The organism is Burkholderia sp. NRF60-BP8 (assembly GCF_001522585.2).
In the GTDB taxonomy this organism is placed as follows: Bacteria; Pseudomonadota; Gammaproteobacteria; order Burkholderiales; family Burkholderiaceae; genus Burkholderia.
Map to the genome: position 1 here is coordinate 2,344,565 of NZ_CP013372.1, position 115,343 is coordinate 2,459,907.

88 protein-coding genes, 2 tRNA genes, 3 rRNA genes and 1 riboswitch (2 of these 94 running past the window's edge) are annotated in these 115,343 nt (G+C 66.7%); of the genes, 39 read left to right on the forward strand and 54 right to left on the reverse strand.

Going from position 1 to position 115,343, the window contains the following annotated elements:
• From WS54_RS10855 to WS54_RS10880, 6 genes are all read left to right on the forward strand, one after another.
• Positions 1-4,260 carry the 3' portion of an ESPR-type extended signal peptide-containing protein gene (locus WS54_RS10855; protein ID WP_108041874.1) on the forward strand. The gene continues 3,747 nt to the left of window position 1, outside the view, so the window shows 4,260 of its 8,007 coding nt (coding positions 3,748-8,007); the start codon falls outside the window, past its left edge; it ends in the stop codon at positions 4,258-4,260.
• 120 nt (positions 4,261-4,380) lie between these two features.
• Complete coding sequence (locus tag WS54_RS10860; protein ID WP_059782889.1) at positions 4,381-5,043, forward strand: OmpA family protein; 663 nt, start codon at positions 4,381-4,383, stop codon at positions 5,041-5,043.
• A gap of 375 nt (positions 5,044-5,418) precedes the next feature.
• A complete protein-coding gene (locus WS54_RS10865) occupies positions 5,419-6,564 on the forward strand; it encodes a DUF2827 domain-containing protein (protein ID WP_059782897.1) in 1,146 nt (381 codons plus the stop codon).
• Positions 6,565-6,578: 14 nt separating this feature from the next.
• On the forward strand, positions 6,579-7,733 hold the full coding sequence (locus WS54_RS10870; RefSeq protein ID WP_059782887.1) for a DUF2827 domain-containing protein: 1,155 nt from the start codon (positions 6,579-6,581) through the stop codon (positions 7,731-7,733).
• A gap of 26 nt (positions 7,734-7,759) precedes the next feature.
• Complete coding sequence (locus WS54_RS10875; RefSeq protein ID WP_059782884.1) at positions 7,760-8,227, forward strand: DUF4019 domain-containing protein; 468 nt, start codon at positions 7,760-7,762, stop codon at positions 8,225-8,227.
• Positions 8,228-8,260: 33 nt separating this feature from the next.
• Entirely contained in the window at positions 8,261-9,397 is a 1,137-nt protein-coding gene (locus WS54_RS10880) for a DUF2827 family protein (RefSeq protein ID WP_059782882.1), read from the forward strand.
• A 24-nt stretch (positions 9,398-9,421) separates the two neighbouring features.
• On the opposite strand, the gene WS54_RS10885 is transcribed toward WS54_RS10880, so the two are convergent.
• Positions 9,422-9,838: a hypothetical protein gene (locus WS54_RS10885; RefSeq protein ID WP_059782879.1), complete on the reverse strand. Its 417-nt coding sequence runs from the start codon at positions 9,836-9,838 to the stop codon at positions 9,422-9,424.
• An 83-nt stretch (positions 9,839-9,921) separates the two neighbouring features.
• Positions 9,922-10,725, reverse strand: coding sequence for an EAL domain-containing protein (locus tag WS54_RS10890; RefSeq protein WP_059782877.1), 804 nt, complete (start codon positions 10,723-10,725; stop codon positions 9,922-9,924).
• A gap of 378 nt (positions 10,726-11,103) precedes the next feature.
• Here WS54_RS10890 and WS54_RS34245 point away from each other — a divergent pair, with 378 nt between their 5' ends.
• The gene (locus WS54_RS34245; protein ID WP_236872715.1) at positions 11,104-11,295 is read left to right on the forward strand and encodes a hypothetical protein; all 192 of its coding nucleotides are present in this window, start codon (positions 11,104-11,106) and stop codon (positions 11,293-11,295) included.
• 212 nt (positions 11,296-11,507) lie between these two features.
• Here the strand turns inward: WS54_RS34245 and WS54_RS10900 are convergent, their stop codons facing one another.
• The gene (locus WS54_RS10900) at positions 11,508-12,650 is read right to left on the reverse strand and encodes a DUF2827 domain-containing protein (RefSeq protein WP_059782874.1); all 1,143 of its coding nucleotides are present in this window, start codon (positions 12,648-12,650) and stop codon (positions 11,508-11,510) included.
• A gap of 407 nt (positions 12,651-13,057) precedes the next feature.
• On the opposite strand from WS54_RS10900, the gene WS54_RS10910 reads away from it, so the two are divergent.
• Positions 13,058-14,377, forward strand: a complete 1,320-nt coding sequence (locus tag WS54_RS10910) for a galactosyl transferase GMA12/MNN10 domain protein (protein WP_108041835.1) — start codon at positions 13,058-13,060, stop codon at positions 14,375-14,377.
• 84 nt (positions 14,378-14,461) lie between these two features.
• Here WS54_RS10910 and WS54_RS10915 read toward each other — a convergent pair whose 3' ends face one another.
• The 6 genes from WS54_RS10915 to WS54_RS10945 all read right to left on the reverse strand — a co-directional run bounded on the left by WS54_RS10915 (position 14,462) and on the right by WS54_RS10945 (position 22,800).
• A complete protein-coding gene (locus tag WS54_RS10915; RefSeq protein ID WP_059782869.1) occupies positions 14,462-16,576 on the reverse strand; it encodes a phosphocholine-specific phospholipase C in 2,115 nt (704 codons plus the stop codon).
• A gap of 42 nt (positions 16,577-16,618) precedes the next feature.
• Positions 16,619-16,822 carry a hypothetical protein gene (locus WS54_RS10920; protein WP_034204156.1) on the reverse strand — a complete coding sequence of 68 codons (204 nt, stop codon included), beginning with the start codon at positions 16,820-16,822 and terminating at the stop codon, positions 16,619-16,621.
• A 323-nt stretch (positions 16,823-17,145) separates the two neighbouring features.
• Positions 17,146-19,140: an acetyl/propionyl/methylcrotonyl-CoA carboxylase subunit alpha gene (locus tag WS54_RS10930; RefSeq protein WP_059782867.1), complete on the reverse strand. Its 1,995-nt coding sequence runs from the start codon at positions 19,138-19,140 to the stop codon at positions 17,146-17,148.
• A 36-nt stretch (positions 19,141-19,176) separates the two neighbouring features.
• Positions 19,177-19,962 (reverse strand): enoyl-CoA hydratase/isomerase family protein, encoded by a 786-nt coding sequence (locus WS54_RS10935; RefSeq protein WP_059782865.1) that lies wholly within the window; start codon positions 19,960-19,962, stop codon positions 19,177-19,179.
• 19 nt (positions 19,963-19,981) lie between these two features.
• On the reverse strand, positions 19,982-21,589 hold the full coding sequence (locus WS54_RS10940) for a carboxyl transferase domain-containing protein (RefSeq protein ID WP_059782863.1): 1,608 nt from the start codon (positions 21,587-21,589) through the stop codon (positions 19,982-19,984).
• A 29-nt stretch (positions 21,590-21,618) separates the two neighbouring features.
• On the reverse strand, positions 21,619-22,800 hold the full coding sequence (locus WS54_RS10945; RefSeq protein ID WP_059782861.1) for an isovaleryl-CoA dehydrogenase: 1,182 nt from the start codon (positions 22,798-22,800) through the stop codon (positions 21,619-21,621).
• Positions 22,801-22,970: 170 nt separating this feature from the next.
• Here WS54_RS10945 and WS54_RS10950 point away from each other — a divergent pair, with 170 nt between their 5' ends.
• Positions 22,971-23,717, forward strand: a complete 747-nt coding sequence (locus WS54_RS10950; RefSeq protein WP_059782859.1) for a TetR/AcrR family transcriptional regulator — start codon at positions 22,971-22,973, stop codon at positions 23,715-23,717.
• A gap of 64 nt (positions 23,718-23,781) precedes the next feature.
• Here WS54_RS10950 and WS54_RS10955 read toward each other — a convergent pair whose 3' ends face one another.
• Entirely contained in the window at positions 23,782-24,270 is a 489-nt protein-coding gene (locus WS54_RS10955; RefSeq protein ID WP_059782857.1) for a MarR family winged helix-turn-helix transcriptional regulator, read from the reverse strand.
• Positions 24,271-24,472: 202 nt separating this feature from the next.
• On the opposite strand from WS54_RS10955, the gene WS54_RS10960 reads away from it, so the two are divergent.
• Positions 24,473-25,552, forward strand: coding sequence for an aromatic ring-hydroxylating dioxygenase subunit alpha (locus tag WS54_RS10960; protein WP_034204149.1), 1,080 nt, complete (start codon positions 24,473-24,475; stop codon positions 25,550-25,552).
• The gene (locus WS54_RS10965) at positions 25,549-26,514 is read left to right on the forward strand and encodes a PDR/VanB family oxidoreductase (RefSeq protein WP_059782854.1); all 966 of its coding nucleotides are present in this window, start codon (positions 25,549-25,551) and stop codon (positions 26,512-26,514) included. The genes WS54_RS10960 and WS54_RS10965 overlap by 4 nt, the downstream gene beginning before the upstream one ends.
• A 175-nt stretch (positions 26,515-26,689) precedes the next feature.
• Here the strand turns inward: WS54_RS10965 and WS54_RS10970 are convergent, their stop codons facing one another.
• A complete protein-coding gene (locus tag WS54_RS10970) occupies positions 26,690-27,136 on the reverse strand; it encodes a hypothetical protein (RefSeq protein WP_059782852.1) in 447 nt (148 codons plus the stop codon).
• Between the two features lie 400 nt (positions 27,137-27,536).
• Here WS54_RS10970 and WS54_RS10975 point away from each other — a divergent pair, with 400 nt between their 5' ends.
• Positions 27,537-29,705 carry a TonB-dependent siderophore receptor gene (locus tag WS54_RS10975; RefSeq protein WP_059782850.1) on the forward strand — a complete coding sequence of 723 codons (2,169 nt, stop codon included), beginning with the start codon at positions 27,537-27,539 and terminating at the stop codon, positions 29,703-29,705.
• Positions 29,706-29,774: 69 nt separating this feature from the next.
• Here the strand turns inward: WS54_RS10975 and WS54_RS10980 are convergent, their stop codons facing one another.
• Genes WS54_RS10980 through WS54_RS10990 form a run of 3 tightly spaced genes read right to left on the reverse strand, consistent with a single transcriptional unit; the run spans position 29,775 to position 32,797 of the window.
• Positions 29,775-30,806 (reverse strand): Zn-dependent oxidoreductase, encoded by a 1,032-nt coding sequence (locus WS54_RS10980; RefSeq protein WP_059782895.1) that lies wholly within the window; start codon positions 30,804-30,806, stop codon positions 29,775-29,777.
• Positions 30,807-30,835: 29 nt separating this feature from the next.
• Positions 30,836-32,044 (reverse strand): D-mannonate dehydratase ManD, encoded by a 1,209-nt coding sequence (manD, locus tag WS54_RS10985; protein WP_059782847.1) that lies wholly within the window; start codon positions 32,042-32,044, stop codon positions 30,836-30,838.
• Between the two features lie 21 nt (positions 32,045-32,065).
• Entirely contained in the window at positions 32,066-32,797 is a 732-nt protein-coding gene (locus WS54_RS10990) for a GntR family transcriptional regulator (protein WP_059782845.1), read from the reverse strand.
• 158 nt (positions 32,798-32,955) lie between these two features.
• Here WS54_RS10990 and WS54_RS10995 point away from each other — a divergent pair, with 158 nt between their 5' ends.
• Together WS54_RS10995 and WS54_RS11000 are read left to right on the forward strand one after the other, a co-directional pair.
• Positions 32,956-34,419 carry a mannitol dehydrogenase family protein gene (locus WS54_RS10995; protein ID WP_059782843.1) on the forward strand — a complete coding sequence of 488 codons (1,464 nt, stop codon included), beginning with the start codon at positions 32,956-32,958 and terminating at the stop codon, positions 34,417-34,419.
• Positions 34,420-34,547: 128 nt separating this feature from the next.
• Complete coding sequence (locus tag WS54_RS11000; RefSeq protein ID WP_059782841.1) at positions 34,548-35,825, forward strand: MFS transporter; 1,278 nt, start codon at positions 34,548-34,550, stop codon at positions 35,823-35,825.
• A 208-nt stretch (positions 35,826-36,033) separates the two neighbouring features.
• Here the strand turns inward: WS54_RS11000 and WS54_RS11010 are convergent, their stop codons facing one another.
• The 3 genes from WS54_RS11010 to WS54_RS11020 form a co-directional block, all read right to left on the reverse strand.
• Positions 36,034-37,959, reverse strand: coding sequence for a hypothetical protein (locus WS54_RS11010; RefSeq protein ID WP_059782839.1), 1,926 nt, complete (start codon positions 37,957-37,959; stop codon positions 36,034-36,036).
• 444 nt (positions 37,960-38,403) lie between these two features.
• A complete protein-coding gene (locus WS54_RS11015; RefSeq protein ID WP_034204144.1) occupies positions 38,404-38,835 on the reverse strand; it encodes a GFA family protein in 432 nt (143 codons plus the stop codon).
• 102 nt (positions 38,836-38,937) lie between these two features.
• The gene (locus tag WS54_RS11020; protein ID WP_059782893.1) at positions 38,938-40,131 is read right to left on the reverse strand and encodes a porin; all 1,194 of its coding nucleotides are present in this window, start codon (positions 40,129-40,131) and stop codon (positions 38,938-38,940) included.
• A 300-nt stretch (positions 40,132-40,431) separates the two neighbouring features.
• Here WS54_RS11020 and WS54_RS11030 point away from each other — a divergent pair, with 300 nt between their 5' ends.
• From WS54_RS11030 to WS54_RS11040, 3 genes are all read left to right on the forward strand, one after another.
• Positions 40,432-41,064, forward strand: coding sequence for a LysE family translocator (locus WS54_RS11030; RefSeq protein ID WP_059782837.1), 633 nt, complete (start codon positions 40,432-40,434; stop codon positions 41,062-41,064).
• A 12-nt stretch (positions 41,065-41,076) separates the two neighbouring features.
• Positions 41,077-41,613: a GNAT family N-acetyltransferase gene (locus WS54_RS11035; RefSeq protein WP_059782835.1), complete on the forward strand. Its 537-nt coding sequence runs from the start codon at positions 41,077-41,079 to the stop codon at positions 41,611-41,613.
• 154 nt (positions 41,614-41,767) lie between these two features.
• On the forward strand, positions 41,768-42,502 hold the full coding sequence (locus WS54_RS11040) for a metallophosphoesterase family protein (RefSeq protein ID WP_059782833.1): 735 nt from the start codon (positions 41,768-41,770) through the stop codon (positions 42,500-42,502).
• Between the two features lie 82 nt (positions 42,503-42,584).
• Here WS54_RS11040 and WS54_RS11045 read toward each other — a convergent pair whose 3' ends face one another.
• Positions 42,585-43,907, reverse strand: a complete 1,323-nt coding sequence (locus tag WS54_RS11045) for an ATP-binding protein (RefSeq protein WP_034204139.1) — start codon at positions 43,905-43,907, stop codon at positions 42,585-42,587.
• A complete protein-coding gene (locus WS54_RS11050) occupies positions 43,904-44,644 on the reverse strand; it encodes a response regulator (protein ID WP_034204138.1) in 741 nt (246 codons plus the stop codon). Before WS54_RS11050 ends, WS54_RS11045 begins: the two co-directional genes overlap by 4 nt.
• Before the next feature lie 238 nt (positions 44,645-44,882).
• Here WS54_RS11050 and WS54_RS11060 point away from each other — a divergent pair, with 238 nt between their 5' ends.
• The 3 genes from WS54_RS11060 (at position 44,883) to WS54_RS11070 (ending at position 46,722) form a co-directional block, all read left to right on the forward strand.
• Positions 44,883-45,455, forward strand: a complete 573-nt coding sequence (locus WS54_RS11060; protein WP_059782831.1) for a thioredoxin family protein — start codon at positions 44,883-44,885, stop codon at positions 45,453-45,455.
• Between the two features lie 308 nt (positions 45,456-45,763).
• On the forward strand, positions 45,764-46,384 hold the full coding sequence (locus WS54_RS11065) for a type VI secretion system amidase effector protein Tae4 (RefSeq protein ID WP_082725121.1): 621 nt from the start codon (positions 45,764-45,766) through the stop codon (positions 46,382-46,384).
• The gene (locus tag WS54_RS11070) at positions 46,381-46,722 is read left to right on the forward strand and encodes a hypothetical protein (RefSeq protein WP_236872716.1); all 342 of its coding nucleotides are present in this window, start codon (positions 46,381-46,383) and stop codon (positions 46,720-46,722) included. Before WS54_RS11065 ends, WS54_RS11070 begins: the two co-directional genes overlap by 4 nt.
• Positions 46,723-46,759: 37 nt before the next feature.
• Here the strand turns inward: WS54_RS11070 and WS54_RS11075 are convergent, their stop codons facing one another.
• On the reverse strand, positions 46,760-47,401 hold the full coding sequence (locus WS54_RS11075; protein ID WP_059782830.1) for an FMN-binding negative transcriptional regulator: 642 nt from the start codon (positions 47,399-47,401) through the stop codon (positions 46,760-46,762).
• Between the two features lie 123 nt (positions 47,402-47,524).
• Here WS54_RS11075 and pdxR point away from each other — a divergent pair, with 123 nt between their 5' ends.
• Both pdxR and WS54_RS11085 read left to right on the forward strand, forming a co-directional pair.
• On the forward strand, positions 47,525-49,033 hold the full coding sequence (gene pdxR / locus WS54_RS11080; RefSeq protein WP_059782827.1) for a MocR-like pyridoxine biosynthesis transcription factor PdxR: 1,509 nt from the start codon (positions 47,525-47,527) through the stop codon (positions 49,031-49,033).
• 124 nt (positions 49,034-49,157) lie between these two features.
• Positions 49,158-51,395, forward strand: coding sequence for a penicillin-binding protein 1A (locus tag WS54_RS11085; protein ID WP_059782826.1), 2,238 nt, complete (start codon positions 49,158-49,160; stop codon positions 51,393-51,395).
• 20 nt (positions 51,396-51,415) lie between these two features.
• Here the strand turns inward: WS54_RS11085 and WS54_RS11090 are convergent, their stop codons facing one another.
• From WS54_RS11090 to WS54_RS11105, 4 genes are all read right to left on the reverse strand, one after another.
• Positions 51,416-53,314, reverse strand: coding sequence for a WG repeat-containing protein (locus tag WS54_RS11090; protein WP_059782824.1), 1,899 nt, complete (start codon positions 53,312-53,314; stop codon positions 51,416-51,418).
• Positions 53,315-53,394: 80 nt separating this feature from the next.
• Positions 53,395-54,021 carry a hypothetical protein gene (locus WS54_RS11095; protein ID WP_236872717.1) on the reverse strand — a complete coding sequence of 209 codons (627 nt, stop codon included), beginning with the start codon at positions 54,019-54,021 and terminating at the stop codon, positions 53,395-53,397.
• Between the two features lie 174 nt (positions 54,022-54,195).
• The gene (gene add / locus WS54_RS11100) at positions 54,196-55,296 is read right to left on the reverse strand and encodes an adenosine deaminase (RefSeq protein ID WP_059782821.1); all 1,101 of its coding nucleotides are present in this window, start codon (positions 55,294-55,296) and stop codon (positions 54,196-54,198) included.
• 45 nt (positions 55,297-55,341) lie between these two features.
• Positions 55,342-56,691, reverse strand: coding sequence for an NCS2 family permease (locus WS54_RS11105; RefSeq protein WP_059782819.1), 1,350 nt, complete (start codon positions 56,689-56,691; stop codon positions 55,342-55,344).
• 94 nt (positions 56,692-56,785) lie between these two features.
• Here WS54_RS11105 and WS54_RS11110 point away from each other — a divergent pair, with 94 nt between their 5' ends.
• Positions 56,786-57,694 carry a LysR family transcriptional regulator gene (locus tag WS54_RS11110; protein ID WP_059782817.1) on the forward strand — a complete coding sequence of 303 codons (909 nt, stop codon included), beginning with the start codon at positions 56,786-56,788 and terminating at the stop codon, positions 57,692-57,694.
• 30 nt (positions 57,695-57,724) lie between these two features.
• On the opposite strand, the gene WS54_RS11115 is transcribed toward WS54_RS11110, so the two are convergent.
• The 4 genes from WS54_RS11115 to WS54_RS11135 form a co-directional block, all read right to left on the reverse strand.
• A complete protein-coding gene (locus WS54_RS11115) occupies positions 57,725-58,777 on the reverse strand; it encodes a nucleoside hydrolase (protein ID WP_059782815.1) in 1,053 nt (350 codons plus the stop codon).
• 10 nt (positions 58,778-58,787) lie between these two features.
• Positions 58,788-59,900, reverse strand: a complete 1,113-nt coding sequence (locus WS54_RS11120; protein ID WP_059782814.1) for a porin — start codon at positions 59,898-59,900, stop codon at positions 58,788-58,790.
• A 160-nt stretch (positions 59,901-60,060) separates the two neighbouring features.
• Complete coding sequence (locus tag WS54_RS11125) at positions 60,061-61,368, reverse strand: hypothetical protein (protein ID WP_082725119.1); 1,308 nt, start codon at positions 61,366-61,368, stop codon at positions 60,061-60,063.
• Between the two features lie 392 nt (positions 61,369-61,760).
• Entirely contained in the window at positions 61,761-63,179 is a 1,419-nt protein-coding gene (locus WS54_RS11135; protein WP_034204126.1) for an MFS transporter, read from the reverse strand.
• A gap of 453 nt (positions 63,180-63,632) precedes the next feature.
• On the opposite strand from WS54_RS11135, the gene WS54_RS11140 reads away from it, so the two are divergent.
• A complete protein-coding gene (locus WS54_RS11140; protein WP_059782811.1) occupies positions 63,633-66,095 on the forward strand; it encodes a DUF3772 domain-containing protein in 2,463 nt (820 codons plus the stop codon).
• Between the two features lie 139 nt (positions 66,096-66,234).
• On the opposite strand, the gene amaB is transcribed toward WS54_RS11140, so the two are convergent.
• A complete protein-coding gene (amaB, locus tag WS54_RS11145) occupies positions 66,235-67,746 on the reverse strand; it encodes an L-piperidine-6-carboxylate dehydrogenase (RefSeq protein ID WP_059782809.1) in 1,512 nt (503 codons plus the stop codon).
• Positions 67,747-68,379: 633 nt separating this feature from the next.
• On the opposite strand from amaB, the gene WS54_RS11150 reads away from it, so the two are divergent.
• From WS54_RS11150 to WS54_RS11160, 3 genes are all read left to right on the forward strand, one after another.
• Entirely contained in the window at positions 68,380-69,960 is a 1,581-nt protein-coding gene (locus WS54_RS11150) for an amino acid permease (RefSeq protein WP_034204123.1), read from the forward strand.
• A 135-nt stretch (positions 69,961-70,095) separates the two neighbouring features.
• Positions 70,096-71,364 carry an NAD(P)/FAD-dependent oxidoreductase gene (locus WS54_RS11155; RefSeq protein WP_059782807.1) on the forward strand — a complete coding sequence of 423 codons (1,269 nt, stop codon included), beginning with the start codon at positions 70,096-70,098 and terminating at the stop codon, positions 71,362-71,364.
• A 105-nt stretch (positions 71,365-71,469) separates the two neighbouring features.
• Positions 71,470-72,144 carry a TetR family transcriptional regulator gene (locus WS54_RS11160; RefSeq protein ID WP_034204121.1) on the forward strand — a complete coding sequence of 225 codons (675 nt, stop codon included), beginning with the start codon at positions 71,470-71,472 and terminating at the stop codon, positions 72,142-72,144.
• A gap of 66 nt (positions 72,145-72,210) precedes the next feature.
• Here WS54_RS11160 and WS54_RS11165 read toward each other — a convergent pair whose 3' ends face one another.
• Both WS54_RS11165 and WS54_RS11170 read right to left on the reverse strand, forming a co-directional pair.
• Positions 72,211-73,992, reverse strand: coding sequence for a phospholipase D-like domain-containing protein (locus WS54_RS11165; protein ID WP_059782805.1), 1,782 nt, complete (start codon positions 73,990-73,992; stop codon positions 72,211-72,213).
• Positions 73,993-74,097: 105 nt separating this feature from the next.
• On the reverse strand, positions 74,098-74,856 hold the full coding sequence (locus WS54_RS11170; RefSeq protein WP_006491117.1) for a DeoR/GlpR family DNA-binding transcription regulator: 759 nt from the start codon (positions 74,854-74,856) through the stop codon (positions 74,098-74,100).
• Positions 74,857-75,074: 218 nt separating this feature from the next.
• Here WS54_RS11170 and WS54_RS11175 point away from each other — a divergent pair, with 218 nt between their 5' ends.
• From WS54_RS11175 to nadE, 3 genes are all read left to right on the forward strand, one after another.
• A complete protein-coding gene (locus WS54_RS11175) occupies positions 75,075-75,260 on the forward strand; it encodes a hypothetical protein (RefSeq protein WP_006480515.1) in 186 nt (61 codons plus the stop codon).
• Positions 75,261-75,460: 200 nt separating this feature from the next.
• Positions 75,461-76,330 carry a DMT family transporter gene (locus tag WS54_RS11180; protein WP_034204119.1) on the forward strand — a complete coding sequence of 290 codons (870 nt, stop codon included), beginning with the start codon at positions 75,461-75,463 and terminating at the stop codon, positions 76,328-76,330.
• 190 nt (positions 76,331-76,520) lie between these two features.
• Positions 76,521-77,387, forward strand: coding sequence for an ammonia-dependent NAD(+) synthetase (gene nadE, locus WS54_RS11185; RefSeq protein WP_059782804.1), 867 nt, complete (start codon positions 76,521-76,523; stop codon positions 77,385-77,387).
• Positions 77,388-77,457: 70 nt separating this feature from the next.
• On the opposite strand, the gene WS54_RS11190 is transcribed toward nadE, so the two are convergent.
• The 3 genes from WS54_RS11190 to WS54_RS11200 all read right to left on the reverse strand — a co-directional run bounded on the left by WS54_RS11190 (position 77,458) and on the right by WS54_RS11200 (position 81,778).
• A complete protein-coding gene (locus WS54_RS11190; protein WP_059782803.1) occupies positions 77,458-79,134 on the reverse strand; it encodes a S10 family peptidase in 1,677 nt (558 codons plus the stop codon).
• A gap of 73 nt (positions 79,135-79,207) precedes the next feature.
• Positions 79,208-80,797: a S53 family peptidase gene (locus tag WS54_RS11195; protein WP_059782801.1), complete on the reverse strand. Its 1,590-nt coding sequence runs from the start codon at positions 80,795-80,797 to the stop codon at positions 79,208-79,210.
• A gap of 360 nt (positions 80,798-81,157) precedes the next feature.
• Complete coding sequence (locus tag WS54_RS11200; RefSeq protein ID WP_034204115.1) at positions 81,158-81,778, reverse strand: LysE family translocator; 621 nt, start codon at positions 81,776-81,778, stop codon at positions 81,158-81,160.
• Positions 81,779-81,911: 133 nt separating this feature from the next.
• Here WS54_RS11200 and WS54_RS11205 point away from each other — a divergent pair, with 133 nt between their 5' ends.
• Entirely contained in the window at positions 81,912-82,376 is a 465-nt protein-coding gene (locus WS54_RS11205; RefSeq protein ID WP_059500532.1) for an Lrp/AsnC family transcriptional regulator, read from the forward strand.
• 63 nt (positions 82,377-82,439) lie between these two features.
• On the opposite strand, the gene WS54_RS11210 is transcribed toward WS54_RS11205, so the two are convergent.
• Positions 82,440-83,351, reverse strand: coding sequence for a LysR family transcriptional regulator (locus tag WS54_RS11210; RefSeq protein WP_059782891.1), 912 nt, complete (start codon positions 83,349-83,351; stop codon positions 82,440-82,442).
• Between the two features lie 139 nt (positions 83,352-83,490).
• On the opposite strand from WS54_RS11210, the gene speB reads away from it, so the two are divergent.
• Together speB and WS54_RS11220 are read left to right on the forward strand one after the other, a co-directional pair.
• Entirely contained in the window at positions 83,491-84,447 is a 957-nt protein-coding gene (speB, locus tag WS54_RS11215) for an agmatinase (RefSeq protein ID WP_006495120.1), read from the forward strand.
• A 54-nt stretch (positions 84,448-84,501) separates the two neighbouring features.
• Positions 84,502-85,827 carry an MFS transporter gene (locus tag WS54_RS11220; protein ID WP_059782799.1) on the forward strand — a complete coding sequence of 442 codons (1,326 nt, stop codon included), beginning with the start codon at positions 84,502-84,504 and terminating at the stop codon, positions 85,825-85,827.
• 115 nt (positions 85,828-85,942) lie between these two features.
• On the opposite strand, the gene metE is transcribed toward WS54_RS11220, so the two are convergent.
• On the reverse strand, positions 85,943-88,237 hold the full coding sequence (gene metE, locus WS54_RS11225) for a 5-methyltetrahydropteroyltriglutamate--homocysteine S-methyltransferase (RefSeq protein ID WP_059782797.1): 2,295 nt from the start codon (positions 88,235-88,237) through the stop codon (positions 85,943-85,945).
• A 128-nt stretch (positions 88,238-88,365) separates the two neighbouring features.
• Between metE and WS54_RS11230 the strand changes: the two genes are divergently transcribed.
• Complete coding sequence (locus WS54_RS11230; RefSeq protein ID WP_034204111.1) at positions 88,366-89,274, forward strand: LysR family transcriptional regulator; 909 nt, start codon at positions 88,366-88,368, stop codon at positions 89,272-89,274.
• A 22-nt stretch (positions 89,275-89,296) separates the two neighbouring features.
• Here WS54_RS11230 and WS54_RS11235 read toward each other — a convergent pair whose 3' ends face one another.
• Complete coding sequence (locus tag WS54_RS11235; protein WP_034204110.1) at positions 89,297-90,019, reverse strand: CbtA family protein; 723 nt, start codon at positions 90,017-90,019, stop codon at positions 89,297-89,299.
• 14 nt (positions 90,020-90,033) lie between these two features.
• Positions 90,034-90,243, reverse strand: a complete 210-nt coding sequence (locus WS54_RS11240; RefSeq protein WP_006488502.1) for a CbtB domain-containing protein — start codon at positions 90,241-90,243, stop codon at positions 90,034-90,036.
• A gap of 33 nt (positions 90,244-90,276) precedes the next feature.
• Positions 90,277-90,415, reverse strand: a riboswitch (cobalamin riboswitch).
• A 49-nt stretch (positions 90,416-90,464) separates the two neighbouring features.
• Between WS54_RS11240 and WS54_RS11245 the strand changes: the two genes are divergently transcribed.
• The 3 genes from WS54_RS11245 to WS54_RS11255 all read left to right on the forward strand — a co-directional run bounded on the left by WS54_RS11245 (position 90,465) and on the right by WS54_RS11255 (position 93,876).
• Positions 90,465-91,055 (forward strand): histidine phosphatase family protein, encoded by a 591-nt coding sequence (locus tag WS54_RS11245; protein WP_059782795.1) that lies wholly within the window; start codon positions 90,465-90,467, stop codon positions 91,053-91,055.
• A 165-nt stretch (positions 91,056-91,220) separates the two neighbouring features.
• On the forward strand, positions 91,221-92,813 hold the full coding sequence (locus WS54_RS11250) for an inorganic phosphate transporter (RefSeq protein ID WP_034204108.1): 1,593 nt from the start codon (positions 91,221-91,223) through the stop codon (positions 92,811-92,813).
• A gap of 319 nt (positions 92,814-93,132) precedes the next feature.
• On the forward strand, positions 93,133-93,876 hold the full coding sequence (locus WS54_RS11255; protein ID WP_179950201.1) for a 2OG-Fe(II) oxygenase: 744 nt from the start codon (positions 93,133-93,135) through the stop codon (positions 93,874-93,876).
• Positions 93,877-94,140: 264 nt separating this feature from the next.
• Here the strand turns inward: WS54_RS11255 and WS54_RS11260 are convergent, their stop codons facing one another.
• From WS54_RS11260 to phnS, 13 genes are all read right to left on the reverse strand, one after another.
• Entirely contained in the window at positions 94,141-95,565 is a 1,425-nt protein-coding gene (locus WS54_RS11260; RefSeq protein WP_059782792.1) for an MFS transporter, read from the reverse strand.
• A 564-nt stretch (positions 95,566-96,129) separates the two neighbouring features.
• Positions 96,130-96,242, reverse strand: a 5S ribosomal RNA gene (rrf, locus tag WS54_RS11265).
• A 115-nt stretch (positions 96,243-96,357) separates the two neighbouring features.
• A 23S ribosomal RNA gene (locus WS54_RS11270) occupies positions 96,358-99,238 on the reverse strand.
• A gap of 298 nt (positions 99,239-99,536) precedes the next feature.
• Positions 99,537-99,612 (reverse strand) — tRNA-Ala (locus WS54_RS11280).
• 92 nt (positions 99,613-99,704) lie between these two features.
• Positions 99,705-99,781 (reverse strand) — tRNA-Ile (locus tag WS54_RS11285).
• A gap of 64 nt (positions 99,782-99,845) precedes the next feature.
• Positions 99,846-101,378, reverse strand: a 16S ribosomal RNA gene (locus WS54_RS11290).
• Together the 16S, 23S and 5S rRNA genes with 2 tRNA genes alongside form the textbook arrangement of a ribosomal RNA operon.
• A 506-nt stretch (positions 101,379-101,884) precedes the next feature.
• A complete protein-coding gene (locus WS54_RS11300; RefSeq protein ID WP_034206102.1) occupies positions 101,885-102,439 on the reverse strand; it encodes a phosphonate degradation HD-domain oxygenase in 555 nt (184 codons plus the stop codon).
• A 4-nt stretch (positions 102,440-102,443) separates the two neighbouring features.
• Entirely contained in the window at positions 102,444-103,898 is a 1,455-nt protein-coding gene (phnY, locus tag WS54_RS11305; RefSeq protein ID WP_059780015.1) for a phosphonoacetaldehyde dehydrogenase, read from the reverse strand.
• Positions 103,895-105,202, reverse strand: coding sequence for a phosphonoacetate hydrolase (gene phnA / locus WS54_RS11310; protein WP_059780016.1), 1,308 nt, complete (start codon positions 105,200-105,202; stop codon positions 103,895-103,897). Before phnA ends, phnY begins: the two co-directional genes overlap by 4 nt.
• The gene (gene phnV / locus WS54_RS11315) at positions 105,199-106,059 is read right to left on the reverse strand and encodes a 2-aminoethylphosphonate ABC transport system, membrane component PhnV (RefSeq protein ID WP_059780017.1); all 861 of its coding nucleotides are present in this window, start codon (positions 106,057-106,059) and stop codon (positions 105,199-105,201) included. The genes phnA and phnV overlap by 4 nt, the downstream gene beginning before the upstream one ends.
• Positions 106,049-106,969 (reverse strand): 2-aminoethylphosphonate ABC transporter permease subunit, encoded by a 921-nt coding sequence (gene phnU, locus WS54_RS11320; RefSeq protein WP_034206098.1) that lies wholly within the window; start codon positions 106,967-106,969, stop codon positions 106,049-106,051. Before phnU ends, phnV begins: the two co-directional genes overlap by 11 nt.
• Positions 106,947-108,050, reverse strand: a complete 1,104-nt coding sequence (phnT, locus tag WS54_RS11325) for a 2-aminoethylphosphonate ABC transport system ATP-binding subunit PhnT (RefSeq protein WP_034206097.1) — start codon at positions 108,048-108,050, stop codon at positions 106,947-106,949. The genes phnU and phnT overlap by 23 nt, the downstream gene beginning before the upstream one ends.
• A gap of 34 nt (positions 108,051-108,084) precedes the next feature.
• The gene (gene phnS / locus WS54_RS11330; RefSeq protein WP_059780018.1) at positions 108,085-109,176 is read right to left on the reverse strand and encodes a 2-aminoethylphosphonate ABC transporter substrate-binding protein; all 1,092 of its coding nucleotides are present in this window, start codon (positions 109,174-109,176) and stop codon (positions 108,085-108,087) included.
• Positions 109,177-109,437: 261 nt separating this feature from the next.
• Between phnS and WS54_RS11340 the strand changes: the two genes are divergently transcribed.
• Positions 109,438-110,547, forward strand: coding sequence for a 2-aminoethylphosphonate--pyruvate transaminase (locus WS54_RS11340; protein ID WP_059780019.1), 1,110 nt, complete (start codon positions 109,438-109,440; stop codon positions 110,545-110,547).
• Between the two features lie 101 nt (positions 110,548-110,648).
• Here WS54_RS11340 and WS54_RS11345 read toward each other — a convergent pair whose 3' ends face one another.
• Genes WS54_RS11345 through aroQ form a run of 3 tightly spaced genes read right to left on the reverse strand, consistent with a single transcriptional unit; the run spans position 110,649 to position 113,335 of the window.
• Positions 110,649-111,992, reverse strand: coding sequence for an MFS transporter (locus WS54_RS11345; RefSeq protein WP_034206094.1), 1,344 nt, complete (start codon positions 111,990-111,992; stop codon positions 110,649-110,651).
• Positions 111,993-112,028: 36 nt separating this feature from the next.
• The gene (locus WS54_RS11350) at positions 112,029-112,883 is read right to left on the reverse strand and encodes a shikimate dehydrogenase (protein ID WP_059780020.1); all 855 of its coding nucleotides are present in this window, start codon (positions 112,881-112,883) and stop codon (positions 112,029-112,031) included.
• Positions 112,880-113,335 carry a type II 3-dehydroquinate dehydratase gene (aroQ, locus tag WS54_RS11355; RefSeq protein WP_027781502.1) on the reverse strand — a complete coding sequence of 152 codons (456 nt, stop codon included), beginning with the start codon at positions 113,333-113,335 and terminating at the stop codon, positions 112,880-112,882. The genes WS54_RS11350 and aroQ overlap by 4 nt, the downstream gene beginning before the upstream one ends.
• A 256-nt stretch (positions 113,336-113,591) precedes the next feature.
• On the opposite strand from aroQ, the gene WS54_RS11360 reads away from it, so the two are divergent.
• Positions 113,592-115,343, forward strand: the 5' portion of a protein-coding gene (locus WS54_RS11360; RefSeq protein ID WP_059780021.1) for a bifunctional sugar phosphate isomerase/epimerase/4-hydroxyphenylpyruvate dioxygenase family protein. Its footprint extends 141 nt past the window's final position; the window shows 1,752 of its 1,893 coding nt (coding positions 1-1,752); it begins with the start codon at positions 113,592-113,594; its stop codon lies beyond the right edge, outside the window.

Below are 115,343 nucleotides of genomic sequence, written 5' to 3' on the forward strand. Positions count from 1 at the left end.
AGCTCCATCACGTCGCTGTCCACGTCGACTTCGACGGGTCTGTCCACGGCCAACAGCTCGATCACGTCGCTTTCGACTTCGACCTCGACGGGTCTGTCGACGGCCAATAGCTCCATCACGTCGCTTTCGACCTCCACGTCGACGGGTCTGTCCACGGCTAACAGCTCCATCACGTCGCTCTCGACTTCGACCTCGACGGGTCTGTCCACGGCCAACAGCTCGATCACGTCGCTTTCGACTTCGACTTCGACGGGTCTGTCCACGGCTAACAGCTCCATCACGTCGCTCTCGACTTCGACCTCGACGGGCCTGTCCACGGCCAACAGCTCGATCACGTCGCTGTCGACCTCGACTTCGACCGGTCTGTCGACGGCCAACAGCTCGATCACGTCGCTTTCGACCTCCACGTCGACGGGTCTGTCGTCGGCCAACAGCTCCATCACGTCGCTTTCGACTTCGACTTCGACGGGTCTGTCCACGGCCAACAGCTCGATCACCTCGCTGTCCACGTCGACCTCGACCGGTCTCTCGTCGGCGAATAGCTCGATCACATCGCTGTCGACCTCGACTTCGACCGGTCTGTCGACGGCCAACAGCTCGATCACGTCGCTTTCGACTTCGACTTCGACCGGTCTGTCCACGGCCAATAGCTCGATCACGTCGCTTTCGACCTCGACTTCGACCGGTCTGTCCACGGCTAACAGCTCCATCACGTCGCTGTCCACGTCGACTTCGACTGGCCTGTCCACGGCCAATAGCTCGATCACGTCGCTTTCGACCTCGACTTCGACCGGTCTGTCCACGGCCAATAGCTCGATCACGTCGCTGTCCACGTCGACCTCGACGGGTCTGTCGACGGCCAACAGCTCGATCACGTCGCTGTCCACGTCGACTTCGACGGGTCTGTCCACGGCTAACAGCTCCATCACGTCGCTGTCCACGTCGACCTCGACTGGCCTGTCCACGGCCAACAGCTCCATCACGTCGCTCTCGACCTCGACTTCGACGGGTCTGTCGACGGCTAACAGCTCCATCACGTCGCTTTCGACCTCCACGTCGACGGGTCTGTCCACGGCCAACAGCTCGATCACGTCGCTCTCGACCTCGACTTCGACGGGTCTGTCGACGGCCAATAGCTCCATCACGTCGCTCTCGACCTCGACTTCGACTGGCCTGTCCACGGCTAACAGCTCCATCACGTCGCTGTCGACCTCGACCTCGACGGGTCTGTCGTCGGCCAACAGCTCCATCACGTCGCTGTCGACCTCGACTTCGACGGGTCTGTCCACGGCCAACAGCTCGATCACGTCGCTGTCCACGTCGACTTCGACGGGTCTGTCCACGGCTAACAGCTCGATCACGTCGCTTTCGACTTCGACTTCGACGGGTCTGTCGACGGCTAACAGCTCGATCACGTCGCTGTCGACCTCGACTTCGACTGGCCTGTCCACGGCTAACAGCTCCATCACGTCGTTGTCGACCTCGACTTCGACGGGTCTGTCTACGGCTAACAGCTCGATCACGTCGCTGTCGACTTCGACCTCGACTGGCCTGTCGACGGCCAACAGCTCGATCACGTCGTTGTCCACGTCGACCTCGACCGGCCTGTCCACGGCCAACAGCTCGATCACGTCGCTGTCGACCTCGACTTCGACCGGTCTGTCGACGGCTAACAGCTCGATCACGTCGCTGTCGACTTCGACCTCGACTGGCCTGTCGACGGCCAACAGCTCGATCACGTCGCTCTCGACTTCGACTTCGACCGGCCTGTCCACGGCCAACAGCTCGATCACGTCGCTGTCGACTTCGACCTCGACCGGCCTGTCCACGGCCAACAGCTCGATCACGTCGTTGTCGACCTCGACTTCGACCGGTCTGTCGACGGCCAACAGCTCGATCACGTCGTTGTCGACCTCGACTTCGACCGGTCTGTCGACGGCTAACAGCTCGATCACGTCGCTGTCCACGTCGACCTCGACCGGCCTGTCCACGGCCAACAGCTCGATCACGTCGCTCTCGACTTCGACTTCGACCGGCCTGTCCACGGCCAACAGCTCGATCACGTCGCTGTCGACTTCGACCTCGACCGGCCTGTCCACGGCCAACAGCTCGATCACGTCGTTGTCGACCTCGACTTCGACCGGTCTGTCGACGGCCAACAGCTCGATCACGTCGTTGTCGACCTCGACTTCGACCGGTCTGTCGACGGCTAACAGCTCGATCACGTCGCTGTCCACGTCGACCTCGACCGGCCTGTCCACGGCCAACAGCTCGATCACGTCGCTCTCGACTTCGACTTCGACCGGCCTGTCCACGGCCAACAGCTCGATCACGTCGCTGTCGACCTCGACCTCGACGGGTCTGTCGTCGGCCAACAGCTCGATCAGCTCGCTGTCGACCTCGACCTCGACCGGCCTGTCGTCCGCCAACAGCTCGATCACGTCCCTGTCGACCTCGACCTCGACCGGCATCAGCTCGCTGTCCACCGGCCTGAGCAGCACGGACAGCACGATCCTGTCGCTGTCCACGTCGACGTCGACCGGCATCGGCTCGCTGTCCACCGGCCTGAGCAGCACGAACAGCTCGGTGTCGTCGCTGTCCACCTCGACCTCGACCGCGATCAACGCCGCGAAGACGCACTACTACAGCGTCAACGACAACGGCGTGCAGCAAGCCAACTACGCCAACGACGGCGCCACGGGCACCAACGCCCTCGCCGCCGGCGTGAACGCCAGCGCGGCGGGCGCCAGCAGCGTCGCAGTCGGCGACGGCTCGAACGCGCAGACGGCAGGCGCGGTCGCGATCGGTCAGAACGCATCGGCGACGGGCGGCAAGGCGGTATCGATCGGCTCCGGCAACACCGCGTCCGGCGACGGCGCAGTCGCGATCGGCGATCCGAACGTTGCGACGGGCACCGGCGCCGTGGCGATGGGTGCGAACAACACGGCGACCGGCGACGGCGCGGTGTCCCTCGGCAACCAGAACACGGCAACCGGTGCCAGCGCGCTCGCCCTCGGCAGCTCGAACCAGGCCACCGCGGACAACACGATCGCGCTGGGCAGCCAGGCCACGGCCAGCGCCACGGGCGCACAGGCCTACGGCTCGGCCGCCAAGGCCACGGCCGCCGACGCGCTCGCCTTCGGCACGAACGCGCAAGCGAACGTCGCGAACTCGATCGCACTCGGCGCGAACTCGGTCACGGCCGCGGCGGTCGGCACCTCGAGCGCCACGATCGGCGGCGTCACGTACCCGTTCGCGGGCGGCTCGCCGGTCGGCGTGGTGAGCGTCGGCGCACCGGGCGCGGAGCGCCAGATCACGAACGTCGCCGCGGGCCGGATCTCGGCCACGAGCACGGACGCGATCAACGGCAGCCAGCTGAACGCGACGAACAACGCGATCAACACGCTGTCGACGTCCACCGCATCGAACGTCGCGTCGCTGTCGACCGGCATCAACTCGCTGTCGACCGGCCTGAGCACGACGAACAGCAACGTGGCGTCGCTGTCCACGTCGACCTCGACCGCGATCAACTCGCTGTCGACGGGCCTCAGCACGGTGAACAGCAACGTCAACTCGCTGTCGACGTCGACCTCGACGGGCATCGGTTCGCTGTCCACCGGCCTGAGCACGACGAACAGCAACGTGGCGTCGCTGTCGACCGGCGTGACGAACATCAACAACCAGTTGAACCAGCTGTCGACGACGCTCAACAACAACACGACGCGTGCGGCGAACAACAACGGCATCGCGGCCGACATGAACGGCAAGGGCACCGACGTCCCGACCGTCACCGCCGGCTCGAACTCGGTGGCGATCGGCGCGGGCTCGAACGACGGCGGTCGCTCGAACGTGGTGTCGGTCGGTAGCGACACGCAGCAGCGCCAGATCACGAACGTCGCGCCGGGTACGCAAGGCACCGACGCGGTGAACGTGAACCAGCTGACGCAGGTGCAGACGACGCTGTCGACGGCACTGTCGGGCCAGCAGGCGCAGATCAACTCGTTGGGTTCGCAACTGCAGCAGACCGACCAGATGGCGAAGCAGGGTATCGCGGCCGTCGGCGCGATGGCGTCGATCCCGCAGCTCGATCGCGACGCCAACTTCGGGATGGGCGTGGGCACGTCGACCTTCCTCGGCCAGAAGGCGATGGCGGTCAACATGCAGGCGCGCATCACGGAGAACCTGAAGGCGTCGATCAACGGCGGTTTCAGCGGCGGTCAGAAGGTGATCGGCGCCGGCATGCTGTATCAGTGGAAGTAACGTGTCGCGCCGCCCGGCCGTTCGGCTCGCCGCCGGACGGCCCGCGGCTCCGACGGCAGGACGAGCCCGCTGCGCACCACGCGGCGGGCCTCGGTCAACCCAAGCTTTAAGGACGTCACCGTGAACAAACTCGCTCTTGCGCTCGCGCTTTCCGCAATGGCCCTCGCCGCGTGCTCGACCGCATCCGGCCCGACCTTCAGCGCCTCCGAACTGCAGCCGCGCGACGGCGTGCGCACCTTCCAGGTGGACTGCCACGGCCTGCTGTCGGGCCCGCAGACCTGCATGAAGGCAGCCCGCAAGATCTGCGGCGACGAGCCCGTGCGCGCCGTCGACTCGGCCCGCGCGCTGCGCGACAAATCCGATCCGGCCACGCTGGTCTTCCAGTGCGGCGCCGCGCCCGCCGCAGCAACCCCGGCCGCCGAGCCGGCCGCCGCCGTGGTCGAACGCGTGAACCTGTCGGGCGACGCGCTGTTCGCCACCGATCACGCGACGCTCGCACCGACCGCGCGCGAATCGCTCGACCGGCTGCTGAGCGAGCGCGCCGACCGCACGTACTCGCAAGTGACGGTCACCGGCTTCACCGATTCGGTGGGCAGCGACGACTACAACCTCGCGCTGTCGAAGCGCCGCGCCGAATCGGTCGCCGCCTATCTGAAGGCGCACGGGCTGAAGACCGACTCGATGACGGTCTCGGGCCGCGGCAAGGCCGATCCGGTTGCCTCGAACGCGACGCCGGAAGGCCGCGCCAGCAACCGCCGCGTCGAAATCCGGCTGCAGCACTGAGCCGCCCGTGGCCGCGCGATCCGGCGGCCCACCGCACCGCGCCGGCGGGCCGCCGGACGACCGGGCGCCGCTTCGTCGGCGCCCGTTCCCGTTGGCCGGCGGCGATGTCAAAGTTCGTCACGTCCTGCCAAAACCGGCGGTTTCCATGCCACAATCGCCGGCAGACAGTTGCCGGGGCAGCCTGCCCGACGCGTGCCGTGCGAGGCGTGCCGGCGACACGCCGGAATCCGGCTGCCGGCCGCGCGAATCCCGTCGCCCGATTCGCGCACGGCGGCGCACCGGCACGAATCCAACCATGACGATCCACGGCGCGCCGCTGCCGGCCAGACGCTCGACGCGATGCCCGGACGCACGACGCCGCAGAGGAAACAACCGGTGACGGACATCAATGAAGCCGCCGCGAGCGGCACCCGCAAGCAACGGCCGGCGGTCGGCATCTCGCTGTTTGCGCGCGACGGCCAGGCGATCTGGGAGAACGGCATTCACCAGAACATCGCGTTCCTCGCGATGATGCTCAAGCGTTCGGATCGCGTCGGCCCCGTCTATTTCCTGAACGGCGGCGACGCCAACGCGCTGCCGGCCGGCCTCGAACTCGACGGCCTCGACGTCCCGCTCGTGAAACCCGCCGACGTCACGCACGAACTCGACGTCGTGATCGAAATGGGCGCGCAGTTGCCGGTCGAATGGCTCAGGCACATGAAGGCGCTCGGCAAGAAGATCGCCGCGTTCTTCTGCGGGCACGTGTATGCGGGCCTGTGCGAAACGCCGATCTTCGGGAAACCGTCGGGGCACGTGTTCAACGGTGCACCGTTCGACGAAGTGTGGCTGCTGCCGCAATACGACAAGACCGCCGCGCCGATGCTGCAGACGATCCTGCGCGCGCCCGTCCACCTGATGCCGCACATCTGGTCGCCGTACTTCCTCGAGCGCCGCGTGGCCACGCTCGCCGACGAAGGCGCGACGTTCGGCTATCGGCCCGGCCAGCGGCCGTGGAAGCTCGCGACGCTCGAGCCGAACATCTCGGTCGCCAAGTCCTGCCATTACCCGATGCTCGCATGCGACGAGTTCTATCGCGCGCGGCCCGACGCGGTGCAGCACATGTTCGTCGTCAACTCGATGCACATGAAGGAACATCCGACCTTCGTGCACTTCGCGAACAGCCTCGATCTCGTGCGCGAGCACAAGGCGACGTTCGAACCGCGGCTCGACCTGCCGGGCTTCATGGCGCGTCACGCGGATGCGGTCGTGTCGCACCACTGGGAAAACGGGCAGAACTATCTGTATTACGACGTGCTGTACGGCGGCTATCCGCTGATCCACAACTCGACGCTGATCGGCGACGCCGGCTATTACTACCCGGACTTCGACTCGGCCGCCGGCGGCCGCGCGCTGCTCGAAGCGTGGCTGCATCACGACGAACGCCTCGACGACTACCGCGCGAAGGCGGGCCGGCTGCTGCAGTCGGTCTCGATCGACAACCCCGCGAACCTCGACGCGTTCGTCTCGCGTCTGGTCGCCTGAACCGGAGCATACGCATGTCGGACTCCAATGCCCGTCAAGCGCCCGGCGAGGGCAAGCGTCTCGTCGTCGGCGTGTCGCTGTTCGTGCGCGGCGCCGGCCAGTCGCTGTGGGAAAACGGCATTTTCCAGAACTGCCTGCTGCTGATCCTGTTGCTGCGCCAATCGCCGCTCGTCGCCGAAGCCGTGATGGTGAACGGCGGCGAACACGTTGCCGATCCGCAGATGATGCTCGGCGAGTGGGACGTGCCGCTGCTGTCGATGGACGAAGCGCTCGAGCGCTGCGACGTGCTGATCGAAATGAGCGCGCAGTTCGGCGCGGACTACCTGCGCGCGTTCCGCGAGCGCGGCGGCAAGGTGGTCACGATGCGGGTCGGCAACGACTACGTGATCGACATCGAACGCGCGATGTTCGACAAGCCGTCGGGCTTCCTGTTCTCGGGCGCGCCGTACGACGCGGTGTGGACGATTCCCGAGTTCGAGCGCTCGTGCCTGCACTACTACCAGACGGGCCTGCGCGCGCCGGTCACGATCGTCCCGCACATCTGGCACCCGATGCTGTTCGACAAGGCGCGCGCGACGCTCGGCGCCGGCTTGACGTTCGGCTATCAGCCCGGCAAGCCGCGCTGGCGCGTGACGATGTTCGAGCCGAACATCTGCATGGTGAAGACGAGCATCATTCCGATGCTGATCACGGAAGAGGCTTACCGTGCGAATCCGGCCTTCCTCGAATTCGTGCGCGTGTGCAACACGATTCACCTGAAGGATCACACGACGTTCATCCATTTCGCGAAGAGTCTCGACATCGTCGAGCACGGCATCACGACGTTCGAAAGCCGCTATGCGGTATACGAGTTCATGGCCGCGTACGGCGATGCGGTGGTGTCGCACACGTGGGAGAACGCGCAGAACTACCTGTACTACGAGCTGCTGTACGGCGACTATCCGCTGATCCACAACTCGCCGTTCCTCGGCAAGGCCGGGTATTTCTATCCGGACTTCGACTGCCAGGCGGGCGGCCGCGCACTGTTGAAGGCGTTCGCCGAGCACGACGCGAACCTGGAAGGGTACCGCGAGCAGTCGAGGCATGTGCTCAGCTCGGTCAGCATCTACAACCCCGAGAACGTCGCGGCCTATACGGACGCGATCGCCGCCCTCTATCGCGACGCGTGACGCGCCGCCCTTTCAGGACCCTCACCATGAACGCACGCACGCCCCTCACTCGCGCAAAATGGCTGATCGGCTGCGCCGCCGCATCGATCGCGATCGGCGCGCACGCGCAATCCGCCGGCGAATCGGCCGACGCGCTGCTCCGCGACTCGGATGCGGTGTTCAAGCAGCTCGACGCCGGCCAGTACGGCGCGGTGTGGACCGACGCCGCACCGTTCGTCAAGGCGCGCTTCAAGCAGGACCAGTTCGCGGCACAGATGCAGCAGGCACGCCAGTCGGTCGGCGCGGTCGACCATCGCGGCTGGGCGCAAATCACGCGGATCCGCTACAGCAACTCGTCGTCGATGCCCGACGGCCTGTACGCGAACGTCGACTACACGACGACGCTCGCGAGCGGTGCGACCGTTTACGAAAAGCTGAGCTTTCGTCTCGATGACGACGGCCGCTGGCGCCTGACGGGCTATGTGCCGCGCCGGTCGCAAAACTTCACGCAATAAGCGGCGCACGCGCCCGCTCACGGAGCCGATCCGATGAAACTCAATGTCGCGATAACGATGAACGTGCAGCGCGACGCGACGCAGTCGATCTGGTACAACGGCGCGAACCAGCACTGCGTGTACCTGTACATGCTGCTGAAGCAATCGCCGCTGATCGGCGAAGTCTGGCTCGCGCACGACGATGGCGTCACCGAGTATCCGCAGGCGCTGATGCTGGACGCGTTCGGCGACGCGCTGCGGCCGCTGTCGGCCATCATCCACCAGACCGATCTGCTGATCGAGATGAATGCGTTCGTCGATCCGTCGCACACGGACGCCGTGCGCGGCCGCGGCGGCAAGTGCGTGTCGTACCGCTTCGGCAACGACTACGTGATCGCGGTCGAGACGATCAACTTCGAGAAGAACGACTGGCGGCCGAACCCGAACCGCGTGCAGTTCGACGAGATCTGGACGAATCCGCAGCACATGCACACGTGCGCGGCCTATTTCCAGGCCGTGTACCGCGCGCCGGTGATCGAGCTGCCGCACATCTGGTCGCCGTATTTCATCGAGCGCAGCCTCGACGCAGACCCCGAACTGAAGGCGCGCTTCGGCTACCGCAATCGCGGCACGGCCAAGCGCATCGCGTTCTTCGAGCCGAACCTGAACGTCGTGAAGAGCGCGATCGTGCCGATGCTCGCCGCGAATGCGTGCTACGTCGAACATCCGGAGCTGGTCGAGCACGTGTACATGACCAACACGTTCGACAAGAAGGAAAACGTCGCCTTCAAGCATCTCGCGCTCGGGCTCGAAATGGTGCGCGACGGCAAGGCCACTGCCGACGTGCGCGCGCCGTTCGTCGCATGGGCTGCGCATCACACCGACATCGTCGTGTCGCACCACTGGGAAAACGGCCTGAACTATCTGCTGTACGACGCGCTGTACGGCAACTACCCGCTCGTGCACAACTCGCCGTTCCTGCGCGACGTCGGCTATTACTATCCGGACTTCGAGATCTTCGATGCGGCTCGCGCGATCGCGACCGCCGCGCAAACGCACGACGCGCGCCTCGACGACTACGCGGCGGCGGCTCGCCGCTGCCTGCACCAGGTCGACACGCTCGCCGAGCACAATGTGAGCGCCTATTCCACGCAGATCCAGCACCTGTTCGCCGGCCGCTCGCTCGGCTGAGTTCCTTCACACGCCCCGGTTGCGTTACGCCAGTACCCGATCGCCGCTTTGCGCGGCGAACGCGCGACCATGCCGCCGCCCCATGCGCGCGAGCACCGCGAAACAACGGGTGGCCGACCGGCCTGCCCCGCCCGATTGCCTGACGAGGCTGTCGGATACGCCGCGCGCGATCGCCGACTCGTCGCCGCACGCGCCGGCGATGACCCCCGCGTAATAGTGCCGCGCCGCGAGTTCGCGGCCGCCCGCGTCGAGCGGGCTCATCCGCTGAATACGGCGCGCGACGATCGTCAGGCCATTGAGACAGGACGCGACGTCGATCGGCGCATCGGTCGCTTCGGCGCCGAGTTGCCCCAGCATGTCGACCAGTTCGGCGATCGCGACCAGGTCGCGCGCATCGGCCGCCTGCGTGCCCGTTCCGCCTCCGGCTTTCGTTCCCGCCATGCCCACGCCCCTTTGCGATTCGTCCCGCTCCGCGCCCCTGCTCCCGACGCACACCCCGCGCGCCGCCCCGCCCGCTCCCGCGGTCATGCGGCGGCCGGCGATCGCCACGAAAACCGGATGCCCTGCGCCCACGTGACGCCGGCATCCACGATGATCTGTCGGTCGGTCTCGCTTTCCACGCCTTCGACGACGACGTGCCGCGCACCTTCATGCGCAAACGCGATCAGCCGGCGGAACTGGTAGCGGCCGATCGCGTTGCGCTTGATCAGCGACAGGATCGAGCGGTCGAGCTTCACGATGTCGGGATTGCCGACCACCAGATTGTTCAATGCGCTGAAACCGACGCCGAAATCGTCGATCGCGATCCGGCACCCGGCCCGCTGGAAGCGGGACACGAACGACCGGCCGGCGACCGGGTTCAGCGGCCCCGTCTCCGTGATCTCGACCACCAGCCGCGCCGCCACCGACGGCTCGCGCTCGAGCCGCCTGAAAATCGCCAGCCACGCGTCGTCCACGACCGCGCTTGCCGCCGCGACGTTGCAACCGTACACGGCGCCCGGATCGGCGCGCAGCGCATCGATCGTGCGGCCGACCACCAGCCAGTCGAACCAGCGCATCAGCCCGAGCGCTTCGAGGCGCGGCAGAAACGCGAGCGGCGGCAGCGCATCGCGCTCACCCCACCGCAGCCGCGCCAGGCATTCCTCGTACAGCACGCCGCCCGACAGGTCGGCGCGGCACACGGGCTCGCGCGCGAATCCGAGCCGGCTTTCGACGAAACTGCGCACCGACGCAAGATCGGGGTGATCGTCGGGTGCCCCGAACACGAGATCGATTTCGTTGCGATTCGCTTTCCGATTCGCCTCCTGGCGAGCTTCGACCGCATTCATCCGGCGCTCCGGCTAATGGCGAGCCGCCGATCGCGGCTCGACCTCAACACATAGGCGGAACGAGCCGACCTCGACGCGCTCCGCCGCCCACCCGGCCCATCCTGTATGTCGATTTTTTCCGGGGAGCGTACTGTTCGCTTCGGCGCCGTCAAATTCGATATTTTTTACGCTATTCGGTTACTTTAAATACACCACGCGCGCACGATACCGACAGTGCGACAGGTTACACAACGGGAATTACAAGACCCCAAAAAAACGAATCGTTTATCTTTTTCATTCTGCCGGTTTTATCAGAATCGCCTTTTCCGGACTTACTCGTCCCACGAATCGGGACGCCATCGATTGTTCAGATAAATACCGCGTCATGAAGTGCCGCCCGTGCTCGATACGCAGGTCGAAACATCCGTCTCCGCACATGCCATCTCTCACGCGAAACCCGCCGCCGCGCGTCATTCGATCATCGCAGCGTTCAATTTTCACGTTTCAAACGACATTATCAAGATTCCAAACGGAATCAATCCCCGTTTAACCAATAATACCAACTTCAATTATATGAAGATTATCGATTGAAACATATTTAACAATCCTTCCGACTTGTTAACCTATAAACTTGTTTTCGACGGACTTCCCTCGGAGCCGTCAATTTCGTGCCTTCGAAAACCGTCGAATCCATTGGGTTCGGCGGTTTCTTTTTTTAACGGCACGATTTCGTCAGACATGAGGGCGGGACAAACCCGACGGCGGACGGCGGCGCAACGAACGTGCGCCGCGGATACTCGGCGCTAGGCGGCCGGCGCGCCGATCAGGTTCGCGAGCAGCGCGTCATACTCGGCGACGAGCGCCGGATTCGCCGACGTGTAACGGCCGAGGATCTCGCGCTGGCGCCGCGTATACGCTTGCCAGTCGTCGTCGTGCGTATGCAGCGCGCGCAGCAGCGCATCGGCGCCCTGCTGCACGTCGTTGTCCGGATAGTAGTAGCCGAGATCGGGCGCGAGGCTCGCGTTGTGCACGAGCGGATAACCCTGCCAGCACACGTCGAAATAGAAATAGTTCAGCGGGTTCGACCATTGGTGCGACACGACGATATCGGTCAGGTCGGCCAGGAACAGCGGCGTTTCGAAGCGCCCGACGAAGCTCGCCTTGCCCGCGCGCACGATGTCCAGGTAATTCATCAGCATCACGAACTCGGGGCTGTCGTGCGCGAGGCGATCGGCATTCGTCACGTGCGCGAAGCAGATCGCGTCGGGGTCGCGCCGATACGCTTCGTCGATGATCAGCATCGGATACACGCAGAACTTCACGACGTCGTGGTTCGGCTCCATCACCGTGAGCCGCTTGCCGGGCTCGCTGCGCGGCCGGTATTCGCCGCGCTCGGGCAGCGACTGCGCGCGTTCGGTCAGGAACATCGGATCCCACACGAACGGCACGACGCGCCCCGGGCAGCGACGCAGCGACTGCAGGAACGGCAGCGACGACGGCGCGATCTGCGGAATCGCCCATACCTCGTCGTAGCCGCGGTTGATGAACAGCGAATCCCACAGCCGACGGCCGAACAGGATCGACTCCATCACGTTGATGTACTCGACGCCGCAGCAATAGCTGACCAGCTTCACGCCGCGCGCTTTCAGATAAGCCGTCTGCTCGCCGTTGATCTGCCCGCCCAGCTCGATCACCACGTCGAGCGCATCCTTCATGTCCGCGAACGCGCGCGTGTCGTACACGTTGCGATCCCACGGCAGCGCGTCGGTGAGCGGCACGTCGGTCGTGTTGACCAGCGTCACGCGGTAGCCGTGCGGCGACGCCATCAGCAGCTTCGCGAGGAACAGCGCGTTCTGCTTGATGCCGTTGATCCACAGGCTTTCGTCGGGGGCACGCAATCCGATCGTGATACCGATGCGCAGGCCGGTCAGGACAGGAGACGTCATCGTCGGCGGGATGGAAGGTTGAACGGGAATGGCATGGCGCAGTGTAGCGCGCGAAGCGCCGCCCGCGTCAAGCGGCGGCAACCCGGCATTTTAGCGGAGGCAGCCGGCCGCACACTGTCAGGGATGGTCAGCGCGCGGCCCGGCCGGGCCAATCCGTCCGACCGTTATGCGATACTCGTGCCGCCCGGTGGCCGGTTTTCCCGGGACATTCGAACGGGCAGCACGCTACCTCGCCGCACCACGATCAAAACCGAGGCACACAGAATGGAATACGATGCCGCGCAAGGCTTCCAGGCCGTCCATGACGAACCGGGGCGACGCTCGCAGAAAGGCGTATCGGGATGGGGCGCCGAGCCGAAGAACGCCGCGCGGTGCGTGTGCGCGCCTCCCCGCGTTCGGAACGCGCGATGATCGTCCTCAGTCATTTCAGCCAGCACGCGCCCGCGAGCCTCGACAACCACCGCTGGTACGCGCAGACGCATGGCTATCGTCACGAGATCGTCGACGCATCCGGCATGCCGCAAGCGCTGCCATTGCGGCCGCTGCATCGCTACGAGTCGCTGCTCCACGTGCTGCGCGGCGCGCGACCCGGCGAACTCGTGCTGCTGCTGAGCGAAGACGCGGCGATCATCGAACCCGTCGCGCTCGATCGCCTGATGGCCGGACGCGACATGCTGCTCGTCGACGCGTTCGCATCGCCGCTGCCGCAGGTCGACGTGCAGATCTGGCGCAACACGCCGGACGTGCGCGCGATCGCGATGCGGCTCGTGCAGCGCTGCAAGCTCGGCAGCGAGCCGAGGCTGACGTCGGAAGCCGCGCTCTTCGCGGATCTCGATACGCATCGCTACATGACGCCGATCGACGGGCTGTACGCGGTCATGCCGTCCGGCCCCGACCTCGATCCGATGTGGAGCCGCGAACCGACGTTCGCGATCAGCATCGACGACACGCCGCACGATCCCGAACGGAAAGGCGCGACGCCGCGCTTTCGCGACACGCTCGTCGCGTACGTCGATCGCTGCCGCGCCGCCGGCCGGCCGATGTTCGCGTTCGATCACGACGCCGCTGCGCCCGACGAGGCCGCCGAGCGCAGCACGTACAACCCCGGCCGCCCGATTGCTTTGACGATGCTGTACACGCCGAACATCGGCAGCTATGCACGCGTGGCCGAACGGAATTTCCGTCGCTACTGCGACGCGCACGGCTACACGCTCCACGTGCATCGCGACATTCCGGCCGAGATCGGGCTGAACGCCACGGGCAACTGGTTCAAGCCGTGGCTGCTGCACGCCTATCTGCAGCATCACGAATGGGTCGTGTGGCTCGATGCCGACGTGCTGATCGCGAACCGGCAGCAACCGCTGGAACCGCTGCTCGAAGGGCGCGACTGGCTGCTCGCGCAGGATCTCGGCCAGTGGACGTTCAATTCGGGCGTGATGGCGTTCCGCCGCACCGAACGCAACGACGCGATGCTGCGCGACCTGATGACGACGATCGCCGCGCTGCACGACCGCTCGAGCGTCTATGCGAGCGATGGCGACCAGTTGCATTTCATTCGCGCGATGGAGCGCGACGGACGATTGCAGCACGAAGGCGTGGCCGATCTCGTCAGCCTCAATACGCCCTGGCTGTTTCGCCGTGCGGACAGCTACATCGTGCATTACTACGGCATGTGGTCCGCGATGCGGGCGCTGATGATGGCGCACGACGACGGGCTGCTGCCCTGACGCCGCCGCAACCTCCTCGATCGGCAGACCCGAGGCGCCGGCCGGTTGAATCCGGCCGGCGCGTCGTCGCATCGGTTGCCGTCGTCAGATCGCCGTGATCGTCGGCGCGACGGCCGCAGGGTCGGTGATGCTCGGCTTGCCGGTCTCGACGTGCCCCGCGATGCGGCGCATCCAGCCGGTATTGCCCGCCACCGCGAACTGCAGGTCGTACCAGTGGCTGCTGCACGACAGGTCCCAGTGCGCTTCGATGCGCTGGCCCGCCGGAACCGTCAGCGTGCGCGCCGCGCCGCCATAGGCGACATCGGTCGCAGTGACCGTCAGCGGGCCGGTGCCGGCATTGGCGATCGTCACGTAAACGTCGCCGTTCGCGGTGTCGTAGCACGGCGTGATTTCAGGCTTGGCCGCCGCATCGGCGGCCGCCGACCCCGCGAAGCGCCGGAAATAACCGTTCGGCCCCCACACGCTCACCAGATAGTTGCCGTTCGCATCGAGCGCCCACGTATCGGTCAGTTGCTTGCCGGCTTCGACCGTATAGCGGCGCGGCATCGCGGTGGGGTCTCCCGTATAGACCCAGAAGTGCGCGCCCTGCGTGCCGGTATTCGCGAACGTCAGCGCGTAGCCTTGCGCCTGCAACTGGCCGGTGACGTGCAATTCGTACGGCAGCGCACGCGCCGGCCGCGTGCCCGGTTCCTGCGCGGTCACGACCTGCTGCGCGGTGCTGGCCGGCGCGGTCTGCGACGATGCGCGCGAGCACTGCAGGTCGGCCTGCGCGACATAGGCCTGCGTGCTCGGCAGGGTCGGCAGCGTCGCGTCCGATTTCGAGAAATCGAGCGCCGACGTCAGATCGCCGCAGATCGCGCGACGCCACGGCGAGATGTTGGTTTCGATCACGCCGAAGCGCTTCTCGATGAATTGCAGCACCGATGTGTGATCGAACACCTGCGAGCACACGAAGCCGCCCTTCGACCACGGCGACACGACGAACATCGGCACGCGCGGGCCGAGGCCGTACGGCAGGTTGTCGGCCGTATAAGTGCCGGCTTGCGTCGACGTCACGACGTTGTGCCGCTCGAGCGACACGTCGACGGTGCTCATGCCGGAGCCCGGCAGCGTCGGCGCCGACGGCGGCACGACATGGTCGAAGAAGCCGTCGTTCTCGTCGTACATGATCAGCAGGACCGTCTTGCTCCACACGTCCGGATTGGACGTCAGCGCATCGAGGATCGTCGACAGGTAGTACGCGCCATACAGCGGCGTGAATTTCGGATGCTCCGAATACGCGGCGGGCGGCAGCAGCCACGACACCTGCGGCAGCGCATTCGCCTGCACGTCGGCCTTCAACTGCGTGATCGGACGCGTGCTCATCCCGCGCGTCTGCAGCGACGACCCGGCCGGCGCGTTCACGAAGTTGCTGAAGCACGCCAGCATGTTGGTGCCGTAGTTGCCGGTGAAGTTGTCGAACCCGGTGCCCTGCTGATAGATCTGCCACGAGATGCCGGCCTTTTCGAGCCGTTCCGGGTAGGTCGTCCAGTTGAAGGGCGGCAGCTGGACCTTGTCGAACTGGTTGTCGATGTAGTCGGTGTTGTCGAGCAACGGGCCGCCGCCCGTGCCGAGCGGATCGACCATGCCCGTCATCAGGTACATGCGGTTCGGGTGCGTGTTGCCCGGGATCGAGCAGAAGTAGTGGTCGCACACCGTGAACGCATCCGCGAGCGCGTAGTGGAACGGGATGTCGTCGCGAACGTGATAGCCCATCGTCATGTTCGACTTCTGCACGGCCCACTGGTCCGCACGGCCGTTGTCGATCGCGCCGTGCGTCGTCGCCCACGTGTGCGGCAGGCCGCCGATACATTGCGCGTTGACGCCCGGATTGGTCGTGTCGTAGCGAAACGGTGCGATCACGCTCGACTTGTCTTCCTGGCGCGGCTGGAACCACACCGGCTTGCCGTTCGGCAGCGTCACCGGAAAACGGTCGTTGTAGCCGCGCACGCCGCTCAGGTGACCGAGGTAATGGTCGAACGACCGATTCTCCTGCATGAACACGACGATGTGCTGCACATCCTGGATCGTGCCCGTGACGGTGTTCGGCTCGATCGCCAGCGCCTTGCGGATCGATTCCGGCAGCAGTGCAGTGGCGGCGGTCGCGCCGGCGAGGCCGGCCGAGAACTTCAGAAAATCGCGTCGCGAATGGATGGCCATGCTGGTTGCTCTTGATGGGTTTTCTGGAGGGAACGGCCGGTATCAGGAAGCGGGCGACGAAGCCGGTGCGGTGAAACCCGGCGGGCAGCGCATCTGTGCGGTGGCGACCACGGCGCCGCCGCACGCGGCCTTCTGCTGCGCGACGGGCGCGGCGGGTGCGGTCAGGTCGTCGTTGCAGGCGCCGAGCAGCGCGGTCAGCGCGATCAGGCCGGCGACCGCGAAAGGCCGTAGGGCCGACGTTCGCATAACGGTTCTCCGTGAGGATGACGACGCGACGCAGGCGCGAACGCCGCGCCGGTCATATCGACGCCGAGATGCTATGTTCGACTTGTTACACGACGGTGTCGAGCGGCGGGAAGATCGGGGGGCACGCAGCGCGCGGCACGCGGGGACGTGGCGGGAACGGTGGAGTTCGTAAGTATTTCGAAAGATTTGCGCGAATCGCGCGTACTGCTTCGTGCGTCCTCGATACCGACGCCGCGCTGTCGCGACGACGGCGGATGACGAAGTGCTTTCCTGCGGGCCGGCCGCGGCAGCGGCGGCCGGCCCGTGTAGGGTGGCAAGGCCGCTCAGCCTTCCGCCATCATCAGCAACTGCGCACCGTCCGCGACCTGGTCGCCGACGCCGTACAGCACTTCCGCGACGACGCCCGCGCGCGGCGCGCCGATCGTGTGTTCCATCTTCATCGCTTCCATCACGATCAGCGGCGTGCCGGCTTCGACCTGCTGGCCCGGCTCGACCAGCACCGCGATCACCTTGCCGGGCATCGGCGCGGTCAGGCGGCCGCCGCCCTGCTCCGCGTCGCCCGCATGCGCGAGCAGGTTGCGCCATTCGAACGTTTCGGCCGCACCTTGCGTGAACACGTGGAACGTGTCGCCGTCCGCATGGACGCGGCCGCTGCCGCGCACGCCGCCGAGCGTCACGTCGAAATCGAGCGGCGTGGCGCCGCGCGTCCATGCGAACGGTTGCGCGGCCGCGTCGCCGATCGCGATGCGCGTGCCGTCGCCGTCGTCCTCGTACGTCACCGTCACGTCCGCTTCGCGATCGGCCGCATGCCATTCGAGCGTGCGGCGATAGCCGCCGTTCAGCCGCCAGTCCGGCAGCGCGCTCCACGGCGAGGCGGTCTGCGTTGCCCCGCGTTCGCGGGCAAGCAGCGCCGCGCAGGCGAGTGCGAGCGCCGCGCGCGGCGGCTGTTGCGGCGCGAACAGCGCATCGTGATTGCGTTCGATCAGGCCCGTGTCGAGATCGGCCGTCGCGAACGGCTCGCACGCGACGATCCGCTGCAGGAACGCGGCGTTCGTATGCAGGCCGACCACTTCGCACGCGCGCAGCGCACGCAGCATCAGGCCCAGCGCTTCCGCGCGGTCCGCACCGTGGACGATCAGCTTCGCGATCATCGGATCGTAGAACGGCGTGATCGCATCGCCTTCGCGCACGCCGCTGTCGATGCGCACCGCCGCACCGATGTCGAACTCGACGCCGTCCGGCAGCCGCAGGTGCTTCAACGTGCCCGTCGACGGCAGGAAGCCGCGCGCGGGGTTCTCCGCGTAAAGGCGTGCCTCGAGCGCATGGCCCCGTACGCGCAGCGCGTCCTGCTTCAGCGGCAGCGGCTCGCCCGCCGCGACGCGCAATTGCCATTCGACGAGATCGAGCCCCGTGACCATCTCGGTGACCGGATGCTCGACCTGCAGACGCGTGTTCATCTCCATGAAGTAGAACGCGTCGCCCGTCATGATGAACTCGACGGTGCCCGCGCCGACATAGCCGACCGCGCGCGCGGCCGCGACGGCCGCTTCGCCCATTGCCTGGCGCACGTCGTCGTGCAGCCCCGGCGCCGGCGCTTCCTCGAGCACCTTCTGGTGACGGCGCTGCACCGAGCAGTCGCGGTCGAACAGGTACACGGTATTGCCGTGCGTGTCGCCGAACACCTGCACTTCGACGTGGCGCGGACGCGTCAGGTATTTCTCGATCAGCACGCGATCGTTGCCGAAGCTGCTCGCGGCCTCGCGCTGGCACGACGCGAGCGCCGCCGGGAAATCGTCGGAGCGCTCGACCACGCGCATCCCCTTGCCGCCGCCGCCCGCGCTCGCTTTCAGCAGCACCGGATAGCCGATCCCGTCGGCTTCGCGATGCAGCCTGGCCGCGTCCTGGTCGTCGCCGTGATAGCCGGGCACGAGCGGCACGGCGGCCGCGTGCATCAGCGCCTTGGCGGCCGCCTTCGATCCCATCGCCGCGATGGCGTCGACCGGCGGTCCGATGAACACGATGCCGGCCGCTTCGCATGCATGCGCAAAATCTTCGTTCTCCGACAGAAATCCGTAGCCGGGATGAATCGCCTGTGCGCCGGTCGCGCGCGCGGCTTCGATGATGCGCTCGATGCGCAGGTAGCTGTCTGCCGCGGCCGAGCCGCCGATGTGCACGGCCTCGTCGCATGCGGCCACGTGTTTCGCGTTCGCGTCCGCGTCGGAATAGACGGCGACGCTCGCGATCCCGAGACGTTTGCACGTCGCGGCGACGCGGCACGCGATTTCGCCGCGGTTGGCGATCAGAATCTTGTCGAACATGGCTTCGATGTCGTCCGGAAGGTTGGGGTCACGCGATCATTCACGCCACGACGGCGTGCGCTTGTCGAGGAAGGACGCGATCCCTTCGCGCGCTTCCGCGCCGGCGCGGGTCTGCGCGATCCAGTCGGCGGTCTGCTCGATCAGCGTCGCGTCGAGCGCGCGGCCGGCCACGTCGGCGACGAGCCGCTTGCACGCCGTCACCGCGTCGGGGCCGTTCGCGACGAGCGTCGCGGCCAGCTTCGCGATCGTTTCGTCGAGCGCGTCGGCCGGCACCGCATCGTGAATGAAGCCGAGCGACGCGGCACGCGTGCTGTCGAACACCTCGGCCGTCGTGAAATAGCGGCGCGCCGCGCGCTCGCCCATCGCACGCACGACGTACGGCGCGATCGTCGCGGGAATCAGCCCGAGCCGCGCTTCCGACAGGCAGAACTTCACGCCGTCGGCGGCGATCGCGATGTCGGCCGCCGCGACGAGGCCCACGCCGCCCGCATACGCGTCGCCATGCACGCGCGCGATCACCGGCTTGCCGCAGCGATAAATCGCCTCGAGCATCCGCGCGAGCTTGCGCCCGTCGGCACGGTTCTCGTCGTCCGAGTAACCGGCCATCTTCTTCATCCAGTTCAGATCCGCGCCCGCGCAGAATGCCGCCCCTTCCGCGGCGAGCACGATCGCGCGCACGCCTTGGTGCGCGTCGAGCCATTCGAACGCGGTGGTCAGCTCGGCGATCGTCGTCTCGTTGAACGCATTGCGCACGTCGGGCCGCGCGAGCGTGACGGTCGCCACGCGGCCGGCTTCGCTTACCTTGATCGTTTCGTATCGCATCGGTCTGTCCTCCCGGGCGTTACATGCGGAACACGCCGAAGCGCGTGTCGTCGATCGGCGCGTTCATCGACGCGGCAAGGCCGAGCCCGAGCACGTCGCGCGTCTGCGCGGGATCGATCACGCCGTCGTCCCACAGCCGCGCGCTCGCATAATACGGATGGCCCTGGCGCTCGTACTGGTCGCGAATCGGCTGCTTGAACGCGTCCTCTTCCTCGGCCGACCACGACCCGCCCTTCGCTTCGATGCCGTCGCGACGCACGGTCGCGAGCACCGACGCGGCCTGTTCGCCGCCCATCACCGAGATGCGGGCGTTCGGCCACATCCACAGGAAGCGCGGGCCGAACGCGCGGCCGCACATCCCGTAGTTGCCGGCGCCGAACGAGCCGCCGATGATCACCGTGAATTTCGGCACCTTCGCATTCGACACGGCCGTCACCATCTTCGCGCCATGCCGCGCGATGCCTTCGTTCTCGTACTTGCGCCCGACCATGAAGCCCGTGATGTTCTGCAGGAACACGAGCGGAATCTTGCGCTGGCAGCACAGCTCGATGAAATGCGCGCCCTTCACGGCCGATTCGGAAAACAGGATGCCGTTGTTCGCGACGATCCCGACCGGATGGCCCCAGATGTGCGCGAAGCCCGTCACGAGCGTCGTGCCGAAGCGCGCCTTGAATTCGTCGAACTCCGAATCGTCGACGATGCGTGCGATCACCTCGCGCACGTCGAACGGCTTGCGCGTGTCGACCGGAATCACGCCGTACAGGCTCTTCGCATCGTAGCGCGGCGGCTTCGGCTCGCGCAGCGCGAGCGGCGGCGCGATCTTCGGTGCGAGATGGCCGACGATGTTGCGCGCGATCGACAGCGCATGCGCATCGTTCTGCGCGAGATGATCGGCCACGCCCGACAGGCGCGTGTGCACGTCGCCGCCGCCCAGATCCTCCGCGCTCACTTCCTCGCCGGTCGCGGCCTTCACGAGCGGCGGCCCGCCGAGGAAAATCGTGCCCTGGTCCTTCACGATGATCGACTCGTCGCTCATCGCCGGCACGTACGCGCCGCCGGCCGTGCACGAGCCCATCACGACCGCGATCTGCGCGATCCCCGCGGCCGACATCGTCGCCTGGTTGAAGAAGATGCGGCCGAAGTGATCGCGATCGGGAAACACGTCGTCCTGGTTCGGCAGGTTCGCGCCGCCCGAATCGACGAGATACACGCACGGCAGCCGGTTTTCCGCGGCGATTTCCTGCGCGCGCACGTGCTTCTTCACCGTGATCGGATAGTAGGTGCCGCCCTTGACCGTCGCGTCGTTGCACACGATCACGCATTCGCGGCCGGCGATGCGGCCGATCCCGGTGATGACGCCCGCGCCCGGCGCGTCGTCGTTGTACATGCCGTTCGCGGCGAGCTGCGACAGCTCGAGAAACGGCGCGCCCGGATCGAGCAGTTGCGCGATGCGCTCGCGCGGCAGCAGCTTGCCGCGCGCCAGGTGCTTGTCGCGCGCGGCCTGGCCGCCGCCCTGCGCGAGCTGTTCGATCTTCGCGCGCAGGTCGGCGACGACCGCCTCGAGCGCCGCGGCATTCGCGCGGAAGTCTTCCGAACGCGGGTTCAGTTTCGATTCGATGATCGGCATCGAAGGGCTCCGTTCGCGTGACGTGGGCGTTACATCGTTTCCGCGAACAGCTCGCGGCCGATCAGCATCCGGCGGATCTCGCTCGTGCCGGCGCCGATCTCGTACAGCTTCGCATCGCGCCACAGGCGCCCGACCGGGTATTCGTTGATGTAGCCGTTGCCGCCGAGGATCTGGATCGCCTCGCCGGCCATCCACGTCGCCTTCTCGGCCGTATAGAGGATCACGCCCGCGCAGTCCTTGCGCACCTGGCGAATGTGGTCGCTGCCCGCCGAGTCGAGATGGCGGCCCACTGCGTACAGATACGCGCGGCATGCCTGGAACGTGGTGTACATGTCGGCGACCTTGCCCTGGATCAGCTGGAATTCGCCAATCGACTGGCCGAACTGCTTGCGGTCGTGGATATACGGCACCACCGCATCGAGACACGCGGCCATGATGCCCGTCGGGCCGCCCGACAACACCGCGCGCTCGTAGTCGAGGCCGCTCATCAGCACCTTCACGCCGCCGTTGAGCTGGCCGAGGATGTTCTCTTCCGGCACTTCGACGTCCTGAAACACCAGCTCGCCCGTGTGCGACCCGCGCATGCCGAGCTTGTCGAGCTTCTGCGCGACCGAGAAGCCCTTCATCCCCTTCTCGACGATGAATGCGGTGATGCCGCGCGGGCCGGCGTCGACGTCCGTCTTCGCGTAGACGACGAGCGTGTCGCAATCGGGGCCGTTGGTGATCCACATCTTCGTGCCGTTGAGCACGTAGCGGTCGCCGCGCTTGTCCGCGCGCAGCTTCATGCTGACGACGTCGGAGCCGGCATTCGGCTCGCTCATCGCGAGCGCGCCGACGTGTTCGCCCGACACGAGCTTCGGCAGGTACTTCCGTTTTTGCGCGTCGGTGCCGTTGCGGTGGATCTGGTTCACGCACAGGTTCGAATGCGCGCCGTACGACAGGCCGATCGACGCCGACGCGCGCGAGATCTCCTCCATCGCGACCATGTGCGCGGTGTAGCCCATGTTCGCGCCGCCGTATTCCTCGGAGACGGTCATGCCGAGCACGCCGAGATCGCCGAACTTCTTCCACAGATCCATCGGGAACTGGTCGGTGCGGTCGACCTCCGCCGCGCGCGGCGCGATTTCCTTCGCCGCAAACGTCGCGACGGCGTCGCGCAGCATCTCGATGTCTTCACCGAGCATGAATTGCACGCCGGGCAGGTTGATCATGTCTCCTCCGTCTCCAGAAAGTGTGCCGCACTCACCGATTTCTGAGTTTTGCTCACATCGAATGAATACGCCGATTCATTGACCAATACAGCGGAAATTTTGCACAGTTTCGCGCCTCGCCGGGTTCGGCGTCAATAGTTTTCTGAGTGATACTCAGCTATCATGCGAGCATGACAGCCGCTCCCGCCGACACCATGACCGCCACCGCCAAAGCCGACCGCGCCGACACGCCGCGCGCACCCGCCGGCCGCAAATCCCAGCAGCGCGTGCAGGACATTCTGCGCGCCGGCCGGGAAGTGTTTGCCGAAAAAGGTTACGAGCATGCGACGGCCGCCGAGATCGCGCAGCGCGTGGGCGTGTCGGAGGCGACGGTGTTCAGCTATTTCCGCGGCAAGCGCGAGCTGTGCGCGCGTGTGATCGCCGACTGGTACGACGAAATCATCGCCGCGTTCGAACACGGGATGCCGCGCGACGCGTCGGTGCAGCAGCAGTTCGCGTTCATCGTGCGCACGCACCTGCGGCTGATGCTCGTGAACGGCACGGGATTGTGCGCGCTGGTGCTGTCGGAAGGCCGCGCGAAGCAGCATGCGCTGAGCGACGAGCTCACCGCGCTGCAGCGCCGCTACACGGCGCCGCTGATGGACGTGCTCGCGCGCGGCCAGGCGGCCGGGCAGGTTCGCGCGGACCTGCCGCTGAGCCTGCTCCGCTCGATGGTGTTCGGGCCGATCGAGCACGTGCTGTGGGACGCGATCCTCGGGCACCGCAAGCTCGATACGGAAACGACGGCCACGCAATTGATCGACATGCTGTGGGCCGCCGTACAGCCGCCGGCGCCGGAACAGGCGGCGCTCGTGCGCTTCAGGAACGAAGTGGCCGAAGCCGTGCGGCGGCTGGAAGGGCAAGCGTCACGCGCGTGACGCCGTCGGCCAGCACGGAAGCTGCCGCCCCGCCGCGGCTTTCGCTGCCGACGGCCCGGCGCCGCTACGAATCCTCGCTCACCCGCAGCGGCGCGCGACTCTGCTCGTTGTTCAAATGGACGAACTTGCGCAACAGGCGCATCAGTTCCCGCGAATCGTCGTCGCCCATCCCGTCGAACAGGCCGGCGCGCAGTTCCTGCACCGACGGAATCAGATGCGTGAGCAGCTCGACGCCCGCCGGCGTCAACAGCAGGCGCCGCTGACGCCGCGGCAGCACTTCGCGGACGATCAATCCTTTCGCTTCGAGCCGCACCGCGAGATCGGCGGTGGTCGACGTGTCGAGCGCCACGCGCTGCGCGAGCGTCACCTGGTCGAGCCCCGGATTCTCGTAGATCATCCGCAGCACCGCGTACTGCACGGGCGTCACGTCCCGGCCCAGCTTCTCGTAGAACATCGCGACCGCGATCTGGTGCGCGCGCCGGATCAGGTGCCCGGGTTCGTCGTACAGGTCGATCGGGAAAGCCGGCAGGTCGGCGGGATTCGTTTTTTCCATGAATGAGTCGATGACGTAGGCGGCGCACGCCGGTTGCGCGCGCCGTCGGCATGGCGCCGCGTTGCGCCACGTTCCCGGGAAAACCAGTATACCGCCCGCCTTGCTCTCGCCAATCTCGATGAGTACACTGAATCTCATTCAGTACACGGAACGAAGATCGGGCCGCATCCCCGGCGGCACCGCCCCGAAGGAGACAAAGATCATGTTTCTCAAGAACGCGTGGTACGTGGCGTGCACGCCTGACGAGATCGACGGCAAGCCGCTGGGCCGCAAGATCTGCAACGAATCGATGGTGTTTTACCGCGCGGCGGACGGCCAGGTTGCCGCGCTCGAGGATTTCTGCCCGCACCGCGGCGCACCGCTGTCGCTGGGGTTCGTGCGCGACGGCGTGCTCGTGTGCGGCTATCACGGGCTGGAAATGGGCTGCAACGGCAGGACGACCGGCATGCCGGGCCAGCGTGTCGGCGGTTTCCCGCCGATTCGCAGCTTCCCGGCGATCGAGCGTTATGGCTTCGTGTGGGTGTGGCCGGGAGACGCGTCCGCAGCCGATCCCGCCAAACTGCCCGCGCTGGCGTGGGCCGAGGATCCGGCCTGGGCGCACGGCGGCGGCCTCTATCACATTCGCTGCGACTACCGGCTGATGATCGACAACCTGATGGATCTCACGCACGAGACCTACGTGCATGCGACGAGCATCGGCCAGAAGGAAATCGACGAAGCGCCGCCGAAGACGACCAGCCACGGCGACGAAGTCGTCACGAGCCGCTTCATGGAGAACGTGATGCCGCCGCCGTTCTGGCGGATGGCGCTGCGCGGCAACGGGCTCGCCGACGACGTGCCGGTCGACCGCTGGCAGATCTGCCGCTTCACGCCGCCGAGCCACGTGATGATCGAAGTGGGCGTCGCGCATGCGGGCCACGGCGGCTACGACGCGCCGGCGGACAGGAAGGCGTCGTCGATCGTGGTCGACTTCATCACGCCCGAGACGGATACGTCGATCTGGTACTTCTGGGGGATGGCGCGCAACTTCCGGCCCGACGATCACGCGCTGACCGCCGAGATCCGCGAAGGCCAGGGCAAGATTTTCGCGGAAGATCTCGAGATGCTCGAGCGACAGCAGCGCAATCTCGAGCAGTGGCCCGAGCGCACGCTCCTCAAGCTCAACATCGACGCCGGCGGCGTGCTGTCGCGCAAGGTGATCGACCGGCTGCTCGCCGCCGAAAACGCTGCGAGCCCGCAGCGGCCCGTGATTCCGGTCGCGCACGTCAAGGAGGCGTCATGAGCGGCGCGACCTTGACGGTCCGCGTGGTCCGCAAGTGGCAGGAAGCGCGCGACATCTGCGGCTTCGAACTGGTCAGCGACGACGGCTCGCCATTGCCGCGCTTCGACGCCGGCGCGCATATCGACGTGCATCTTCCGGGCGGCCTCGTGCGCCAGTACTCGCTGTGCAACCACCCGGAGCAACGCGATCGCTATCAAATCGCGGTGCTGCGCGAGGCCGACGGCCGCGGCGGGTCGCGTGCGATTCACGACGAAGTCCGGCAAGGCGATATCGTGCGGATCGGCCTGCCGCGCAATCAATTTCCGCTCGCGTGCGACGCGCCGCACCATCTGTTGCTCGCCGGCGGGATCGGCGTCACGCCGATTCTCAGCATGGCGGAACGGCTGTTCTCGTCGGGCATGCCGTTCGACATGCATTACTGCGCGCGTTCGGCCGATCGCATGGCCTTCGTCGAGCGGATCAATGCGGCCGGATTTCGCGATCGCGCGCGCTTGCACGTCGACGACGGCGATCCCGCGCAACGTTTCGATCTGGCTGCCGTGCTCGCCGGCGCGCCCGACGGCACGCACCTGTACGTATGCGGCCCGCGCGGCTTCATGGATGCGGTGCTGAACGCGGCACGCGAGCGCGACTGGGGCGACGCGCGGTTGCACTACGAATTCTTCGGCGGCGCGGTGGCATCGTCCGGCGCGGATCGTGCATTCCAGGTCAAGATCGCGAGCACCGGCAAGGTGATCGACGTGCCGGCCGGATGCACGGTGATCGCGGCGCTGGCGGCGCACGGCGTCGACGTGCTGACGTCGTGCGAGCAAGGCGTGTGCGGCACCTGTCTGACTCGCGTGCTCGAAGGCGAGCCCGATCATCGCGATGCGTATCTGACCGACGACGAAAAGGCAGCCGGCGACCAGTTCATGCCGTGCTGCTCGCGGTCGCGAACCGAGTTGCTGGTACTCGATCTGTAGATCTGTAGATCGGTAGATGGGCCGCCCGACTCGCGGCGGCCCATCGCAATACTGGAACGATCAACGGCGCATCCTGGCCGGCCATCGATCAAGACACCTGAATTCCCGACCGATCAATGGCGCTGCAACCCGGCCCCGCTCGACCATCGCGCTCGGTGCGCCCCCATCGCTCGGCTCAATCGGCGAGCCGGCAATGCGACAGCTTCAACCCCGGCAGCACCGGCGCGTCGATATAGCCTTCGTTCACACAGCTGAACCGGAACGCCGCGGACGTGACGAACGGCTTGATCTCGCCGCCGGGAAATTTCGGCTTCAGCGCGCCTTGGTCGGCCACGTCGAAATGCGTGTCGAACTGCTCGCCGTCGGCCGTCAGCGCACCGAAATACGTGCCATCCGGATCGCTGCCCATCCGGATCACGGCGCCGACGAACGTGAGGCGCTTGCCGTCGTACTTCGTCTTCGCAGCGGCCATGTCCTGCGTATAGGCCTCGATCACGGCGCCGTAGTGCACGTCGATCGCGGGTTCGGCGTTCGAAGCCGCACAGGCGGCCTGGTGAGCGCCCGGCAACAGCGCGCAGGCCGCAAGCGCGGCCGTCATGAACGGCGCGGAAATCTTCTTCATGGTGGTCTCTCGTCCAGCGTGGTGGTTGAAGTGATCGAAGCCCGGCGCGACGCCGGTCGAATTCGCTTCCGTTGCTTTAATCGTTCGAATGGCGGTACACGGCTGCGATCGCTTCGTCGCCCGCGTGGTCGTGCGCGGTGCATGGCGTCGCACTGAATGCGACGTGACAGGAAGATGACATGGTGCGGCCCCCGGCTCTCTCGTTGAATTTCACTGCGTCTAATTTTGGCCGCTACGGTAGCAGACTGCCGGCAGGCCGGCAATCGAGCGGCGAGCGCTGCCCGGTCGCCTCATTACAATTGCAAATGATTCTCATTACGTATATCATGCGCGTCCTGGCCGCACTGCAACGCCGCGGCCCGCAACACGATCCTCAGCACGCCTCTTCCTGCATCGATTCATGCCATTCCGCCGAATGCCCCGCCGTGCCCGGACCCTGCGTCCGTGGCGTACACGCCTGCCGGTCTTGCTCACCCTCTGCGCCGCGAGCGGCGTGCAGGCCGCGGGCGCCGAACCCGTTGCGCCCGCAACCGCCGCTGCGGCGCCGGCCGAACACGAACTCCCGGCGATCAACGTCAACGCGTCGTCGGCCGTCGATCCGACGATCGGCTATCAGCCACGCACGACGAGCATCGCGGGCGGCGACGACCGTGCGCTCACGGAGATCCCGCAGTCGGTCGCGGTGGTCAGCAGCAGCGTGATGCAGGATCAGCAGGCGCGCTCGCTCGACGACGTGCTCGGCAACATCAGCGGCGTCACGCAGACGAACACGCTCGGCGGCACGCGCGACGCGTTCATCAAGCGCGGCTTCGGATCGAACAACGACGGCTCGGTGCTGGTCGACGGCGTGCGCACGCCGGTGCTGCACAGCTATCTCGCGACGATCGATCGCGTCGAAGTACTGAAAGGCCCCGCCTCGCTGCTGTACGGGATGCAGGATCCGGGCGGCGTGATCAACCTCGTCACGCGCAAGCCGGAAGACACGTTCGGCGGCTCGATCTCCGCGTCGCGCACGAACCACGGCGGCAGCAACGCGCAGTTCGATCTCACGGGGCCGCTCGGCAAGCCGGGGCAAGTCGCGGGCGGCACGCTCGCATTCCGGCTGACCGGCGAATACGACACGAGCCGCTACTGGCGCAGCTTCGGCCGCGAACGCCATGCGCTGATCGCGCCCGCGCTGTCGTGGCACGACGCGAACACGTCGATCGACGTCAGCTACCAGTACGTCGACTACACGACGCCGTTCGACCGCGGCACCGTGCTCGTGAACGGCCAGCTCGACGATGCGCTGCGCTATCGCCGCTACGAGGAGGCGTGGTCGCAAAGCAGCGGCATCCAGGAAACGCTGCGTACGCGCATCGAGCACCGCTTCTCCGATGCATGGCGCGTGCGCGCGACCTACGGCTGGGGCCGCGACCGTTACGACCAGTTCATCACGCGCGCCACCGCGTTCAACAGCAGGACCGGCGCGCTGACGCGCTCGTCCGATGCGAACCTCGGACGCAACGATTCCGACCAGATCGCGACGCTCGGCCTGCTCGGCAACGTGACGCTCGCGGGGATGCACCACGCGATCTACGTCGGCGGCGAATACGAACGGCAGCGCAGCTTCCGCGGCGACACGATCCGCGGCAAGGCGACGACGGGCTTCAATCTCTACGATCCCGTGTACGGCCTGCTCGCGCCCGGCGGCATACCCAATACGAAGCAAAGCGATTCGCGCTCGGTCGTGCATGCGTATTCGACGATCGTGCAGGACTCGGTGAAAATCACCGAGCGCCTCACCGCGGTGGGCGGGCTGCGCTGGGAAAACTGGCAGCAGGAATCGGGGATGGGTCGGCCGTTCGTGTTCGCCGACCGCTCGCGCGGCAGCGTCTGGCTGCCGCAGTTCGGGCTCGCGTATGCGCTCACGCCGGCGCTGACCGCGTACGCGAACGTGAGCCGCTCGTTCAAGCCGAACGTCGCGTCGAACGTCGCGGCGCCGCTCGCGCCGGAATACGGCCGCGTGCTCGAGGCCGGGCTGAAGTTCAGCCTGAAGCCCGCGATCACGGGCACGCTCGCCGTGTACCAGATCGACAAGCGCAACGTCGCGGTCACGGTCGGCGACATCACGTCGACGATCGGCACCGCGCGCTCGCGCGGAATCGAACTCGACGTCGCCGGGCAAATCACGCGCCACCTGAGCGTGATCGGCAGCTATGCGTATACGAACGCGAACGATCGCGACAGCAATACGCCGCTCGTCAACGTCGCGCGCCACACGGGCAGCCTGTTCGCGGTCTACGACACGGCCATCGCGAACCTGCCCGGACGCTGGCGCTTCGGCGGCGGGGCGCGGCTCGTCGGCGCGCGCTCGGGCGACACCGCGAACAGCTTCACGCTGCCCGGCTACGTGAGCGTCGACGCGTTCGCGGCGTACGAAACGACGATCGGCAAATTCCCGACCCGCTTCCAGCTCAACGTGAAGAACCTGCTCGACAAGACCTACTATCCGTCGAGCAACAGCAACCTGATCGTCGCGGTCGGCGAGCCGCGGCTCGTCACGCTGACCACGACGGTATCGTTCTGACGCATCTTCGCGCCGGGCGGCCGGGGCCGGGGCCGTGCCACGCGCCCCGGCCGGCGACACGAGCCGATCTCACCCGCCCACGAAGTCGAGCAGGATCTTGCAGCTTTCCGCGGGATGGCGCTCGGCCATCTCGAACGCCTGCTTGACGTCGCGAAAGCTCACCTTGTGCGTGACGATGTGCTCGGGCTGGATCAGCCCTCGACCGATCCAGTCGATCACCTGCGGGAACATCGCGCAGTTCAGCCGCGATGCCGCGAGCGTCAGTTCCTTCTTCGTCAGCTCGGCCTGCACGATCGCGGACGCCTCCGACGAGAAGCCGAGCACGCCGATCCGGCCGGCCGGCGCGGCGATCTTCACGGCCTCCTCGAGAATAGACGGATGGCAGACCGCATCGAAGATCAGCGTCGGGCCGCCGTCGACGCCGCGCTTTTCCAATGCATCGGGCAACGACTCGACGCTCGTGTTGATGATCTCGTCCTCCGCCGCGCCGCATTTGCGCGCGAGCTGCAGCCGCGCGTCGAGCCGGTCGGTGATGAACGCGCGAATTCCGTACACGCGCTTGAGCACCTGCAGGATCGTCAGCCCGACGGTGCCGGCGCCGTAGATCAACGCGACATCGCCCGGCAGCACGCCGGTGCGCGACGTCGCATTCGCGGCCACCGCGAACGGCTCGACGATCGCTGCGCACGTATCGGCAATCTCGTCCGGAATCCGGTACGCGTTGCCGGCCGGCACGCACGTGTATTCGCTGAAGCCGCCGTCGCGATGCACACCGAGCACGGTGAGGTGCCGGCACACGTTGCGGCGGCCGATCGTGCACGCGTGACAATGCCCGCAGCTGATCACCGGATCGACCGCGATGATCTCGCCGAGCCGCGCGGCATCGACGCCCACGCCGACCGACTCGATCGTCCCGACGAATTCGTGGCCGATGATGCGCGGGTACGACACGAACGGGTTCTTGCCGTGAAAGATATGCAGGTCCGACCCGCAGATGCCCGCATAGCGGACCTTCACGCGCACTTCGCCGGCGGCGGGCGCGGGCAGCGACACCTCGCGCACGCTCATGCTGTTCGGACGATCGACAACGACGCTCAACATTTCGGTTCTCTCCTTCGGATCTTCGTCGCTCACCAGTTCCACATCGAACCGTCGCGCAGCCGGGCAACCGGCAGGTACGCGCGCTCGTACGGATATTTCGCGGCCAGGGCCTCGTCGATGTCGACGCCGAGACCGGGCACGTCGTCCATCACGAGATAGCCGTCCTCGAAGCGGTAGCTGTGCGGAAACACTTCGTCGGTCAGCGCGCTGTGCGGCATCAGCTCCTGGATGCCGAAGTTCGGCGCCCACAGTCCGAAGTTCACCGCCGCCGCCATGCAGACAGGCGACAGGTCGGTCGCGCCGTGAAAGCCCGTGCGCACCTGGTACATCGCCGCGTAGTCGGCAATGCGCCGCACGTGCGTGATGCCCCCCGCATGCACGATCGTCGCGCGGATGTAGTCGATCAACTGGTCGCGGATCAAATCCTTGCAATCCCAGATCGAGTTGAATACCTCGCCGACCGCGAGCGGCGTCGTCGTGTGCTGGCGAATCAGGCGGAACGCGTCCTGGTTCTCCGCTGGCGTCACGTCCTCGAGCCAGAACAGCCGATGCGGTTCGAGATCGCGGCCGAGCCGCGCGGCCTCGATCGGCGTGAGCCGATGATGCGCGTCGTGCAGTAGGTGCGGCGCGTCGCCGACCGCTTCGCGCACCTTGCGGAACAGTTCAGGCGTGTGGCGCAGGTAGAGCGCGGTGTCCCACGGCTCCTCGGGCGGCAACCCCTTTTCGGCCGGCTCGTACGCGCCCGCCGTCTTGCCGACGCCGTACACCTTGTCGAGCCCCGGCACGCCCGACTGCACGCGAATCGCGCGGAAGCCGGCCTCGATATGCGCACGCACCGCGTCGACCGCTTCCTCGTGATCGCGCCCGTTCGCGTGGCCGTATACCATCAGCCCGTCGCGACTCTTGCCGCCGAGCAGCTGGTAGACGGGCATGCCGGCGAGCTTGCCCAGGATGTCCCACAGCGCCATGTCGATCGCGGCGATCGCCGTCATCGTCACAGGCCCGCGCCGCCAGTAAGCGCCGCGATACAGGTATTGCCAGATGTCCTCGATGTTGCGCGGGTCGCGGCCGACGAGGCACGGGAACACGTGGTCTTCCAGATACGCGCGCACCGCGAGCTCGCGCCCGTTGAGCGTCGCGTCGCCAAGGCCGTAGATGCCTTCGTCGGTCACGATCTTCACCGTTACGAAGTTCCGGCCCGGACACGTGACGATGGTCTGCAAGCGTTCGATTTTCACTGCGTTCCTCCGGCAGGCGATTCAGTCGACAAAGTAATGAGGCGCGCGGCTGCGCACTTCGGGCAGATGCGAGCCGATCCGGTCGACGTGCGTCGCGACCGCCGCGCCGAGGAGCGCCATGTTGCGCGACGCGATGTGCGCGAGGAGTTGTTCGTGCTCCTGCAACGCGCGGCGCGCATGATCCTCGACGCGGTCGAGCAGCAGCCAGCGCACACGGTCGAACTGGCGCTTCATCGGCTGCAGCATTTCCCATACGTGCGGCCGGCCCGCGAACGCGAACATCCGGCCGTGCATCGCCTCGTCGAGATCGAAGAACGCTTCGGCATCGTGCGCGGCCACGGCCGCGCGCTGCGCGTCGATGATTCGCGACAGCTCCGCGAGCTGCTCCGGCGTGATCTTCTGCGCAAGTTCGACGTGGTTCGCGCATTCGAGCGTGCTGCGCGCGAACCGCCCTTCCTCGAGGATCGACACCGGAATCGGCGCGACCAGCGTGCCGACCTTCCGGTAGATCTGCACGAGCCGCTCGTCGGCAAGCTGCGCGAACGCTTCGCGCACCGGCGTGCGACTGACCTTGATCGTCGTGGAGATCACGGCCTCCGACAGCGCGGTGCGTGGCGGCAGCGCGCCGCGCACGATCGCGTGGCGCAGCAGCGCGTGCACCTGCTCCGTATACGACCGGCTCTCGTCCAGCGAGAACCCTTGCAACGCCGTGACGACGACGTCCTCTTCTTCCCGTGCTGCCGTTTCGCTCATGTTTGTCGATTGATCCGACTCGATATCGATATCTACCATGGTACAGAAGATGTAAAACCCGGGCGATCTGGCGTTTACACCAATAACTTTCGCGAAAGACTCGAAATAACCTGCACGCATCTCGCTTTCTACCATGGTACAAACAGTCGCCGACCGCCATGCCTCCCGTTCCCGACTTCCTGCGCACCGCGCCGCCCGGCACGCGCCGCCCCCGTTATGACCGGCAGGCGGTCCGCACGGGGATCGTCCATCTCGGCCTCGGCGCGTTCCATCGCGCGCATCAGGCACTCCATACGGAAACGGTGCTCGAACAGGGCGATCTCCGCTGGGGCATCGTGGGCGTCGAACTGCGGCGGCGTCATACCGTCGACCTGCTCGCCGCGCAGGATCACCTGTACACCGTGTCCGAACGCGATGGCGGCGGCGTGCGCACGCGCATCGTCGGCGCCGTGCACGGCGCGCTGTTCGCACCCGAATCGCTGCCTGCGCTGCTGGCGCTGATCGCCGATCCGGCCGTGTCGATCGTCAGCCTGACCGTGACCGAGAAAGGCTATTGCCGCCGCCCCGGCGGCAGGCTCGACGCCGACGATCCGGCCATCCGGCAGGATCTCGCGACGCCCGACGCGCCGCGCACCGCGCTCGGCGTGATCGCGGCCGGCCTGCGCGTGCGGCCGGCGAACGCGCCGCTCACCATCGTTTGCTGCGACAACATGACGTCGAACGGCGACACGCTGCGCGCGCTGCTGATCGACTACGCGGAACGCATCGACGGCGCGCTCGCGCGGCGCATCCGCGACGACGTCGCGTTCCCGAACAGCATGGTCGACCGGATCGTGCCGGCCGCGACGCCCGAATCGCTCGACTGGGCGCACGCGCATCTCGGCGCGCGCGACGCGGCCGCGATCGTCTGCGAGCCGTTCTCGCAATGGGTGATCGAGGATCGTTTCGCCGGCCCGCGCCCGCGCTGGGAAGACGCCGGCGCGCACCTGGTCGGCGACGTGCGGCCGTACGAAACGATGAAGCTGCGGCTGTTGAACGGCTCGCATTCGGCCATCGCGTATGCGGCGCAACTACGCGGGCGCGCGACCGTGTCCGATGCGATGGCCGATCCGGCGATCGCGGCGCTCGTCGACGGCGTGATGACGCGCGACCTGCTCGCAACCGTCGACGTGCCGTCCGGTTATGACGCGCACGGCTATTGCGCGACGCTCGTGCAGCGCTTCCGGAATCCGACGCTCGCGCATCGCACCGAACAGATCGCGATGGACGGCACGCAGAAGGTGCCGCTGCGCTGGCTGCCGGCGCTCGGCGAAAGCGCGGCGGCCGGCATCGAACGGCCGTATCTGGAGCGTGCACTGGCGCTCTGGCTGCACTACCTCGCCACCGCGCACGACGAATCGGGCCGGCCGCTGACGATCATCGATCCGGGTGCGGCCGCGCTCGGCGCGACGCTGTCGGCGGCCGGCGATGCAACCGGCGCGGTTCGGGCCGCACTCGGCAGCCCCGCGCTCGCCGGTTCGGTCCCATGGCCGGACGCGTTGATCGCGCGCATCGGCACGCATCTGGCGACGCTGCGCACACACGGCACCGACGCTTTGCTCGCGCCGTTGCACGCGCACTGAACGACCGCCCACCCGGTTCGCCGCAACCGGCGCGAACCGCGCAATACCCCTGCCCGCCGAGGTCCGTGCCGACGCGGCGATCGATGACAAAACATGACGGCCGGCCCACCGGCACGAAGGAGACGGACATGAAGCAGAAGTCGCAGGCGTGGTTCACGGTGTTCCTGCTGTTCCTGGTGTATGGAATCAACTACCTCGACCGCGTCGCGCTGTCGATCGTCGCTCCGATCGTGCAGAGCGATCTCGGCATCGACGCCGCGCAGATGGGCCTCGTGTTCAGCACGTTCTTCATCGGCTACGCGCTGTTCAATTTCATCGGCGGGCTCGCGTCCGACCGGCTCGGGCCGAAGCTCGTGTACGTGCTGTCGGTGGGGCTATGGTCGGTGTTCTGCGGGATGACCGCGCTCACCGTCGGCTTCGTGAGTCTGCTGATCGTGCGGCTGCTGTTCGGCATGGCCGAAGGGCCGCTGTGCTCGGCCGCGAACAAGATGGTCAACAACTGGCTGCCGCGCGACGCCGCCGCAACCGCGATGGGTCTGCTGAGCGCCGGATCGCCGCTCGGCGGCGCGATCGCCGGGCCGATCGTCGGCCTGCTGGCCGCGCAGTTCGGCTGGCGGCCGGCATTCTGGATTGTCTGCGCGATCGGGCTCGCGTGGGTCGTCGTCTGGATGATGTCGACGTCCGACCGTCCGGCGACGCCGGTCAACGACGCACCGGGCGCGGGCGCGCCGACCCACGCACCCGCGGCCGCCGGCGCGGCGACGCCCGCGCATACGCTGTCGCACTACATGCGCCAGCCGCGCATCCTCGCGACCGCCGCCGCGTTCTTCAGTTACAACTACGTGCTGTTCTTCTTCCTGAGCTGGTTCCCGAGCTACCTCGTGCGCGCGCACCATTTGAACATCAAGGAAATGAGCGTCGCCACCGTCTTGCCCTGGCTCGTCGGCACGATCGGCCTCGCGTGCGGCGGCGCGATCTCGGATGCGCTCTACCGGCTCACCGGCAACCTGCTGCTGTCGCGCCGGATCGTGCTCGTGACCTGCCTGCTTGGCGCCGGCGCATGCGTGGCGGTAGCCGGCGCCGTGCAGTCAACGCAAGGTGCGGTCGCGCTGATGTCCGTGTCGCTGTTCTTCCTGTACGTGACGGGTGCGATCTACTGGGCGATCGTGCAGGACGTCGTGCATCCGGCCCGCGTCGGCGGCGTCAGCGGCTTTCTGCATTGCATGGGCAGCCTGTCGGGCGTGATCGGCCCGGCCGTCACCGGCCTCATCGTCGAACGCAGCGGCTCGTTCGCGTCCGCGTTCGTGCTGGCCGGTGCGATCGCACTCGCGGGCGCGGCATTGGCCGGCGTGTTCGTGCGCAACGCACGGCCGTCGGAAGTCCTGCGCGAACACACCGCGCACTGACGTCGCGAAGCGGCGGCGTGCCGCGCGACGCCGCCCTTGCCGGCGTCGCGGCCGGCATCATCATGAACGTCCGCAGGATCCGTGCTTCATGGGCGCCGTGCAGGATACGCGCGCGAAGTTCCATGAGTCGCCCGACTCGATGTACGGGCGCAGCACGAACGGCGCGTGCCCGGCGCGCCGTGACGCTCTGCCGGTGCGGCCGGCGCGCTCACGGGCGCCAGCGATACACGACGATGCTCGAGCCGTTGTAGTTGTCCTTCGTGATCACGTATTCGCCGGTCGAGCGCAGATACGCGCGCACGCCGTACATCGAATCGACGTCGTTGCCGACGTCCATCGCCGCCGCGTTCGAGTTCGTCAGCGTCGTGACGAGCGCGCCGGTGTTCAGGTCGAATACGTCGATGTTCGGCACCGTGTGCACATAGCCGACGAACAGGTAGTGGCCGGCCGCCGCGATCGATTTGGGGTTCGCGCTCGTCAGGTTGATCACCGGGTTCGGCGTGCTCGTGTTGCCGTTCTTCCAGCCGCGATAGACCTCGATGTGCCCGTTCATCGCGGTCCAGTCCCAGTTGCCCGCAAGGCCCTGCGCGAGGATCATCGTGTCGCTGTCGGCCTGGTAGATGATGCGCGTCACGGGCGCCACGCTGCTCGGCACGGCGGTCGTCACCGGCTTGCCCCATGACGGCTTGCCGGTCGCGTCGAAGCCGGTCATCGGGTAGCGCGTGATCACGTTGGAGCCGTTCAGGCCGGCCCACACGTCGCCGTTGCCGTCGATGTCGAAACCGGCCGTCACCTGCAACGTCGTGTTGAACGGCTTGCCGGGCAGCGAGCCGGCCGGAATCGCGATATAGCCGCTCGCGGGGTTGAAGTAGTAGAAGTTGAAGTTGCCCGGGTTCTGGCCCGACGCGATGAGGATCCGGTTGCCGCCGACCGTCACGAGCTGGCCGAAGTGCTGGCCGCGCTGATAGTCGTTCATGTCGAGGCGCGGGTCCTTCGGATAGGTGAACGGATCGACCGTGTTCGCGACGAACGTGCCGCCCGCGGTGCCCGTATAGACGTTGTTGCCGCTGAAGAACAACGTGCCGTCGGTCGCGGGGTCGGGCGCGGCGATGCCCTCGAAGTTCAGCGCCTGCAGTTTCCATTGCAGCGTGCCGACCGGGCTGTACGAGTGCAGATCGGTGCTGCCGTTGCGGCCGAGATCCCAGCCGCCGCCCCATGCATTGTTCAACACGTACAGGTTGCCGGCGGCATCCTTGCCGAGCGCCGCGACGCGCGTGAAGCGCTTGTCGCCGACCTGCCCCTTGATGCCCGTCGTCGTGTCGAGATAGCCGCCCTGCACGCCGAACGTGCCGATCTGCACGGGCATCCCGGGCAGCCCGCCGTATACCTTGATGTTCATGTCGGGCCCTTCGTCGCCCACCATCAAACGGCCCATCGAAGCATCGAAGTACAGCGACGCCGGCCGCGCGCCGGCCGCCATCTGCAGCGTGTTCATCGCCGCGCCGGTCGCGCTGAATTGCGCGACGACGCCCGCGCTCTTGCGCGCGACCCACAGGTTGCCGGCCGCATCGAGCGCCAGCGCGCCGGGGCCCGTGACGCCGATGTCGCGCTGCCACACGCCGTCGGTCGTATAGACGCGCACGCGGTTGCCGTAGAAGTCGCTCACGTACAGCAGGTTGCCGCCCGTCGCGAGGCCCGTGATCACGTCCGCGTACTGGATGCCCGTCCACGTGCTGACCGGAATGCGCAGGTCGCGCTGGTTCGTGCTCCGGTTGTAGCGGCCCACCGAGCCGCTGCCGAACGTGCGGTTGTAGCCGAGCGCGACGAACAGCGACGTCGAGTTGCCGGTGATCGCGCCGCCCTGGAATTCGTCGTGGATGCCGATCGTGCCGAGCGGCTGGCCGTTCTGGTAGATCGCGACGCCGCCCGCGTTCTCGTCCCAGCGCGACGCCGTGTAGATCACGCCTTCGGGCGCGACCCACATCGAGCGCGCGCCGTTGCCGACGTGCGACGCCAGCGTGCCGTACGTGTTCGCGAGCCAGTCGGTCGTGTATTGCGCCTGCGCATGGCTTGCCGGCGCCAGCATCGCCATGCACATTCCCAGCAATACCGCGCGGATTCGTTTCATTGACATGAATAATGCTCCCAGACGAACAATGGTCGACACTGTAAATCGCGGCGCATGAAATATTAGTGATTCCGGCAATGCGCATTCGCCGTTACCCCGAATTATTCACTCCGCGCCTTTTGCCGTCCGGCGCTTTTTCGTCAACGATCGCAAAATCTGCGAACCCTCGCCGCGACGGCCTGCCAGCCGCGCGGTTTCGGCGCATTCCCCGGCATTTTCTTCCGGGTCTCCGAATGCAGGCACGTCATTTTTTCTGACATGACCGCATTCCTTTTCATTCGCCGGAAGTCGTTCCGATTATTACAAATCGAAATTTAAATGAAAGAGAAAAAATATTGATCCGGCGCGATCCGCTTTTTGCGAGTTCGCGCACGGCAGGGAAAGCGGATGGGAAAGGAAAATGCGGCGGAAAAACGCGCGCCGGCCGTACCGGCACGCGGCGCCGATCGTTCAGTTCGTCGGGTCGAACGTCGGGCCGTCCCAGCCGTCGACGTATTTCGGCAGGGCATCGACGACGTCGATCACGCGTTGCCGGTAGAACAGGTGCATCGTCGGCTGCAGGTCGCCGGGCAATTGCCCGCCATGCGCACGCGCACTCAGGCTGTTCGGCACGACGCGCATGCCGAGCCGGTTCGTCCCGAACACGATCTCGCCGCACGACGCGCACCACGCGCGCGACATCGACTTCGACGGATGCGGGAACGTCGCGTGGCCGCCGTCGATCGTCACCTGCTCCGGCGGCCATGCGGTTGCGGACAGCATCGGCGTGCCATAGAAATCGCGGCAGGTCGCGCAATGGCAATTCGCACGCGCCGCCGGCTCGCCGCACAGCGTGACGGTCACGGCGCCGCACAGGCAGCGCGCGGAAAACGTTCGGGTCATGTCGTCTCCTCGAAAACGGAGGCGACAGTATAGGCGCCTGCACACGACGGGGCCCGCCGCGTAGCGGCAGCGGGCCCCGTTGCATGCGCAACGATCGCTGCGTCAGAACTTCTGGCGCAGCCCCAGGCTCACGATTGCCTGCGACCGCGAATCGGACGAATGGCCGTTCGCCTTGTCCGACACCGACGCGGTCGCGGCCACCGGCCGGCCGAGCGCGTCGAGCGTCGTACCGGACGCATGCTGATACGCGCCGAGCAGGTACACGCTGGTGCGCTTCGACAGGTCGTAGACGGCGCCGAGCGTGACGTTGTGATACTGCGCGCGGTTGTCGATGCCGTCGACGTCGCTGCCGCGCGTGTAGCTGTAGCCGGCGAACAGCTGCGTCTGCGGCTGCACGTTCCAGCGCGTGAACACGCCCGCGACGTTGAAGGTCGCGTGGCCGCTGAACAGCGACTGCGCGCCGCCGCGGTACTGCACGTTGCTGTAGTTCACGCCGACGACGGCCGGGCCGAAGTCGTACGTCGCCCCCGTCGCGATCACCTGCTGCGACTGCGCGCTCGCGTAGCCTTCGTTGATCGACGAATTGAACAGGCCGTCGTCGGTGCTCTGCCACTTGCCCGCCGTCGGATCGGTCGCGCCCGTCTTGCTGTTGTCCGAGCGCTCGTAGCCGACGCCCACGCGCAGCGGGCCGGCCGCGTACGCGGCGCCGACGCTCCACGTGTTGCGCTGCTTCATGCTGCCCGGCTGGCCGCCGAAGCCGTACAGCGCGCCGAACGTGAAGCCCGAGTAGTTCGCGCTCGTGTACTTGATCGCGCTGTCGACGCGCGCGGTCTGGTCGAGATCGTCGATGTCGCCCGGGTGCGCGCCGAAGCCGCCGATGAACGACGACGGGCCGACCGGGCTCACGAAATCGTCGAGCGACGTGTACTGGCGGCCGAGCGTGATCGTGCCGTAGCGGTCGCTGCCGACGCCGACGAACGCCTGCCGGCCGAACTGGCGGCCGCCCTGGCCCGACGTGCCGTTGGTGATGTCGAAGCCGTTCTCGAGGACGAACAGCGCGCGCATCCCGCCGCCGAGATCCTCCGAACCCTTGATGCCCCAGCGGCTGCCGGACAGGTTGCCGGTCGTGAGCCCGACGCTCGAATGCCCGGCGTACGCGCCCGCGGAGCCGACGCGTTCGTTGCTGCGATAGGTCACGCCCGCGTCGACGATGCCGTACAGCGTGACGGAGCTTTGCGCGGCGGCGATACCCGCGAGCGAGAGCAGCAGCGGGGCTGCGATCAGTTGCTTGTTCATGGTTTTCATGTCTCCGGGCGGTGAACCCGTTGTTCTGGCTGTGGCGAGTGGCGCGCGGGCGCCGACATCCGCCGGCGGTGCGAGGCCGGCGACGTTCGCGCGCGACGAAGCGGCGGGCATGCCCGCTGCGGCCGGTATGGTAGTTGGAACCGGTTCCGTTCCACAGCGGAATAATGACAACAGTTTCTTGCCAAAATTGAGATAGTCGAATGCACGGCCGGATGCGCGGTCGTCGCGCCTGTACAGCACGGGGCGACGCGGACGATAATCGGCTGCGCGCCTTCCATCGGGAGCTTCTTCATGCATGAAACGACCCTGCTGATCTTCGCCGCCGTCGCGTTCGTCGGCATCGCGACACCCGGCCCGACCGTGCTGCTCGCGCTGACCAACGGCTCGCGCTACGGCGTGCGCCGCGCGGCCTACGGTTTCGCGGGCGCGATGCTGTCGGACTGCGTGCTGATCGTCGCGGTCGCGCTCGGCCTCGGCGCGCTGCTGATGGCGTCGGCGTTCTGGTTCTCGGTCGTGAAATGGCTCGGCGCCGCCTACCTCGCCTATGTCGGCGTCCGGCTGCTGATGTCGAAGGGATCGCTCGACGTGGCGGCCGCGCAAGGCGGCACGGCCACCGGGCACCACGCGTCGATCTTCGCGAAAAGCTTCCTGACCGCGGTGACGAATCCGAAGGGCTATCTGTTCTTCTCCGCGTTCCTGCCGCAGTTCCTCGATCCGCAGGCGCCGCTCGCGCCGCAATACGTCGCGCTCGCAGTCACGTTCGCGCTGCTCGACGGCGTCGTGATGTTCGGCTACGCGCTGCTCGGCGCACGCGCGGTGCGACTGCTGAAGCGCTCGGGCGCGCTGTGGCTCGAACGCACGTGCGGCGCGATGCTGCTCGCGCTCGCCGGGTCGCTGGCGCTGTACCGACGCCATGCCGCGTAGGCGCCCGGTTCGATGAAAATCGCCGCACCGCCCCGCAGCGGATTCCCCGGCCTGTCGCTCCGGCAACTCGAACGCGCGGACCTCGACGCGTGGTACGCGTATCTGTCGAATCCCGACGTCGTCCGCCACACGAGCTGGAACCTGCGCTCGCCCGACGATCTGCTGCCGCTGTTCGACGACATCGAATCGGTCGATCCGGATTCGGTCCGGCGTCTCGCGATCGTCGACACGGCATCGGGCGCGCTCGCCGGGACGATCGGGCTGCATACGGTGTCCACCGTGAACCGCTCGGCGGAAATCGCGTACGACCTCGCGCCGACGCACTGGGGGCGCGGCATCGCGAGCGCGGTATGCGAAGCCGTCACCGCGTGGGCGTTCGCGCACGGCGGCTTCATCCGCATGCAGGCCGTCGTGCTGACCGGCAACGCCGGCTCCGCGCGCGTGCTGCAGAAGTGCGGCTACCGCTACGAAGGGCTGCTGCGCGCCTACAAGATGGTGCGCGGCACGCCGGGCGATTTCGCGATGTACGCACGGCTCGCGACCGACTGACGCGCCGCCCGCGGCCTCGCGCGCCGACGCCGTGACGCCGTGACGCCGTGACGCCGTGACGCCGTGACGCCGTGACGCCGTGACGCCGTGACGCGATTGGACGGCCCGCGCCGAATTGCGCGACAATCGCCGCTCCCCCCATCGACGCCCCGCCATGAAAATCGCCGCGCTGTCCGACATCCACGGCAATCTCGCCGCGCTCGACGCGGTGCTCGACGACGTCCGCCGCCGCGGCGCCGACGTGATCGTCAATCTCGGCGACATCGTGTCGGGCGCGCTCCATCCGGCCGAGACGGCCGACCGCCTGATCGCGCTCGGCCTGCCGACCGTCAAGGGCAACCACGAACGGCAGTTGCTCACCCTGGATCGCGACGCGATGCGGCTGTCCGATCGCTGGGCGCACGACACGCTGCGCGCCGACCAGCTCGACTGGATCGCCGCGCTGCCCGAACGCGTGATGCTCGACGGCGACGTGCTGTTGGTGCACGGCACGCCGGCCAGCGATCTCGTCTATTTCCTCGAAACGGTCACGCCCGACGGCTGCCGCGCGGCCACGCGCGACGAGATCGCGGAACGCGCGGGCGACGCGGCGGCCTCGCTGATCCTGTGCGGCCACACGCACGTGCCGCGTACCGCGAAGCTCGACGACGGCCGGCTGATCGTCAATCCGGGCAGCGTCGGGCTGCAGGCGTACGCGGACGACCTGCCGCATCCGCACCGGATCGAGACCGGCTCGCCCCATGCGCGCTACGCGATGGTGTCGCGCACGGCGGCCGGCTGGACCGTCGAATTCCATGCGGTCGAATACGACTGGCACACGGCCGCGGCCATCGCGGCTTCGCGCGGCCGCGACGACTGGACCGTCGCGCTGCGCACCGGCCGCTGCTGACGCGCATCCGCAACGCGTACGACGTCGCACGCGTCGGCGCGCGACCGCAACCGAAACCGCGACGCTCGCGCGCCGCGTCGCGTCATCCCGCGTTCCTCAGCGTCAGCCTCGCTTCGAGCCCGCCGCCGTCGGGCCGGTTGTTCAGCGTGAGCGTGCCGCCCATCGCAAGCGCGAGTTGCCGCGCGATCGCGAGGCCGAGCCCCGTGCCGCCCGTATCGCGATTGCGCGAGGTCTCCACGCGCCGGAACGGCTCGAACACCGCGTCGAGCTGATCGTCCGGAATGCCGGGCCCGCGGTCGAGCACCGCGATCACCGCGCCGCCGTCCGGCGCCGCCTGCACGTCGATCTCGGCCGCGCCCGCGAACTTCAGCGCGTTGTCGACCAGGTTGCCGACGATGCGGCGCAGCGCCTTCGGCCGCGTGACGAGCGCGAGCGGCGCGCGGCTGTGCAGCGCGACGTCCTGCCCCGCATCCGTGTAGTCGTACACGATGCTGTCGAGCAGCGCGTCGAGATCGATGCGGCGCGCGGCTTCCTCGGTACCGTGCAGCGTTCGCGCGTACGCGACGCCCTCCTTCACCAGATGCTCCATCTCCAGCAGGTCCTGGCGCAGCTTGGCGCCCTGCGTGTCGTCGTCCATCACGTCGACGCGCAGCCGCATCCGCGTGATCGGCGTCTGCAGATCGTGCGAGATCGACGCGAGGATCTGCATGCGCTCGGCCATGTACTGCGCGATGCGATCCTGCATCGCGTTGAAGGCCCGCGCGGCGCGCGCGACTTCCGACGGCCCCTCTTCGCTCAGCCGCTCGCCTTTCAGATCGGGGCCGAGCGCGTCGGCGGCCTGCGCGAGCTGCTTGAGCGGCCGCGTGGCAAGCCGCACCGCGAGCCAGCAGCACGCGGCCAGCACCGCGAGCTGCACCACGAGCACGGCCGGCAGCCAGCCCGACAGCGGCACCGTCGACATCGGATGGATGTCGATCGTCAGCGGCGACCCGTCGGTCAGCCGCAAATGGACCTGCAGATGTTCGCGGTCGCCGGGGATCGAATTCGCGGTCAGCGGGTAGTCGCCGCCGATGCCGTCCGAAATCGAGCGCTCGACGCGCGCCGACAGCCGCGCCTCCGGCGGCGTGCCGGTCTGGCCCGGCCCGAGGATGAACGCATAGCTGCGCCGCGCGAGACGCGGCAACCACGCGGCCCGCTCGGCCGGCGGCAGATGGTCGAGCAGCGCGACCGAGCTGGCGACCTCGCGCTCGATGTAGCCCATCATCAGGTTGGTGGTCGCCTGGTCCCGCTCGGTCACGGTGAGCCAGAACGACAGCGTCTGCGCGAGCGCGAGGCCCACGCACAGGATCAGCGCGAGCCGCGCGAACAGCGAGCGCGGCCAGCGCCACGGCATGCGCGCGCTCACGGCGTACCGCCGACGGCGGTCACGGCCGACGAGAACACGTAGCCCTCGTTGCGCAGCGTCTTGATGTAGCGCGGTTCGCGCGCGCCGTCGCGCAGGCGCTGGCGCAGCCGGCTCACGAGCAGGTCGATCGAGCGGTCGAACGGATCGGACTGGCGCCCTTGCGTGAGGTTGAGCAACTGGTCGCGCGTCAGCACGCGCTGCGGATTGTCGAGGAACACGCGCAGCAGCCGGTATTCGGCGCCGCTCAGCGCGACCAGCGTGCCGTCGGCGTCGAGCAGGTGGCGCCCGGTCGTGTCGAGCTGCCATTCGCCGAACGCCAGCAGCGCGGCCGTTTCCGTCACCTGCATGCCGGGCGGCAGCATGCGCGCGCGGCGCAGCACCGAGCGGATCCGCGCGAGCAGCTCGCGCACCGCGAACGGCTTGGCCAGGTAATCGTCGGCGCCCATCTCGAGGCCGATGATGCGGTCGGTTTCCTCGCCGCGTGCGGTCAGCATCAGCACCGGCACCGTGCGGAACTTGCCGGCGCGCAGGTCGCGGCACAGCGTCAGGCCGTCCTCGCCGGGCAGCATCAGGTCGAGCACGATCAGGTCGGGCGCGCCGTCGTCCAGCACGTTGCGCATCTCGCGGCCGTTCGCGGCCAGCGACACGCGCATGCCGTTCTTCTCCAGGTAGTCCGCGATCAGTTCGCGGATCGCGCGATCGTCGTCGACGATCAGCACGTGGTCGATCTTGTCCATGAGTCGTTGTCGGTATCGGTGTCGGGGTTCGTTCGGGCGGGCGATGTCCGCTTTTATACCGCACGACGGCCACGCGTTTGTATCCCAATGTATCGCGCCGCCGCGACGACACACAACATTGCACACGCGCGGCCGGCCGGACACATCGCAGATACGTCGGCGCCGCCTAATGGGGCCTGTCGAAACCCGTCCCGGCCGCCGCCATCGCGCCACGGCCCCCAAAGATCAGGAGAACGCCATGCTGCCCCGACTCAAGACCGCCGCCCTCGTCATCGCCCTCGCCGCCACGGCAGGGCTCGCCGCCTTCGCCGGCACCCGCGACGACGCGGGCGTGCAGGCGTCGCCGGCCGGCGCGACGGCGCCCGGTTTCACCGGCATCGACCGCTGGCACAACAGCCCGCCGCTGACGCTCGACCAGTTGCGCGGCAAGGTCGTGCTTGTCGATTTCTGGACGTATTCGTGCATCAACTGCATTCATACGATCCCGTATGTGAACGACTGGTATCGGAAGTATCGCGACCAGGGGCTCGTCGTGGTCGGCGTGCATACGCCGGAATATCCGTTCGAGCGCGACGCGAAGAACGTCGCCGATGCGATCAGGCGCTTCGACATCCGGTATCCGGTCGCGCAGGACAACCGCTACGACACGTGGCGCGCGTACGGCAACCAGTACTGGCCCGCGCTGTACCTGATCGATGCGAACGGCAAGATCGTCTATACGCGTTATGGCGAAGGCGGGTACGACAAGACGGAGGCCGCGATTCGGGGGGCGTTGGCGCAGGCGGGAGAAGGTCGAGCACGACAGCAATAGATGGCATGCAGCCGCGGGGAAGCTGATTCGGAAACATCAAACACACGCACGTGGGATTCATTTCGAGCCGCACGCTGACAGGCGGAATCACATCGATCAGGAAAGGCGCTTTCGACGAGCGGGTAAGGGCGACCAAGGAGGTAACGGCAGGATTGCCCTACTATATTGAAACGTCTGACGGCCGTATGCATTTCGGGCGTCTTGATTCAAGCGGAAAACTTCCCCGCATCCATACCGGTGACGAGGCAAGCGATTACACCGTCTACTGGGGTGATGACGCGCTGTCGAAACGAAACGGGGAGTAACCGATGCCACACACCGAGCCCACGAAAATCCAGACTACCAACACGAAAGATTCTGAGAAAGAGGTGCCATTAGCGGGAGTCACCTTCAAAGAACTTTGGGATAACTTCCCGTCCGGCAATCCGTACCGCGATCCGGCGTATACCAATCAATGCGCCATTCGCCTTAGCGTAACGCTGCACCGTGTCGGTATCGGAATGAAGTCGTTCAATGCAAGGAACGTCAAACCGATGTCGGGCGCAAAGACGATCGGCCGTATCTTGCTTGACGAGAAGCCCACCGCAACACGTGCCGATGAGCTGGGCGCATGGTTGCAGCTACAGCCGTTTGCAGGTCTTCCTAAAGCCGAAAACGTTACTGGGAAGGATTGGGAGTCGAAGGTCAAAGGCCGCACCGGCATCATCCACTTCTCAAGATACTGGACGCGCAGCGGCGAATCGGCCGAAAACGCGAGCGGTGGCCATATAGATTTATGGAACGGATCACGACTGACCGTCAGCAGCATACCCGGTGTTGCAGCAACGTTTGGCCGGGCTTTCGGTTTTCAGGCGTTCTTACCTGGAACGGATTTTGGTTGGTCCGACCTCCGCAACGCCAAACAGATCCATTTTTGGGAAATCAAATGATGCAACGCTTACTCGCCGCAGTCGCTTTCGCTATCTCGGGCTTTATCAGCGTCGTCGTATGGGCGGCGATAGACGCGCGCATATGCGCCAGTTTTGCACGATTTTGTGCACCTCGCCCTGGCGAATGCGGTGGTGGTGTTGACGCATGCGCCCCTACCCTTCATTCGACTCTGTTGCTGTTTATCCATGTGTTCGGACCACCCGCCATCTTTGCAGCATTGGGTTTCGGCCTGTTCGCTCGCCGCCGTCGCTCGGAAGTCATCTTCGGATATTTTGCAATCGCCGTCTCAATACATTGGCTTTTGACATTCCTGAGCGTACGCATACTGCATATCTGATCTCGGCGACGGCCGCCCTCATCTGGCGGCCCCCCAGTTATTCGTTCTTGTAGTCGGCCTCCGCCAGCATCGCCTCCCCGATCGCGAGATTGCCGTTCGCGACCAGCGCTTCGCCCGCGCCGCGAATATCGGCCACGGGCTTGTTCTGCCCGAGCTTGCGCTTGCCGATGAGCTGCGTGATCCTGATCTGCAGCCCGACGATCGATTGCAGCATCTCGTCCATGAAGTCCTGCGGTGCGTCGCCCATTTTCCACGGCACCGGCTGCGACGCTTCGTGCGTCCGCGTCAGCCGTGCGACCACGCCGCGCACGAACTTCTGGTCGTCGCGCGTCGTGATGCGGCCGTGCGCATGCACGACCCGGTAGTTCCACGTCGGCACCTCCCGGTGCGTCGCCTGCTTGCTCGGATACCAGCCCGGCGAGATGTATGCGTCGCCGGCACGGAAGATCGCGAGCACCTCGTCGCCGTCCGCGACGTCCTGCCAGATCGGATTCGCACGCGCGACGTGTGCGTGCAGTTCGCCGAGCCCGCCGTCGTCGTCGGGCATCAGCACGAACGGAATATGGATCGCGTCGAGCCCGTTCTTGCCGTGCGTGATCAGGCTGCCGAACGGATGCTGCACGATCAGCTCGCGCAGCACGTCGGGGTTGGGTTCGTTGTAAGCGGCAGGGATGTACATGTCGGCTCCACGGTCGTACGGGGTGGGAAATGGCGCGGGTGCTGACCCGTCATGGTTCGATTGTGGCTGCAAACTGGTTTATCCTGTAGAGCCGGTTTGAAACAATTTCAGCAGACCAGAATCATGGCAAGAACGGCCCGGATCGTCGAAATCCCGTCGCTCGGCGCGCTCGACCGCGCAGCCGGCGACCTGAGCCGCCAGCTCGCGCAGGCGCTGCGCGACGCCGTGCGCCGCGGCGACGTCCGGCCCGGCGACGCGCTGCCTTCCACGCGGCTGCTAGCCGCGTCGCTGCAGGTGGCGCGCGGCACCGTCGTCGACGCGTATGCGCAGCTCGTCGCCGAAGGCTTTCTCGAATCGCGCGGCGGCGCGGGCACGCGGGTCGCGAATGCGCTCGCGGAGGCGGCGCCCGGCACCGAGCCCGAGCCGCCTGCCCGGCGTCGGCGCCCGGAGCGCGACGGCCTGCCCGAGCCCGCCGCCACCTTCGCGCGGCTCGCCCACGAATTCAGTCCGCTGCCGGCCATGCCGTTCGCGATCTCGGTGCCGCTCGGCCTCACCGCGCCCGACGACATCTGGCGCCGGCTCGGCAATCGCCTGCGCGCCCGCGGCGCCGGCGCGCCGTCCGGCTATGCCGATCCGCAAGGCGCGCTGCCGCTGCGCGAGGCGATCGCCGACTACGTGCGCCGGTCGCGCTCGGTGCGCTGCGATGCCGGCCAGGTCGTGATCACGAGCGGCACGCAGCAGGGGCTGCATCTCGCGAGCCAGGTGCTGCTCGGCGAGAACGATCGTGCGTGGGTTGAGAATCCGGCCTATCGCGGCATCACCGCACTGCTCGAAAGCACCGGGCGGCGCGACGCGATAGTGCGCGTGCCGGTCGACGCCGACGGCCTCGACGTCGACGCGGGCGTGCGTCTCGCGCCCGATGCGCGCGCCGCGTTCGTCACGCCGTCGCACCAGTACCCGCTCGGCATGCCGCTGAGCATGGCGCGGCGCAATGCGCTGCTCGCGTGGGCGGGCACGCACCGCGCATGGGTCGTCGAAGACGACTACGACAGCGAATTGCGCTACGAAGGCTATCCGTTCCCGTCGCTGCAGGGCCTCGCGCCCGACCGCGTGATCTATCTCGGCACCTTCAGCAAGATCCTGTTTCCGTCGCTGCGGCTCGGCTACGTGATCGCACCCGACGATCTCGTGCCCGCGTTCTGCGGCGCGCGCGCGCTGATGGACCGCCACGCGCCGACCGCCGACCAGCACGTGCTCGCCGCGTTCATCGCCGAAGGCCATCTCGACCGCCACATCCGCCGCGTGCGCGGCGTCTATGCGGAACAGCGCGTGCTGCTGATCGACACGCTCGGCGCGCGGCTGCCGCGCGAGCGCGCGTGGGTACAGCCGGGCGACCAGGGGATGCACGTCGTGCTGTGGCTCGCGGCGGGCATCGACGATCTCGACGTGGTCGCGCGCGCCGCCGGGGCCGGTGTCGCGGTGCGTGCGGTGTCGCCGATGTTCGCGCCGGACACGGCGCGCCCCGGGCTCGTGCTCGGCTTCGGCGGATTCGGCCGCGCGCAGATGGAAGCGGCCGCGCAGCGGCTCGCGGACGTGGTTTCGTCGGTGGAATCGCGGCCCCGAACGCGATAAAAGGTTGGCGGCGGGCAACAAACGTAATCGTCTGTAAATCCTGCAAGCAAACGGCCGTTTCGGCGGCCGGCGCGCGGGTTCCGTTTGCTAGGATCGCGCGTCTTCGTTCCGCGCCCCTGCCGCCTTGAATCGCTTCGTGCCGTTTCTCCGAGACGCGTGGCTCCGTTGCCGCGCCCGTGTCGCGCCGCTCGCCGCCGCGTGCCGCACGCGCGTGCGCGCACTGTGTGCCGGCGCGCTGCATCGCCTGCGCCATCCGACCCGGCGCGGCGTGGCGCTGACGCTCGCCGCGCTCCCCGTGCTGGGCCTGCTGGTCCTGCTGGTCCTGCTCGCGTTCGTTCCGTTCACGCCGAGCATCGGCGACATCCGCAAGGCGCGCATCGACCGCCCCGCGCGCGTGCTGTCGGCCGACGGCCAGCTGATCGCCGAATTCCGGTCCGTGAACCGCGAATGGGTGCCGCTCAAGCAGATCTCGCCGCACATGGTCGACGCGCTGATCGCGACCGAGGATCACCGCTTCTACACGCATCACGGCATCGACTGGCGCCGCACGCTCGCGGCCGGGCTGCATACGTTCTCGGGCAGCCGCCAGGGCGGCTCGACGATCACGCAGCAGCTCGCACGCAATCTGTACCCCGACGAAGTCGGCCGCGCACCGACGCTCACGCGCAAGATGAAGGAGCTGATCACCGCGTTCAAGATCGAATCGGTGTACAGCAAGGACGAGATTCTCGAAACCTACCTGAATACCGTACCGTTCCTGTACAACGCATACGGCGTCGAAATGGCCGCGCGCACCTACTTCGGCAAGTCGGCGGACCAGCTCGACATCGCGGAAAGCGCGACGCTCGTCGGGATGTTGAAGGGCAACAGTTACTACAATCCGGTGCTGAATCCGGAACGCGCGGTCCAGCGGCGCAACATCGTACTCGGCCGGATGGCGCAGATGGGCATGCTGTCGCCGCGGCAACTCGCGAAACTGCAGCGCCAGCCGCTGCGCGTCGACTTCGAGCCGCAGACGGCGCAGCCGGGCCTCGCGCCGCATTTCGCGGTGCAACTGCGCAAATGGCTGATCGCGTGGGCCGACCGCAACGACCACGATCTCTACTCGGACGGCCTCGTCGTGCGCACGACGCTCGATGCGCGGCTGCAGGACATGGCCACGCAGGCGCTGACGCGGCAGACCGAACGGCTGCAGGCGATCGCCGACGGCGCGTGGCGCGGGCCGTCCGGCTGCGGGCTGCGCAACGATCTGTTCCGCGGCTTCATGCGCCAGACGCCCGAGTATCGGCAGGCACGCGACACCGGGCTCGCCGACGAGATTGCGCTGAAGCAGCTCGGCGCGAATCGCGCATTCATGCACGCGCTGTGCGAGCGCAAGACGCAGGTACAGGCAGGCTTCGTCGCGATCGATCCGCGCAACGGCGCGATCCGCGCATGGGTCGGCAGCCCCGATTTCGGCAGCGCGCCGTTCGATCACGTCGCGCAGGCGCGGCGCCAGCCGGGTTCGACCTTCAAGCCGTTCGTCTATGGCGCCGCGTTTGCGGACGGGATGCGGCCGGGCGATACGTTCGTCGACCGTCCCGTCGCGATCCCGATCGACGCGCACTCGGTGTGGCGTCCGACCGATGCGGAGCCGCCGACCGGCGAGCCGATGACGCTGCGCGACGGGCTGGCGCTGTCGCGCAACCGCATCACCGCGCAGGTCATGCAGCACGAAGGCGCCGCGAAGGTCGCGCAGCTCGCGCGTGCGATGGGCGTGCGCGACAGCCCGCTCGACGCGGTGCCGTCGCTCGCGCTCGGCACGAGCCCCGTCACGCTGAAGGAAATGGTGTCCGCGTACGGCACGATCGCGAACCGCGGCGTGTACGTCGCGCCGCAGATGATCACGCGCATCGAGGATCGCGACGGCAAGGTGCTCGCCGCGTTCGGCAGCGCGCCGCCCGAGCGCGCGTTACCGGTGGCCGCGGCGCAGACGCTCGTCGACGCGATGCGCGGCGTCGTCGATTACGGCACCGGCGCCGACATCCGCTCGCGCTACGGAATCCGGATCGACGTCGCGGGCAAGACCGGCACGACGCAGGACAACACGGACGGCTGGTTCATCCTGATGCATCCGCAACTGGTGGCCGGCGCGTGGGTCGGCTTCGACGACGGCAGCGTGACGCTGCGCAGCGACTACTGGGGCGCGGGCGCGCACAGCGCGCTGCCGATCGTCGGATCGTTCTACGATGCGGCGTTGCGCGCGCATGCGATCGATCCGCACGTGCAGTTCTCGCCGGACTTCCGGCCGCGCAGCGCACCGGCGCCGAAGCGGCGCGCGCAGCATTCGGGTTGGTTCGACTGGCTGAGATTCTTTCGCTGACGTGCGGGCGACGCTCCGGGCTACCGGGGCGTCGTCGTCGCGTGCCCGTCCGCGTACAGCCACACGGGCACGCCGTCGTCGCGCAGTGCCGCGACCGGTTCGTCCATGCTCCAGCGCTGCGCGATCTCGACACGGCGAACGAACCACGGCATCGACGTCGCAGGCGCGGCATCGTCGTCGCGGTCGTCGTCGAACAGCGTGTCGTCGCCGAGCCGCGTGTAATGCGCCGGATGGAGCACGGTGCCGTCCGCGCGCAATACCGTCGCGCGCACGTCGTCGCCGTCGTCATCCTGCACGCAGGCCAGCCAGCCGTGATCGGCGCCCCAGAACAGCCCGGCCACGTCGTCGTAGCGTCCCTGCGCGATCGTCGCGCCCGTCTCGAGATCGCAGATCGCCAGTTGCACCGGCTCGCCCGGCAGGACGCCGATCGCGTAACGCGTGAAAAGCTCGCCCGGCACCGCTTCGTCGTCGGGCAACCACGACAGCGCACCCATGTCGACGAAGTCGAACGGCGTCAGCACGCGGCCCTGCCCGTCGACGATCGCGCAACGTCCGTCGTCACGCCGCACGATATGGCGGATCGCACCGAGTTCGTCGAACATTTCCGCGCGGTCGCCGTCGATCAGCGGGGCCACTTCCGCGTAACACGGTTCGACGATCACCCGGCCTTTCGCATCGACGAGACCGACGTGACCGTTGCGCCGCGCGACGAACGCGCCGCACTCGGACGACCATTCGAGCGCGGCCCACTCGGGCTGCACGCGCCATTGCCCGTCGCGCCCGATCAGCCCCCACTGCTCCCGTTCGGCCACCGCCGCGACGGCGCCGTTCACGAATTCGTGCGCGTCGTCGAAACGCGGCGGAATCACCCACGCGCCATGTGTGTCGACGAAGCCCCAACGGCCGCCCAAGCTCGCGGACGCAACGCCGCCGGTGAACTCGCCGAAATCGTCGAGCGTCGGTTCGATCGCCCACGCACCATCCGTGCGCACGAGCCCGAACCGCTCGCCCACGCGCACGCAGGCGACGTCGCCGCTGAAATCCCACACCGCGTCGAACGCCGGTTCGCGCACGATCCGCGCCCCGTCGCCGTCGGCCAGCAACAGCCCGACCTTGCCGTCGCGCGCGGCCCACAGCAACCGGTCGTCACGCGCGCCGCTCGCCCACAGGTTCGCCCATTCGGGCGGCACGATCACGCGCCATGCATCGTCGGTTTCGCGCCGTACGCCCCACTGCCCGTTGCGCGAGCGAAAGCTGAACGTGCCGTCGCCGAGATAGTCGCCATGCAGTTCGCCGCCGCCGAACAGATCGTCGTAGGTCGCGCTGCGCGGCGGCTCCTGCCGCCAGAAGTAGTAGTGCGACACACCGCCGAACCCGAAGCCCCATGCCCAGTCGCGCCAGTCGGCGGGCGTGTCGATCTCCAGCAGGTCGCGCACGCCGCGCACGTCGCGGAAGTCCATGCAGTTCGCGACGCGCCACCACAGGCGCGTGCACGCATCGCGCTCCCCGGCGATGTAGTCGTTCGGGTCGCCCCCGTCGAACCATGACAGTTCGTCGAGGTTCGCGGACAGCCGCGGCGCGCCATGCGCGTCGCCGAGCGCATCGATCGATTCGCCCAGATGACGCACGAGCGCATCGAACTGGCGCGCCAGCGCCGGATCGTCGCCCGGCAGCGGATACGCGGTGACGAACGATGCGAGCCGGCTGACGCGCGCATGCGCGGCACGGGCGTCGCTCACGAGGTTAGGCGTGCCGGCGTCGCCGAACACGCGCTGATCGGTAATCGCATTGCCTGCGCCGCCGTCGGCAAGCAGCACGCGCCACAGCAGCGGGAAGTGGTTATTGGATTCCGCGAACGGGATCGTTCGCGCGTCGTCGCCGTCACCGGCCTGGAGATACAGCCATGCTCGATTGCCCATCGGAAGGAGTCGCCTCGTTGTCGTGTCGCCGTGTGCCGCAACCTGCCGGTCCGCTCGCCATCAGCGCGCGGCCATCGCCCTCACGGCGCCGACGGCGAATCGCCGCTGCGCGCGACCCGATACAGTTCGACGCCGTCGACCTGGAAGCCTTGCGTCATCAGCAGCAGGACGCCGGTGGTCGAACGCTTCGTCGTGAAGCCGTTGCCGGTGACGGACGTGACCTGATACGGCGTACCGATCGGCATCCTGACGAGCTGGCCGCCCGGCACCTCGAGCACGCACGCGTCGGCAGGCGGTTTCTCCGGACCGTCCATATCGAGTTCGGCCTCGTGCGCCGGAGCCGTATCGACGCTCCAGCGGCCACCCTCACGCGCACGCAGCACGATGTCGCTCCCCACCTTCTCGACGCGCAGGGTCGCAGGCTTGCCGGCGGCCGGCGCGTAATCGCCGAGCAGCCCATCGCAGGCACTGCCGGCTCGCGCGGACAGCGAAACGAACAACATCAGACAGAAAACGGGAATGCGCACGGCGGAGCCTCTCAGGTTCGAATTGCTGTTGGAATGCCGGCGCGGGCGCGCACGGCAGCGGCATCGCAACCGGATGCCGCCGGACGCCAATATAGCGAACGCAAGCGGCGGATGCCAGCCTGAAAGGGAGCCTGCTGCGGCCACGCGGTGCGCAGCGACGACGCTACGGATGCGGGACATCGGGCCCGACCGACTCATGCGCTCCCTGGCCCGCCTGAACGAAGCGGGCTTGGCACGCATCACCGCCCGCTTCGTCGTCGTCCATCGACGCCGAACGCCGCATGACGTCGGGCACAACCGAAATCGCGAACCCGCTGCCCCGCTATGCCGGGTTGCGCGATGCCGGCGGCCCGCTCAGCCCGCCGCGAGCGTTGCAGCCAGCGCATCGAACGCCGGCGCCCATGCGGCACGCCACGCAGCCTTCGTTGCATCGTCGACCCACGCGCCGTCGATCCCGTTCAGCATGAACTGCTTCAAGTCGGCCACGGTGAAGCCGAAATGACTGAACATCAGTTCCCACGCCTCGCTCGGATTGACCTTGTGCAACGTCGGATCGTCCGTGTTCGGATGAATCTTCAACCCGAGGCGCGGCATCTTGCGCATCGGATGCAGTTCGGCCCATTGCTCCGGCGGCAACGTGCGCAGATAGTACGAATTCGTCGGCACGACGGTAAACACGATCCCGCGCTCCGCGTAGCGCGCGCACAGCTCAGGGTTGTCGACGATCGTATAACCATGATCGACACGGTCGACCTGCAGCAGATCGACGGCCGTCTCGACGTTACGCCACGGCATCCCGAACTCGCCCGCATGCGCGGTCGTGCGAAAACCGGCCGCGCGTGCATGGCGGTACGCCTTCCAGAACAGCTCGGGCGGCCGGTCGTTCTCGCGATAGTCGATGCCGAGCCCCGCGACTTCGTCCGCGCGATTCACCTTCATCCACTCGACGATCGCAACCGCTTCGTCCGGGTCCTGCTCGCGATCGATGCTCGGGATCAGGCGCGCGCCGATCCGAAAATCGCGCGCGGCATCGCGGATCGCGGTCACGATCGCGGCCTGTGCGTCCGCATACGCGATGCCCGACACGCGCACCGTTCCCGTCGGATTCCAGAAGAACTCCGCGTGCCGCACGTTGTGCGCGGCCGCGTCTTCCAGATATTCGTATGCGATTCGCCGCAGATCGTCGGGTTGCGTCAGCAGATACCGGTCGAGCGCGCGCAGCACGTGCAGCACGCCGACCGGCTTCTCGCCGCGCGCATAGAACGCATCGATCTGCGCACGCTCGATGGGCGCGCCGCTGCGTTCGGCCAGCGCGACGAACGTGTCGTGCCGCACCGCGCCGAGCAGGTGGCAATGCAGCTCGACCTTCGGCAGCGCGTGGAAGAAGGCCCGATGGGCCGGCGTGATATCGATGCCCGTGCGTGCGGCCGGGACGTTGCCTGGTGTTCCCTTCATGTCAGTCTCTTTTGCGGTAGTGCGATGCGTCGCGCAAGCCGTCTCTCAGTGCGGCTTCACGACGGTCCAGAAGTAATAGCCGAGCGGAATCGCGAGCACGACGAGCCCCCACGACACGTCGCGCCAGCGGCCGGCCAGCAGCTTGACGAGCACGTAGCACAGCAGCCCGCCGGCAATGCCGGTGCCGAAGCTGTTCGACATCAGCGTGAGCAGCACCATCGACATCACGGGCAGCGCATCGGTGAAGTCGTCGAAATGCGTATGGCGGATCGTCGCGAACATCGACAGCCCGATCAGGATCAGCGCCGGCGCGGTCGCCTCCTTCGGGATCGCAAGCGCGACCGGCACGAACAGCAACATCGCGGCGAACAGCACGGCCGCGGCCAGCGACGACAGCCCGCTGCGGCCGCCGGCTTCCACGCCTGCAGCCGATTCGATCAGCGCGGTCAGCGCCGGAATGCCGAACACGGGCCCGAGCGTCGCGGCGAGCGAATCGACGAGAAACGGCCGATTGATGTTCGGCAGGTTGCCCTGTTCGTCGAGCAGGTTCGCCTTCGCGCCGACCGCCAGCGCGGTGCCGAGCGTCGAGAAGAATTCCGCCGCGAAGAACGCGAACAGGTACGGCGCGGCGGCCACGCTCAACGCACTGCCGATATCGAGCTTGAACGCGATTGGCGCGATGCTGTGCGGCAGCGACACGAACGACGCCGGCAGGTGCGTGACGCCGAGCGGTACGCCGGCCGCGGCCGCGACGAGGATCGCGATCAGGATCGCGCCGGGCACCTTGCGCGCCTGCAGCACGATCGCCACCGCGAGGCCGATCAGCGCGACGAGTGCGCCCGGCCGCGAGAAGTCGCCGAGCGCGAACGCGTTGGTCTTCGCGTTCGCGACGACCATCCCCGCATTGCGCAGCCCGAGCATCGTGACGAACAGTCCGATCGACGCGCCGAGGCCGAGCTTGATCTGCACCGGAATCAGCCGCACCACGACGCCGCGCGCGCCGAGGATCGTCAGCAGGAAGAACAGCGCGCCCGACACGCACGCGATGCCGAGGCCCGTCTGCCAGCCGACGTGCTCGGTCGTCGCGAGCGTCACGCCGATGATCACCGAGCCGCCGATGCCGGGGCCGACGAGGAACGGCAGGTTCGCGTACAGCCCCATCAGCGTGGTGAACAGCACGAACACGACGATCGTCGCGGTCGTCGCCGCGCCGCGCTCCATCCCGCCCGTCGCAAGCAGCGACGGAATCACGACGAGCAGGTACGCGGCCGCGAGGAACGACGTGACGCCCGCGATCGTCTCGGTGCGCACGCTCGTGCCGCGCGCGGCGAGCGCGAAGCGGCGTTCGATCCAGTTGGCCGGCGCGCGCGCCGGCATCGTGTCAGTCGCTGACATGGTGGTTCTCCCGTGATTCCGAATATTGTCCCGTGTCGGTTCGTGCAGCGCGGCCTTATACTGCCGCGTACCGCATCCCGACCGTTATTGCCCGATGTCCGACCGCTCGTCGCTGCTCCCCGCGCTCACGCTGCGGCAGGTCCAGCACTTCGTCGTCCTTGCACATGCACGCAGCTTCACTCGAGCCGCGCAGGCGCTGTCGCTCACGCAGCCGGCGCTCACCGCGTCGATCCGCCAGATCGAGTTCCTGCTCGGCGGCCGCCTGTTCGCACGCACCGCGCACCGGCTCACGCTGACCACGGCCGGCGAAGCCGTGCTGCCGCTCGCCGAACGCCTGCTCAACCAGGCGCGCGGCACCTTCGACGACATGACGCGGCTCATCGGCGAACGCATCCAGACCGTGCGCATCGCGTTCATTCCGTCGGTCGCGGGCCGCCTGCTGCCCGCGCTCAATGCATTGCGCGGCACGCACCCGACGCTGCGCTTCACGCTCACCGATTTGCCGAACAGCGCGCTCGTCGAAGCGGTGCGCGACGGCGTCGCGGATCTCGGCATCGGCGTGCGTGAACCGGACGGCGACGACGGCACGTTGCGCTACCGGCAGCTGTTCGAGGACGAGATCGTGATCGTCGTGCGGCACGACGATCCGCTCGCCCGCGCGAAGAGCGTCACGTGGGCGAAGCTCGTCGATCGCGAGCTCGCGGTGTTCGTGCGCGGCAGCGTCAGCGAATCGCTGCATCGCACCGGCGGCGCCGGGAAGCTGCGCCTGAACGTCGCGTACCGGATGGAATACACCGAGCCGCTCTACGCGCTCGCGCGCAACGGCCTCGCCATCGCCGTGCTGCCGAGCCTCTACACGTTGCATCTGCACGATCCCGAACTCGTCGCACTACGCGTCGACAAACCGCGTGTCACGCGTGCGATCTCGCTGATCTCGCTCGCCGCCGACGATCGCGGCCCGCATGTACGCACGTGCCGCGAGTGGATTGCGAAGCACATCTGATGCCGCGTTCGCCGCGCGTGCCGCTCGCGTTCAGGGCAGCTTCGCGATGCGCTCGACGAGCGTCGCATAGAAGCGGTCCGCGTCGACCTCGTTGATCCACGTCGCGTTCGCCGCACGGCCGCTGCGCCCGTTCCAGTCGACGATCGTCTCGCCGAGCGTCCACTGCCCGGTCGTTTCGACCACCACGTTCGCCTTGCGTCCGCCGAACAGCGTCGGATCGACGAGATAGCCGACGGCCGTCGGGTCGTACATCGGCGCGTCGTCGATCCCGCGCCGCTTCTTGTTGTACGCGAGCTCCGCCTCCATGATGTCCGCGACGATCGCGCCGCAGCGGTTGCCGAGCGCGCGCAACGGCGCGACGCGCGCCGGCGTGATCGGCGCCTTCACCGCGACGTCGCGCGGCAGCACGACGATCGGCACGCCGCTGCCGAACACGACGTCGGCCGCCTGCGGATCGACGTAGATGTTGAACTCGGCGGCCGGCGTGATGTTGCCGCGCTCGAAGAACGCGCCGCCCATCAGCACGATGTCGCGCAGCGCGGCGCGAATCTGCGGCGCCTCGACCAGCGCCGTCGCGATGTTCGTCAGCGGGCCGAGCGCGCACAGCGTCACGCTGTTCGGCGCCGCATGGCTCAGCGTATCGACGAGGTACGACACCGCGTGACCGGCGGCGAGCGGCGCGCGCGGCGCGTGCAGTTCGACGCCTTCGAGCCCCGTCTTGCCGTGCACGTTCGCGGCCGTCACGAGTTCGCGCACGAGCGGGCGCGGGCAGCCCGCGTACACCGGCAGCGTCGTCGTGCGGCCGGCCCAGTCGCGGACGATCCGCGCATTGCGTTCGGTCAGGTCGAGCGGCACATTGCCCGCCACGGCCGTCAGCGCGCGCACGTCGAGCCGATCCTGCGCGCCGAGCGCGAACAGGATCGCGATGGCGTCGTCCTGCCCCGGATCGGTATCGATGATCACCGTGCGGCGCGCGGCGGCGTCGCCGGCCGCGAATGCGCCCGTTTCGGGCAACAGCGCGGTGCCGGCCAGCGCGGCGGACAGTTTCAGGAAGGTGCGGCGGGATGGGATCGGATGGCTCATGGTCGGGTACTCAGAAGACGTGCCGGACGCCGAGCGTCGCCATCATCTGGCGCGTGCCGGTCGAACGCGCATACGCGAAGATCTGCGCATGATCGGCGTCGCCGGCCGCCTGCTGCGCGATCACCGTCAGCGCGACGTCGGTGCGTTTGGACAGGAAGTAATCGGCCTGCAGGTTCACCTGATGCCATTTCGGACGCTTGTCGATCACGTCATACTTGCCGTTCGTGAACGCATATGCAGCGCCCAGAAAGAGCTGCGGCGTCATCGTGTAGACGACGTTCACGCCGAGGTTCTGCAGGTGCAGGTGCGAATTGTCGAGGTAATCGTAGCGCACGTCGGTGAACATCGCGGCGAACTGCGCGCAGCCGATCGTGTAGAAGCCGCCCGTGCCCGCGATCCGCTGCCGGCTCGCATACGCGGCGGGCGTCATCGCGCTCTTGCTGAAGATCAGCAGCGGAGACGCGTAGTCGTTCGCGATCGCGCCGTCCTGGTTCGTCGCGCTGTAAGGATGGTTGTACTGCGCATAGACCGCGCTCCAGCGCAGCGGGCCACGCTCATAGCCCAGCCCGAAGCTGTACGCGCTGTTGTTCGCGAAACCGGTCGCATTGCTGAAGCCGTACAGCGCGGTGAACTTCAGCCCGTAGTAGACGGGGCTCACGTACTTGACCGAGTGCTGCACGCGAATGTCGTTGTAGCCGTTGTCGTTGTCGCCGATGTTCACGCCGTTGCTCGCGATGATCACGGGCCCGATGTAGTCGTGGATCGCGTCGTACTGGCGACCGAAGGTCAGCGAGCCGTAAGTGCGGTCGGCCAGGCCGACGTACGCCATGCGCCCGAACTCGCGGCCGTTCTGCGCGGCCGTGCCCGTCATCACGTTGAAGCCGTTCTCGAGCTGGAAGACCGCGGACAGCCCTTGCCCGAGATCCTCCTTGCCCTTCAGCCCCCAGCGCGGGTTCTGGTTCGTGCCGGACAGCGCCTGCCACGCGTTCTTGCCGCCCTGGTTCGTCGCGAACCCGACACCGGCCGAGATGAGACCGTACAGCGTGATGCTGCTTTGCGCACAGGCATGGGTCGCGAAGGCGCCGAGCATCGCGAGCGGAGCAAGCTTGTAAAGAGTTTTCATGCGGGTCGTGTGGTCGGTGGTGGTCCAGGCGCGGCAGGGTTCCGCGAAACTGGCCTCGACTATACGAACCCGGATCGGATAATAAAAGTTTGCTTTCTTTATATCTCGATAAAACGGATTTATTCTCATCCTCGCGCGCCCGCGTTCGGCGCGCCGGCGCTCAGTCTGCCGTGTCGCCGCCCTTCGGCAGCTTCGACCATGCGCCGCGCCCCGGCATCGGCGACCACGCCGGGCGAGTCTTGCGGGCGCTGTCGATCACGACCAGATAGCGGCCCGCGATCGGCGTGATGTCGCGATCGCGACGCAGCACCCACAGCGACTTGCCGGCCTCGACACGCGCCTGGTAATCGTCGTCGAGCAGGCCGTGCCGGTCGAGGAACGTGTTCAGCGACGCGGGAATCCGCACGCAACCCTTCGAGTGCCGGATGCCGAGCAGCGCCTCGAGCCGGTCGGGATCGGTCGCGTGCATCTGGAAGCGCATCGGCGACACGCCGCCCTTGCCCCAGCCGCGCTCGCCGTCCACCCAGCCGAAGTCGTAGATGCGCATGTCGCGTCGGCCGTAGCCGCGAATGCCGTTCTCGTTCGTCGTCCCTTCCGCGCGGAAATCCATCGTGTCCGGCGAGTGATGGAACACGCCGAGCGGCGTCAGGAAATGGTCGTACTGGCCCGGCAAGCCGGTGCCGACCGGCGATGCGCCGATCATCAGCCATGCATTGGCCGGCGTCGCGCGGAAATAGATGAACAGCGCCTGCACGTTCGGCGCGCGGTCGACCATCGCGACGTATTCGCCGGCGAGATCGCCGAGATCCGCATCGGCGAGCGCTTTCTGGAGCCGCTCGCCATACGCGCGCTGCTCGCTCGCCGGCACGTTCAGGCGTCGCGTGACTTCCTGCGTGAAACGCTTGCGCATGTCGAGCGCGCGCGTCGTCGCGTTCTGCGCGTCCTCGGCCGACAGCGGCGGATGCCGGCGCGGCGGAGTGGGTGGTGGCGGCTCGGCCTCGCTGGCAGGCGTGCCGGAGGCAGCCGATGCAGGCGCGGTGGCCGACGCGGCGGAAGCGGCCGACGCCCCCGATCCCGCGCTCGCGGGTTCTGCATGATTCACGTGATTCGCTTGTGACGCGGCGGATGTCGGCGCGGCGGCCGATGCGCCCGACGCCGCATGCGCGGACGAAGCGGGATGCGTGGGAGAGGCCGCCGATGCAGGCGACGCACCGGATGACGATTGCACGGCCGACGACGGCGCGTCGGGCGCGGCAAAGGCAGGCCGTTCGGGGAGAACGGAAATCGACACCGTCGCAGCGAGCCACACATATGCGGCGACTGCGCGGTGACGGCAACGCGGCTTTGCAAATTGCCGCGCCAGGTGGGCAAGAATCATACGTTCGAAGCCATCGGCCGATCCGGCCGCCGCAGCGTGCTGTTGCGAGCGGCGCATCTTCCGCGCAAGCCATCGACACGTCCGGCGCATCGCGTGCGCCCGGCGCCGACGCCTCTTCGCGGCGGAGCCGTTCGCTGATCCAACGCGGGCGCTCCGATGGCGGCTAATGAGTCGTCAGGCCCCTCATTTTACTCGTCCATACGCGAATCGGCTGCGATGCAAATCGCGATTTCACGGTGTCATTGCGCTTCGTCACGCTTTGTTTCAACTCGTTGCCGCTCGTGTCGTCGGTGCGTGGCAGGCTCGTGTGTTGACGTTTCGCCCGCGGTCGAACGCGTGCGCGCTCGAGCCGGTTCGATCGCACTTCCCTGTTGATTCGCACAACAAAGCAACTGGGAGACCGGACGGCCCGAACCGGAAACGTTGGACCGCATCGCACGCATGCCGCAACGAATCGTACGGCACGCGTGCGCACCTGCCCGCTACTTCGAGATGGTTTCGAGCGCGATGCCCTTCGTGCGCGGCCCCATCCATCCGATTGCCGCCATCACGATCACCATCGCGCCCGCGATGAACGCGAACACGCCGAACGTGCCGAAACCGCGCAGTACGGCCGCGATCACGAACGACGAGAAGATCGCCGAGAAGCGGCTCCACGAATAGACGAAGCCGACGGCCCGCGCGCGAATCGACGTCGGGAACAATTCGGCCTGGTACGCGTGGAAGCTGTACGACATGATGTTGCTCGCCAGCGTGAGACCGATGCCGAGCACGATCAGGAAGGCGCCCACCGTCGTCTGGCTGAACAGCAGCCCGCAGACGACGATCGCCGCCGCCATCGCGACGATCACCGACTTGCGCTCGAAGCGATCGGCGATCACGAGGCCGATCAGCGGGCCGATCGGCGCCGCGAGCGCGATCACGCTCGAATACATCAGGCTCGACGTGATCGTGATGCCCTGCTTGATCAGCAGCGTCGGCACCCAGTTCGCGAAACCGTAGAAGCCGACCGTCTGGAACACGTTGAAGATCGTCATCATGATCGTGCGGCTGCGATACGGCGGCACCCACATGTCGCGGAAGCTGCCGCGCGGCGGCACGGGTTCGGCCGGTGCCGGCGGCGGCAGCGGCCGCCCGTATTCGGCTTCGACCTTCGCCTCGAGCGCGCGCATGATGCGGTCGGCTTCGTCGACCCGGCCCTGCTGCGCGAGCCAGCGCGGGCTTTCCGGCAGTTCGCGGCGAATCCACCACACGAACAGCGCGCCATGCGCGCCGATCAGCACGACCCATCGCCAGCCGTCGAGGCCGAGCGGCGCGTGCGGCACAAGCAGGTAAGCGAGGAACGCGACCACCGGCACCGCGACGAACCCCACCGCCTGCTCGCACGCGAACGCGCGACCGCGAATCTGCTTCGGCACGAGCTCGGAGATGTACGTGCCGATCGTCACCATCTCGACGCCGAGGCCGAGACCGACGACGAAGCGCCAGAAGTTCAGCCCCGCCGCGGTGTCCTGGAACGCCATCACGATGTTCGCGGCCGTGTACCACAGCAGCGACCACGTGAAGATCGCGCGGCGGCCGAAGCGGTCGGCGAGAAAGCCGCACGCGATCGTGCCGATGAAGAGCCCGGAGAACAGCGCGGCGATGAAGCTCGCGACGCCGGTGGTGCCGAACAGGCCGTGCGTGGTCGCGGAAAGGATGCCGCTTTTCACGAGGCCCGGCGCGATGTAGCCGCTGTACAGCAGGTCGTAGAGTTCGAAGAAGAAGCCGAGGCTCAGCAGCACGACGAGCTTCCAGACGCTGCGCGTCGGCGGCAGGCGATCGAGGCGGGCCGAGATGGAGCCGGGGTCGATGGAGGGGGATTGGGCAGGTGCCTGGGAAAGGCTGTCCGTTGAGGCCATCTTGGGCGCGTCTCCTGATCGTGTCGTATCGTGTCGTGCGTCGCCGTCCGGCGGACTGCCGAACCGCCGCCGGGCGAATCGCTGCATTGTACCGGCACGCCCGCTCGACGCATGGGCAAGCCAGCAGGCCGGACGCCTTCCAGGCACCGCGGCCATTCGATGCCCGGTTCCCCCGTCGAATAATGTGTAACTTCCGTAACCGCGTGTCGGGGACGAAAGGCGCGTCCGCGTGGCGTTCCGGTGCCATCGGCCGCGCGCGCAGGCCGCGCGGGCCGGTAATAATGGGGCTGCCGCGCCGTGTCGCGCGGGCGCGCGCCGCTGAAATCGCCGCGGACGACAAGACGCAATCGGTACAACCACGCGTTCCGCGCCCCGGTAACATGCTAGCGGGCCAACTACCGGCTTCCGGCTGCCTTTCGGCAACCGGCATTGTCGGCAAATCGTAAGCATTCCATGTCCATACAACGACTATCCACGTACGCCCGCCGGATCGCGCTGATCGCGCTGCTGCAGTTCGCGGCCATCGCGACCGCGTCGGCATTCCCGGCCGCCGCTTCCGCTCCCGTCGCGAGCGGCGTCGGCGCATCCGCGCCGGCCATCTCGCTGCCCGACGCCGTCGCCCAGCTCAAACAGATGCAGGCGGAGCTGGACCGCATCAAGCAGCAGACCTCGACCACGTCCAACAGCAAGGAGCTGGACGCGCTCGACGATTCGGCGCAGGAACTGAGCACCGATGTCGCGAAACTGCAGAGCGATCTCACGCCGCAACGCGCGCAGGTCCAGGCGCAACTCGACGTGCTCGGCCCGCCGCCGGCCGAGGGCGCCGCGCCGGAAACGCCAGCCGTCGCGAAGCAGCGGGCCGCGCTCGACGCGCGCAAGACGCAGATCGACGCCGCGCTGAAGCAGGCCGCCGACCAGAAGGCGAGCCTCGCGAACCTGACCGAGCAGTTCGCGAAGCTGCACCGCAGCCTGCTGAAGAACCAGCTCGCGTTCCGTTCGAGCAGCATCTTCAGCGCGCAGTTCTGGCTGCCGCTGTTCCACCTGTCGCCGGACGATCGCCAGCGGCTCGATGATTTCAACGGCGAACTGTTCGACATGCTGCATTCGTCGTGGGTCCCCGGGCAACGGGCGATCACCACGCTGCTGCTGATCGCTGCATTCGCCGCATGGCTCGGCGGCCGCCGGCTCATCGAGCGCGGGCTCGCGTGGATCGCGCTGACCCGCCTGCCGCCCACCCGCTTGCGCCGCAGTGCGCTCGCGCTGTCGACCGTGCTGTCGACCTTCCTCGCGACGGCCATCGCGATTCAGATTTTCTACCTCGCCGTCGCGCGCCACTACGAACTCACGCCGTCGCTGACCGATCTGTGGGACCAGTTCGCGAAACTCGCCGCAACCTGCGCGTTGATCGCCGGGCTCGGCCGCGCCCTGCTCTGCACGAAGCATCCGTCGTGGCGACTGCCTGCGCTCGCCGACCCGGTCGCGCTCGCGATGAAGCCGTTCCCCAGCATCCTGGCCGCGCTGCTGCTGGTGTCGGGCACGCTCGAATCGATCAACCGGATCGTCGATACCAGCCTGTCGGTCACGCTGCTCGGCCGCGGCATCGTATCGCTCGTCGTCGCGCTGACGGTCGGCGCATCGCTGTTGCGCGCGAACCGCGCGCGCAGCGCACTCGCGGCGGCAGGCGAAGCACCCGAGCAACGCTCGACGCTCGCCGGCCTGATCCATGCCGGCGTCACGCTCGCGATCGTCGCTTCGTTGATCGCACTCCTGATCGGTTACATCACGGTCGCGCGCTTCATCACGTACGAGCTCGTGTGGTTCGAGATCGTGCTGTGCGCGACCTACATCCTGATTCAGTTGACGCGCGACGCGAGCGAAAGCCTGTTCTCGTCGAGCCTGTCGTCGGGCCAGCAGATCAAGCATCTGTTCGCGCTCGAAGACCGCCACCTCGACCAGGCGCGTACGGTCCTGTCCGGCTTCGGCACGAGCCTGCTGATGCTGATCGCGGCGATCGCGCTGCTGACCGGCGGCTTCGGTACCACGCCGAGCGACCTGCTCGACAGCGCGGTCGCGATGATCGGCAGCCAGCGGCTGCAGAGCCTGAACATCATGCCCGACCGGATCATGAACGCCGTGATCGGCTTCGCGATCGGCTTGTACCTGCTGCGCTCGCTGCGCCGCTGGCTCGACGGCGAGTTCATGCCCGCGCTCGGCATGGATACGGGCATGCGCGTGTCGCTGATCACGCTGTTCACCAACGTCGGCTACGTGCTGCTCGTGCTGATGACGCTCGGGCTGCTCGGCGTCAAGTGGAACAATCTCGCGTGGATCGTCAGCGCGTTGTCGGTGGGTATCGGCTTCGGCCTGCAGGAAATCGTGAAGAACTTCGTGTCGGGGCTGATCCTGCTGACCGAGCGCCCGGTGAAGGTAGGCGACATGGTCAGCATCGCGGGCGTCGAAGGCGATATTCGCCGCATCAACGTGCGTGCGACCGAGATCCAGCTGAGCGACCGCTCGACCGTGATCGTGCCGAACTCGCAACTGATCTCGCAGAACGTGCGCAACGTGACGATGGGCAACAGCACGCAGGGCGTCGCGACGCTGGTGCTGACGTTCCCGCTGAACACCGATCCCGAGCAGGTGCGCGACCTGCTGCTCGATGCGTATCGCGAGCACCAGGCGATTCTCGAGAAGCCGGCGCCGTCGGTGACGTTCAGCCAGCTCACGCCGGACGGGATCACGCTGAGCGTGACGGGTTACGTGTCGAGCCCGCGGATCGCGAGTTCGACGAAAAGCGATCTGCTGTTCGAGATCCTCAAGCAGTTGCGGGCGGCGGGGATTACGTTGTCGAGCCCGCAGATGCTGGTCGTGCAGAACATGCCGGCGGCCGATGGTTCCACGCGGCACGAATCGTAAGTGAGCCATCGAGCGGGTACGCTCGCGATCGATCGGCGCGCCGCGCGCCACGCAGTAAACGAAATGGGCCGGTTACCGCTTCCACGGCAACCGGCCCATTTCATTCGACCGTCGGAACGCCCAAGCCGGGCGCCCGCACTTATACGTCGAACTTCACCCCCTGCGCCAACGGCAACTGCCGGCTGTAATTGATCGTATTCGTCGCGCGACGCATATAAGCCTTCCACGCATCCGAACCCGACTCGCGCCCGCCGCCCGTTTCCTTCTCGCCGCCGAACGCGCCGCCGATCTCCGCACCGCTCGTGCCGATGTTCACGTTGACGATCCCGCAATCGCTGCCGGCCGCCGACATGAACTGCTCGGCCTCGCGCATGTCGTTCGTGAAGATCGCCGACGACAGCCCCTGCGGTACCGCGTTATGCACGGCAATCGCGTCATCGAAATCGTCGTAGACCATCACGTACAGAATCGGCGCGAACGTCTCGCGCTCGACCACCGCCGATTGCTTCGGCATCCGCACGATGGCCGGACGCACGTAGTACGCATCCGCGTGACCGACGTCCACGCGCTCGCCGCCCTTCACTTCGCCGCCCTGCTCGCGCGCATCGGCCAGCGCCTTCTGCATCGCGTCGAACGACGCGCGATCGACCAGCGGGCCGACCAGCGTGCCTTCCTCGAGCGGATTGCCGACCTTCACCGACGCATACGCCTTCTCGATGCGCGGCAGCAGTTGCTCGACGAGGCTGCGATGCACGATCAGCCGGCGCAGCGTCGTGCAGCGCTGGCCGGCCGTGCCGACCGCCGCGAACGTGACCGCGCGCACGACGAGGTCGAGATCCGCGCTCGGCGCGACGATCATCCCGTTGTTGCCGCCGAGCTCAAGGATGCCGCGTGCGAGACGCTGGCTCAGCACCTTCGCGACTTCCTGGCCCATCCGCACGCTGCCCGTCGCGCTGACGACCGGCACCTTCTTCGACGCCGTCAGTACCTCGCCGACATCGCGCATGCCCAGCACCAGTTGGCTCAGCTCCGCCGGCGCGACGCCCGGATGCGTCTTCTCGAACTCGCGCAGCGCCTTCTGAAGCAGCACGTGGCAAGCGATCGCGGTGAGCGGCGTCTTCTCGGACGGCTTCCACACGACCGAATCGCCGCACACGAACGCGAGCGCCGCATTCCACGCCCACACCGCGACCGGGAAGTTGAACGCCGAGATCACGCCGCACACGCCGATCGGGTGCCACGTTTCCATCATCCGGTGGCCCGGACGCTCGGACGCGATCGTGAGGCCGTAAAGCTGGCGCGACAGGCCGACCGCGAAATCGCAGATGTCGATCATTTCCTGCACTTCACCGAGGCCTTCCGACGTGATCTTGCCGGCTTCGAGCGTGACGAGGCGACCGAGCTCGGCCTTGTGCTCGCGCAGCACGTTGCCGAACACGCGCACGAGTTCGCCGCGCACCGGTGCCGGCACCGTGCGCCACTTGAGGAATGCGTCGTGCGCGGCGTCGATCTTGCGCTCGGCGTCGGCGGGCGTGTCGACGGCCAGCGTCGCAAGCGTCGCGCCGTCGAGCGGCGAACGCGCGGTCAGCGCGTTGCCTTTCCACTGGGCGAGATCGATGTCGAGCGCGGCAAGAATGTCGTTGAATTGCATCACTTCCTCTTCAGGGACAGATTGATCGGTGCGGCGGCAGCGCCGCCCGCGTGATTCGATTGGAGCGCGTTCGAGCGCCTTGTGCAAGCGGATGCGCCGCGCGGCGGGCCCGGTGCGCCATCCGGCGCGTCGTGCTGCGCCGTCGCCGGAAAGCCAGGCCGGACGGCGCGCCCCAGCCTCGCGAGGCACGATCCATGAAACACATTGTCGATGGCCACAAGTCGGGCCGCTATTGATATTAACTCACGACTTCATTCCAAAAATGCAAGAAGTAAGCCGGCTCGCCAGGCCTGTTTCGGTACCGATATGGGACATTTGCCAAGCCCGCAACCGGGCGCTCGGATGCGTCGCGGCACGACACAAGTTGATGATCATCTCGCATCACCCTGTTCGGAAATATCGTTTGCCGCCGATGCACCGGGCACACACAATCGGTGCGACGTCGAGGTGCAACGCACCCGGCGCGCCGCCGGCCGCCACCACGGCAGCCGGACGACCGACGAAGGCGACACGCACCACGGCCCGGCTCAGCGGGCCCGTCTCGCACCGCATCACCGCTACCCGGCCGCGGCCGGCCACGCGTCGCGCTTCGTCACCGAAAAACAATCCCGGAGACAGCGCCCAGCGCCCGCCATGCATTCAGATGCCCGCCCCGATTCGTCCCGTCCGTCCGGCTCGCCGCCCGCGAAGCCGTCCCTCCACCGCGCGTTGCAGGCCCGCCATCTACGGATGATCGCGATCGGCGGCTCGATCGGCACGGGGCTGTTCGTCGCATCCGGCGCGTCGATCTCGCAGGCCGGCCCCGGCGGCGCGATGCTCGCGTACATGGTGATCGGCCTGATGGTCTATTTCCTGATGACGAGCCTCGGCGAGATGGCCGCGTTCATGCCGGTGTCGGGCTCGTTCGCGACCTACGGCGCGAAGTTCGTCGACGAAGGCTTCGGCTTCGCGCTCGGCTGGAACTACTGGTACAGCTGGGCCGTGACGCTGGCGGTGGAGCTCGTCGCCGCGCAGCTCGTGATGAACTACTGGTTCCCGCACGTGCCGGGCGTCTGGTGGAGCGCGCTGTTCCTCACGCTGATCTTCGCGCTCAACGCGCTGTCGGTGCGCGGCTTCGGCGAAGCCGAATACTGGTTCGCGTTGGTCAAGGTGCTGACGGTGCTCGCGTTCGTCGGCGTCGGTCTGCTGATGATCTTCGGGATCATGCAGGGCGGCCCGAGCGCCGGCTGGGGCAACTTCACGATCGGCGACGCGCCGTTCGTCGGCGGCTGGGCGACGATGCTCGGCGTCGCGATGATCGCGGGTTTCTCGTTCCAGGGCACCGAAATGATCGGCGTCGCGGCCGGCGAATCGGAAAACCCGCGCACGACGATTCCGCGCGCGGTGCGCCAGATCTTCTGGCGCATCCTGCTGTTCTACGTGTTCGCGATCTTCGTGATCGGCGTGCTGATTCCGTACACCGATCCGAGCCTGCTGAAGAGCGACGTGACCGACATCGGCGTGAGCCCGTTCACGCTGGTGTTCCGCCACGCGGGCCTCGCGTTCGCGGCCGGCGTGATGAACGCGGTGATCCTGACGGCCGTGCTGTCGGCCGGCAACTCGGGCATGTATGCGTCGACACGAATGCTCTACAACCTCGCGGTCGAAGGCCGCGCGCCGAAGCTGTTTGCGAAGCTGTCGCCCGGCGGCGTGCCGCGCAACGCGCTGTATGCGACCACCGCCGTCGGCGCGCTGTGCTTCCTCACGTCGCTGTACGGCGACAAGACCGTCTACCTGTGGCTGCTGAACACGTCCGGCATGGCCGGCTTCATCACGTGGCTCGGCATCGCGGTCAGCCACTACCGGTTCCGCAAGGGCTTCCTGAAGCAGGGCTACCGGCTCGACCAGTTGCCGTATCGGTCGAAGTGGTTCCCGTTCGGACCGCTGTTCGCGTTCGCCCTGTGCGCGGTCGTCGCGCTCGGCCAGGACTACCACGCGTTCCTCGCCGACAAGATCGACTGGACGGGCGTCGCCGCGACCTACATCGGCCTGCCGTTCTTCCTCGCGATCTGGCTCGGCTACGCGCTGGTGCGCAAATGCCGGCTGGTACGCTACGAGGACATGGAAATCGCGCCGTGGATCGACCGCAACGCGACGCCCGACGCCACCGAAAAGGCCGATGCCGGCTACCCGGCCTACGTCGCCCGGCCGGTCAACCCGACGCCGGGCGCCTGACGCCCGGCAACGCGCCGGCGACCGCCCGACCGCGGCGGCCGCTGCGCTGAAAACCCCATTCGACGCGGCGCGCGCGTTCAGGCAAGATCCACGCGCGCCGTCCGTTTTTCCGCCGTCACGAATCACCGAAAACGCATGCAGAACTTCTACGAAGCCACCGTTACCCGCCAGCCCTACCCGCAATTGACCGGCCCGATCGATACGCAGGTCTGCATCGTCGGCGGCGGCCTCGCCGGCCTGTGCACGGCGCTCGGCCTCATCGAGCGCGGCGTGCGCGACGTCGTCGTGCTCGACAGCGAGCGGGTCGGCTTCGGCGCGTCGGGCCGCAACGGCGGCTTCGTGTTCGGCGGCTACAGCCTCGACAACGCCGACCTGCTGCGCACGCTCGGCCGCGACGAAGGGCGCCGTCTGTACCGGCTCACCGTCGACGCGGTCGACCTGATCCGCGCGCGCATCGCGCGCTACGGGATCGACTGCGACATCGTCGACGAGGGCGTGATGCTCGCGAACTGGTTCGACGATCCGTCGCGGCTCGACGGTGTGCGCACGCTGATGAAAAACGAACTCGGCGTCGAGTGGGAACCCGTCCCGACCGGCGCGCTGCGCGAGCGGCTGAAGACCCGGCGCTATTACGGCGGCCTGTTCGAGCCGAACGCGTTCCACTTCCACCCGCTCAAGTACGTGCTCGGCGTCGCGGCGGCCGCCTCGCGCGGCGGTGCGCGCGTGTACGAGCGTTCGGCCGCGCTGGGCATCGCGCGCGACGGCGCCGGGTACGTCGTGCGCACGGCGCAGGGCACGGTGCGCGCCAAGGACGTCGTGTTCGCCGGCGGCGGCTACGCGCGCGGCGTGTCGCCGCGCATCGAGCGCGCGGTGCTGCCGATCGCGACCTACGTGATCGCGACCGAACCGCTCGGCACGCGCCTGCCCGACGCGATCGACGCGCCGTACGCGATCTACGACACGCGTTTCGCGTTCGACTACTACCGTCCGCTGAAGGACACGCGGATCCTGTGGGGCGGCCGGATCTCCGTGCTCGACCGCGGCCCCGACGCGATCGCGCGCCTGCTGCGGCGCGACCTGCTGCGCGTGTATCCGCAACTGGACGGCGTGAAGGTCGACTATGCGTGGGGCGGGCTGATGAGCTACGCGCGGCACAAGATGCCGCAGATCGGCCGCGACGCGGACGGCGTGTGGCACGCGATCGCTTTCGGCGGCCACGGGATGGCGCCGACCACGGTGGCCGGCGAGGCGCTCGCCGCCGCGCTGGCCGAAGGCCGGCCGGTGCCGGACGGCTTCGCCGCGTTCGGGCTCACGCGCACGTTCGGCCTGGCCGGCCTCGCCGCCGCGCAACTCACGTATACGGCGTACCAGGCCCGCGATGCGCTCGCCTCCTGCCGCCGCTGAGCGCCCGCGACGGCCTTGCCGATTAGAGCGGAAGGTCGGCCGGGCGGCCATTTCCCACATGCTAGAATGCCTTTTCCAAGCCGCCGCGAACCACAACAAAGTCACATGAAAGCAGGAAGCAAGGCCGCCACGTCCGACACCCGCGCGCTTGCGTCCGATGCGCGGCGTAAATACGATCCCGAGCAAACCAAGCGCAACATCCTCGATGTCGCCACGCAGGAATTCTCCGCGATGGGCCTCGCCGGTGCGCGCGTCGACGCGATCGCGGAGCGCACCAACACGACGAAGCGGATGCTCTACTACTACTTCGAAAGCAAGGAAGGCCTGTACGAGGCCGTGCTGGAGAAGGTGTACGGCGACATCCGCGCACTCGAGCAGGAACTGCACGTCGGCGACATGGAGCCGCGCGAAGGCATGCGCCGTCTCGTCGAGTTCACGTTCGACTATCACGACAAGCATCGCGATTTCGTCCGTCTCGTGTCGATCGAGAACATCCACGGCGCGAAATATGTCGAACAGCTCAAGTCGTTCAAGAACCGCAACGTCAGCATCATCAAGACGCTCGAGGAACTGCTCGAGCGCGGCGCGGCCAGCGGCGCGTTCCGCAAGGACATCGACGCGTTCGACCTGCACCTGCTGATCAGCTCGTTCTGCTTCCATCGCGTGTCGAACCGCTACACGTTCGGCGCCGCGTTCGGCCGCGATCCGTCGGCGCCGCGCCTGCGCGCGCGGCATCGCGACACGATCGCCGACGCGGTGCTCCGCTACGTCGCCGCGTAAGCGCCGCCGGCAGCCGGCCGGGGCGCGCCCCGGCCGCGGCCCTTGGCCCTGCAACATTTCAGCGCATCAGTCCGTCGGCGCGGTCGACGCCAGCGCGATCCGCGCCTTCTGTTCGGGGCTGCCCGCCACGTAATACTTCTTCGCCCAGCTCGAATCGGGCGCGAGCGCGAGCCGCACATGCGCGCCCGTGCCGCGCTGCTTCGCATCGATCGCCAATGCGCGTGCGCGGTAGTGCTCGTAAAGCCGCAGGAATTCCGCGAGATAGATCGCCGCGATCCGCTTGTCGCGGATCTCGAGCAGGTTCTCGTCGTTGTACTGCTCGGAGTTGCGGCTCATGTTCGCCGAGCCGGTATAGACGACCGGATTCGCGCCTTCCGCATCGATCACGATGAACTTGTGATGGATCACGACAGGCGGAAAGGCCGGCGCCGGCTCGCCCGGGAAGAGCCGCAGCTCCGGCTCGAAGCCTTGCGGCACCGTGGCCGGCGAAAAATACGACGCGTCGATCACGTCATGGTTGTCGCGGCTGCGGTGGTACAGCTCGAGGTTGGCGAGCGTCGCCGCATCGAGCGACTGGCCGCCCTGCTGCGCGGCATCGGCCTTCGCCGCGCTGCCCGCGTTGATCCGGTTCACGAGGCCGAACATCATCAACCCGCGGTCGCCGGCCGCGAAACACGCATCGCGCAGCGCCGCGTCGGTCGGCATGAACAGGCAGAACGACACCGAATGCTTCGCGGCCGCGATCGCGGCGACGATCGTATCGATCTCGGTACGCTGCCCAGACGGCTCCGGCGAGTACGCGACGCGTACCTGCGCGCTGCCGATCGTCATCGGCGCCGACCAGCCCGGCGACAGCCGGGCGGTTTCCGCAATCGACGGATTCCCGGCCAGCGCGTGGGCGCGCTCGTTGTACAGCGCGGCGAGCGCGGGCGAATCGAACGCGTGCAGCACGTTGGCCTGCTCGGTCAGCCCCTCGGTCGTGAAGTTCGCGGAACCGGTCAGCACGCGCGCGGGCGCCGCGCTGGACGGCGCATCGGTCACGATGAACTTGTCGTGCATGATGTGCGTCCGGTCGCGCGGCGCGAGCGTCGCAAGGCCCTGCAGCGCGTCGACGGCCGGCTGGTTCGGCGACGGCAGCGGCGGCTTGCCCTTGCGCGCCGTCGTATGCGCGTCGTAGACGATCGCGAGCGACGCTTCGCCGTGCCGGCGGCCGAACGCCTCGAACGCGGGCAGCGCCCACAGCGTGTCGGTCAGGTGATAGACGGCCGATACCGCGCGCGACGCAGGATCGAGCATCTCCGCGAACACCTGCTCCATGTCGTTCGCGAGCCACGTGCGCAGCTTCAGCGCCTGCGCGGCGCTCGGCGCCTCGTTCGGCGCGAGGCCCAGCGCCGCGACCTGCTTCGCGAACGCCTGCGAGCTGACCACCGCGCGGTTGAACCACGTACCGATGCCGTCCTCGATGTGCGCGGGCAGCACGACGTCGCACACGCCGGCTTGCGCGTCGAGCACCTGCAGGTTCGCCGGCGTGCCGACGACCGGATAGACGTCGTAGCGGAACGACGCACCGCGGTCCTGCGGATCGATGCGCGCGTCCCACCACATGAATTTCTGAATCGGCGCCTGATCGGTCGGCGCATCGCCCTGCGTGTCGGCGGCCGGGCCGTCGAACGTCAGGCGATTGGGCAGCCAGCTGTCCGGCGCACGCGTCTTGCCGTCGGCCGACCAGAAGCCGGGCGTGCGCCGGATCGCGAAGCCGAGGAAATCGGACCGCGACGCCGCATCGGGCCAGTCGAAAGCCAGCAGGACCAGGGTGGGGGAAAGATAGCTGCGCACGCTGACGGTCATTCGTTGCTCCCTGGCCCGGCGGCCGGTCGAGATGAATGGGTCAGTCTTGACGACGGTTCTTCCCGGACGATGACCGTTCGATGAACCTTGTATGTCGGACGCGCGTCAGTCGCACACGAGCAGCTCGATCCCGCGCGCCGTCAGCGCGCGCCGCACGGCCTTGTCGGGCGCGCGCTCGGTCACCAGATAGCGGGCGGCGGCCGCGCCGTTGATCCGCACCGGCGTCACGCGGCCGAATTTCGAATGGTCGGCGACGATGATCGCCGTGCCCGCCGCCGCGATCATCCGGCTGCGCACTTCGGCCGCGAGCCGGGAGTAGTCGGTGCACTCGCCGTCGGGCGTGATGCCGCCGGCGCCGACGAACGCGAAATCGACGTGGTATTGCGCGAGCTGGTGAATCGTGTCGAGACCGAACGTGGCATCCTCGTCGTCGGACAGCTCGCCGCCGAGCAGCGTCACGCGGTTGCCGTTGCGCCGCGCGAGCACGAACGCGGTGCGCCAGTCGTTCGTGTAGATCGACAGCCGGTGCCGGTCGGCGAGCGCCAGCGCGACCGCATGCGGCGTGCTGCCCGAATCGATCAGCACCGAGGCATCGTCGGGCACGAATTCGGCCGCGCGCCGCCCGATCGTGCGCTTCGCGTCGGCGTTCGCGGCTTCGCGCTCGGACAGGCTCGGCTCGCGGCGATCCGCGGCCAGCGCGCCGCCATGCGTCATCACGAGCAGGCCGCGTGCGGCCAGCGCGTTCAGGTCGCGCCGCACGGTTTCGCGCGAGACGTCGAGCGAGCGCACGAGTTCCGCGACCGACAACGCGCCCGACCGTCCGAGCTCCGACAGAATGTATTGATGACGTTGTTCCGCCAGCATCGCGTGTACGCCCGAGGCGACTGGTAATGGGTAAGCCGGCCATTGTATTACGGACGTTTGACGACCATTTGACCGCGCCGGGAAACGTGGCCGGGCGGCGGCCCGGCGCGTTTCCCGAAAGCGAAATTCTGTATTGCCGGGCGCGCGCGAATCCGCGCGGCGCCGGTTGCTACACTTTGCGCTTCGCCGAACGAACGACCGACAAAGGGGCTCGCGCCATGTATCGCAAAGGCAGTGTGATCGAAATCCAGTTCCCGCCGGAACGCCTCAACGACGCGGCAGGCGATCCGTACTGGATCGACCTGACGCTCGACGAAGCGCGCCGGCTCTACGAACAGCTCGCCGCGCGCTTCGCGACCGACGCGCGCGCCAACCAGCCGCTCGACACGTTCTCGATCGACTGACCGTCGCCGCGGCGCGCCCCGTCCGCGCCGCGCCGTGCGGCGGGCGCTCGTCCCCGCCGCCCCGCGCACCGGCGCGATGGCCGCCGGCACGATCGCACGCCGCGCGGCACGAGTGCAGGATTCGACAAGACGCCGGCGCCGCTTCGACCGATACTGGCCGACTTTCCGGTTCCGTCCGGCCGCCTCGCGGCCCGTCATGCATGCTTACCTCGATCGTCGCCGCCGCTTTCGTCGCGCTCTGGTCCACCGGCTTCATCGTTGCCCGGGCGATCAAGCCTTACGCCGATCCGAACCTGTTCCTGCTCGCGCGCTTCGCCGGCACGGCCGCGCTGTTCGGCGTGGTGGCGCTCGTCGCGCGCGCGCCGTGGCCGGCCCGCCGCGAATGGCCGCGCCACCTGATCGCCGGGGCGCTGCTGCAAGGCGTCTATCTCGGTGCGAGCTACTGGGCCGTCGCGCAGGGACTGAATGCGGGCGTGATGGCGCTGCTCGGCGCGCTGCAGCCGCTTGCCACCGCCGTGCTCGCGGTCCCGCTGTTCAACGAACGCCTGCCCGCACGCGGCTGGCTCGGGATGGCGCTCGGGCTGGCCGGCGTCGCGCTCGTGCTCGCGCCGAAAGTCACGGGCGGCGTCGCGCCGCCGCCGGGCGCGGCGCCCGCGTGGCTCGTCGTCACCGTGTCGGTTCTGGCGGTCGGCTCGATCACCGCCGGCTCGCTGTACCAGAAAGGCAAGCTCGCGCAAAGCGATCTGCGCACGGCGGTCGCCGTGCAGAACTTCGGCGCGGCGCTCGTCGCGGCCGTCTTCGTCGTGCTGCTCCACGAAACCCGCTGGATCGGCGCGCCGGCGCTGTGGATATCGCTCGTGTGGGGCGTCGTGTTCCTGTCCGGCGGCGCGGTCACGATGCTGATGTGGATGCTGCGGCGCGGCAATGCGGCGCGCGCGACGTCGCTGCTGTTTCTCGCGCCGCCGCTGGCCGCGCTGCAGGGTTACGGGCTGTTCGGCGAAACGCTCGCGACGATCCAGCTCGCCGGCTTCGCGCTCGCGCTGCTGGGCGTCGTGCTCGCGCGGCGCTGACCTGGCCATCGGGCGCCGCCCGGACGCCCTTCGCGCCGCCTCCTGCACCCGCCCGGCGCACCGCGCACCACGGCGATGCGGCGCGTCTCGCCGAAGCAACGCGAAACCGCCGGATCGCAGGCCCGGCGCGGCGGCACGCCGCGATTGCGCTTATGATGTGCGCCTTGCATTTCGTTCCGGAACTTCACTCATGACATCCGCCGATTACGCCAGCCGCCAACGCGCGATCATTGCCGAACTGAACGTCGCCCCGCACTTCGACGCCGAAGCCGAAATCGCTCGCCGCGTCGATTTCCTCGCGCAGTACCTTCGTTCGACCGGCCTGCGGACCTACGTGCTCGGCATCAGCGGCGGCGTGGATTCGTCGACGGCCGGCCGGCTTGCGCAACTGTCGGTCGAGCGCCTGCGCGCCGAAGGCTACGATGCGCGCTTCATCGCGATGCGCTTGCCGAACGGCGTGCAAAACGACGAAGAGGACGCGCAGCGTGCGCTCGCGTTCGTGCGCGCGGACGAGGTATTGACGGTCGACGTGAAGCCGGCCGCCGATGCGATGCTCCGTTCGCTGGTCGCGTCCGGCCACGCGTTCGAAACCCCCGCGCAGCAGGATTTCGTGCACGGCAACATCAAGGCGCGCGAGCGCATGATCGCGCAGTACGCGGTGGCCGGCGCGCGGCGCGGCATCGTGATCGGCACCGACCACGCGGCCGAATCGCTGATGGGTTTCTTCACGAAGTTCGGCGACGGCGGCGCGGACATCCTGCCGCTCGCGGGCCTGAGCAAGCGTCGCGTGCGCGGGGTGGCGCGCGCGCTCGGCGGCGACGAGCTGATCGTGATGAAGGTGCCGACGGCCGACCTCGAGGAGCTGCGCCCGCTGCGCCCCGACGAGCACGCGTATGGCGTGACCTACGACGAGATCGACGATTTCCTCGAAGGCAAGCCGGTCGCCGACCGCGTCTACGAAACGGTGCTGCGCTTCTACGACGGCTCGCGCCACAAGCGCGCACTGCCGTACACGATGTTCGACTGGCCGACCGCGCAACCCGGCCACTGCGGCTGATCGACGGCGCGGCGCCACTGCGCCGCGCAAACCCGAACGGTTCCGCGCGGCACGGGCGCGACCGGCAGCGCTACGCGTTGCCGCCCGTCTTCTTCGCCTGCAGCGCACGAATCCGCATCCGCGCGCCCGTATCGCTGACCGTCGCGTCGTACATCGTCGCGAGATCGCGTTTGAGCGCGGTACGCGAGCCGCCGTCGAGATACACCATGTGCCCCGACGGATAGAACCGCGCGGACAGGTTCTGCCGCACCTTCTGGTCCTCCAGCGGCATCTGCTGCAGATCGATCACGGTCTGGTAGAACGGCGTGACGAAGTCGTAGAGGCCATTCGCCGACAGCACCTTCAGGTCGACGTTCAGCGCCATCACCGCGGCGAGGTCGCCGGCCGTGTAGAGGATCACGTTCCCCTTCGCGTCGATGCCCTGCTGTGCGCCGGTCGGGTCGACGTGGCTGAAGTCCCAGTTCCGGAACGCCTGGTCGTTCAGATCCGTGAACGCGGAATTCGACGTGAACTTCAACTGCTCGTTCAGGTAACTGTTCCACATCGCCGTATAGACGCCCGTCACGGCCGTCATCGTCGGATCGTTGCCGCCCGAATTCGGGTCGATCTTGCCGGCGATGCCCGACGAGATCCCGGTCACGCGGCCGTCGTACGAACCGAGCGCGAGCCCCTGCGCATGCAGCAGCGTCGTCAGGAACAGCGAGTTGCCGCGCGTGTCGTAGCCCGCGATATCGAGGCCCCACGATTGCAGCGTCGCCGTATCGATGCCCGTGTATTGCGACAGCTTCTGCACGGTGGCCGGGTTCGCGTGCGGCGCCGCGCGCAGCGCGGCCAGGTAGTCGGTGCGCGCGAACTGCGCGACTTCCTCGACGAACGCGCCGAGATCGCTCGGCGGCGGCGTGATGCCGAGTTTCTTGTGATACCACGCGTCGGCCGCGGCGGTCGGCAGCGCGCCGACCGGGTTGCCGGCCTGCCGGTAATCGAGGATCGACGATTGCAGCGTGACGCCGTTCAGGTCGACGCCATCCTCGTGCAGCTTGTACGCGAGCACGCAGCTGCGCGCGGTGCCGTACGATTCGCCGAACAGGTATTTCGGCGAGTTCCAGCGGTTGTTCTTCGTCAGGTAGCGCTTGATGAACTGCTTCAGCGAATCCGCATCCTGGTCGACGCCCCAGAAATCGCGATTCTTGTGCGGCGCGACGGCCGCCGAATAGCCGGTGCCGACCGGGTTGATGAACACCAGGTCACTATGGTCGATCATGCTGTCCGGGTTGTCTTCGATCTGGTACGGCGCGGGCGGCGTGAAACCCGGCATCGACGTCTTGATGCGCTTCGGCGCGAACGAGCCGAGCAACACGAACACCGACGACGAACCGGGCCCGCCGTTATAGAAGAACGTCACGGGCCGCGTTTCTTCCTTCGCGCCGTCGGCCGTGAACGCGACGTAGAAGATCTTCGCGGCCGGCTGCGAACTGCTCGGATCGACCGTCACGAGATGGCCGACCGTCGCCGTGTACGCGATGCGCTTGCCGTCGATCAGGATCGTGTGGTGCGTGATCGCGGCCGCCTCGGTCGTGTCGGTCACCGAGTCGTCCGGGCCGTTGCCGTATGCGACCGGATCGAAGAACGGCTGGTCGCGGCCGTGGCTCAGCGCGACCGGGTTGATGGTCGGCGGCACGCCATGCGAATTGTGGTCGCCGTGATGCAGCGGATACACGCCGCCGGAAGATGCGGAATCGATGCCCATCGTGCTGCTCCTGGAGGTGAAAAAAGACGCGGGCAGACCACCCGCGTCGAACCGAAAGACCTGCGCCGGCGCGTCAGCTCGACGGCTTGCGCGCGAGGATCGCGGCGAGCTGCGCGCCGTTCGGGCTGCCGAGGCCCGTGCACGCGTCCCAGCCCGACGCGGCCGCATACGTGCCGTTCGATCCTTTCGTGATGTCGCGCAGCGCGCCCGGGTTCTTGTACAGGGTCGGATTGATCCAGCCGGCGGACGTGCCGGCCGCCGCGTTGATTCGTGCGATCAGCGCGGCCCACAACGGCGCGACCGCGCTCGTGCCGCCCATCACCGCCGGGGTGCCGGCGATCGACACCTCGTAGCCCGTCTGCGGCGACGCGTCGCCGGCCACGTCCGGCACGCCGCGCTTGGCAAGCGGCGTGCTGCTGCCGTCGGCGTGCGCAACCGAGAGCCCCTGCTGCCATGCCGGCAGGTCGAACAGCGAACTGACGCCGCCGCCGCCCGCACCGCCGCCGGACGCCTCGTCGTTCCACGCGACTTCGCTGCGAATGCCCTGCCCGGGCAGCGCGTCGAGCTGCGTGCCGCCGCAGCCGAGCACGTACGGGCTCGACGCGGGGAAATCGACGTGATCGGCGCCATCCTGCAGCCCGTCGCCCGAGCCGCTGTCGCCCGACGCCGCACAGACGGTGATCCCCTGCGCGGCGGCCGCCTGCAGCACGCGGTTGAACGCGTGTGCCGACTGCGCCTGCCAGATCGCTTCCGGGCCGCCCCAACTGATCGAGATCACGGAAGGCCGGTTGGTCTTGTCGGTGACGGCCGCGTTGACGGCCTGGATGAAGCCCGCGTCGCTGTTCGGCGCGAAGTACACCGCGAGCTTCGCGGCCGGTGCGATCGCGCCGGCGATTTCGATGTCGAGCGCGACTTCGCCGTCCGGGCCGTTCGGCTCGCCGGTCGGCGCGTTGCGGCCGGTGCCGACGTTCACGTCGACGAGCGTCGGCGGCGTCGCGATCCCGAGCCCGCGGAAATACTGCTGGATGTCGGCCGCGCGATAGCCGCCGCCGAGCTCGACGATCGCGATGCATTGTCCGGCGCCGTCGCCGGCCGGGAAGTCGTACAGCGACGCAAGCTGGATCGGCGTGAACGTGACGGCCGCCGCGCCGCGCGCCGGCCTGAACGGCGGGCGGATCCGAAAGTGCGGCCGCGCCTGAGGACGGCTGTCGAGGCCGAGCACGGCCGTCACCGCATCGCCGAGCTCGTCGGGCAGCGCGATCGGGCCCGACCGGCCGCGATACTGACCGATCGCCCGATGCTCGAAGCGCTCGAGCTTCACGCTGAACGCGGTTTCGAACTGCCGGATCGTGCCGGACAGCACGACGACGCTTTCAACCGGGTCGACGCGATCGACCGTCAGTTGATGACGATGCGCGAATTCCTCGGTCTTGCGGATATCGTCGGGATTGGCGGAGAAACGCTGCGCGAATGCATCGCGCGACAGCGGTTTTGCGTGCGCGTCGCCGGTGGCGAGCTGGTGAACCAATGCATCGAGTTGCCCTTCTTCCTGCCGCCGCAACATGATCGTGACGTGGATGCGTTCTGCCGGATCGCACTGGCCGAGACACTTGGACTCGGCGACGATCCGGGGTTCACGGTCGGCTTGAAGATGCCTTGCCATGTTCAGACCCTCCTTGGTACCGCGTTGCACGGAACAGCCAGGAAATCGGACATAGCCTGCGGAAGACGGTTCCGTTCGGTCAGTCGGTTTGCGACGGCGCGTTTGCGACGGCGCGTTTGCGACGGCGCGTGGGCGACGGCGCGTGGGCGACGGCGCGTGGGCGACGGCGCGTGGGCGACGGCGCGTTCGCGATCGCGCGAAGCTAGAGGAAGTTTAGAACAGTCAGACGATTTGCGCGCACGCCCTTCTGCGGCAACGCGCACGAGCGCGGGCCGGCATCGCGCGCGGCCGGCGTCGATCGTCGCATGGCCGCCGCCACGTCGGTCGACCTGCGCGGCGGCCATGCAGCGAAGGCCACGCTCAGTCCATCGACAGCCGCAGTGCGAAACCGATCAACGCCGCGGAAAAGGTCCAGCGCTGCACCGTCTGCGCCAGCGGATGCGCGCGCATCCATGCCGCGATGCGCGACGCGCCGAACACGCATGCGAGGTCGAAGCACACGCCGGCCGCCACCAGCAACGCGCCGAGCTCGAACATCTGCCAGACGACCGGCCCGGTCTCGGGCCGCACGAACTGCGGCAGCAGCACCGAGCAGAACAGCAGCGCCTTCGGATTCAGCAGGTTGGTCAGCAGCCCCTTCACGAACGACTGCCGCAGTTCGCCCGCCGCCGCATCGCCGTCGCCGAGCGCGAACACCGGCGAGCGGAACACCTGGATCGCGACATACGCGAGATAGAGCGCGCCGCCGTAGCGGATCACCTCGTACAGCCACGGCGCGCTGCGGATCAGCGCCGCGACGCCGCACGCCGACAGCGTCACGTGCGCCGTGCGCGCGAGCGACAGGCCGGCCGCCGCCGCCATCCCCGGCCGCACGCCGCGGCCGATGCTGGTCTGCAGCACGAGCGCCATGTCGGGCCCCGGCACCGCATAAATGGCCGCCAGCGCGGCAAGATAAATCAACAGCAAATGCGTGGAAATCATGGTCTGCCCCGTCCTCCAATGACGATATGTTGCCGTTGAAGGACGAGGGATTACTGGCCATTTTTGGCGACGAAGTGGCGATCGGTAGGGGAATCCGCCACAATCCATGGATCGAAACAAGGATTCCGCCAATATGATCGACCTCGACAAAACCGACCGCGCGATCCTCGCTGCGGTGCAACGCGACGGCCGCCTGCCGATCGCGCGGCTCGCCGAATCCGTCGGGCTGTCCGAGACGCCTTGCGCTCGTCGCCTGAAACGCCTCGAAACCGACGGCTACATCGAACGCTACCGCGCGCAGCTATCGCGCCAGGCGCTCGGCTTCGGCGTGGTCGCGTTCGTGCTCGTGCGGTTCGCGACGCACGACCGCAAGGTCGCCGACCGGTTCGAACGGGAAGTGCTCGGCATCGAGCGGATCCTGGCCTGCCACAACGTCGCGGGCACGGCCGACTACCTGCTGCAGGTGGTCGCGCGCGACCTCGACGACTACGGCACGTTCCTGCGCGATTCGCTGCGGATGCTGCCGGGCGTGACGTCGATCGAGTCGGCGCTGTCGCTGCGCGAGGTGAAGCACGACGCGGGGTTGCCGGTGCCCTGACGCGCGCCGGAGCGGCGGCCTGCCCCGGTGTAACGCTCGTTCACACTGTTGGCGGCACCGCCGTCATGCGAAGTCGGATGACTGGTGCGCGCGCTCGAGATCCTCGAGAAACGCCTCCACGAGCGGATTCCCGCGGCCGTTGCGCGCGACGACCATGTGGAACGTCACGTCGTAGCGCAGTTGCTCCGGATTGAGCGGTGCGAGCAGCCCCTGCGCGACGTAAGGCGCCGCGAAATGCTGCGGCAGGTAACCCAGATGGTGGCCGGACAGGATCAGCAGCGCGACGGCCTCCATGTTGTCGGCGGTCGCGGTCACGCGATCGGGCGTCGTCGACAGTTGCGCCTCGGGCAGCGGATACGAGCGCCACGCCCATTCGAAGCCGGCGACGTCGGCCGGCGTCAGCGTGCCCGCGCCGTCGAACAGCGGATGGCCGCGGCCGCAATACGCGACCTGACGCTCGACGAACAGCGGCGTGTAATGAAGCGACGGCACGCGATGCCAGAAGTAGCCGACCGCGATCTGGATCTCGTCGCTCAGCAGCTTCTCCTCGAGATCGCCGGGCGCGCGCACCGAAATCGAAAAGCGCACGGCCTCGTCGCGGGTACGGAACGCGGCGATCGCCTCGGCGATCCGCGCATTCTGGCTCACCGGCGTATGGCCGATCAGGCCGATGTTCAGCGTGCCGACCAACTGGCGGTCCATATGCCGTGCGGCGATCCCGAATTCGTCGAGCGCCGCCAGCAGCTTGCGGCTCATCGCATGGAACCGCTCGCCCTTCGGCGTGAGCCGGAAGCCGCTGCGGCCGCGTTCGCAGAGCCGATAGCCGAGCCGCGTCTCCAGCGACGACAACTGCGCGCTGATCGTCGACTGGCCGACGTTCAGCACGGCCTGCGCGGCCGACACGCCGCCCGCGTCCGTGACCGCGAGAAACACGCGGATCAACCGCAGATCGAGGGTCGACAGATTCCCCAGCACGTTCATCCCCTTCCATACATCGACGACGATCGATGTTTACGTCGATATCTTCGCATTCTTCTTTCCCGACGGAGCGCGTAAAACTGTGCGCCAGACCGCGTCGCATGATACGGCAACCCCACCCCGAAAGAGACACCCCATGAACGACCACACCCATTTCCAGCCGCTCGGCGGCAATGAAATGCCGCGCTGCGGCGGCATCGCGACGATGATGCGCCTGCCGCACGTGGCGAGCGCCGAAGGCCTCGACGCGTGTTTCGTCGGCGTGCCGTTCGATCTCGGCACGTCCAACCGCACGGGCGCGCGCTTCGGCCCGCGCCAGATCCGCACCGAATCCGTGCTGCTGCGCCCGTACAACATGGCCACGCGCGCCGCCCCCTTCGATTCGCTGCAGATCGCCGACATCGGCGACGTCGCGATCAATCCGTACAACCTGCACGATTCGATCGCCCGCATCGAGGCCGCGTACGACGCGATTCTCGAGCACGACTGCAAGCCGATCACGCTCGGCGGCGACCATACGATCGCGCTGCCGATCCTGCGCGCGATCCACCGCAAGCACGGCAAGGTTGCATTGATCCACGTCGATGCACACGCCGACGTGAACGACACGATGATGGGCGAAAAGATCGCGCACGGCACGCCGTTCCGTCGTGCGGTCGAGGAAGGCCTGCTGCACGGCGACAAGGTCACGCAGATCGGCCTGCGCGGCACCGGCTACGCGGCAGAGGATTTCGACTGGTGCCGCGAGCAGGGCTTCCGCGTCGTCCAGGCCGAGGAATGCTGGAACAAGTCGCTCGCGCCGCTGATGGAGGAAGTGCGCGCGCGCATCGGCGATACGCCCGTCTACATCAGCTTCGACATCGACGGCATCGATCCGGCCTACGCGCCGGGCACCGGTACGCCGGAAATCGCGGGCCTCACGGTGCCGCAGGCGCTCGAGATCATCCGCGGCGCGAAGGGGCTGAACATCGTCGGGTGCGATCTCGTCGAAGTCGCGCCGCCGTACGACCCGTTCGGCACCACGGCCCTGCTCGGCGCGAATCTCGCGTACGAGTTGCTGTGCGTGCTGCCGGGCGTCGCGTACCGCGACTGATTCCCGCGCCGCCACCATTCCAAATCAGAAGATTCCAGAGGAGCACACATCAAGATGGGGACTTCCGTCAAGCAACCGAAGCGGGCGGCGCTCGCTTCGTTCGTCGGCACCACGATCGAGTGGTACGACTTCTATAGTTACGCGACCGCCGCCGCCATCGTGTTCGGGCCGCTGTTCTTTCCCGGCGAAAACCGCTTCATCAGCCTGCTCGCGTCGTTCGGCTCGTTCGCGGTCGGCTTCTTCGCGCGGCCACTTGGCGGCGTGATGTTCGGCTACCTCGGCGACCGCTTCGGCCGCAAGCGTTCGCTGCTCGCGACGCTGATGCTGATGGCCGTGTCGACGGTCGCGATCGGCCTGCTGCCGACCCATGCGCAAGCCGGCGTGATCGCCCCGATCCTGCTCGTGCTGATGCGCGTGCTGCAAGGCATCGCGGTCGGCGGCGAATGGGGCGGCGCGGTGCTGCTGGCCGGCGAGCATGCGCCCGAAGGCAAGCGTACGTTCTTCGCGTCGTTCGCGCAGCTCGGCAGCGCGAGCGGCCTGATCCTGTCGATGCTCGCGTTCGGCGCGATCAGCACGCTGTCGAAGGACGACATGATGAGCTGGGGCTGGCGCGTGCCGTTCCTCGCGAGCTCGGTGCTCCTGATCGTCGGCTTCGTGATCCGTGCGAGCGTGTCGGAGTCGCCCGAGTTCGAGGAAGTGAAGCAGAGCGGCAACATCGCGCAAAAACCGCTGCGCGAAGCGCTCAAGTACTGGCCGCTGCTGCTGCTCGCGATCGGCGCGAACGTGTACGGGATCGCCGGCGTGTATTTCAGCAACATCTTCATGATCAGCTATGCGACGCAGTTCCTGTCGCTCGACCGGTCGATGGTGCTGCATTGCATGACGATCGTCGCGGTGCTGCAGTTCGTCGTACAGCTTGCGGCCGCGTTCCTCGCGCAGCGCTTCGGCACCACGCGCGTGCTGCTGATCGCCGGCGCCTGGGCGATGATCGTCCCGTTCGTGATGCTGCCGCTCGTGCACCTGGGCACGCCGGTGTCGATCACGGTCGGCGTCGGCCTCGCGACGCTCGCGGAATCGGGCTACTACTCGGTGGTGGCGGGCTTCGTCAGCGGCATCTTCGTCGCGCGGATCCGCTATACGGCGATCTCGATCGCCTATCAGGTGTGCGGCGCGCTCGCCGGCGGCCTCACGCCGCTCGTCGCGACGCTGATCGCGCAGAACGCGGCCCCGCAATGGTGGCCGCTCGCGATCCAGTACACGAGCGCCGCCGCACTGTCGTCGCTGTGCGTGTGGCTGATCGCACGCCGCGTCGGCATCGACGATGCGGGTGCGCCCGGCAAGACGACCAACGCGCTGCCGCGCGGCACGCACGCCGCGTAGCGCGACGCAGTGCGCAACTGCATGCATGACGAAAATCGGCCCGCTTCTTCCGCGGGCCGATTTTTTGCCTTCCGACCGTCGATCGCGACGGCGCCGCCCAGCGCTCGCTGCGTGGTTAACGCATCTGGTCGCGCAGCGTCTTCGCGGCGGCGACCATGTTCGTCAGCGCCGGAATCACTTCCGACCATTGGCGCGTCTTCAGCCCGCAATCCGGGTTCACCCACAGGCGTTCCGCCGGAATCCGCTCGGCCGCCTTCCTCATCAGCCCGACGATGTGATCCTGCGTCGGGATGTTCGGCGAATGGATATCGTACACGCCCGGCCCGATTTCGTTCGGGTACTTGAAGTCGTCGAACGCATCGAGCAGCTCCATGTCCGAGCGCGACGTCTCGATCGTGATCACGTCCGCGTCCATGTCGGCGATCGACGCGATGATGTCGTTGAACTCCGAATAGCACATGTGCGTGTGGATCTGCGTATCGTCCTGCACGCCGTTCGCGGCGATGCGGAACGACTCGACCGCCCACTGCAGGTATTCGCTCCATTGCGCGCGGCGCAGCGGCAGCCCTTCGCGCAGCGCCGCTTCGTCGATCTGGATCACGCGCACGCCGGCCTTCTCGAGATCGAGCACTTCATCGCGGATCGCCAGCGCGAGCTGGTAGCACGATACCGAGCGCGGCTGGTCGTCGCGCACGAACGACCAGTTCAGGATCGTCACGGGGCCGGTGAGCATGCCCTTCATCGGCTTGTCCGTCAGCGACTGCGCATAGGCGATCCATTCGACCGTCATCGCCTTCGGGCGGCTGATGTCGCCGAACAGGATCGGCGGCTTCACGCAGCGCGAACCGTACGACTGCACCCAGCCGAACTGGCTGAACGTGTAGCCGTCGAGTTGTTCGCCGAAGTATTCGACCATGTCGTTGCGCTCGGCTTCGCCATGCACGAGCACGTCGAGTTCGAGCGATTCCTGTTCGCGGACACTGCGCTCGATCTCGGCCCGCATCGCCGCGCGATAGCCGGCTTCGTCCAGCGCGCCGGCCTTGAACCGGCTGCGCGCCTGGCGAATGTCGGCGGTCTGCGGAAACGAGCCGATCGTCGTCGTCGGGAACGCCGGCAGGTTCAGGCGCGCCGACTGCTTCGACGCACGCTGCGGATAGGGGCTCGCGCGGTTGCCGAGCTGCGCGTCGATGCGGGCGATCGCGGCCTTCACCGCCGGGTTGTTCACGCGCGGCGAGCGGCGGCGCGAATCGATCGCGGCGGCATTCGCGGCGAGCGCGGCGGCCACCTTGTCGCGACCTTCGTTCAGCGCGGTCGCGAGCACCTTCAGCTCGTCGAGCTTCTGCAGCGCGAACGCGAGCCACGAGCGGATTTCCGCGTCGAGCTTCTCCTCGCTCGCGAGATCGACCGGTACGTGCAGCAGCGAGCACGACGGCGCGAGCCACAGCCGGTCGCCCAGTTGCTTCGCGAGCGGCTCGAGCCAGTCGAGCGTCGCGTTCAGATCCGTCTTCCAGATGTTGCGGCCGTTGATCGCACCGACCGACAGCACGCGATCGGCCGGCAGTTCACGCACCAGCGCGTCGACTTCGTCGCGTGCGTTGATCGCGTCGATATGCAAGCCGTCGACCGGCAGCGACGCCGCGAGCGTCAGGTTGTCCTGAAGCTGCCCGAAGTACGTGGCGAGCAGCAGCTTGATGCGGCGAGTTTCCAGCGCCGCGTATGCGGTACGGAACGCGCGGCGCCATTCGGCATCGAGCTCGGTGACGAGAATCGGCTCGTCGATCTGCACCCATTCGACGCCCTGCGCGGTCAGCGTGTCGATCAGCGCACCGTACACCGGCAGCAGCTTCGGCAATAGCGCGAGACGATCGGAATCGTCCTTCGCCTTGCCGAGCCACAGGTACGTGACCGGGCCGAGAATCACCGGCTTCGCGTGCACGCCCTGCGCGCTCGCTTCGGCCAGTTGCTGCAGCAGACGCGACGGATCGAGCGAGAAGTTCGTGTCCGCATGGAACTCCGGCACGATGTAGTGGTAGTTCGTGTCGAACCACTTCGTCATTTCGCCGGCCGCGACACCGCCGCAGCACGCGGCGTGCTCCTGCGCCGACTGCGTCGAACGGCCGCGCGCGACGCGGAAATAGTTGTCGAGCGCATCGCCGTGGAAATCCTGCACGCGTTTCGGCAAGTTGCCGAGCGTGAAGCTCATGTCGAGCACGTGGTCGTAGAACGCGAAGTCGCCGATCGGCGCGAGGTCGAGATCGCGCTGGTCGTGCCAGTGACGCCGGCGCAGCTCGGCGCCGAGCGCCGTCAGTTCGTCGCGCGACGATTCGCCGTTCCAGTAGCGTTCGAGACCGAACTTGAGTTCGCGCTTCGCGCCGATGCGCGGAAAACCGAGGTTGTGTGTCGTGACCATGAAGCTGCCGTCCAGAGAAAAGGTGAAGATCCGGCAGCCATCATAGGGATTTCAAACCATGAAATAAAATGGCATTATTTCATTCATCCATTAATATTCTTCATGCATTTGCTGCATGAGCGCGATCCATGCTGGAACGATTCCATCTCGTCGTCATTCGTGAAGTCGAGCGCCAGGGCTCGCTGACCGCGGCGGCCAATGCGCTGCACCTCACGCAATCGGCGCTCAGCCATACGGTCAGGAAAATCGAGCAGCAGCTCGGCACGCCGATCTGGGACCGGGAAGGCCGCGGCCTGCGGCTCACGCAGGGCGGGCAGTATCTGCTGAAGCTGGCAAACCGGCTGCTGCCGCAGTTCGAGCTCGCCGAGGAACGGATGAAGCAGTACGCGAAAGGCGAGCGCGGCACGCTGCGCATCGGGATGGAGTGCCACCCGTGCTACCAGTGGCTGCTGAAGGTCGTCTCGCCGTACCTGTCGTGCTGGCCCGACGTCGACGTGGACGTGAAGCAGCGCTTCCAGTTCGGCGGCATCGGCGCGCTGTTCGGTTACGACATCGACGTGCTCGTGACGCCCGATCCGCTGAACAAGCCGGGGCTGCGCTTCGATCCCGTGTTCGACTACGAACAGGTGCTGGTGGTCGCGGATTCGCACCGGTTCGCGCATGTCGACTACGTGAGCCCCGAGCAACTGACCGACGAGATCCTGATCACGTACCCGGTCGAAACCGACCGGCTCGACATCTACAACCAGTTTCTGACGCCGGCCGGCATCGTGCCGAGGCGACACAAGTCGATCGAGACCACCGACATCATGTTGCAGATGGTCGCGAGCGGGCGCGGCGTGGCCGCGCTGCCGCGATGGCTCGCCGACGAGTACGCGGACCGGATGCCGGTCGTGCCGGTCAAGCTCGGCAAGCAGGGCATCGCGAAGCAGATCTTCCTCGGCATCCGCGAAGCGGACGCGTCGATCGACTATCTGGCCGCGTTCGTCGCGCTGGCGCGCGAATCGACATGGAGCGCGCCGCGCATGCTGCGCTAGGCGCGTCCGGTTGCCTCGCGCGTCAGGCGGCGCGCATGCCCGCGCGTTCGCCGCGCTCGACCCACGCGCCGAACAGCAGGCCGATCGTCGTCCACATGATCACCTGCATGCCGATGGCCGCCACGCGGAATTTCCACAGCAAGGCCGCCGGGAAATCGGCCGGCAGTTCGCTGACCGACGGCAGCCCGATCTGCACGGCCGCGATGATCGCGACGAACACGAGCCCCGCGACGATCGACGCGTTCCATTGGCCAAGCTTCGCCAGCAGATGGCGACGCACGCCGACCGAGAACACCATCGTCGCGACCGAGATCGCGATCATCAGGAAGAACAGGCCGGTGCGATAGCCGATCGTGTCGGGGTCGCCGACCGACGGCGGGTTGGCCGGGTACTTGAGGTTCGGCACGATCACGAGCGCGACGAACGCCGCCAGCGCGAGCCACGCGGCCAGCGGCCGTGCCGGCAGGCGACTGCCTCGTCCGTATGCATACGCGAAGACCAGCGAGAACAGCCCGCCAAATGCCGCGCCGTAGGTCACGACACCCGTCAGCAACCCGAGGCCGGCCTGCGTGTGGCGACTGACCAGCTCGGGTTCCGGCGCCTCGCCCTGGGCGGCGGCGGTTTTTTCCTCTAAGGAGATCGCCTGATCGACTTGCGGTTCGCCGACCATTTTCGCGAACCCGAACGTGAGAAGCCCCGCGGCGATGCCTGCGAGCATCCCGCGCATGAGCAGCTTTCCGACCATCTTGTTACTCCGCGTCAGTGGCAGGGAAAGCCGAGCAGATGGCGGCCGTCGTGGACGAATTCGTGGACGTACATGCCCGGCACGAGCGACGTCGCGCCCTGTTCCGCGCCGACGAAATAGAGTGCGAGCAGCAGGATCAGGCCGACGAACACGGCCCACGGCAACAGTTCACGGACGGGAATGGGCGCCGGCACGACCGCCGGCTTCAGCACTGCTTCGCTCATGGATGCACCTCAGGGGAATCGCGCCCCGACAAATGATGGATGGGTACGAAGGCAGGTCTGACTTCCGGGATCGTCGATTCCCCGGTTACAGTGGCGCGACCGCGCCGGAATTGCACCGGCTTCCGCGCTTCGTATCGGGCGAATTGTACGCGCGAACGTTCGCGTATTGAAGCGATGACACACGGCAAGTGCGCACCGCTCCCGATCGCCCGACAACCGACATGAACATGCATGCCTCGCTGCGCCTGATCGCACACGCATCGACCCGCGCAATGCGCACCGGCACGTTTCCCGACGACGATCCGCTCGACGCGCACGGGCTGGCCGAAGCCACTGCGCTGCGCGGCCGCTGGACGGTCGGTGCCGGCTCGCTCGTGCTGTGCAGCCCGGCGCGCTGCGCGAGGCAGACCGTTGATGCACTCGGACTGCACGCCGATATCGACGATGCGCTGCGCGACATCGATTACGGCAATTGGCGCGGCAAGCGGCTGCACGATCTCGCGCGCGACCTGCCCGACGAACTGGCGGCGTGGATCGGCACACCGTCCGCGTCGCCGCATCGCGGCGAATCGTTCGACGGTGCCGCGCGTCGGGTCGGCACATGGTTGAGCGCACTGCCGCCCGATCGCGACGTCGTCGCGATCACGCATGCGCCGATCGTCCGCGCGGCCATCGCGCATGTGCTGCGGATGGGTACCGGGGCAGCCATACGCCTCCACGTCGCGCCGCTGTCGTGCACGACGTTCGTCGCGTCGCCGGCCGGCTGGACCCTGGCCGCGACGGACGATGACTCGCGCGACACCGGCGCGTAAGCCGCTGTCGTGTTCACTATGTGAGCGGACGATGCGCCCCCGACGCTTCGCATGCCGCCGCTCGCCTTACATCCCGTAAGACACTCCGTTCGGCATCCCGACTGTCATCAAACTGACTGCTAGCCGCAGCTAGGATCGGACGAGGCTCCCTTACGAGATGTCGTCATGAATCAACCTGCTTCGTCCGCCCCGAACAATTCGGCCTCCGTCGCGCGCACCCGGCAGATCGGCTATACCGTCTTCCTGTTGGTGCTCGTGCTTGGCGCCGCCTATATCGCCACGCACCTGGTCGACGATTTGTCGCCGGTCCGCGAAGGGTCGATGTTCCCGTACCTGCTGCTCGGCGCAGCACTGCTGATCGCCCTCGGCTTCGAGTTCGTCAACGGCTTCCACGACACCGCGAATGCGGTCGCGACCGTGATCTATACGCACTCGCTCACGCCGAACGTCGCGGTGATCTGGTCGGGCATGTGGAACTTCCTCGGCGTGATGGTCTCGAGCGGAGCCGTCGCGTTCGGCATCCTGCAGTTGCTGCCGGTCGAGCTGATCCTGCAGGTCGGCAGCGGCTCGGGCTTCGCGATGGTGTTCGCGCTGCTGATCGCCGCGATCGTCTGGAACCTCGCGACCTGGTATTTCGGGTTGCCGTCGTCGAGCTCGCATACGCTGATCGGGTCGATCATCGGTGTCGGGCTGATGAACCAGTTGATGCACGGGCCGTCCGGCACGAGCGGCGTCGACTGGGGCCAGGCGCTCGGCGTCGGCAAGTCGCTGCTGCTCTCGCCCATCGTCGGTTTCCTGTGTGCGTCGCTGTTGCTGCTCGTGCTGAAGGCCGTCGTGCGGATTCCCGAGCTGTACAAGGAGCCGCCGAAGGACCAGCCGCCGCCGTTCTGGATTCGCTGCCTGCTGATCCTCACCTGCACCGGCGTGTCGTTCGCACACGGGTCGAACGACGGACAGAAAGGGATGGGCCTGATCATGCTGATCCTGATCGGCACGGTGCCGACCGCGTATGCGCTGAACAAGGCCGTCACGCCCGCCGAATCGCAGACCTTCGTGGCGGTCGCGAACCAGGCGGCCGCGACGTTCGGAAAATACACGAACGGCGTCGCGCCTTCCTCGAATCCGCGCGCCGATGTCGAACACTACGTTCAGCATCGTGAACTGACGCCCGCCGTGCTGCCGGCCGTGGCGCAGTTGTCCACATCGCTCGCGACCGCCGTCGGCGCGTCGGGCTCGATGGCGGCCGTGCCGCAGCGCGACGTCGACAACGTGCGCAACACGATGTATCTGGTATCCGAAGCCATTCGCCTGATCGAGAAGTCGGGCCAGCCTGCATTCGCCACCGACGACAAGCTCGCGATCGACAACTATCGCAAGCAGCTCGACCACGCGACCAAGTTCATTCCGACGTGGGTGAAGGTTGCCGTCGCGATCGCGCTGGGTCTCGGCACGATGGTCGGCTGGAAGCGGATCGTCGTGACCGTCGGCGAAAAAATCGGCAAGCAGCATTTGACGTACGGACAGGGTGCATCGGCCGAACTCGTCGCGATGCTGACGATCGGCGCCGCCGACATGTACGGGCTGCCCGTGTCGACGACACACGTGCTGTCGTCGGGCGTCGCGGGCACGATGGCGGCGAACGGCTCCGGGCTGCAATGGAGCACGGTGCGCAGCCTCGTCCTCGCGTGGGTGCTGACGCTGCCGGCGTCGATCGCGCTGGCGGCAGGGCTTTACTGGTTGTTCAGGTCGCTGGCTTGATCGGCGACACGGCGGGTGGCGGGCGATAGCCGGCCATCCGCCGCGGCAGGCAGGGTCTCTCCGTCTCTCCGTCTCTCCGTCTCTCCGTCTCTCCGCCTCTCCGTCTCTCCGCCTCTCCGCCTCTCCGCCTCTCCGCTTCGTCACGTCGCCGCATTTAGTGTGTCGATGCCGCGCCTACAACGTTTTCCCGTCCGAATTAAAGCGCAAGATCTGGAGCGTACCGGCACACGGACGCCGCTAGACTGGGTTCGTCAACTTCCGTGAATTCGACCGTGCGCGATCGCACGGCGCCACACTGCCGATACCTCAAGGTATGCCCGTGAACATTGCCGATCTGCAACCTGCCGTCGAACCGCTGGACATCGCACAACGTGTCGGCACCCTCGACTGGCCGAGCATCGAGGCCGAGCTCGATCGCTACGGATGCGCGTGCGTGCCGGGCCTGATGTCGGCAAGCGCGTGCGATGCACTCGCGTCGCTCTATCCGCGCGATGCGCTCTATCGTTCACGTGTCGTGATGGCGCGGCACGGCTTTGGCCGCGGCGAGTACAAGTATTTCGCGTATCCGCTGCCAGCGGTCATCGCCGAACTGCGCGCGACGATCTACCCGCATCTCGTGCCGGTCGCGAATCGCTGGAACCAGGCGCTCGGCATCGACGTCCGTTATCCGAAAGACCATGCGACATTCCTCGATCGCTGCCACGCGGCGGGACAGATGCGACCGACGCCGCTGATCCTGCAATACGGCGCCGACGACTACAACTGCCTCCACCAGGACCTGTACGGCGAGCACGTGTTTCCGCTGCAGGTCGCGATCCTGCTGTCGGCGCCGGGCCGCGATTTCAGTGGCGGGGAGTTCGTGTTGACGGAACAGCGACCCCGCATGCAGTCGCGTGCGGAAGTGGTGCCGCTGACGCAAGGTGATGCAGTGATCTTCGCGGTACACGGCCGGCCTGTGCAGGGAACCCGTGGCGTCTATCGCGTCAACCTGCGTCATGGCGTCAGCCGGATTCGAAGCGGCCACCGCCACACGGTCGGCATCATCTTCCATGACGCGCAGTAGCGGGAATCGAAACAGCTGCGCTGCTGCCGCGCCGCTCATTGCGCATCGCATTCATGGTCGTCCCCGCACCGCACGCCGTCGTTCGGAAAACGACCGACCAAGCATGGCCGGCCGGAAGGCCGACTCGGCCGAGGGACGGAAGGCCGGTTGCGCTGACTGTCTGGCAAGCGCGGCCGCATCGCATCAGCGCATCAGCGCTTCCGGTAAACGCCGAAAAACACGCGCCCTCACCTGCCTCCCCGCCAATACGATCTGCAGTCCGGCCTATCCGCGCGCCGCGTTTGCCCGCAGCCGATCGCCGGCATCGAAAGCCAGCCAGGCGTAGCCCGGCAACGTCAGCAGCGCGAGCACGCCCGCCGCGACGAACGCCCAGCGGAAATCGTCGAGCACGTAGTGCATGCCGGCCGCATCGCCGCGCCCCCATGCCGCGAGCCGCAGCGACAATGCACCGAACGCGATCCCCATCCCGATCGTCATCTGCTGCGCGGCGCTCCACAGCGTGCTCGCCGCGCTCGTCTGCTGAGCCGGGATATCCGCATAAGCCAGCGTCGCGAGCGTCGTGAACTGCATCGACCGCGTGAGCCCGTAGACGAATACGACGAGCAACGTGATCGCCAGCGGTGTCGACGCGGTCAGCCAGCCGCATGCGATCGTGACGATGCCGACGATCGTCACGTCGACGAGCGCAACGCGCCGAAAGCCGTAACGGTCGAGGATCCACGATGTGCCTGCCTTCATCCCGAGATTGCCGAGCGCGCTGGCGAGCAACAACAGCCCCGACTGGAACGGCGACAGCCCGAAGCCGATCTGGAACAGCAACGGCATCAGGTACGGGACGGCGTTGATCGCTATCCGCGTGATCGAGCCGGTGATCACCGTCACGGAGAACGTCGGCACTTTCAGCGTCGTGAAATCGAGCAGCGGATGCGCGCAGCGTCGCGCATGCAGCCATGCGGCGATGCCGAACAGCACGCTTGCCCCCACCAGGACACCCGCGCGCGTGAAGTCGACATCCTGCTGGCCGGCTGCTTCGGTGCCGATCAGCAGGCAGGTCAATGCGCCGCCGGCCAGCACGAAACCGACCCAGTCGAGCGGCCGTTGCTCGTCGGCCCGCGTGTTCCGGACGATCAGGCAGGTACAAACGAGCGCAGCGATGCCGAACGGGACGTTCAACAGGAAGATCCATCGCCACGATGCATAGGTCGTGATGAAGCCGCCGACCGGCGGCCCGACGACGGGCGCGACGATGCCCGGCCACGTGATCGTCGCGATCGCGCGCATCAGCCTCGCCTTCTCGGTACTCCGCACGACGATCATTCGCCCGACCGGCACCATCATCGCCCCGCCGACGCCCTGTAGCAGCCGGGCAGCCGTGAACGACATCACACCTTCGGATAGCCCGCACAGCACCGACGCGCCGGTAAAGACGACGATCGCGCTCGCGAAGACCGTCCGCGAGCCATAGCGATCCGCGATCCAGCCGCTGATCGGAATGAACACCGCCAGCGCCAACATGTAGGCCGTCATCCCGAGGCTCAGTGCGTTCGGCCCAACGCCGAACGAACTGGCCATTTGCGGCAGCGCGGTCGCGATCACGGTCGTGTCGAGATACTCCATGAAGAACGTCGCGGCGACGAGATAGGGCAAGAAGTCGGTCGTCCGACCACCTTGAGCGGGGCTGTCAGTCATGAACGATGCAGGAGACGGAGTGCAAAGGACACCGACCGCCGGCGGATGCAACCAAGCACCGTGAGATCGGGACGAACGGCGATATTACTCCGAAGGACTTACTCCCTGCTCTGCCGAGCATGTCGCGCGAATGAACTTTATGCGCATAGATTTTTATGCGATTTCGCACTGCGTTCGCTGCGTGATGCCCGGGACGCGGCGCATCGAAGATGCGACAAGACAAGGGGGATTTTGCGTCAGAAAGCGATGTTTATTGATCATCGTTGATCAACATCGCTCATCACCGGCCATCACAACACCGTCGCCGGATGTGCAGCACCGACGGAATCGATCCCGAAGACGGATGGTACGGTTGGTGGAGGTGCAGGGAGATTCTGGAGGGCACAACCACGGAGTGCTCGAGAACAGCGGAGCGCTAAATTGATGGCCCGGCACTGCAATTGATTGCGGCGGTGGAGTGCTAACGCCGATAGACTGGGTGACGCTTTCCGCCTGCACCGCGTATTTCCGCCGCGCCAATGCAAAAACCCCCGCCTTTTTGGGCGGGGGTTCTTGGCTTAGGGAGCCTGACGATTACCTACTTTCACACGGGAATCCGCACTATCATCGGCGTAGAGTCGTTTCACGGTCCTGTTCGGGATGGGAAGGGGTGGGACCGACTCGCTATGGTCATCAGGCAAAGAGGGTTGTTGCGTTGCTTCGCAACGCAACCAATCTTGGAAGAAGCAGTAATTTTGAGTTGTGTGTATCGCACACGAGAATCAACAAGTCCTGTTAAGACAGACTTGTTATAGGATCAAGCCTTACGGGCAATTAGTATCGGTTAGCTGAACGCATTACTGCGCTTACACACCCGACCTATCAACGTCCTGGTCTCGAACGACCCTTCAAGGAGGTCTAGCCTCCAGGGATATCTCATCTTAAGGCGAGTTTCCCGCTTAGATGCTTTCAGCGGTTATCTCTTCCGAACATAGCTACCCGGCGATGCCACTGGCGTGACAACCGGTACACCAGAGGTTCGTCCACTCCGGTCCTCTCGTACTAGGAGCAGCCCCCTTCAAATATCCAACGCCCACGGCAGATAGGGACCAAACTGTCTCACGACGTTTTAAACCCAGCTCACGTACCTCTTTAAATGGCGAACAGCCATACCCTTGGGACCGGCTACAGCCCCAGGATGAGATGAGCCGACATCGAGGTGCCAAACACCGCCGTCGATATGAACTCTTGGGCGGTATCAGCCTGTTATCCCCAGAGTACCTTTTATCCGTTGAGCGATGGCCCTTCCATACAGAACCACCGGATCACTATGACCTGCTTTCGCACCTGCTCGACTTGTCGGTCTCGCAGTTAAGCACGCTTATGCCATTGCACTATCAGCACGATTTCCGACCGTACCTAGCGTACCTTCGTACTCCTCCGTTACGCTTTGGGAGGAGACCGCCCCAGTCAAACTGCCTACCATGCACTGTCCCCGACCCGGATCACGGGCCAAGGTTAGAACCTCAAACAAACCAGGGTGGTATTTCAAGGACGGCTCCACCGAAACTAGCGTTCCGGTTTCATAGCCTCCCACCTATCCTACACAGATCGGTTCAAAGTCCAATGCAAAGCTACAGTAAAGGTTCATGGGGTCTTTCCGTCTAGCCGCGGGTAGATTGCATCATCACAAACACTTCAACTTCGCTGAGTCTCGGGAGGAGACAGTGTGGCCATCGTTACGCCATTCGTGCAGGTCGGAACTTACCCGACAAGGAATTTCGCTACCTTAGGACCGTTATAGTTACGGCCGCCGTTTACCGGGACTTCAATCAAGAGCTTGCACCCCATCATTTAATCTTCCGGCACCGGGCAGGCGTCACACCCTATACGTCCACTTTCGTGTTTGCAGAGTGCTGTGTTTTTATTAAACAGTCGCAGCCACCAGTTTATTGCAACCCCTTCACCCTCCTGGCGCAGGCCAGTCAAGCTACAAGGGCGTACCTTATCCCGAAGTTACGGTACCAATTTGCCGAGTTCCTTCTCCCGAGTTCTCTCAAGCGCCTTAGAATACTCATCTCGCCCACCTGTGTCGGTTTGCGGTACGGTCATCGTTAGACTGAAGCTTAGAGGCTTTTCTTGGAACCACTTCCAATTGCTTCGCGACCTAAGTCGCTCGCGCCACACCCTTGAATCCTGCGCCCGGATTTGCCTAAGCGCCTTCTCCAATGCAGCGACCGGGACTTCCAACACCCGGACAACCTTCCGCGATCCGTCCCCCCATCGCATCTAACGACGGTGCAGGAATATTGACCTGCTTCCCATCAGCTACGCATTTCTGCCTCGCCTTAGGGGCCGACTCACCCTACGCCGATGAACGTTGCGTAGGAAACCTTGGGCTTACGGCGAGGGGGCCTTTCACCCCCTTTATCGCTACTCATGTCAGCATTCGCACTTCCGATACCTCCAGCACGCTTTTCAACGCACCTTCGCAGGCTTACGGAACGCTCTCCTACCATGCGAGCAAGCTCGCATCCGCAGCTTCGGTATATAGCTTAGCCCCGTTACATCTTCCGCGCAGGACGACTCGATCAGTGAGCTATTACGCTTTCTTTAAAGGGTGGCTGCTTCTAAGCCAACCTCCTGACTGTTTTAGCCTTCCCACTTCGTTTCCCACTTAGCTATATTTGGGGACCTTAGCTGGCGGTCTGGGTTGTTTCCCTCTTGACACCGGACGTTAGCACCCGATGTCTGTCTCCCGTGATTGCACTCTTCGGTATTCGGAGTTTGCTATGGCGGGGTAATCTGCAATAGACCCCCCAACCATGACAGTGCTCTACCCCCGAAGGTGAGACACGAGGCACTACCTAAATAGTTTTCGGAGAGAACCAGCTATTTCCAGGTTTGTTTAGCCTTTCACCCCTATCCACAGCTCATCCCCTAACTTTTCAACGTTAGTGGGTTCGGACCTCCAGTACGTGTTACCGCACCTTCATCCTGGCCATGGATAGATCACCTGGTTTCGGGTCTACGCCCAGCAACTGAACGCCCTATTCGGACTCGCTTTCGCTACGCCTGCCCTATACGGTTAAGCTTGCTACTGAACGTAAGTCGCTGACCCATTATACAAAAGGTACGCCGTCACCCCTTGCGAGGCTCCGACTGTTTGTATGCATGCGGTTTCAGGATCTATTTCACTCCCCTCCCGGGGTTCTTTTCGCCTTTCCCTCACGGTACTGGTTCACTATCGGTCGATCACGAGTATTTAGCCTTGGAGGATGGTCCCCCCATCTTCAGACAGGATTTCACGTGTCCCGCCCTACTTGTCGCACACCTAGTTCTTTCATACTGTTTTCGCCTACAGGGCTATCACCTGCTATGGCCGCACTTTCCAGAGCGTTCGGCTAACAATACAAATAAAGAGTGCAAGGCTCATCCCATTTCGCTCGCCACTACTTTGGGAATCTCGGTTGATTTCTTTTCCTGCGGTTACTTAGATGTTTCAGTTCACCGCGTTCGCTTCACATGGCCTATGTATTCAGCCATGGATACTCCATAAGGAGTGGGTTTCCCCATTCGGATATCCCCGGATCAAAGCTTGTTTGCCAGCTCCCCGGGGCTTTTCGCAGGCTACCGCGTCCTTCATCGCCTGTGATCGCCAAGGCATCCACCACATGCACTTGTTCGCTTGACCCTATAACGAGTCTGTCTCATCTTTCGACGCTACAGCCGCTACAGGTTGAGTTCTCGCGTTGTGCCGTATTCCAAATTGAGCCGAACATGAAGTTCGAATCATCTTGAGATACATCGATACAATCACAACCCGGATAGTTTCCACGTCCATCTCAAAGACGCTTCCACTATCCAAATTACTTACTTCTTCCAGATTGTTAAAGAACGACAGCCGATATCTGTTGATATCCTCTGACTGGCTCAATCGCCAATGCCAAATCCTCGGTTCGCTTTCGAACCAAGCACTTCGCATTGAAGATTGGTGGAGGCAGACGGGATCGAACCGACGACCCCCTGCTTGCAAAGCAGGTGCTCTCCCAGCTGAGCTATGCCCCCATGAGTACAGATGCCTCAGGTGTACCTACAGCCTGCCGGCATGGGATGCTCGTAAGCGCTAAAGCGCTAACGATCACCGACACGTCAGACAATGGTGGGTCTGGTTGGATTCGAACCAACGACCCCCGCCTTATCAAGACGGTGCTCTAACCGACTGAGCTACAGACCCCTGAGTCTGTCTTTAAATTTACAGCCGATAAGCGTGAGCGCTCAACTTCGCGAGATAGCTCTGGAAAGGAGGTGATCCAGCCGCACCTTCCGATACGGCTACCTTGTTACGACTTCACCCCAGTCATGAATCCTACCGTGGTGACCGTCCTCCTTGCGGTTAGACTAGCCACTTCTGGTAAAACCCACTCCCATGGTGTGACGGGCGGTGTGTACAAGACCCGGGAACGTATTCACCGCGGCATGCTGATCCGCGATTACTAGCGATTCCAGCTTCATGCACTCGAGTTGCAGAGTGCAATCCGGACTACGATCGGTTTTCTGGGATTAGCTCCCCCTCGCGGGTTGGCAACCCTCTGTTCCGACCATTGTATGACGTGTGAAGCCCTACCCATAAGGGCCATGAGGACTTGACGTCATCCCCACCTTCCTCCGGTTTGTCACCGGCAGTCTCCTTAGAGTGCTCTTGCGTAGCAACTAAGGACAAGGGTTGCGCTCGTTGCGGGACTTAACCCAACATCTCACGACACGAGCTGACGACAGCCATGCAGCACCTGTGCGCCGGTTCTCTTTCGAGCACTCCCGCCTCTCGGCAGGATTCCGACCATGTCAAGGGTAGGTAAGGTTTTTCGCGTTGCATCGAATTAATCCACATCATCCACCGCTTGTGCGGGTCCCCGTCAATTCCTTTGAGTTTTAATCTTGCGACCGTACTCCCCAGGCGGTCAACTTCACGCGTTAGCTACGTTACTAAGGAAATGAATCCCCAACAACTAGTTGACATCGTTTAGGGCGTGGACTACCAGGGTATCTAATCCTGTTTGCTCCCCACGCTTTCGTGCATGAGCGTCAGTATTGGCCCAGGGGGCTGCCTTCGCCATCGGTATTCCTCCACATCTCTACGCATTTCACTGCTACACGTGGAATTCTACCCCCCTCTGCCATACTCTAGCCTGCCAGTCACCAATGCAGTTCCCAGGTTGAGCCCGGGGATTTCACATCGGTCTTAGCAAACCGCCTGCGCACGCTTTACGCCCAGTAATTCCGATTAACGCTTGCACCCTACGTATTACCGCGGCTGCTGGCACGTAGTTAGCCGGTGCTTATTCTTCCGGTACCGTCATCCCCCGACTGTATTAGAGCCAGGGATTTCTTTCCGGACAAAAGTGCTTTACAACCCGAAGGCCTTCTTCACACACGCGGCATTGCTGGATCAGGCTTTCGCCCATTGTCCAAAATTCCCCACTGCTGCCTCCCGTAGGAGTCTGGGCCGTGTCTCAGTCCCAGTGTGGCTGGTCGTCCTCTCAGACCAGCTACTGATCGTCGCCTTGGTAGGCCTTTACCCCACCAACTAGCTAATCAGCCATCGGCCAACCCTATAGCGCGAGGCCCGAAGGTCCCCCGCTTTCATCCGTGGATCGTATGCGGTATTAATCCGGCTTTCGCCGGGCTATCCCCCACTACAGGACATGTTCCGATGTATTACTCACCCGTTCGCCACTCGCCACCAGGTGCAAGCACCCGTGCTGCCGTTCGACTTGCATGTGTAAGGCATGCCGCCAGCGTTCAATCTGAGCCAGGATCAAACTCTTCAGTTCAAACCTGTTACTGTTTTCGGTTCAGTTAAGAACCGGTCGCTCACTCAAAGCTGACAGGAATATGAATCACTTCATAAACCTGACTTACTTTAGTGTGAGACTCTTGATACTTTTGCTATCTGATCCGAGGATCAGCTCGCTGTCATCAAGCGCCCACACTTATCGGCTGTTAATTTTTAAAGAGCATTCTGCGCGGGAACCTGAAGTTTCCCGGCAGCGCTGCGTTTTCAGCAGCAGAGAAGCGAGATTATGAACCGTGTTTCGCAGCTCGTCAACAACTTTCTAAACTACATCGTTGCGACTGCGGGGCCATCTTTCTGCGCCGTCGGGCTCGTGACTTCCGAACTCCAACAGCACCGCTTCCCTTCCTCCCGCGCCGTGTTTCCGTTGGCGCGAAAGAGGCGTGATTCTATGCATCCCCCGGCAATCGCGCAAGGGGTTTCGCAAAAAATATAAGGCGCCGCACGCTATCGCGTGCGGCGCCTTATATAGAAGCAGACGAACCGTCAGGAGGCCGCGCGCACCTGGCGCGCGACGATCTCCATATAGTGGTCGAGATCCGGTGTCACCCTGCCTTCTTCCTTCGCCGCGTCGTCCCAGCGGCGCAGGCGCAGCGCGTCCTCCGCGAACGGGCGCTGCTGGAACGCTACCGCCTCCTCTTCACTGAAGATGCCACCCTGTAACGCCAGGCTGCGCACCGAGTCCGGCGACAGGCTCTCGAAGTAGCCGGCATCCGTGCGGCACAGGCACCGCTTCGCGTCGACGTGCAGCCGGATCGGCTCGAGCACCGCATCGTTGAACAGCGGCCGCAGGAACGGCAGCACATAATACTGATGCAGATCGTCGATCCCGCGCGCGCTCGGCGTCTCGCCCTGGCGATTCAGCAAATGGCCGAGGTCGTGCAGGAACGCCGCCGCAACCAGCGCTTCGTCCGCCCCGGACGCCTCCGCCAGCCATCCGCTCTGCAATGCATGCTCGAGCTGCGTGACCGGTTCGCCGCTATAGGCCACATGGCCATGCTCGCGATACAGCCCGTGGATCTCTTCCACCGTCAGCGCCATCCGTTTACTCCCAAGGCAGCGAAAACGTCTTCAGGTTCGTGAAACTCTTCATCGCCTCCTGGACGCCTTCCTTGTAGCCGAGCCCCGAATCCTTGATCCCGCCGAACGGCGACAGTTCGATCCGGTATCCCGGCACTTCCCACACGTTCACCGTGCCGACGTTCAGTTCGTTCACGAACCGCACGACGGCCGCCGTGCTGTCCGTACAGACACCCGACGACAGCCCGAACGCCGTCCCGTTGCTGATCCGGATCGCGTCGTCGATCGTGTCGAACGCGATGACGGGCGAGACGGGGCCGAAGGTCTCCTCGCGCACGATCGTCATCGACGGATCGACGTTGTCGAGCACGGTCGGCGCATACAGCGCGCCGCGCCGAACATTTCCGGTCAGCAGGCGCGCGCCCTGCGCGACCGCCTCGTTCACGCGCGCCTCGAACAGCCGTGCCGCCGCTTCGTCGATCACCGTGCCCATTTCGTTCTCGGGATCGAATGGATCGCCGTATTTCCATGCGCGCGTCTTCTCGACGAGCAATTCGGTGAACGCGGGCGCGATCGAGCGCTGCACCAGCATCCGCTTGACGGCCGTACAGCGCTGGCCCGAATTCCGGTACGAGCCGAGCACCGCGAGCGACGCCGCGCGGTCGAGATCGGCATCGGCGAGGACGATCAGCGGATCGTTGCCGCCCAGTTCCAGCACGATGCGCCGGTAACCGGCCCGTGCGGCAATCGCCTTGCCGATCGCGACGCCACCGGTGAACGTGATCAGCGACGCATGCGGATGCGTGACGAGTTCGTCCGCGAGCTCGGCCGGATTGCCGGTCAGCACCTGCAGCATCGGCTCCGGCAGCCCCGCTTCATATAACAGGTCGGCCAGATAGAACGCCGACAGCGGCACCTTCTCCGACGGCTTCACGATCACGCGATTGTTGGTCGCGATCGCCGGCGCGATCTTGTGCGCCACCTGGTTCATCGGATGATTGAACGGCGTGATCGCGACGATCACGCCGTCGAGCGGCTGCCGCTGCGAGAACACGCGCCGCGCCTTGCCGTGGGGCGTCAGGTCGCACGAGAAACTCTGCGCATCGTCGCGCAGCGCCTCGACCGCCGCGAACTTCAGCACATCGGCCACACGGCCGATCTCGTAGCGCGAATCCCGTTTCGACAGCCCCGACTCGAGCGTGATCAGGTCGGACGCTTCCTCGGTGCGCTCGCGCAGCAGCGCGCCCGCACGTTCGAGAATCTGCGAACGCTCGTAGCGCGTGAGCGTCGGCCGGTAGGCCATCGCGTAATCGAACGCCGCGCGCACGTCGTCGACACTGGCGAGCGGCGCGGTGCCGACGCGTGTTCCGGTGTACGGATCCGTGACGTCGAGCGTGCGCTCGCGCATCGCACGCGTGCCGCGCCAGCGCAATGCTTCCGCACGAAACGACGGATGATCCTGCCGCGGATGAGCCATCATGTCGCGATCCGGTTCAACACGAAATCGAACACGTCGAAGTTGCGCGGGCGACGTGCGGGATCGTCCCGCTCGATACGGCGATTGAACAGCAGCGGCACTTCCTGCTCGGACACGCCGCCATGCGAACGCAGCGGCACCGTGAGGCCCGACAGGTCGTGTTCGCGCTCGCGCGTGCCGAGCGTCATGTCACGGCGGCCGATCACGACGAGATCGCCGATCCGGTCGGCCGGCAGTTCGAAGCGCACGGCGGCTTCCGCGTTGTCGAGCACGAGCTCGACGCCGTCGAGGCCGCCGACGCGCCACATCGCCTCGGCCCGGTCGACACCCGGCGCCAGGTAGATCGTCGCGAACGAACCGAGCGCACCGTGGTGCACGACGTACGGATCGGTGATCGGCAGGATCACGCGCGCAGCCTGCGCGCCGTACCAGCCGTCGAAGGCATCCTGCAGATAGATCACGTTCGGCCGGCCCGTCGCCGGATCGTGCTTCGCGTTCATCCCGTGGTCGGCCGTAAGGCCGATCGCCCAGCCGAGCGCGTCGAGCTGGGCGAGGTAGCCGTCCATCATCGCGTAGAACGCGTTCGCGCCGGCACTGCCCGGCGCGCACTTGTGCTGCACGTAGTCGGTGGTCGACAGATACATCAGGTCGACCTGGCGCGTCTGCGCGAGCCGTACGCCGGCCGCGAACACGAATTCGGACAATGCCGCGCTGTACACGTCCGGCGACGGCAGGCCGACCCAGTCGAGCACGTCGACGATCCCGTTTTCCGCGAGATTGGCCTGTGCGGCCTTCTCGGCCGAAAAGCAGATGCCGTTCAGCCGCCAGCCGAGCAGCCTGCGCAGCTTGTCCTTCGCGGTCACGACGGCCACCCGCGCGCCGACGTCGGCCGCCGCCGCGAGCAGCGTACCGGCCCGCAGATAGGCCGGGTCGTTCATCATGACTTCGGCGCCGCGCCCGCCGTCGGCGGCCGGGTCCCAGAAATAGTTGCCGCAGATGCCGTGGACCGACTGCGGCACGCCGCAGACGATCGACAGGTTGTTCGGGTTGGTGAAGGTCGGTACGACGCAATCGGCGCGCCAGGCCGTGCCCTCCGCGATCATCCGGCCGATGAACGGCGCGACGCCCGCTTCCACCGCGCGTTCGAGATAGTCGTACTCGCAGCCGTCGACACAGACGACGACGGTCGGCTCGATCGGCAACCGGTAGCACCGACCATTGACGTCGATCGTGCGTCCGGCGAGACCGGTCGACGCGCCGGCGGGCGACGCATCGCCGGGATGGCGCAACGCGAACGCGGCATTCATGATGCCGCCCGCGAGCCGCGCGGCACGCGCGCGGCGATCAGCAGCAGCGCCGCGAGCGACGCGCCGAGCATCAGCAGCGACAGCGCCGACGCCGGCAGGTAATAGCCGCGCTCCACCTGGCCGATCACGACGATCGGCACGGTCGCGAAGCCGGGCGGATAAACCGTGAGCGTCGCGCCGAGCTCGCCGAGCGACAGCGCAAAACCGAGCGCGAGGCTCGCGCGCAGCGCCGGCACGAGTTGCGGCAGCAGCACGCGGCGCAGCACCATCGCGGGCGGCGCACCGAGGCTCGCGGCGGCTTCGCGCAACACGGTCAGCTCCGGACGCAACGCGGCGGCGGCGCAGCGATAGCAGAACGGCAGAATCAGCGCCAGTTGCACCAGCACGACGATCGCCGCCGAGCTCGACAGGTCGAGCGGCTTCTGGTGATACGCGATCAGCACCGCGAGCCCGAGCACGACGCTCGGTACGCCGTTCGGCACCATCACGAGCGCGTCGACGACCGCGCCGAGGCCGCGCCGGTCGCGCCCTTCGAGCGCGAGCGCCAGCCACAGCCCGAGGATCGTGCCGAGCGCCGATACGCCGAAGCCGATTTCGAGGCTCGTCAGCAGCGCGTCGTATTCCTGCGAGCCGAGCCGCTCGAACCAGCGCAGACTGTAGCCGGCCGGCAGGATCGTGCCCGACCACTGCGTCGACACGCTCGACAGCGCGACGACGATTACCGGCAGCACGAACAGCCAGAAGCATGCGAAGGCGGCCAGCGCGAGCGCGACGCGCGACGCATGCTTGAGCAGCGCGTCGGTCCAGCCGATCGCGTGGCGCGGCACGGCGTGCTCGATACGGAATTCAGCGGACATCGTTTCCTCCCGTCGCACGCCGGTTCACCCGGCGATAAACCGTATACAGCGCCAGCGACAGCGACAACATCACGACCGCGCCGGCCGATGCGGTCGGCAGATCGAGATCGACGGTCGCGCTGCTGTAGATGGCAACCGGCAACGTAACGAGCCGCGCACTGCCGAGCACGAGCAGAATCCCGAATTCGTTCAGCGTCAGCAGGAAGCACAACACGGTGCCGGCGGCGATACCCGGCCACGCGATCGGCAGCACGACGCGGCGCGCGAGCATCCAGCCGGGCGCGCCGAGGCTGCGCGCGGCTTCGATCAACCGCAGGTCGAGCGTCGCGAACGACGCGAGCGTCGGCCGCACGACGAACGGCGTGTAGAACACGGTCTGAGCAAGGATCACGCCGCCGATCCCGAACAGGAAGTCGAGCGGCGGGTTCTCGAGATGGAACAGGTGCTGCAGCGCGATGCTGATCGAGCCTTGCGAGCCGTACAGGAAGATCAGCGTGAACGCGACGAGGAACGACGGAAACGCGACGTACAGCTCCAGGAAGCGCGTGACGAGCGACGCGCCCGGGAACGGCCTGAAGAACAGCAGCGCAGCCAGCAGCACGCCGAGCACCGACGCGGTGCCAGCGCTCGCGAACAGGACGCCGAGTGTCGTCAGCAGCACGTTGCGCGTGTCGGGATTGCCGAAGAAGGTCCGGTACGCGGCGAAACTCAACCCGTGATCGCCCGAGACGCTCAGCAGCACGAGCTTCACCAGCGGATAGACGACGAGCGGGCCGAGCACGACGATCGCGAGCGCGGCCAGGTGCAGGTCGCCCATGCGCCTGCGACGCCGCGCGGCGGCGGCATGGGCGGCGGCCGACGCGAGCACGTGCGGCGGCAGGCCGGTTTCAGGGCTCGATAAGGACGACATCGTCTGCCTCGCAATGCAGGGACACGCGCGCACCGCGCTCGGGGGCCGCGCCGCGGCCGCGTTGCATCGTGACGCGCACGGGCTCGTCGGGCGCCGCGTCGATCACGACCGCGATCGACAGGTCCGCGCCCTGCCATTCGACCGACGACACGGTGCCGTGCAGGCCGCCCGCCGCGGGCGGCATCACCGTCAGCCGCTCGGGGCGCACGCATGCGACCTTGCCGCGCACCTCGTGGCGCGGATCGCCGAGCGGGAAGATCACGTGCGGCGGCAGCAGGTTCGCCGGGCCGAGATAGCGCGCGACGTAACCGTCGCGCGGCGCGTCGTACAACTGCTGCGGCGTGCCGAGCTGCGCGATGTGGCCGTCGCGCATCAGCAGCGCGCGGTCGGACAGCACGAGCGCGTCGTCGCGGTCGTGCGTCACGCAGACGACGGTCAGGTTCGGCAGGCGCTCGTGCAACGCCTTCAGTTCGCTGCGCACCGACGCACGCAGGTTGGCGTCGAGCGCCGACAGCGGCTCGTCGAGCAGCAGCACGTCGGGCTCGATCACGAGCGCGCGGGCCAGCGCGACGCGCTGCTGCATCCCGCCCGACAGTTGCGCGGGCAGATGGTGGCCGGCATCGCCGAGTTGCACGAGCTTGAGCGCGTCGGCGACGCGGCGCGTCACTTCCGACGACGCCATGCCGCGTGCGCGCAGCCCGAATGCGACGTTCTCGAACACCGACAGGTGCGGGAATAGCGCGTAATTCTGGAACAGCAGACCGAGGTTGCGCTTGTGCGGCGGCGCATAGGTCAGGTCGCGCCCGGCCACGGTGAGCGTGCCGGTCAGGCCGTCGGCCTTCACGAACCCGGCGATGAAGCGCAGCAGCGTCGTCTTGCCGCAGCCGCTCTTGCCGAGCACGGTCAGAAATTCACCGGCGCCGATCGACAGCGACAGATCGTCGAGCACCGTGCGTGCGCCGTAGCGCACGCTCAGGTGTTCGATCTGCACGCCGCCCGGCGCGCCGGACCGCAACGTCGCGTGCGGTTCGGCGGCGCCGAATGCGCCGGGATGGGTCAGGGTGGTTTCCACCGGGTTCATCCTCTTGCTTGCTGATACGGACGGCGTGCGCCGATCACTTCGGCTTGACGACGTCGAGCTGCTTGCCCGAGCTGCCGATCACGTCCTTCTTCCAGCGCTCGATCCACACCGGCTTCTTCGCCATCACCTGGGTCCAGTCGACCGGAATCAGCTTCACGCCCGCGATCGCCTTCTTGACCGCTTCGCCGTTCTTGCCGGCCAGCGGCACGTCGGTGCGGCCCGGGATGCCGTACATGTCCGGCACCTTCGACTGCACTTCCGTCGACATCAGGTAGTCGATCAGCTTCCGGCCGGCGTCCTGGTTCGGGCCGCTCTTGATCAGGCCGATGCCATACGGGAGCTGGAACGTGGTCGGCTGGTCGCCGGCCTTCGCGGCCAGGAAGATCGGCTTGACGGACAGCGCGCCGTGCTCGGCGTCGTCGAGGTCCATCTGCAGGTCGCCGTTCGCGACGCTGATCTCGTTACGCGACAGCAGCACGTTCAGGTAGCCCGTGCCCTTCGTGTGGAACTTCACGCTCTGCGACAGCTTCGCGAGGTAGTCGAAGGCCTTGTCCTCGCCCATCAGCGACGTCGTCAGGATCAGCACGGCCATCCCGTCGCCGGCCGTGGCCGGGTTCGAGTACGCGACCTTGCCGGCGTAGGCCGGCGCGAGCAGGTCGGCGAACGTCTTCGGCTGGTTCTTCACGACGTCCGGGTTGATCGCGAACGAGAAGTAGTTGTTCACGAAGGTCGCCCACGTGCCGTCCTCGGCCTTCGCGATGGCCGGCACGTTCTTGTAGTTCACGCTCTGGTACGGCTGCAGCAGGCCCATCTGGCCGGCTTGCTGGATGAACGGCGGCAGCGTGACGATCACGTCGGCCTTCGGGGAATTCTTCTCGATGTTCGCGCGGTTCACCACCTCGCCGCTGCCTGCCGTCACGATGTTGACCTTCACGCCTTCCTTCTTCTCGAAGGCCGGCAGCACATCGCGATAGAGGTTCTCGAGGCCGTCCGCCGTGTACAGCACGACCGCGTTCGCCGCATGCGCCGGCATCGCGGCGCCTTGCAGCAGACCGGCGGCGCAGGCGGCCAGCGCGAGCTTGCGGAACGCGCCGGCAGCGGCGCGCGAGGGTTTCTGCAGTGTCATCTCACTTCTCCGTAGGCGGAACACCAAACGGCCGGGGCACGATCCGGCTCTCCTGTCGTCTCCGGGCAGGCCGCCTGGCGGCCCGCCTCGCTACCGCGCTCAGGCTGGGTGCGGCGCGGCAACCGAAGGATCACAGCGTTCGATGACAAACCCGTGACGAATGCCACAATTTCCAAAAAATGACACATTTTGCCACTATCATGCAAGTCATTCAGAAATGCCGTCCCGCGTTTCATTCGCCCTTTGCCGGAGATAAAAACCATGCCCGACCCGATCCTGCTCACGCCCGGCCCGCTCACCACGTCCGCCACAACACGCCACGCAATGCAACATGACTGGGGGTCGTGGGACGCCGCTTTCAATCGACTGACGGCCAGCGTCTGTGCCGACCTCGTCGCCATCGCGGGCGGCGGCGATGCGTACGTGTGCGTGCCGATGCAGGGCAGCGGCACGTTCTCGGTCGAAGCCGCGCTCGGCACGCTGGTGCCGCGCGACGGCGTCGTGCTGGTCCCCGACAACGGCGCGTATTGCGCGCGCATCCTGAAGATTCTCGGCCGGCTCGGTATCGACGCGATCGCGTTGCCGTTCGGCGAAGACGCGGCCGTCGACGCAGCGGCCGTCGAAGCCGCGTTCGCCCGCGAGCCGCGCATCACGCACGTCGCGCTCGTGCACCTGGAAACGAGCGCCGGGATCCTGAATCCGCTCGATGCGATCGCGGCCGCGTGCCGGCGGCACGGCAAGCGACTGATCGTCGATGCGATGAGTTCGTTCGGCGCGCTGCCGATCGCGCTGGCGGACAGCGGCATCGACGCGCTGATCTCGGCCAGCGGCAAATGCCTCGAAGGCGTGCCGGGAATGGGGTTCGCGATCGTGCGGCGCGATGCGCTCGACGCGAGCGAAGGCAATTCGCCGTCGCTCGCGCTCGATCTGCACGATCAATACGCGTATCTGCGCAAGACGGGGCAATGGCGCTTCACGCCGCCGACGCACGTGATCGCCGCGTTGCGCGCCGCGCTCGACCAGTACCTCGCCGAAGGCGGCCAGCCGGCGCGCGGCGCACGCTATGCGGACAACTGCCGGACGCTGGTCGAATCGATGCGCGCGCTCGGCTTCGTGCCGTTCCTCGACGCCAGCGTGCAGGCGCCGGTGATCGTCACGTTCCACGCGCCCGACCATCCGGCCTACGATTTTCGCCGCTTCTACGACGCGGTGCGCGACGCGGGCTTCATCCTGTATCCGGGCAAGCTCACGCGCGTCGAGACGTTCCGCGTCGGCTGCATCGGCGCGATCGACGCGAACGATATCCGGCGTGCGGTCGCCGCCATCGCGGCCGCGGTCGAATCGCTCGGCATCGCGATGCAGCACGCATGAAAGTGCGTACGTGCCGGCCGCCCGCCGACACGCGCAAATAAAAACGCCCGACGGCCGATCGGCCGCCGGGCGAACGCACCGAATGTGCGGGGAACCGGTCCTTACAACTCGATCCGCTTGATGTCGCCGACGACGAAGATGTACGACAGCGCACCGACCAGCGCGATCACGCCGATGAACACGAGCGCGCCGACGAACGAGCCGGTCGACGCGACGATGAAGCCGACGACGAGCGGGGTGATGATGCCGGCGAGGTTCGCCGCGAAGTTGAAGATGCCGCCCGTCACGCCGAGCAGGCCGTCCGGCGCGATGTCCGACACGAGCGTCCAGCCGAGTGCGGCCATCCCCTGCGCGAAGAACGCGACCGACATGATCGCGATCACCGCTTCGTTGCTCTGCACGTAGTTCGCGAGAATGATCGTCGACGCGAGCAGCAGGCCCGCGATGATCGGCAGCTTGCGCGCGAGGTTCGCGGACTTGCCGCGGCGCAGCAGCCAGTCGGAGAAGACGCCGCCGAACATCACGCCGACCGACGCGGCGATGAACGGCATCACCGCGAAGAAGCCGATCTTCAGCCAGCCCATGTGACGCTCGGTTGCCAGATAGGTCGGGAACCAGGTCAGGAAGAACACGAGCGTCGAGTTGCCGGCGAACTGGCCGAGGCAGATGCCCGCGAGCTGGCGCTTCTTCAGCAGTTTGCCGGCCATCGCCCAGCTGAACTTCGGCTGCGCGGCCTTGCCGCTCTTGTCGTCGGTCTTGCGCGCGCCGTGCACGAGGCCGCCGCCCGCCTCGATATAGGCCAGCTCCGCCGCGTTCGCGCCCGGATGGTTGCGCGGCTCGTGGTAGAGCTTCCACCAGACGAGGCCAAACGCAATGCCGACCGCGCCCACGACCCAGAACAGCGAGCGCCAGCCGAACGCGCCCATCAGCGCGAACAGCACGGGGCTGAAGAACGCGAGGCCGATGTATTCGCCGACGGTATAGGTGCCCGTCGCCATCGCGCGCTCGTTCTGCGGGAACCACGTCGCGACGACGCGGCTGTTGGTCGGGAAGCACGGCGCCTCGGTGATGCCGAGGCCGAGGCGACACGCGAGCAGCGTCGCGACGCCCGGCACGAAGCCTTGCAGGAACGTGCACAACGACCACAGCGTCATCGACCAGTAGTAGGTGATCTTGCTGCCGAAGCGGTCGAGGAACAGGCCGCCGGGAACCTGCATCGCCACGTACGTCCACGAAAACGCGGAGAACATGATGCCCATCACGGCCGCGTTGATGCCAAGCTCCTTGGTGAGCTGCGGCGCAGCCACGCCCAGCACGGTGCGGTCGAGATAGTTGATCATCGTGCCGATCGCGAGCAGCGCGAGGATCTTGTAGCGCGCCGACGTGCGCCGGACCGTGCCGGCCGCCTGCGCCGGCGCGGCGCTCGTGTGGGTGGTGTGCTGCATGGTCGTCTCCTGGTCTCTTTCTGTGTCTGTAAGGGGTCAGCGCGCGACGAGCGACTGAAAGTGATCGAACATCCGCTCGGCGTCGGGCGTGCGCCCGGTGAAGATCTCGAATGCGTCGACGGCCTGGTACACGGCCATCCCGCCGCCCGGCAGCGTCGCGCAGCCGGCCGCGCGCGCGGCATGGATCAGCTCGGTTTCGAGCGGGAAATACACGATGTCGGCCACCCACATGCCCGCGTGGAGCAGTTCGGCCGGCAGCGGCAGGCCCGGATGCTTGACCATGCCGGTCGGCGTTGCGTGGATCAGGCCGGTCGCGGCGCGCATCGCGGCCGCGAGATCGCTACCCGGCGCGACCCGGGCCGCGGGGAAGCGCTGCTGCAATTCGCCCGCCAGCGCGGTGGCCCGCGCGCCGTCGACGTCGAAGATCGTCAGTTCGGCCGCGCCCATCTGCAGCGCCGCGTGCGCGACAGCCGCGCCCGCGCCGCCCGCGCCGAGCTGGACGACGCGTTCGAGCGACACGCCGGGCAGCCCGCGGTGGAACGATTTCGCGAAGCCCGACCAGTCGGTGTTGTGGCCGATCCGCTTGCCGTCCTTGAACAGCACGGTGTTCACCGCGCCGAGCGCACGCGCGTCGTCCGACAGCGCGTCGAGATGCTCGATCACGCGCTGCTTGCACGGGTGCGTGATGTTCAGCCCGTTGTAGCCCATCCGCTGCGCGGCCTCGAGCAGCTGCGGCAGCGCGTCGACGTTCACGCCCAGCACGTCGAGATCGATGCGCCGGTACACGTAGCCAAAGCCCTGGCGGAATCCCTCTTCCTCGTGCATCGCGGGCGACAGCGAACCGCCGATGCCCTGGCCGATCAGGCCGATCAGAAACGACGGGCGGCTCATCGGGCGGCTCCCTGCGCGAACAGCGTCGCCAGGCGCTGCAGCGCGAACACGTAGCCTTCGGTGCCGCAGCCGCAGATCACGGCTTCGGCGATCGCCGACACGTACGAATGGTGGCGAAACGCCTCGCGGCGATGGACGTTCGAGATATGCACCTCGATCACCGGCTTCGCGATCGCGGACAGCGCGTCGGCCAGCGCCACCGACGTATGCGTATAGGCGGCCGGGTTGATCACGATGCCGTGCGTGTCGTGCCGCGCGGCATGCAGCCAGTCGATCAGTTGATGCTCGGCGTTCGACTGGCGGAACTCGATTTCCAATCCGAGCCCTTCCGCCGCCGTGCGGCAGCGCTGCTCGAGATCGGCGAGCGTTTCCGCGCCATAGATGTGGGGCTCGCGCGTGCCCAGCAGATTCAGATTCGGGCCGTTCAGCACCAGCACCTTGTGCTTGCTCATGTGATTTTGCTCCAGAAACGGGGGCGAATCGTGAGCCGACTTCGTCCCCTGACGTCGAGATTTGGCGCTAGTGTGCGCTTGCGCAAGCGCAATGTCTTTTCGGGTTTTCGCTAATTTGTACCATCTAGTTAGTTTGTACAATATGCATCACTAGCCCAGTAAATTCGGGATATGGCGCCCGCGCCGAACTCAACGACTGGTTCATTCAGGGTCGGTTCGACCGGCGTCATGCCCCGCTCATCCGCAGGAATCGCCCATGCAGCGCTCGATCGCCACCGTGTCCCTGTCCGGCACGCTCGCCGAGAAGCTCGCCGCCATCCAGGCCGCGGGCTTCGATGGCGTCGAAATCTTCGAAAACGACCTCGTCTACTTCGATGGATCGCCGGCCGACGTCCGGCGCATGGCCGCCGACCTCGGCCTCGACATCGTGCTGTTCCAGCCGTTTCGCGACTTCGAGGGCGTGAGCGCGGCCCAGCTCGCGCGCAATCTCGACCGGATCAAGCGCAAGTTCGACGTGATGCATGCGCTCGGCACCGACCGCATCCTCGTCTGCAGCAGCGTGTCGGCCGATACGATCGCCGACGACGGATTACTCGTCGACCAGCTCGGCGCGCTCGCCGAGGCCGCGCGGCAGGCCGGCGTGGTGGCCGCGTACGAAGCGCTCGCGTGGGGCCGCGTCGTGAAACGGTACGGCCACGCGTGGCAACTGGTGAATGCGGTGAACAGCCCGCACCTCGGCCTCGCGCTCGACAGCTTCCACACGCTGTCGCTCGACGATTCGCCGGACGCGATCGCCGACATCCCCGGCGACCGGATCGCGTTCGTGCAGATCGCCGACGCGCCGAAGCTCGCGATGGACGTACTTGAATGGAGCCGCCACTACCGCTCGTTCCCGGGCCAGGGCGACTTCGACCTGGCGCGCTTCACCGCGCGCGTGATCGAGTCGGGCTATACGGGGCCGCTGTCGCTCGAGATCTTCAACGACGGTTTCCGCGCGGCGCCGACCGCGCTCACGGCCGCGGACGGCCATCGCTCGCTGCTCTACCTGGAAGACCTGACGCGCGCGCGGCTCGCACGGGAGGGTCGCGCGCCGGCCGCCGGCCAGCCGCTGTTCGCACCGCCCGCGCCGCCGGCACACGTCGGGTTCCAGTTCATCGAATTCGCGGTCGACGCGCAGGCGGCGGCGACCGTCGGCGAATGGCTCGGCCGGATGCGCTTCCGGCTCGCCGGCCGGCATCGCTCGAAGGACGTGACGCTGTTCCAGCACGGCGCCGCATCGATCGTGCTGAACGCCGAGCGCGACTCGTTCGCCGATGCGTTCTTCCAGCAGCACGGGCTGTCGCTGTGCGCGTCCGCGTTTCGCGTCGACGACGCCAAAGTGGCGTTCGAACGCGCGGCCGGCTTCGGCTACGCGCCGTTCTCGGGCCGGGTCGGGCCGAACGAACGCGTGCTGCCGAGCGTGAAGGCGCCCGACGGCAGCCTCGAATATTTCGTCGACGAAGCGCCGGATGCGCCGACGCTGTATGAATCGGACTTCGTGCTGACCGACATCGACGGCCCGAGCGAAGTCGGCCCGCTGACGGGCATCGACCACGTGTGCCTCGCGCTGCCGGCCGACGCGCTCGACACGTGGATCCTGTTCTTCAAGACGGCGTTCGGCTTCGAAGCCGAGCGCAGCTGGCTCGTGCCCGACCCGTACGGGCTGATGCGCAGCCGCGCGGTGCGCAGCGCCGATGGCTCGGTCCGGATCGCGCTGAACGCATCGGTCGACCGTCACACGGCCGTCGCCGAATCGCTCGACCGCTACCACGGCACCGGGCTGAACCACGTCGCGTTCCGCACCGACGACATCGTGAAGACGGTCGCCGCGTTCGCGGCCGACGGCGTGCCGTTCCTGCGCATTCCGGCCAACTACTACGACGATCTCGCCGCGCGTTACGCGCTGCCGGACGAACTGATCGACACGCTGAGCTCGCACCACCTGCTCTACGACCGCGACGAGCACGGC

Excerpts from the sequence above, each read along its gene's own strand:
- WS54_RS11040 (WP_059782833.1), top strand. The coding sequence starts at position 41,768 with ATGAAAATCGCCGCGCTGTCCGACATCCACGGCAATCTCGCCGCGCTC.
- WS54_RS10870 (WP_059782887.1), top strand. The coding sequence starts at position 6,579 with ATGTCGGACTCCAATGCCCGTCAAGCGCCCGGCGAGGGCAAGCGTCTC.
- nadE (WP_059782804.1), top strand. The coding sequence starts at position 76,521 with ATGACATCCGCCGATTACGCCAGCCGCCAACGCGCGATCATTGCCGAA.
- WS54_RS11240 (WP_006488502.1), bottom strand. The coding sequence starts at position 90,243 with ATGAGCGAAGCAGTGCTGAAGCCGGCGGTCGTGCCGGCGCCCATTCCC.
- WS54_RS11120 (WP_059782814.1), bottom strand. The coding sequence starts at position 59,900 with ATGAAAACTCTTTACAAGCTTGCTCCGCTCGCGATGCTCGGCGCCTTC.
- WS54_RS11015 (WP_034204144.1), bottom strand. The coding sequence starts at position 38,835 with ATGACCCGAACGTTTTCCGCGCGCTGCCTGTGCGGCGCCGTGACCGTC.
- WS54_RS11030 (WP_059782837.1), top strand. The coding sequence starts at position 40,432 with ATGCATGAAACGACCCTGCTGATCTTCGCCGCCGTCGCGTTCGTCGGC.
- pdxR (WP_059782827.1), top strand. The coding sequence starts at position 47,525 with ATGGCAAGAACGGCCCGGATCGTCGAAATCCCGTCGCTCGGCGCGCTC.
- WS54_RS11160 (WP_034204121.1), top strand. The coding sequence starts at position 71,470 with ATGAAAGCAGGAAGCAAGGCCGCCACGTCCGACACCCGCGCGCTTGCG.
- WS54_RS11350 (WP_059780020.1), bottom strand. The coding sequence starts at position 112,883 with ATGAGCCGCCCGTCGTTTCTGATCGGCCTGATCGGCCAGGGCATCGGC.
- WS54_RS10960 (WP_034204149.1), top strand. The coding sequence starts at position 24,473 with ATGTTTCTCAAGAACGCGTGGTACGTGGCGTGCACGCCTGACGAGATC.
- WS54_RS11105 (WP_059782819.1), bottom strand. The coding sequence starts at position 56,691 with ATGTCAGCGACTGACACGATGCCGGCGCGCGCGCCGGCCAACTGGATC.
- WS54_RS11200 (WP_034204115.1), bottom strand. The coding sequence starts at position 81,778 with ATGATTTCCACGCATTTGCTGTTGATTTATCTTGCCGCGCTGGCGGCC.
- phnU (WP_034206098.1), bottom strand. The coding sequence starts at position 106,969 with ATGTCGTCCTTATCGAGCCCTGAAACCGGCCTGCCGCCGCACGTGCTC.
- WS54_RS10920 (WP_034204156.1), bottom strand. The coding sequence starts at position 16,822 with ATGCGAACGTCGGCCCTACGGCCTTTCGCGGTCGCCGGCCTGATCGCG.
- WS54_RS11140 (WP_059782811.1), top strand. The coding sequence starts at position 63,633 with ATGTCCATACAACGACTATCCACGTACGCCCGCCGGATCGCGCTGATC.
- WS54_RS11075 (WP_059782830.1), bottom strand. The coding sequence starts at position 47,401 with ATGTACATCCCTGCCGCTTACAACGAACCCAACCCCGACGTGCTGCGC.
- WS54_RS11035 (WP_059782835.1), top strand. The coding sequence starts at position 41,077 with ATGAAAATCGCCGCACCGCCCCGCAGCGGATTCCCCGGCCTGTCGCTC.
- WS54_RS10975 (WP_059782850.1), top strand. The coding sequence starts at position 27,537 with ATGCCATTCCGCCGAATGCCCCGCCGTGCCCGGACCCTGCGTCCGTGG.
- WS54_RS11155 (WP_059782807.1), top strand. The coding sequence starts at position 70,096 with ATGCAGAACTTCTACGAAGCCACCGTTACCCGCCAGCCCTACCCGCAA.
- WS54_RS10970 (WP_059782852.1), bottom strand. The coding sequence starts at position 27,136 with ATGAAGAAGATTTCCGCGCCGTTCATGACGGCCGCGCTTGCGGCCTGC.
- WS54_RS10915 (WP_059782869.1), bottom strand. The coding sequence starts at position 16,576 with ATGGCCATCCATTCGCGACGCGATTTTCTGAAGTTCTCGGCCGGCCTC.
- WS54_RS11245 (WP_059782795.1), top strand. The coding sequence starts at position 90,465 with ATGAACATGCATGCCTCGCTGCGCCTGATCGCACACGCATCGACCCGC.
- WS54_RS11010 (WP_059782839.1), bottom strand. The coding sequence starts at position 37,959 with ATGTCAATGAAACGAATCCGCGCGGTATTGCTGGGAATGTGCATGGCG.
- WS54_RS11150 (WP_034204123.1), top strand. The coding sequence starts at position 68,380 with ATGCATTCAGATGCCCGCCCCGATTCGTCCCGTCCGTCCGGCTCGCCG.
- WS54_RS10950 (WP_059782859.1), top strand. The coding sequence starts at position 22,971 with ATGACAGCCGCTCCCGCCGACACCATGACCGCCACCGCCAAAGCCGAC.
- WS54_RS11300 (WP_034206102.1), bottom strand. The coding sequence starts at position 102,439 with ATGGCGCTGACGGTGGAAGAGATCCACGGGCTGTATCGCGAGCATGGC.
- WS54_RS11340 (WP_059780019.1), top strand. The coding sequence starts at position 109,438 with ATGCCCGACCCGATCCTGCTCACGCCCGGCCCGCTCACCACGTCCGCC.
- WS54_RS10990 (WP_059782845.1), bottom strand. The coding sequence starts at position 32,797 with ATGAGCGAAACGGCAGCACGGGAAGAAGAGGACGTCGTCGTCACGGCG.
- WS54_RS11070 (WP_236872716.1), top strand. The coding sequence starts at position 46,381 with ATGATGCAACGCTTACTCGCCGCAGTCGCTTTCGCTATCTCGGGCTTT.
- WS54_RS10875 (WP_059782884.1), top strand. The coding sequence starts at position 7,760 with ATGAACGCACGCACGCCCCTCACTCGCGCAAAATGGCTGATCGGCTGC.
- WS54_RS11175 (WP_006480515.1), top strand. The coding sequence starts at position 75,075 with ATGTATCGCAAAGGCAGTGTGATCGAAATCCAGTTCCCGCCGGAACGC.
- WS54_RS11195 (WP_059782801.1), bottom strand. The coding sequence starts at position 80,797 with ATGGCAAGGCATCTTCAAGCCGACCGTGAACCCCGGATCGTCGCCGAG.
- WS54_RS11065 (WP_082725121.1), top strand. The coding sequence starts at position 45,764 with ATGCCACACACCGAGCCCACGAAAATCCAGACTACCAACACGAAAGAT.
- phnY (WP_059780015.1), bottom strand. The coding sequence starts at position 103,898 with ATGATGGCTCATCCGCGGCAGGATCATCCGTCGTTTCGTGCGGAAGCA.
- WS54_RS10945 (WP_059782861.1), bottom strand. The coding sequence starts at position 22,800 with ATGATCAACCTGCCCGGCGTGCAATTCATGCTCGGTGAAGACATCGAG.
- WS54_RS11205 (WP_059500532.1), top strand. The coding sequence starts at position 81,912 with ATGATCGACCTCGACAAAACCGACCGCGCGATCCTCGCTGCGGTGCAA.
- WS54_RS11180 (WP_034204119.1), top strand. The coding sequence starts at position 75,461 with ATGCTTACCTCGATCGTCGCCGCCGCTTTCGTCGCGCTCTGGTCCACC.
- WS54_RS10890 (WP_059782877.1), bottom strand. The coding sequence starts at position 10,725 with ATGAATGCGGTCGAAGCTCGCCAGGAGGCGAATCGGAAAGCGAATCGC.
- WS54_RS11165 (WP_059782805.1), bottom strand. The coding sequence starts at position 73,992 with ATGACCGTCAGCGTGCGCAGCTATCTTTCCCCCACCCTGGTCCTGCTG.
- WS54_RS11260 (WP_059782792.1), bottom strand. The coding sequence starts at position 95,565 with ATGACTGACAGCCCCGCTCAAGGTGGTCGGACGACCGACTTCTTGCCC.
- add (WP_059782821.1), bottom strand. The coding sequence starts at position 55,296 with ATGAAGGGAACACCAGGCAACGTCCCGGCCGCACGCACGGGCATCGAT.
- phnV (WP_059780017.1), bottom strand. The coding sequence starts at position 106,059 with ATGTCCGCTGAATTCCGTATCGAGCACGCCGTGCCGCGCCACGCGATC.
- WS54_RS10995 (WP_059782843.1), top strand. The coding sequence starts at position 32,956 with ATGCCTCCCGTTCCCGACTTCCTGCGCACCGCGCCGCCCGGCACGCGC.
- WS54_RS10955 (WP_059782857.1), bottom strand. The coding sequence starts at position 24,270 with ATGGAAAAAACGAATCCCGCCGACCTGCCGGCTTTCCCGATCGACCTG.
- WS54_RS11220 (WP_059782799.1), top strand. The coding sequence starts at position 84,502 with ATGGGGACTTCCGTCAAGCAACCGAAGCGGGCGGCGCTCGCTTCGTTC.
- WS54_RS11190 (WP_059782803.1), bottom strand. The coding sequence starts at position 79,134 with ATGGGCATCGATTCCGCATCTTCCGGCGGCGTGTATCCGCTGCATCAC.
- phnS (WP_059780018.1), bottom strand. The coding sequence starts at position 109,176 with ATGACACTGCAGAAACCCTCGCGCGCCGCTGCCGGCGCGTTCCGCAAG.
- WS54_RS11345 (WP_034206094.1), bottom strand. The coding sequence starts at position 111,992 with ATGCAGCACACCACCCACACGAGCGCCGCGCCGGCGCAGGCGGCCGGC.
- WS54_RS10935 (WP_059782865.1), bottom strand. The coding sequence starts at position 19,962 with ATGCGATACGAAACGATCAAGGTAAGCGAAGCCGGCCGCGTGGCGACC.
- metE (WP_059782797.1), bottom strand. The coding sequence starts at position 88,237 with ATGGTCACGACACACAACCTCGGTTTTCCGCGCATCGGCGCGAAGCGC.
- WS54_RS10930 (WP_059782867.1), bottom strand. The coding sequence starts at position 19,140 with ATGTTCGACAAGATTCTGATCGCCAACCGCGGCGAAATCGCGTGCCGC.
- WS54_RS10880 (WP_059782882.1), top strand. The coding sequence starts at position 8,261 with ATGAAACTCAATGTCGCGATAACGATGAACGTGCAGCGCGACGCGACG.
- speB (WP_006495120.1), top strand. The coding sequence starts at position 83,491 with ATGAACGACCACACCCATTTCCAGCCGCTCGGCGGCAATGAAATGCCG.
- WS54_RS11125 (WP_082725119.1), bottom strand. The coding sequence starts at position 61,368 with ATGCGCCGGACGTGTCGATGGCTTGCGCGGAAGATGCGCCGCTCGCAA.
- WS54_RS11250 (WP_034204108.1), top strand. The coding sequence starts at position 91,221 with ATGAATCAACCTGCTTCGTCCGCCCCGAACAATTCGGCCTCCGTCGCG.
- WS54_RS11050 (WP_034204138.1), bottom strand. The coding sequence starts at position 44,644 with ATGGACAAGATCGACCACGTGCTGATCGTCGACGACGATCGCGCGATC.
- WS54_RS11235 (WP_034204110.1), bottom strand. The coding sequence starts at position 90,019 with ATGGTCGGAAAGCTGCTCATGCGCGGGATGCTCGCAGGCATCGCCGCG.
- phnA (WP_059780016.1), bottom strand. The coding sequence starts at position 105,202 with ATGAATGCCGCGTTCGCGTTGCGCCATCCCGGCGATGCGTCGCCCGCC.
- phnT (WP_034206097.1), bottom strand. The coding sequence starts at position 108,050 with ATGAACCCGGTGGAAACCACCCTGACCCATCCCGGCGCATTCGGCGCC.
- WS54_RS10885 (WP_059782879.1), bottom strand. The coding sequence starts at position 9,838 with ATGGCGGGAACGAAAGCCGGAGGCGGAACGGGCACGCAGGCGGCCGAT.
- WS54_RS11170 (WP_006491117.1), bottom strand. The coding sequence starts at position 74,856 with ATGCTGGCGGAACAACGTCATCAATACATTCTGTCGGAGCTCGGACGG.
- WS54_RS11230 (WP_034204111.1), top strand. The coding sequence starts at position 88,366 with ATGCTGGAACGATTCCATCTCGTCGTCATTCGTGAAGTCGAGCGCCAG.
- WS54_RS10980 (WP_059782895.1), bottom strand. The coding sequence starts at position 30,806 with ATGTTGAGCGTCGTTGTCGATCGTCCGAACAGCATGAGCGTGCGCGAG.
- WS54_RS11020 (WP_059782893.1), bottom strand. The coding sequence starts at position 40,131 with ATGAACAAGCAACTGATCGCAGCCCCGCTGCTGCTCTCGCTCGCGGGT.
- WS54_RS11095 (WP_236872717.1), bottom strand. The coding sequence starts at position 54,021 with ATGTCCCGCATCCGTAGCGTCGTCGCTGCGCACCGCGTGGCCGCAGCA.
- WS54_RS10965 (WP_059782854.1), top strand. The coding sequence starts at position 25,549 with ATGAGCGGCGCGACCTTGACGGTCCGCGTGGTCCGCAAGTGGCAGGAA.
- WS54_RS10900 (WP_059782874.1), bottom strand. The coding sequence starts at position 12,650 with ATGACGTCTCCTGTCCTGACCGGCCTGCGCATCGGTATCACGATCGGA.
- WS54_RS11000 (WP_059782841.1), top strand. The coding sequence starts at position 34,548 with ATGAAGCAGAAGTCGCAGGCGTGGTTCACGGTGTTCCTGCTGTTCCTG.
- WS54_RS11060 (WP_059782831.1), top strand. The coding sequence starts at position 44,883 with ATGCTGCCCCGACTCAAGACCGCCGCCCTCGTCATCGCCCTCGCCGCC.
- amaB (WP_059782809.1), bottom strand. The coding sequence starts at position 67,746 with ATGCAATTCAACGACATTCTTGCCGCGCTCGACATCGATCTCGCCCAG.
- WS54_RS11115 (WP_059782815.1), bottom strand. The coding sequence starts at position 58,777 with ATGAGCCATCCGATCCCATCCCGCCGCACCTTCCTGAAACTGTCCGCC.
- WS54_RS10910 (WP_108041835.1), top strand. The coding sequence starts at position 13,058 with ATGATCGTCCTCAGTCATTTCAGCCAGCACGCGCCCGCGAGCCTCGAC.
- aroQ (WP_027781502.1), bottom strand. The coding sequence starts at position 113,335 with ATGAGCAAGCACAAGGTGCTGGTGCTGAACGGCCCGAATCTGAATCTG.
- WS54_RS11110 (WP_059782817.1), top strand. The coding sequence starts at position 56,786 with ATGTCCGACCGCTCGTCGCTGCTCCCCGCGCTCACGCTGCGGCAGGTC.
- WS54_RS11090 (WP_059782824.1), bottom strand. The coding sequence starts at position 53,314 with ATGGGCAATCGAGCATGGCTGTATCTCCAGGCCGGTGACGGCGACGAC.
- WS54_RS10940 (WP_059782863.1), bottom strand. The coding sequence starts at position 21,589 with ATGCCGATCATCGAATCGAAACTGAACCCGCGTTCGGAAGACTTCCGC.
- WS54_RS11135 (WP_034204126.1), bottom strand. The coding sequence starts at position 63,179 with ATGGCCTCAACGGACAGCCTTTCCCAGGCACCTGCCCAATCCCCCTCC.